98 protein-coding genes, 3 tRNA genes and 1 pseudogene (2 of these 102 only partly in view) are annotated in these 115,343 nt (G+C 57.2%); 49 read left to right on the top strand and 53 right to left on the bottom strand.

The features are described 5' to 3' along the window. The 3 genes in view from O2597_RS11465 to O2597_RS11455 are tightly spaced (at most 5 nt apart) and all read right to left on the bottom strand, a layout consistent with a single transcriptional unit that may run on beyond the window. Positions 1-558: the 5' portion of an ABC transporter permease gene (locus O2597_RS11465; RefSeq protein ID WP_269524929.1), read on the bottom strand. 294 nt of this gene lie to the left of the window's left edge; only the first 558 of its 852 coding nucleotides appear in the window; it begins with the start codon at positions 556-558; its stop codon lies beyond the left edge, outside the window. Beyond that, a complete protein-coding gene (locus O2597_RS11460) occupies positions 555-1,430 on the bottom strand; it encodes an ABC transporter ATP-binding protein (RefSeq protein WP_269524928.1) in 876 nt (291 codons plus the stop codon). The genes O2597_RS11465 and O2597_RS11460 overlap by 4 nt, the downstream gene beginning before the upstream one ends. A gap of 5 nt (positions 1,431-1,435) precedes the next feature. Beyond that, complete coding sequence (locus O2597_RS11455) at positions 1,436-1,717, bottom strand: acylphosphatase (RefSeq protein WP_269524926.1); 282 nt, start codon at positions 1,715-1,717, stop codon at positions 1,436-1,438. Between the two features lie 176 nt (positions 1,718-1,893). Here O2597_RS11455 and O2597_RS11450 point away from each other — a divergent pair, with 176 nt between their 5' ends. The 5 genes from O2597_RS11450 (at position 1,894) to O2597_RS11430 (ending at position 5,553) form a co-directional block, all read left to right on the top strand. Beyond that, positions 1,894-2,577: a hypothetical protein gene (locus tag O2597_RS11450; protein ID WP_269524924.1), complete on the top strand. Its 684-nt coding sequence runs from the start codon at positions 1,894-1,896 to the stop codon at positions 2,575-2,577. Between the two features lie 25 nt (positions 2,578-2,602). Beyond that, the gene (locus O2597_RS11445; RefSeq protein WP_269524922.1) at positions 2,603-3,424 is read left to right on the top strand and encodes a hypothetical protein; all 822 of its coding nucleotides are present in this window, start codon (positions 2,603-2,605) and stop codon (positions 3,422-3,424) included. 129 nt (positions 3,425-3,553) lie between these two features. Continuing rightward, complete coding sequence (locus O2597_RS11440) at positions 3,554-4,876, top strand: alkaline phosphatase D family protein (protein WP_269524920.1); 1,323 nt, start codon at positions 3,554-3,556, stop codon at positions 4,874-4,876. A 64-nt stretch (positions 4,877-4,940) separates the two neighbouring features. Next, positions 4,941-5,219: a type II toxin-antitoxin system RelE/ParE family toxin gene (locus O2597_RS11435; protein WP_269524918.1), complete on the top strand. Its 279-nt coding sequence runs from the start codon at positions 4,941-4,943 to the stop codon at positions 5,217-5,219. Between the two features lie 31 nt (positions 5,220-5,250). After that, positions 5,251-5,553 carry a HigA family addiction module antitoxin gene (locus O2597_RS11430; RefSeq protein WP_269524916.1) on the top strand — a complete coding sequence of 101 codons (303 nt, stop codon included), beginning with the start codon at positions 5,251-5,253 and terminating at the stop codon, positions 5,551-5,553. Between the two features lie 424 nt (positions 5,554-5,977). Here the strand turns inward: O2597_RS11430 and O2597_RS11425 are convergent, their stop codons facing one another. The 13 genes from O2597_RS11425 to O2597_RS11365 all read right to left on the bottom strand — a co-directional run bounded on the left by O2597_RS11425 (position 5,978) and on the right by O2597_RS11365 (position 21,053). Next, positions 5,978-7,024 (bottom strand): outer membrane beta-barrel protein, encoded by a 1,047-nt coding sequence (locus O2597_RS11425; protein WP_269524914.1) that lies wholly within the window; start codon positions 7,022-7,024, stop codon positions 5,978-5,980. A 377-nt stretch (positions 7,025-7,401) separates the two neighbouring features. Beyond that, positions 7,402-11,643: a DNA-directed RNA polymerase subunit beta' gene (rpoC, locus tag O2597_RS11420; protein WP_269524912.1), complete on the bottom strand. Its 4,242-nt coding sequence runs from the start codon at positions 11,641-11,643 to the stop codon at positions 7,402-7,404. A gap of 39 nt (positions 11,644-11,682) precedes the next feature. Beyond that, positions 11,683-15,474, bottom strand: coding sequence for a DNA-directed RNA polymerase subunit beta (rpoB, locus tag O2597_RS11415; protein WP_269524910.1), 3,792 nt, complete (start codon positions 15,472-15,474; stop codon positions 11,683-11,685). A 172-nt stretch (positions 15,475-15,646) separates the two neighbouring features. Next, the gene (rplL, locus tag O2597_RS11410) at positions 15,647-16,030 is read right to left on the bottom strand and encodes a 50S ribosomal protein L7/L12 (RefSeq protein ID WP_269524908.1); all 384 of its coding nucleotides are present in this window, start codon (positions 16,028-16,030) and stop codon (positions 15,647-15,649) included. 141 nt (positions 16,031-16,171) lie between these two features. Beyond that, positions 16,172-16,693, bottom strand: coding sequence for a 50S ribosomal protein L10 (gene rplJ / locus O2597_RS11405; RefSeq protein ID WP_269524906.1), 522 nt, complete (start codon positions 16,691-16,693; stop codon positions 16,172-16,174). A gap of 14 nt (positions 16,694-16,707) precedes the next feature. Further along, positions 16,708-17,412, bottom strand: a complete 705-nt coding sequence (gene rplA, locus O2597_RS11400) for a 50S ribosomal protein L1 (RefSeq protein WP_269524904.1) — start codon at positions 17,410-17,412, stop codon at positions 16,708-16,710. Between the two features lie 28 nt (positions 17,413-17,440). Further along, positions 17,441-17,866, bottom strand: a complete 426-nt coding sequence (gene rplK, locus O2597_RS11395; protein ID WP_269524902.1) for a 50S ribosomal protein L11 — start codon at positions 17,864-17,866, stop codon at positions 17,441-17,443. Positions 17,867-17,872: 6 nt separating this feature from the next. Then, positions 17,873-18,451, bottom strand: coding sequence for a transcription termination/antitermination protein NusG (nusG, locus tag O2597_RS11390; RefSeq protein ID WP_269524900.1), 579 nt, complete (start codon positions 18,449-18,451; stop codon positions 17,873-17,875). Between the two features lie 60 nt (positions 18,452-18,511). Continuing rightward, a complete protein-coding gene (secE, locus tag O2597_RS11385) occupies positions 18,512-18,715 on the bottom strand; it encodes a preprotein translocase subunit SecE (RefSeq protein WP_269524897.1) in 204 nt (67 codons plus the stop codon). 9 nt (positions 18,716-18,724) lie between these two features. Further along, positions 18,725-18,800 (bottom strand) — tRNA-Trp (locus tag O2597_RS11380). Positions 18,801-18,890: 90 nt separating this feature from the next. Beyond that, positions 18,891-20,081: an elongation factor Tu gene (gene tuf, locus O2597_RS11375; protein WP_269524895.1), complete on the bottom strand. Its 1,191-nt coding sequence runs from the start codon at positions 20,079-20,081 to the stop codon at positions 18,891-18,893. A 46-nt stretch (positions 20,082-20,127) separates the two neighbouring features. Further along, positions 20,128-20,202, bottom strand: a tRNA-Thr gene (locus O2597_RS11370). A gap of 155 nt (positions 20,203-20,357) precedes the next feature. Next, the gene (locus tag O2597_RS11365; protein WP_269524893.1) at positions 20,358-21,053 is read right to left on the bottom strand and encodes a ribonuclease HII; all 696 of its coding nucleotides are present in this window, start codon (positions 21,051-21,053) and stop codon (positions 20,358-20,360) included. 103 nt (positions 21,054-21,156) lie between these two features. On the opposite strand from O2597_RS11365, the gene O2597_RS11360 reads away from it, so the two are divergent. Beyond that, the gene (locus O2597_RS11360; RefSeq protein WP_269524891.1) at positions 21,157-23,277 is read left to right on the top strand and encodes a S8 family serine peptidase; all 2,121 of its coding nucleotides are present in this window, start codon (positions 21,157-21,159) and stop codon (positions 23,275-23,277) included. On the opposite strand, the gene O2597_RS11355 is transcribed toward O2597_RS11360, so the two are convergent. Further along, positions 23,247-23,858 (bottom strand): TlpA family protein disulfide reductase, encoded by a 612-nt coding sequence (locus tag O2597_RS11355; RefSeq protein WP_269524889.1) that lies wholly within the window; start codon positions 23,856-23,858, stop codon positions 23,247-23,249. The two genes, O2597_RS11360 and O2597_RS11355, sit on opposite strands and share 31 nt — an antisense overlap. A gap of 136 nt (positions 23,859-23,994) precedes the next feature. On the opposite strand from O2597_RS11355, the gene O2597_RS11350 reads away from it, so the two are divergent. The 8 genes from O2597_RS11350 to O2597_RS11315 are packed head-to-tail and all read left to right on the top strand — an operon-like array spanning position 23,995 to position 36,055. Further along, positions 23,995-24,984 carry an AAA family ATPase gene (locus O2597_RS11350; protein ID WP_269524887.1) on the top strand — a complete coding sequence of 330 codons (990 nt, stop codon included), beginning with the start codon at positions 23,995-23,997 and terminating at the stop codon, positions 24,982-24,984. Positions 24,985-25,005: 21 nt separating this feature from the next. Continuing rightward, entirely contained in the window at positions 25,006-25,983 is a 978-nt protein-coding gene (locus O2597_RS11345) for a DUF58 domain-containing protein (protein WP_269524886.1), read from the top strand. Next, entirely contained in the window at positions 25,983-28,079 is a 2,097-nt protein-coding gene (locus O2597_RS11340) for a vWA domain-containing protein (RefSeq protein ID WP_269524884.1), read from the top strand. The genes O2597_RS11345 and O2597_RS11340 overlap by 1 nt, the downstream gene beginning before the upstream one ends. Next, entirely contained in the window at positions 28,076-30,277 is a 2,202-nt protein-coding gene (locus tag O2597_RS11335) for a hypothetical protein (RefSeq protein WP_269524882.1), read from the top strand. The genes O2597_RS11340 and O2597_RS11335 overlap by 4 nt, the downstream gene beginning before the upstream one ends. Continuing rightward, positions 30,271-33,195, top strand: a complete 2,925-nt coding sequence (locus tag O2597_RS11330; RefSeq protein WP_269524880.1) for a hypothetical protein — start codon at positions 30,271-30,273, stop codon at positions 33,193-33,195. Before O2597_RS11335 ends, O2597_RS11330 begins: the two co-directional genes overlap by 7 nt. Further along, the gene (locus O2597_RS11325; protein WP_269524879.1) at positions 33,192-33,866 is read left to right on the top strand and encodes a DUF4159 domain-containing protein; all 675 of its coding nucleotides are present in this window, start codon (positions 33,192-33,194) and stop codon (positions 33,864-33,866) included. The genes O2597_RS11330 and O2597_RS11325 overlap by 4 nt, the downstream gene beginning before the upstream one ends. Beyond that, positions 33,867-35,303: a multiheme c-type cytochrome gene (locus O2597_RS11320; RefSeq protein ID WP_269524877.1), complete on the top strand. Its 1,437-nt coding sequence runs from the start codon at positions 33,867-33,869 to the stop codon at positions 35,301-35,303. After that, a complete protein-coding gene (locus O2597_RS11315; protein ID WP_269524876.1) occupies positions 35,300-36,055 on the top strand; it encodes a thioredoxin family protein in 756 nt (251 codons plus the stop codon). Before O2597_RS11320 ends, O2597_RS11315 begins: the two co-directional genes overlap by 4 nt. Here the strand turns inward: O2597_RS11315 and rnhC are convergent. After that, the gene (gene rnhC, locus O2597_RS11310; protein WP_269524874.1) at positions 36,052-37,041 is read right to left on the bottom strand and encodes a ribonuclease HIII; all 990 of its coding nucleotides are present in this window, start codon (positions 37,039-37,041) and stop codon (positions 36,052-36,054) included. The two genes, O2597_RS11315 and rnhC, sit on opposite strands and share 4 nt — an antisense overlap. A gap of 120 nt (positions 37,042-37,161) precedes the next feature. Here rnhC and O2597_RS11305 point away from each other — a divergent pair, with 120 nt between their 5' ends. Further along, entirely contained in the window at positions 37,162-38,352 is a 1,191-nt protein-coding gene (locus O2597_RS11305; protein WP_269524872.1) for a cytochrome P450, read from the top strand. Between the two features lie 22 nt (positions 38,353-38,374). Here the strand turns inward: O2597_RS11305 and moeB are convergent, their stop codons facing one another. After that, complete coding sequence (moeB, locus tag O2597_RS11300; RefSeq protein WP_269524870.1) at positions 38,375-39,499, bottom strand: molybdopterin-synthase adenylyltransferase MoeB; 1,125 nt, start codon at positions 39,497-39,499, stop codon at positions 38,375-38,377. A gap of 181 nt (positions 39,500-39,680) precedes the next feature. Here moeB and O2597_RS11295 point away from each other — a divergent pair, with 181 nt between their 5' ends. Both O2597_RS11295 and O2597_RS11290 read left to right on the top strand, forming a co-directional pair. Beyond that, the gene (locus O2597_RS11295) at positions 39,681-40,664 is read left to right on the top strand and encodes an A/G-specific adenine glycosylase (RefSeq protein ID WP_269524868.1); all 984 of its coding nucleotides are present in this window, start codon (positions 39,681-39,683) and stop codon (positions 40,662-40,664) included. Between the two features lie 90 nt (positions 40,665-40,754). Continuing rightward, complete coding sequence (locus O2597_RS11290) at positions 40,755-41,747, top strand: glycerophosphodiester phosphodiesterase (protein ID WP_269524866.1); 993 nt, start codon at positions 40,755-40,757, stop codon at positions 41,745-41,747. Positions 41,748-41,762: 15 nt separating this feature from the next. Here the strand turns inward: O2597_RS11290 and O2597_RS11285 are convergent, their stop codons facing one another. After that, complete coding sequence (locus tag O2597_RS11285; RefSeq protein WP_269524864.1) at positions 41,763-42,734, bottom strand: hypothetical protein; 972 nt, start codon at positions 42,732-42,734, stop codon at positions 41,763-41,765. 48 nt (positions 42,735-42,782) lie between these two features. On the opposite strand from O2597_RS11285, the gene O2597_RS11280 reads away from it, so the two are divergent. The 3 genes from O2597_RS11280 (at position 42,783) to O2597_RS11270 (ending at position 46,073) form a co-directional block, all read left to right on the top strand. Continuing rightward, positions 42,783-43,166: an SET domain-containing protein gene (locus O2597_RS11280; protein ID WP_269524862.1), complete on the top strand. Its 384-nt coding sequence runs from the start codon at positions 42,783-42,785 to the stop codon at positions 43,164-43,166. A 169-nt stretch (positions 43,167-43,335) separates the two neighbouring features. Beyond that, entirely contained in the window at positions 43,336-45,036 is a 1,701-nt protein-coding gene (locus O2597_RS11275) for a GspE/PulE family protein (RefSeq protein WP_269524860.1), read from the top strand. Between the two features lie 68 nt (positions 45,037-45,104). Beyond that, positions 45,105-46,073: a DUF4886 domain-containing protein gene (locus O2597_RS11270; protein ID WP_269524858.1), complete on the top strand. Its 969-nt coding sequence runs from the start codon at positions 45,105-45,107 to the stop codon at positions 46,071-46,073. Between the two features lie 45 nt (positions 46,074-46,118). Here O2597_RS11270 and O2597_RS11265 read toward each other — a convergent pair whose 3' ends face one another. The 3 genes from O2597_RS11265 to O2597_RS11255 are packed head-to-tail and all read right to left on the bottom strand — an operon-like array spanning position 46,119 to position 47,804. Continuing rightward, complete coding sequence (locus tag O2597_RS11265; RefSeq protein ID WP_269524856.1) at positions 46,119-46,583, bottom strand: hypothetical protein; 465 nt, start codon at positions 46,581-46,583, stop codon at positions 46,119-46,121. A gap of 52 nt (positions 46,584-46,635) precedes the next feature. Then, the gene (locus tag O2597_RS11260; RefSeq protein WP_269524854.1) at positions 46,636-47,178 is read right to left on the bottom strand and encodes a YcxB family protein; all 543 of its coding nucleotides are present in this window, start codon (positions 47,176-47,178) and stop codon (positions 46,636-46,638) included. Between the two features lie 56 nt (positions 47,179-47,234). Beyond that, complete coding sequence (locus O2597_RS11255; RefSeq protein ID WP_269524852.1) at positions 47,235-47,804, bottom strand: hypothetical protein; 570 nt, start codon at positions 47,802-47,804, stop codon at positions 47,235-47,237. 277 nt (positions 47,805-48,081) lie between these two features. Here O2597_RS11255 and O2597_RS11250 point away from each other — a divergent pair, with 277 nt between their 5' ends. Then, a complete protein-coding gene (locus tag O2597_RS11250) occupies positions 48,082-49,665 on the top strand; it encodes a sodium:solute symporter (protein ID WP_269524850.1) in 1,584 nt (527 codons plus the stop codon). 9 nt (positions 49,666-49,674) lie between these two features. On the opposite strand, the gene O2597_RS11245 is transcribed toward O2597_RS11250, so the two are convergent. Beyond that, complete coding sequence (locus tag O2597_RS11245; protein WP_269524847.1) at positions 49,675-52,497, bottom strand: DUF748 domain-containing protein; 2,823 nt, start codon at positions 52,495-52,497, stop codon at positions 49,675-49,677. Between the two features lie 112 nt (positions 52,498-52,609). Here O2597_RS11245 and O2597_RS11240 point away from each other — a divergent pair, with 112 nt between their 5' ends. From O2597_RS11240 to O2597_RS11220, 5 genes are all read left to right on the top strand, one after another. Then, on the top strand, positions 52,610-54,583 hold the full coding sequence (locus O2597_RS11240; RefSeq protein ID WP_269524845.1) for a tetratricopeptide repeat protein: 1,974 nt from the start codon (positions 52,610-52,612) through the stop codon (positions 54,581-54,583). 219 nt (positions 54,584-54,802) lie between these two features. Then, positions 54,803-55,075: a 30S ribosomal protein S15 gene (rpsO, locus tag O2597_RS11235; RefSeq protein ID WP_269524843.1), complete on the top strand. Its 273-nt coding sequence runs from the start codon at positions 54,803-54,805 to the stop codon at positions 55,073-55,075. Between the two features lie 305 nt (positions 55,076-55,380). Continuing rightward, the gene (gene pnp, locus O2597_RS11230) at positions 55,381-57,534 is read left to right on the top strand and encodes a polyribonucleotide nucleotidyltransferase (RefSeq protein ID WP_269524841.1); all 2,154 of its coding nucleotides are present in this window, start codon (positions 55,381-55,383) and stop codon (positions 57,532-57,534) included. Between the two features lie 227 nt (positions 57,535-57,761). Beyond that, positions 57,762-58,034, top strand: a complete 273-nt coding sequence (locus O2597_RS11225; RefSeq protein WP_269524945.1) for a type II toxin-antitoxin system Phd/YefM family antitoxin — start codon at positions 57,762-57,764, stop codon at positions 58,032-58,034. Further along, positions 58,031-58,432 (top strand): type II toxin-antitoxin system VapC family toxin, encoded by a 402-nt coding sequence (locus O2597_RS11220; protein WP_269524839.1) that lies wholly within the window; start codon positions 58,031-58,033, stop codon positions 58,430-58,432. Before O2597_RS11225 ends, O2597_RS11220 begins: the two co-directional genes overlap by 4 nt. A gap of 299 nt (positions 58,433-58,731) precedes the next feature. Here the strand turns inward: O2597_RS11220 and O2597_RS11215 are convergent, their stop codons facing one another. Next, positions 58,732-59,751: an aldo/keto reductase gene (locus O2597_RS11215; RefSeq protein ID WP_269524837.1), complete on the bottom strand. Its 1,020-nt coding sequence runs from the start codon at positions 59,749-59,751 to the stop codon at positions 58,732-58,734. Positions 59,752-59,902: 151 nt separating this feature from the next. On the opposite strand from O2597_RS11215, the gene O2597_RS11210 reads away from it, so the two are divergent. Beyond that, positions 59,903-60,409, top strand: a complete 507-nt coding sequence (locus O2597_RS11210) for a hypothetical protein (protein WP_269524835.1) — start codon at positions 59,903-59,905, stop codon at positions 60,407-60,409. Between the two features lie 80 nt (positions 60,410-60,489). Here the strand turns inward: O2597_RS11210 and O2597_RS11205 are convergent, their stop codons facing one another. Then, positions 60,490-61,719, bottom strand: coding sequence for a hypothetical protein (locus O2597_RS11205; protein WP_269524832.1), 1,230 nt, complete (start codon positions 61,717-61,719; stop codon positions 60,490-60,492). Positions 61,720-61,864: 145 nt separating this feature from the next. On the opposite strand from O2597_RS11205, the gene O2597_RS11200 reads away from it, so the two are divergent. From O2597_RS11200 to O2597_RS11180, 5 genes are read left to right on the top strand one after another with little or no spacing between them, the layout of a single operon-like run. Then, positions 61,865-62,551: a DUF6515 family protein gene (locus O2597_RS11200; RefSeq protein WP_269524830.1), complete on the top strand. Its 687-nt coding sequence runs from the start codon at positions 61,865-61,867 to the stop codon at positions 62,549-62,551. Next, positions 62,542-63,429, top strand: a complete 888-nt coding sequence (locus O2597_RS11195) for a MotA/TolQ/ExbB proton channel family protein (RefSeq protein ID WP_269524828.1) — start codon at positions 62,542-62,544, stop codon at positions 63,427-63,429. The genes O2597_RS11200 and O2597_RS11195 overlap by 10 nt, the downstream gene beginning before the upstream one ends. 6 nt (positions 63,430-63,435) lie before the next feature. Then, positions 63,436-64,080 (top strand): hypothetical protein, encoded by a 645-nt coding sequence (locus O2597_RS11190; RefSeq protein WP_269524826.1) that lies wholly within the window; start codon positions 63,436-63,438, stop codon positions 64,078-64,080. Next, positions 64,080-64,889 carry a hypothetical protein gene (locus O2597_RS11185; RefSeq protein WP_269524824.1) on the top strand — a complete coding sequence of 270 codons (810 nt, stop codon included), beginning with the start codon at positions 64,080-64,082 and terminating at the stop codon, positions 64,887-64,889. Before O2597_RS11190 ends, O2597_RS11185 begins: the two co-directional genes overlap by 1 nt. A 44-nt stretch (positions 64,890-64,933) precedes the next feature. Then, positions 64,934-65,242 (top strand): hypothetical protein, encoded by a 309-nt coding sequence (locus tag O2597_RS11180; protein WP_269524822.1) that lies wholly within the window; start codon positions 64,934-64,936, stop codon positions 65,240-65,242. Positions 65,243-65,248: 6 nt separating this feature from the next. Here O2597_RS11180 and O2597_RS11175 read toward each other — a convergent pair whose 3' ends face one another. Next, positions 65,249-67,180: an adenine deaminase gene (locus tag O2597_RS11175; protein WP_269524820.1), complete on the bottom strand. Its 1,932-nt coding sequence runs from the start codon at positions 67,178-67,180 to the stop codon at positions 65,249-65,251. A gap of 123 nt (positions 67,181-67,303) precedes the next feature. On the opposite strand from O2597_RS11175, the gene O2597_RS11170 reads away from it, so the two are divergent. Next, positions 67,304-68,515 carry a NupC/NupG family nucleoside CNT transporter gene (locus O2597_RS11170; protein ID WP_269524818.1) on the top strand — a complete coding sequence of 404 codons (1,212 nt, stop codon included), beginning with the start codon at positions 67,304-67,306 and terminating at the stop codon, positions 68,513-68,515. A gap of 87 nt (positions 68,516-68,602) precedes the next feature. After that, positions 68,603-69,121, top strand: a complete 519-nt coding sequence (locus tag O2597_RS11165) for a PAS domain-containing protein (protein WP_269524817.1) — start codon at positions 68,603-68,605, stop codon at positions 69,119-69,121. Positions 69,122-69,146: 25 nt separating this feature from the next. On the opposite strand, the gene lpxA is transcribed toward O2597_RS11165, so the two are convergent. After that, positions 69,147-69,923 (bottom strand): acyl-ACP--UDP-N-acetylglucosamine O-acyltransferase, encoded by a 777-nt coding sequence (lpxA, locus tag O2597_RS11160; RefSeq protein WP_269524816.1) that lies wholly within the window; start codon positions 69,921-69,923, stop codon positions 69,147-69,149. An 11-nt stretch (positions 69,924-69,934) separates the two neighbouring features. Beyond that, the gene (locus O2597_RS11155; RefSeq protein WP_269524814.1) at positions 69,935-71,272 is read right to left on the bottom strand and encodes a bifunctional UDP-3-O-[3-hydroxymyristoyl] N-acetylglucosamine deacetylase/3-hydroxyacyl-ACP dehydratase; all 1,338 of its coding nucleotides are present in this window, start codon (positions 71,270-71,272) and stop codon (positions 69,935-69,937) included. A gap of 205 nt (positions 71,273-71,477) precedes the next feature. On the opposite strand from O2597_RS11155, the gene O2597_RS11150 reads away from it, so the two are divergent. The 7 genes from O2597_RS11150 (at position 71,478) to hpt (ending at position 78,926) form a co-directional block, all read left to right on the top strand. Then, a complete protein-coding gene (locus O2597_RS11150) occupies positions 71,478-71,819 on the top strand; it encodes an ArsR/SmtB family transcription factor (protein WP_269524813.1) in 342 nt (113 codons plus the stop codon). 9 nt (positions 71,820-71,828) lie between these two features. Next, positions 71,829-72,056 (top strand): YgaP family membrane protein, encoded by a 228-nt coding sequence (locus O2597_RS11145; RefSeq protein WP_269524811.1) that lies wholly within the window; start codon positions 71,829-71,831, stop codon positions 72,054-72,056. Positions 72,057-72,162: 106 nt separating this feature from the next. Continuing rightward, the gene (locus tag O2597_RS11140) at positions 72,163-74,442 is read left to right on the top strand and encodes an efflux RND transporter permease subunit (protein WP_269524809.1); all 2,280 of its coding nucleotides are present in this window, start codon (positions 72,163-72,165) and stop codon (positions 74,440-74,442) included. A 31-nt stretch (positions 74,443-74,473) separates the two neighbouring features. Next, positions 74,474-75,247, top strand: a complete 774-nt coding sequence (locus tag O2597_RS11135; protein ID WP_269524808.1) for an outer membrane lipoprotein-sorting protein — start codon at positions 74,474-74,476, stop codon at positions 75,245-75,247. 35 nt (positions 75,248-75,282) lie between these two features. Then, the gene (locus O2597_RS11130; RefSeq protein ID WP_269524806.1) at positions 75,283-76,710 is read left to right on the top strand and encodes a hypothetical protein; all 1,428 of its coding nucleotides are present in this window, start codon (positions 75,283-75,285) and stop codon (positions 76,708-76,710) included. Positions 76,711-76,909: 199 nt separating this feature from the next. Next, complete coding sequence (ffh, locus tag O2597_RS11125; RefSeq protein ID WP_269524804.1) at positions 76,910-78,268, top strand: signal recognition particle protein; 1,359 nt, start codon at positions 76,910-76,912, stop codon at positions 78,266-78,268. A 76-nt stretch (positions 78,269-78,344) separates the two neighbouring features. Continuing rightward, positions 78,345-78,926 (top strand): hypoxanthine phosphoribosyltransferase, encoded by a 582-nt coding sequence (gene hpt / locus O2597_RS11120; RefSeq protein ID WP_269524802.1) that lies wholly within the window; start codon positions 78,345-78,347, stop codon positions 78,924-78,926. A 9-nt stretch (positions 78,927-78,935) separates the two neighbouring features. On the opposite strand, the gene O2597_RS11115 is transcribed toward hpt, so the two are convergent. The 3 genes from O2597_RS11115 to O2597_RS11105 all read right to left on the bottom strand — a co-directional run bounded on the left by O2597_RS11115 (position 78,936) and on the right by O2597_RS11105 (position 83,028). Continuing rightward, positions 78,936-79,643 carry a TetR/AcrR family transcriptional regulator gene (locus O2597_RS11115; protein WP_269524800.1) on the bottom strand — a complete coding sequence of 236 codons (708 nt, stop codon included), beginning with the start codon at positions 79,641-79,643 and terminating at the stop codon, positions 78,936-78,938. Positions 79,644-79,682: 39 nt separating this feature from the next. Continuing rightward, positions 79,683-81,500 carry an adenine deaminase C-terminal domain-containing protein gene (locus O2597_RS11110; protein ID WP_269524798.1) on the bottom strand — a complete coding sequence of 606 codons (1,818 nt, stop codon included), beginning with the start codon at positions 81,498-81,500 and terminating at the stop codon, positions 79,683-79,685. A gap of 142 nt (positions 81,501-81,642) precedes the next feature. After that, complete coding sequence (locus tag O2597_RS11105) at positions 81,643-83,028, bottom strand: MATE family efflux transporter (protein WP_269524796.1); 1,386 nt, start codon at positions 83,026-83,028, stop codon at positions 81,643-81,645. A gap of 170 nt (positions 83,029-83,198) precedes the next feature. Here O2597_RS11105 and O2597_RS11100 point away from each other — a divergent pair, with 170 nt between their 5' ends. Then, positions 83,199-84,653, top strand: coding sequence for an NAD-dependent succinate-semialdehyde dehydrogenase (locus O2597_RS11100; RefSeq protein ID WP_269524794.1), 1,455 nt, complete (start codon positions 83,199-83,201; stop codon positions 84,651-84,653). A 242-nt stretch (positions 84,654-84,895) separates the two neighbouring features. Continuing rightward, the gene (locus O2597_RS11095) at positions 84,896-85,735 is read left to right on the top strand and encodes a methylated-DNA--[protein]-cysteine S-methyltransferase (RefSeq protein ID WP_269524792.1); all 840 of its coding nucleotides are present in this window, start codon (positions 84,896-84,898) and stop codon (positions 85,733-85,735) included. On the opposite strand, the gene speA is transcribed toward O2597_RS11095, so the two are convergent. After that, positions 85,720-87,630, bottom strand: coding sequence for a biosynthetic arginine decarboxylase (gene speA / locus O2597_RS11090; RefSeq protein ID WP_269524790.1), 1,911 nt, complete (start codon positions 87,628-87,630; stop codon positions 85,720-85,722). The two genes, O2597_RS11095 and speA, sit on opposite strands and share 16 nt — an antisense overlap. A 256-nt stretch (positions 87,631-87,886) precedes the next feature. On the opposite strand from speA, the gene O2597_RS11085 reads away from it, so the two are divergent. Then, positions 87,887-88,972 (top strand): ADP-ribosylglycohydrolase family protein, encoded by a 1,086-nt coding sequence (locus O2597_RS11085; protein ID WP_269524788.1) that lies wholly within the window; start codon positions 87,887-87,889, stop codon positions 88,970-88,972. Here the strand turns inward: O2597_RS11085 and gcvH are convergent. Next, complete coding sequence (gcvH, locus tag O2597_RS11080; protein WP_269524786.1) at positions 88,969-89,349, bottom strand: glycine cleavage system protein GcvH; 381 nt, start codon at positions 89,347-89,349, stop codon at positions 88,969-88,971. The two genes, O2597_RS11085 and gcvH, sit on opposite strands and share 4 nt — an antisense overlap. A gap of 21 nt (positions 89,350-89,370) precedes the next feature. After that, complete coding sequence (locus O2597_RS11075) at positions 89,371-89,880, bottom strand: PEGA domain-containing protein (protein WP_269524784.1); 510 nt, start codon at positions 89,878-89,880, stop codon at positions 89,371-89,373. A gap of 195 nt (positions 89,881-90,075) precedes the next feature. Here O2597_RS11075 and O2597_RS11070 point away from each other — a divergent pair, with 195 nt between their 5' ends. Continuing rightward, positions 90,076-91,140 carry a hemolysin family protein gene (locus O2597_RS11070; protein ID WP_269524781.1) on the top strand — a complete coding sequence of 355 codons (1,065 nt, stop codon included), beginning with the start codon at positions 90,076-90,078 and terminating at the stop codon, positions 91,138-91,140. Here O2597_RS11070 and hemB read toward each other — a convergent pair. After that, entirely contained in the window at positions 91,137-92,153 is a 1,017-nt protein-coding gene (hemB, locus tag O2597_RS11065) for a porphobilinogen synthase (RefSeq protein ID WP_269524780.1), read from the bottom strand. The genes O2597_RS11070 and hemB overlap by 4 nt on opposite strands. A 79-nt stretch (positions 92,154-92,232) precedes the next feature. Here hemB and cysS point away from each other — a divergent pair, with 79 nt between their 5' ends. Continuing rightward, the gene (cysS, locus tag O2597_RS11060; RefSeq protein WP_269524779.1) at positions 92,233-93,669 is read left to right on the top strand and encodes a cysteine--tRNA ligase; all 1,437 of its coding nucleotides are present in this window, start codon (positions 92,233-92,235) and stop codon (positions 93,667-93,669) included. A gap of 113 nt (positions 93,670-93,782) precedes the next feature. Here the strand turns inward: cysS and O2597_RS11055 are convergent, their stop codons facing one another. Next, positions 93,783-94,133, bottom strand: a complete 351-nt coding sequence (locus O2597_RS11055) for a hypothetical protein (RefSeq protein WP_269524777.1) — start codon at positions 94,131-94,133, stop codon at positions 93,783-93,785. A 267-nt stretch (positions 94,134-94,400) separates the two neighbouring features. Between O2597_RS11055 and O2597_RS11050 the strand changes: the two genes are divergently transcribed. The 3 genes from O2597_RS11050 (at position 94,401) to O2597_RS11040 (ending at position 96,756) form a co-directional block, all read left to right on the top strand. Further along, positions 94,401-95,171 (top strand): hypothetical protein, encoded by a 771-nt coding sequence (locus O2597_RS11050; protein ID WP_269524775.1) that lies wholly within the window; start codon positions 94,401-94,403, stop codon positions 95,169-95,171. A gap of 83 nt (positions 95,172-95,254) precedes the next feature. Further along, positions 95,255-96,025, top strand: a complete 771-nt coding sequence (locus O2597_RS11045) for a hypothetical protein (protein WP_269524774.1) — start codon at positions 95,255-95,257, stop codon at positions 96,023-96,025. Further along, complete coding sequence (locus O2597_RS11040) at positions 96,025-96,756, top strand: hypothetical protein (protein ID WP_269524772.1); 732 nt, start codon at positions 96,025-96,027, stop codon at positions 96,754-96,756. Before O2597_RS11045 ends, O2597_RS11040 begins: the two co-directional genes overlap by 1 nt. A gap of 393 nt (positions 96,757-97,149) precedes the next feature. Here the strand turns inward: O2597_RS11040 and O2597_RS11035 are convergent, their stop codons facing one another. From O2597_RS11035 to secY, 16 genes and pseudogenes are all read right to left on the bottom strand, one after another. After that, complete coding sequence (locus tag O2597_RS11035; RefSeq protein WP_269524770.1) at positions 97,150-97,827, bottom strand: PEP-CTERM sorting domain-containing protein; 678 nt, start codon at positions 97,825-97,827, stop codon at positions 97,150-97,152. Between the two features lie 69 nt (positions 97,828-97,896). Then, entirely contained in the window at positions 97,897-99,570 is a 1,674-nt protein-coding gene (locus O2597_RS11030) for a hypothetical protein (RefSeq protein ID WP_269524768.1), read from the bottom strand. Positions 99,571-99,688: 118 nt separating this feature from the next. After that, positions 99,689-102,928 (bottom strand): TonB-dependent receptor, encoded by a 3,240-nt coding sequence (locus tag O2597_RS11025; protein ID WP_269524767.1) that lies wholly within the window; start codon positions 102,926-102,928, stop codon positions 99,689-99,691. Between the two features lie 438 nt (positions 102,929-103,366). Then, positions 103,367-104,185: a tryptophan synthase subunit alpha gene (gene trpA, locus O2597_RS11020; RefSeq protein WP_269524765.1), complete on the bottom strand. Its 819-nt coding sequence runs from the start codon at positions 104,183-104,185 to the stop codon at positions 103,367-103,369. Between the two features lie 123 nt (positions 104,186-104,308). Next, entirely contained in the window at positions 104,309-105,667 is a 1,359-nt protein-coding gene (locus O2597_RS11015; protein WP_269524763.1) for a PTS sugar transporter subunit IIA, read from the bottom strand. 444 nt (positions 105,668-106,111) lie between these two features. Further along, a tRNA-Ser gene (locus O2597_RS11010) sits at positions 106,112-106,201 on the bottom strand. Positions 106,202-106,267: 66 nt separating this feature from the next. Next, positions 106,268-107,308 (bottom strand): exostosin domain-containing protein, encoded by a 1,041-nt coding sequence (locus O2597_RS11005; RefSeq protein ID WP_269524760.1) that lies wholly within the window; start codon positions 107,306-107,308, stop codon positions 106,268-106,270. Between the two features lie 13 nt (positions 107,309-107,321). Then, positions 107,322-109,199: a nucleoside-diphosphate sugar epimerase/dehydratase gene (locus tag O2597_RS11000; RefSeq protein ID WP_269524758.1), complete on the bottom strand. Its 1,878-nt coding sequence runs from the start codon at positions 109,197-109,199 to the stop codon at positions 107,322-107,324. A 30-nt stretch (positions 109,200-109,229) separates the two neighbouring features. Continuing rightward, entirely contained in the window at positions 109,230-110,351 is a 1,122-nt protein-coding gene (locus tag O2597_RS10995) for a DegT/DnrJ/EryC1/StrS family aminotransferase (protein WP_269524756.1), read from the bottom strand. 323 nt (positions 110,352-110,674) lie between these two features. After that, positions 110,675-111,037 (bottom strand): annotated as a pseudogene (rplQ, locus tag O2597_RS10985) (50S ribosomal protein L17); the annotation flags it as partial. Between the two features lie 31 nt (positions 111,038-111,068). Next, entirely contained in the window at positions 111,069-112,070 is a 1,002-nt protein-coding gene (locus O2597_RS10980) for a DNA-directed RNA polymerase subunit alpha (protein ID WP_269524753.1), read from the bottom strand. A gap of 72 nt (positions 112,071-112,142) precedes the next feature. Then, on the bottom strand, positions 112,143-112,751 hold the full coding sequence (rpsD, locus tag O2597_RS10975) for a 30S ribosomal protein S4 (protein ID WP_269524751.1): 609 nt from the start codon (positions 112,749-112,751) through the stop codon (positions 112,143-112,145). Positions 112,752-112,809: 58 nt separating this feature from the next. Beyond that, a complete protein-coding gene (gene rpsK / locus O2597_RS10970) occupies positions 112,810-113,322 on the bottom strand; it encodes a 30S ribosomal protein S11 (RefSeq protein WP_332108362.1) in 513 nt (170 codons plus the stop codon). Positions 113,323-113,340: 18 nt separating this feature from the next. Then, positions 113,341-113,703, bottom strand: coding sequence for a 30S ribosomal protein S13 (gene rpsM, locus O2597_RS10965; protein ID WP_269524750.1), 363 nt, complete (start codon positions 113,701-113,703; stop codon positions 113,341-113,343). A gap of 76 nt (positions 113,704-113,779) precedes the next feature. Further along, on the bottom strand, positions 113,780-114,547 hold the full coding sequence (gene map, locus O2597_RS10960) for a type I methionyl aminopeptidase (protein ID WP_269524749.1): 768 nt from the start codon (positions 114,545-114,547) through the stop codon (positions 113,780-113,782). Between the two features lie 70 nt (positions 114,548-114,617). Beyond that, on the bottom strand, positions 114,618-115,343 hold the end of the coding sequence (secY, locus tag O2597_RS10955; RefSeq protein ID WP_269524748.1) for a preprotein translocase subunit SecY. Its footprint extends 786 nt past the window's final position; only the last 726 of its 1,512 coding nucleotides appear in the window; the start codon falls outside the window, past its right edge — the gene reads right to left on this strand; its stop codon occupies positions 114,618-114,620.

Raw genomic sequence — 115,343 nt, 5'->3', positions numbered from 1 at the left:
ATTGGAAAAGCTGGCGATAAAGAGCGTGATAGCGGCAAGGACACCGAATTTCATCCACTGCAGGAAACCGAAGACAAAGATATCCCGGTAGAGCACGAGACCATCCGGAGGGAGGGTTTCGCCCCGGGCGAGCAAGTCACCGACGATCTGGGCCTCGCGCCAGTAGAGGATACCGGCAAGGACGCCACAGAGGACGAAGGTAAAGACGAGCATGAGGATCTGGGCCCCGAGAAACTTGCCGGCGAGGAACTCGAGCTTGTAGACCGGTTTGGCCAACATGGTGAGTGCGGTCCGGTTCTCGATTTCGCTGAAGAAGAGCTGGGCGGTGGCGGCAATCGCGAGAATGGAGCCGAAGAAGAAGAGCGCCCCGAAGCCGAAATCGACGATGAACTTGAGCTCATTGGTGCCAAAATCGAACTGCTGGAAGAACTGTGCACTGGCGATGAGGCCGACCGCGAGCAGGAGCAGGGAGTTAAAGAACTTCTGCCGCACCGCCTCAAGGAAGGTATTCCCGGCAATTAGGCGAATACGGTGAAACGAACCGAATGCAGTACTCATTGTTGACCTCCCTTCTGCTTGTCGCTGTCGCGCCCCTTGACCTCGTTGAGGAAGAGCGCATCGAGGCTCAAGCGAGGCTGCTCGACCCGGCGCAAGCGTCCGCCTTGCTCGGCGATGGCCTTTTCGACGGCCGCGCGACCGGCCTCGGAAAGCCCCTCGACGACGAGGGAATCGGCATTGGCCTCGGCGGTGAGGTCCTCCATGCGGCCCTCGCGGATAAGCTGGCCCCGGTGCATGATGGCCACACGGTCACAGAGCCCCTCGATCTGAGCCAGGAGATGGGACGAAAGCAGGATGGTTTTGCCGCGCTGCTTGAGTTCGCGGATGATATCGGCGATGGCTGCGGAACCGAGTGGGTCGACCCCGGCGGTAGGCTCGTCGAGGATGACCAGTTGGGGGTCATGGACGAGGGCTTGGGCGAGACCGATACGCTGCAGCATGCCCTTGGAATAGGTGCCCACCCGGCGGTGGGCCGCCTCAGACATACCCACCAGCTCCACCACATCCTTGACCCGGGTGTCAATTTCGGCCCGCGGCACGCCGCAGACCCGGGCGTAAAAGCGCACCAGCTCCTGTCCGGACAGGTAGCGGTAAAAATAAGGCGCCTCCGGCAGGAAACCGACACTGTTGCGGGCCTGCACGAGATGGCTGGGTTTGCCGTAGATTCGGCACTCGCCGGTGGAGGCCGCAAGCAGGCCGAGAATGATCTTAATGGTCGTGCTTTTCCCGCAACCATTAGGCCCCAGGAGCCCGAAAATCTGGTTATGGCCGACTTCGAGGGTCAAATTATCGACCGCACGCAGCTTTTTGCCCCGGATTCCCACCGCGAAATCCTTGGTCAGCCCCTTGATGCTAATTGCCGCTGTATCCATGGCTGCTAGAGAACGATGCGAAATCCTTCGCAGGTCCGGGGACCGGAATCCGTGGTGATCTCGGCCTTGCGGATGTAGGTCTCGAGCTCGTCGGCGACCGCTTCCTGAAAGCCCCGCACCTCGGATTCGGCACCTTCCGCATAGAGGTGGACACGCCCGTCGATCAGGTTGCGCACGGTTCCGCAAACCTCGAAACCACGGGCGACAGCCGTGGTCTGATAGCGGAACCCCACTCCCTGAACGTGGCCCTCAAACCAGCAATTCATACGGAAAACTTTGTCACTCATGCACTTTGAAAATTTTAGCCCGGAAGGAAATTTCGGCACAGTTCGTGCCTCACATGCGATGCAACACACACTTGTCGATTCGCCTTGGCAAAGCAAATCACAATCTGCTCGAAAACGGTGTTGATTTTTTAACCTGAAAATCCAAGTTCTGTGATCGTCGGAACTCTCCGCAGCTTATGAGCGATTCAAATTTTGACCCATCAGAGGGCGACTGGGAAGACTACTCCAGCGAGCCGAATTGGAGCGAGTCACAGTGGCGGAACTACCTAAAAAATTCTGACCGGGACACAGCTCGTTTCCTGTCCATCTACAACAGCCTGAAGGATAAACCGAACCACCTCGACGAGGTCGCGGTGCTGATGGGCTGGGACACGGATGACATCGCGATGACGGAAGATTTCAGCATCGTGGAGACGGAAGAGATGGAGCAACCGGACGGCGAAAGCGCGCCCTACACCCTGCACCGCCACCCCGTATTCGTGGTCTCGCGCGCACTTTACCGCTACTTACACCAGAGCTGGGAACACTTCATGGTCCACAGCCAAAGCCGTATGTCCCCGCAAGTCTGCTGGAAATACGCCAAGAGTTTACACCAGGGCGAAATCAACGTCCTGCTTTCCATTCAAGCCATCGATCTGGGCGACTTCGGCCTGGCGATCTGCCATCTGAAGAACAGCCTCAGTGCCATCAACGAAACTTTAGGCCTACTCAACAAGCTGACACATCCGAACACGGAATTCCTGGAAGCCTTCCGCCATGAGATCCGCATCCGGGTCTTCGATCTACGGGAGCTATGGATCCGGGTGATGGGCGATTGCCGGTCGGAATGCCAGCGTCGTCCCAACGACAGCGAAGAGTAGCACACACCTACAAGCACACGACGACATGGGGTTTATACGCCGTTTATACGACCGGCTGCTCCGTTCCACACCGGAACGCAAAGCCGCCCGCGCCCACCTCAAGGCCGCCAAGCTGGAAGACCAGGAGCAATACCTGGGACTGGTCAACCACTACCTGGACCTCGCGCTGACCTTCTACGGCAGCACACTTCCGGAACCGGTGGAAAATCGTCTGGCCCGCACCGAGCAACTCTTTGCCGGCCTCTGGCAGCACCTGCGCTACGCGGAACGGCTGTCGGACTTCGAGTACATGCTGGGACGGGCCCAGATCGACAACTGCGCGGAACGCGGGCCCCTCGCCTCCTCGGAGCCGCTGGTCACGAAGCTGCGCCTGCTGGAACCGCATGCCCGTTTCGCCTACCTGACCCACGAATTTGAAAACTGGTCGGAGCGCTGGGTCACCCTGATCATGCGTGTACGTCCTCCGGCCCTGCACCGCATGCTTTCGGAAGCCCGTTGCGAACTCTGCGGGGTGAGCTGGGCCTCCCTGAGCCGGGAAGAGCGGGAATGCCTGGAAGCGGTCAGTGTGGCCTTTGAGCAATGCACCAACCTGCGGGCCAACAAGGCCCTGCACGAGCGGATCAAGCCCTACCCGCGGGTGCTGGAGATCAAGGCACAGTGGCTCGAACTGCGCCCCGCGCTGGTCGAAGTGCGCCACCGCTACCTGCCCAGCCAGGAAGAGCGCGAGCAGCTACTGGCCGCGATCCTGCAATCCTGCTGCCAGATCCCGATGCAGCGCCCGCCCCTGGTCGACCGGATGGTCAATACCGTCCATTTCTCGCGCCACGCGAAGATCAAGGTTTCCTAACCGGAACCGGACGCCCGCGCCGCCCGAATCGGCAAAATTAGCGCTGTGAGCGGGCAAGGAATGCCAAGTCGCGCTTGACCCGACGTCAAGGCTGGGTGCAATGACTGTTCTACAAAAAGCTTTTCAAGAATGCCCCGTCGAATCTTTACCACCTTCCTTGTCGGCCTCAGTGCCCTGCAAACCCTGACAGCAGCCCTGGTCAACGGCCCGATGCTGACCAACGTCGACCTGCGTGAAGCCCAGGTCTGGGTCCAAACAGAGGGACCGTCCGAAATCCGGGTGACCTACAGCGACACGGAAGCACCCGGCACCCGCTACTGGAGCGCGAAGCTGAAGACCGATGACGCACTGGGGCACACCGCCTGCCTCACGCTGGACCAGGTGGAACCGGGCAAGCAGTACAGTTACCAGGTGGAAGTCGACGGCGAGCTAGCCGGCCCGAGCGCCCATTTCAAGACCCCGGAGTTCTACCATGAGCGCACCCCGGCGCCCGACCTGCGCGTCGCGGTCGGCGGGGCCCACTACGTCATGCAGGACGGATTTGAACCGCCCTACCGTATTCTGGGGGGCGGCTACGGCATTTTCAGCACAATCCAGGACCAACAACCGGACCTCATGCTTTGGGTGGGCAACACGGCCCATCTGCGCCCGAGCGACTGGAACAGCCGAAGCGGCTACCTGAAACGATTCACCACGGCACGTGCGGTTCCCGAGCTGCAGTCCCTGCTCGCCTCCGTCCCGCAATACGCCACCTGGGGCAGCGCCGACTACGGAGCGGGTGACGCAGGCCGCTACTACAGCTATCGCGGCATCGCCGAGGACAGCTTCCGGGCCTTCTGGCCACAGCCGGCCCAAGCCCCCGGCCTGGACGGCCTGTGCACAAGCTTCCGCCGATCGGATGTCGAATTCTTCCTGCTGGACAGCCAAAGCTTCCGCGACGTGCGTCCCGGTTCCAACGAGCTGCCGAGCATACTGGGCAACGCGCAAATCGAATGGCTGCGCAACGAGTTGCTGCGCAGCACCGCCACCTTCAAGGTCATCATCGCCGGCACACCGGTCCTGAACCCGGCCAAGAATCCCGGCAACCTCAGTTTTGCCGAACGCGAGCAGACCCAACTCCTGCAGATGCTGCGCGACGAACGGATCGGCGGGCTCTTCTTCCTCAGCGGCGGCAAATACTACGGGGAGCTGACCCGCCTGGTTCATGCCAACAGCTACAACCTCTACGACCTCACGCTCGGGCCAATCACAGCCAATCCGAAGAGCAATGAGGACGAGCTGAACTACTTCCGCATGCCGGGCAGCAGCACCTTCGAGCGCCATTTTGCCATGCTTGAATTTACCGGGCCGGAAGAGAGCCGCGCGCTGACCATCCGGGTCTACAGCATGGAAGGCACCGAGCTCTGGAACCGCACGATCGAAGCCAGCCAACTACAACCGGCCAAGCTGTAGGTTCGGAGCCGCTCCAAAAGGCCGAGCACATCGGGGAATCCTTTCGGACATTAAGATAATCCGAATGATTCAATCATTCAAGGACGCCGAGACCGAGCAACTCTTCCAGACGGAGAAGAACCGGCGTTTTGATGCGATTAGCCGAGTCGCGCTGCGAAAACTCATCCAGATGAACCGCGCAAGCGCCCTCGAGGATTTGAAAGTACCACCCGGTAACCGACTCGAAGCCTTAAAGGGGGCGTTGAGCGGCTACCACTCAATCCGCATCAACCAACAGTGGCGTATTGTCTTTCGTTGGACAGAACAAGGCCCCGAAGAGGTCCAGATCTGCGACTACCATTGACAATACCCCTATGACGTTATACGTTATAGGCATGAATCCACCCATCACACCCGGTGAAATCCTCTTGGAGGAGTATCTCCAGCCAATGGGTATCTCGCAAAATGCCATGGCCCGCGCCATCGGCGTCGCACCACGTGCCATCAATGAAATCGTGCACGGGAAGCGCTCGATCACCCCGCAGATGTCGATTCGTTTCGGCGCGTTCTTCGGCCAGTCCGCAACCTTCTGGCATGGCATACAGGTCGAGTGCGACTTTCGCGCCCTGCGCAAAGACGCCCCCAAGATCACCCGATACGTGCAAACGGCGGAATCACTTCTCGCCGGCGAAGACTGAACCGGCGACCTGTTCCCCAAATTCGCGAAAGCCACACAAAGGCCTCATCCGAGATTGAGTTCATAGCGAGCGCTACGCCCCGCCTTGTCGGCAAACACAAGCAGGTCCCCTTCGATCCAGTTCAGATCGAAACAAAAATGAGGCCAGTCCGCCTGCTGTCCCTTACACAACATGAGTCGGACACTGACACTAATCGGCTCATACGAGCGTTGTGCCTCAAAAAGCGGCAACCGAGTGCATGCGATAGGTAACGTAGCGGTAGCTTATGAAAAGAGCATACCCACTCTTCGAACAAGGTTCCGCCAGACAGCGGTGGGGACAGCCGCCCCTACCCGTATTTCCGCTTTTCAAAGATGAAGAGCGCACAAAAAAGCCCTTTCCACCGTTGGGCGGAAAGGGCCTCGAAGAAAAGGGTCAACCGTGACTAGAAGCTGAAGAGCAGCTCGAGTGCAGCGGAGAGTTCCTTGAAGTCGTAGGGATACATATCCACATCGTGGTAGTTCCCGTCGACGTAGCTAAGCTCGGCGACCAGCAGCAGGTTGTCGGTAAACGCCCAGTTGTGCGCCAGGCTGGCCTTGTAGAAGTGGAAGTTTGCGTAGAAGGAATCCACGTCAACGTAGCTCAGGCGACCGGTGACGGCGCCCTGCTCCGAGTATGCGAAGTTCGCCATGACCAGCCCGCTGAAGTGGTCCACTTCGCCGGAATCGATGCCATAGATATCGTCGTCGGATTCGCCGTAGTTCAGTTCAAGGGCGAAGACCCAGGCGCCTGTCTCATAGGCAAGATAGGAATTGACGATCCAGGAGTCCGAGTCGCTGGCGTCCACATCTTCGTAGGCACCGCCGATGAAGTAGGTCAGACCGTTCCCCAGGTTGAAGGAAGCAGCCAGTTCGACACCGCAGTTCGAATCTTCACCGGAACCGCCGAGGCGGTTGTCACCGTTGTAGACACCGTCCTGCAGCGAAGCGGCAAGGAGGACCAGGTCGTTTCCGTAGGTCAGGCGCACGGCATGGTTCGTTCCCGGCAGAAGGCTGGCATCAGCCAGGTTGTCACCATAGGTCGGAATACTGACAGGCAGCGCATAGGCGAAGGAGTACTGGTACAAACCGGTCGGCTCAAAGGCTTCGAAGCCGAGCATGGAATCAATCCGGCCAGCCGAAACAGCGAGGCCATTGCCCAGGTCGTAAACGACGAAGGCCTGATCGACAGTCATTTCACTGCCGGCTTCCTCATACTGGAGATCGACACGCGCGGTGACGGGCTCGAAGTTGAAGAGCCATGAAATTTCAACCTGATCAATCGCGAAGCTGTTATCCGATTCTTCACCGTATGCCTTCAAGTCGGCATCCGCATGACTGTAGGACATATCGACAAAGCCCTCGAAGGAGAGCACGTCGTTGACCACGATTTCAGCGGTGGCAAAGCTTGCAGCGCCCAGCAATGCGGACGCGAATACAATCTTGTTTTTCATACTCTGTAATGAATAGCTGTTTGTTGTTTGTTGTGTGCCCGGTAGTCGTCAATCAACTACAAGGCGGGGTTAGCCTAAGCCTATCCTCCCGTTACCGAGCAAGCGCAAAGACTCCGATCCACGAAGAAAGTCATGCATTTAGAAACAGTTACTAAAGAGGCAGTCTGAATATACCTTTCCTGCGTAAAGGGGAACAGCTACGGCGGGCAAACGGAGTGTTTCGCGATGCCTTCAACGTTCCAATTGGAATCAGAGCAGACTCACCGCGATCCGCTGCATGACGGGAAATAGGTCATGGCCGGGGTCATGGCTCCCCCAGGACACAAAAAAGCCCGTCTCGGGGAGACGGGCTTTTGTCAGAAACTTAGCTTGTCGGCTTAACCGGCTTCTTCCTCGGAAGAATCGTCGTCACCGCCTTCGAGATCCTCACCGGCATCGGCCACGAGCTGCTCTTCAGGCGCGGCGCTCTCACCGAGCGGATCCGGGGTCGGCATGGCGACACCTTCCACACGCTTGGCGGCTTCTTCCGGGCTGAGGCGCTCGAGTTCGGCACCAAGGGTGTCGATACGAAGCTTGCGGTAGGCCGGAAGACCGGTACCAGCGGGGATCAGGTGGCCCATAATGACGTTTTCCTTGAAGCCCTTGAGGTCGTCGACCTTGCCCAGCGTGGACGCATCGGTCAGCACGCGGGTGGTTTCCTGGAAGGAAGCGGCGGAGATGAAGGACTCGGTTTCGATGGAGGCCTTGGTGATACCGAGGAGGACAGGCTCGCCTTCGGCAGGCTTACCACCGGCTTCCTCGATCTCGTCGTTGGCCTTCATGAACTCGAAGCGGTCGACCTGCTCACCCCAGAAGAACTCGGAGTCACCCGGATCGGTGATACGGACCTTCTTGAGCATTTGGGCGATGATGACCTCGATGTGCTTATCGTTAATGGTCACACCCTGCAGACGATAGACCTTCTGAATTTCCTCGATGAGGTAATCACAGACCTTGTCGCGGCCAAGGATATCAAGCAGCTCGTGCGGATCAGCGCCACCTTCAGTGAGGTGCTGGCCCTTGTGGACGAGGTCGCCCACTTGTACGGTGAGGTGCTTGCCGTGCGGGATGAGGTGTGCCTCTTCCTCGCCGGTGTCCGGATCGGTCACGAGAAGCTTCTTCTTACCGCGAACCGTGCCGTCGAGCGAAACGACACCGTCGATCTTGGCCATTTCAGCGGCTTCCTTCGGACGGCGGGCTTCGAAGAGCTCGGCCACACGGGGAAGACCACCGGTAATGTCCTGGGTCTTGGAGGCCTGACGCGGAGTCTTGGCCAACATAGTACCCGGAGCAATTTCGTCGTCCTCGTTGACGGCCACCTGGGCACCGGTCGGAATCGCGTAAGTGGCGATGATCTTGTCGGTTTCGTCGTGGATTTCGACCTGCGGGTTGAGGTCTTCCTTGTGCTCGATCACGACCGTGGCGATACGGCCGGTGGATTCGTCGAGCTCGCGCTTGACGGTCACGCCCGGGATCATGTCGCTGAAGCCGATACGACCGGCCTTCTCGGAGAGAATCGGAATGTTATGCGGGTCCCACATGGCAAGGATCTCGCCCTTGCTGATGCTGCCACCGTCAGCCACCGTCAGCACGGAACCGACCACGATCTTGTAGTTTTCAACTTCGCGATCATCGGCGTCGAGGATCAGCACGGAACCGGTCTTGTTCAGAACGATGTTGGCGCCGTCAGCTGTCTGCACGATGCGCAGGCCCTTGTATTTGACGCGACCACCGTGACGAACCTTGATTTCCGGATTCTTCAGGACACCGGAGGCGATACCACCGATGTGGAAGGTACGCATGGTCAACTGGGTACCGGGCTCACCAATCGACTGGGCGGCGATAATACCAACGGAAGCACCACGCTCGACCATCGCGCTGGTAGCCGGATTGATACCGTATTCCAGGGCGGCGATACCAACCTTGCGGCGGGTGGTCAGAGCGGAGAGCACCTTAACGCGCTCGACACCGACTTCTTCGATCTTCTTGGCCGCTTCCTCAGTAATCAGCTCGCCTCCCTTGACGATCAGTTCGTCCGGATTGAGCGGGTTCTTAATATCATTGGAAGAGCAACGGCCGACGATACGGTCATAGAGGCTGACGATTTCGTCGTCACCTTCGTAAATCGCATGCTTCCAGACACCGTCACGGTTGCCGTCGTCGTAAGTCTCGATGATGCAGTCCATGGCCACGTCACAGAGCTTACGGGTCAGGTAACCGGCGTCCGCGGTCTTGAGCGCGGTATCGGCCAGACCCTTACGGGCACCGTGAGTGGAGATGAAGTACTCGAGAACGGAAAGACCTTCACGGAAGGAGGAAAGAATCGGACGTTCGATAATTTCACCGGAGGGCTTGGCCATCAAGCCACGGGTGCCGCAAAGCTGGCGGACCTGCTGCTTGTTACCACGAGCACCGGAGTCCATCATCAGGTAAACCGGATTCACGTTCGGCTTGCCGCCGTTGGCCTTGAGTTCCTCGAACACGGCCTTGGCGATTTCGTCGGTCGTACCGGTCCAGATGTCGATGATCTTATTGTAACGCTCGCCTTCGGTGATGATCCCCTTCTTGTATTGGCTCTCGACATCGTCGATCTTCTTACGGGCGTTCTTCACGATCTCCGGCTTGCTGCCCGGGATGATCATGTCGTCGATACCGATGGACACACCGGCACGGGTTGCGATCTTGAATCCGGTTTCCTTCAGGCGGTCCAGGGTCTCCACCGTGCGCGGCTTACCCACGGTCTTGTAGGTCTGGAGAATGATATCACCCAGCTTGCCCTTCGGCACAGGGAAGTTGATGAAGCCCAGCTCGTCCGGCCAGATTGTGTTGAAGATCACGCGGCCCACAGTAGTGCGGATCACCTTCTTCTCGGAGTTACCAAAGACGGTGCCTTCCTTTTGGTAGTCCGGATTGATGTAGTTGATCCAGTCGTGGACGTCGATTGCGCCGTCGGCCACAGCGGTATCAACTTCATCCGCGTCGATCAGCATGGGCAGACGCTTGTCCTTGTCCGGCTGAACACGCGGCTCGAGCGTGAGGAAGTAAGAACCGAGAACGATGTCCTGCGACGGCGTCAGAATCGGCTTACCGGAAGACGGCGAGAAGATGTTGTGGATCGCCATCATCAGGGTCTTCGCTTCCATCACCGCTTCAAGGGAAAGCGGGACGTGCACGGCCATTTGGTCGCCGTCGAAGTCGGCGTTGTACGCGGTACAAACGAGCGGGTGAACGCGGATGGCGTCCCCTTCGATCAGGACCGGCTCGAAGGCCTGGATGGAAAGACGGTGAAGGGTCGGCGCACGGTTGAGGAGCACAGGGTGGCCCTTGGTCACTTCTTCAAGAATATCCCAAACTTCAGGGGATTGCTTCTCGATCATCTTACGCGCACCACGAACGGTGTGGACGAAGCCCAGTTCCTTGAGGCGGCGAATGATGAAGGGTTCGAAGAGGACGAGTGCCATCTTCTTAGGCAGACCGCACTGGTTGAGCTTGAGCTCGGGACCGGAAACGATGACAGAACGGCCGGAATAGTCGACACGCTTACCGAGAAGGTTCTGACGGAAGCGGCCCTGCTTGCCCTTAAGCATATCGGAAAGGGACTTGAGCGGACGATTGCCGGCACCGGTAACGGCGCGGCCATGACGGCCATTGTCGAAGAGCGCGTCGACAGCTTCCTGAAGCATGCGCTTTTCATTATGGATAATGACGTCCGGAGTCTTGAGTTGAAGCAGGTTCTTCAGACGGTTGTTCCGGTTGATGACACGACGGTAGAGGTCGTTCAGGTCGGAAGTCGCGAAGCGGCCCCCTTCAAGCGGCACCAGCGGACGAAGGTCCGGCGGGATGACGGGAAGGACTTCCAGCACCATCCACTCCGGACGGCTGCCGGAATTGATGAAGCCCTGGATGGTCTTGAGGCGCTTGGAGATCTTCTTCTTGATCTGCTTCGAACGCGTGGCGTGCATCTGCTCCTGCAGCTCGGACACGGTGCCTTCGAGATCGACACGGGCGAGTGCGTCGCGGACCGCTTCGGCCCCCATGCGGGCAACGAAAGAGTCTTCACCGTACTCGTCCTGGGCCTGCAGGTATTCCTGCTCGGTCAGGAGCTGGCGTTCTTCCAGCGGAGTCTTGCCCGGATCGATGACCAGGTAGTTCTCGTAGTAGATGACGCGCTCGAGGTTACGGGCGGTAATGTCGAGGAGGAGGCCGAGGCGGCTCGGCATGCTCTTGAGGAACCAGATGTGGGAAACCGGCACGGCCAGTTCGATGTGGCCCATACGGTCGCGGCGGACGCGGGAGACGGTCACCTCGACGCCGCAGCGGTCACAGATCACACCCTTGTACTTGATACGCTTGTACTTGCCGCAAGCGCACTCGTAGTCCCGGACGGGACCAAAGATGCGTTGGCAGAACAAACCGCCCGGCTCGGGCTTGAAGGTGCGGTAGTTGATCGTCTCCGGATTCTTCACCTCGCCGCGGGACCATTCGCGAATGGCTTCGGGAGAAGCGACAGTGATGCTGACCCGGTCGAACGACTTGGTGGCTTCATAGCCGAGGACGTCGCGTGCTACTTCAGTGCTCATTTACTTAAACCTTTTTTAGAAATTTCGTTCGTGTGAGGATTAAACGTCGATGGCCGAGGCGGCAGCGACGTCGAACTTGCCTTCGTTGCCCAGACGAACATCGAGGCAGAGGCTCTGAATTTCCTTCATCAAAACGTTGAACGACTGAGGCGTTCCCGCTTGCAGACTGTTATCGCCCTTAACCAGGGACTCGTAAATACGGGTCCGGCCGGCCACGTCGTCAGACTTGACCGTAAGCAACTCCTGTAGGGTGTAGGCGGCACCGTAAGCTTCCAGTGCCCACACCTCCATCTCACCGAAGCGCTGGCCACCGTACTGGGCCTTACCACCAAGCGGCTGCTGGGTGATGAGGCTGTAAGGACCGACCGCACGGGCGTGGATCTTGGAGGCGACAAGGTGGTTCAGCTTCAGCATGTACATGTAGCCGACCACGACTTCCTGGTGAAGCTTCTCACCGGAACGACCGTCGTAGAGGATGCTCTTACCAGTGGTGGGCAGCCCGGCTTCGTCGAGGTAGCCACGAACGCGCTGTTCGGGAATACCGTCGAAGACCGGAGTGGCCACAGTGATACCGAGCTTCTTACAGGCCCAACCGAGGTGGGTTTCCAAAACCTGTCCCACGTTCATCCGCGAAGGCACACCCAGCGGATTCAAGCAGATTTCAACCGGCGTACCATCCGGAAGGTAAGGCATGTCTTCCTCCGGAACGATCTTGGCGACCACACCCTTATTACCGTGGCGGCCGGCCATCTTGTCACCGACTTGCATCTTGCGCTTCTTGGCGATGTACACCTTCACGCTCTTGACCACGCCCTGATCGGCGTCTTCACCGGACTCGATGCTTTCGATCTTGCGCTCGCGGTCATAGTCGAGCTCGTCGAACTTGCTCTGGTAGTTGTTGACGATCTCCATGATCTTGATCTTCACCGGGGACGGATCGATCTCGATGTGCTTGGAGACGGCAGCCAGGCGGCGCAGCAGGGTCTTGGTGATCTTGCGGTTTGCCGGGATGATCACTTCGTCGGTCTCGCCGTTCTTGACGTCGAGCGGAATCTTTTCACCGAGGAGGATGTTGGACAGCGCCTCAGTCAGGTCTTCACGAAGCTTGTCGCTCTGGGAGCGGTACTCTTCGTTGATCTTCTTGATCTGGCGGCGACGGTCGGAAGCGGAGAGTTGCTCCGGTTCGCCATCGACGCGGGCGGAGACCTTGACGTCCATCACGATACCATGGACACCGGACGGAACGACCAGCGAGGTATCCTTCACATCGGCAGCCTTCTCACCGAAGATCGCGCGGAGCAGCTTTTCTTCCGGAGCGAGTTCGGTTTCGGACTTCGGCGTGATCTTACCGACGAGGATATCGCCCGGCTTGACTTCGGCTCCGACGCGGATGACACCGTCGTGGTTGAGGTCCTTGAGGGCCTCTTCACCAACATTCGGAATGTCACGGGTAATTTCTTCCGGTCCGAGCTTGGTGTCGCGTGCAGTGACTTCGAACTCGTCGACGTGGATGGAAGTAAAGATGTCCTCCTTGACGATCTTCTCGGAGATCAGGATCGCGTCTTCGAAGTTGTAACCATTCCAGGGCATGAAGGCCACGAGGATGTTACGGCCGATCGCAAGTTCGCCCTCGTCGGTGGAAGCACCGTCCGCCAGGACATCGCCCGCCTTGACCGGCTGACCGCGATTGACGATCGGCTTCTGGTTGAAGCAGGTACCGGCATTGGAGCGCATGAACTTGCGCAGGTTGTAGACGTAAATGTCTTTCTTCGCATCGGTCTTCAGATCCTTGGTACGGGCCGGAAGGGTGCCGTCCTTTGTCAGGATGATACGGCGGGAATCCACCGAGGCGATAATACCATCGATATCCGCGACCTCGACAGTCTTGGAGTCGATGGCGACGCGACCTTCGATACCGGTACCCACGAAAGGAGCTTCGGACTGAAGGAGCGGCACACCTTGACGTTGCATGTTCGAGCCCATGAGCGCACGGTTGGCGTCGTCGTGCTCGAGGAAGGGGATCAGACCGGCAGCAACCGAAACCAGCTGCTTCGGCGACACGTCCATGTAGTCGACCTGGTCGGGTGTCAATTCAAGCACCTCATCCTGGTTCCGGCAGGTCACGCGACCGACGAGCATGCTGTTCTCGTCCAGCTCGGAATTGGCCTGAGCGATCATGAACGGCTCTTCCTGGTCGGCGTTGAGGTATTCCACCTCATCGAGGACCTTGCCATCGATCACCTTGCGGTAAGGCGTTTCGATGAAGCCGAACTCATTAATGCGCGAGTACAGGGAAAGCGAGTTGATCAGACCGATGTTCGGACCTTCCGGTGTTTCAATCGGGCAGATACGACCGTAGTGGGACGGGTGCACGTCACGCACTTCGAAACCGGCACGTTCACGGTTCAAACCACCGGGCCCCAGAGCGGACAGACGACGCTTGTGGGTCAGCTCGGCCAGCGGGTTGATCTGGTCCATGAACTGTGAAAGCTGGCTCCGGGCAAAGAAGTCACGAATCACCGTGCTCAGGGCCTTCGGGTTGATCAGCTTCTGCGGAGTGATCGAATCGACGCTTTGATCGTAAAGGGTCATGCGCTCCTTGACCAAACGCTCGGTGCGGGCCAGGCCGACGCGGCACTGGTTGGCCAACAATTCGCCGACGGTACGGACACGACGGCTGCCCAAGTGGTCGATATCGTCCAGCGTACCGTCACCACGCTTGAGGCGGGTCAGGTACTTGGTGGCTTCAACCACGTCCTGCGCATTGATGATACGGAAATCGAGGTCCGTATCCATGTGCAGCTTCTGGTTGAGCTTGTAGCGACCAACGCGGCCGAGGTCGTAACGGCGCGGATCCTGGAAGAGACGCTTGAGGAGCGCCTTGGCATTGGCCGTTGTGGGGGGCTCGCCGGGACGCAGGCGCTTGTAGATATCCTTGAGGGCTTCCTCCTCGTTTTGAGTCGGGTCCTTCTTCAAGCAGCGGATGATGGCACCATCGTCGATCGTGGTGTCGATCGCGACGACCTTTTGCAGACCGGCCTTCTCGAAGGAACGGACGATGGTCTTGGTCAGCGGCTCGAAGGCACGGGCCAGGACGACCCCCTTGTCGGCGTCGACGATGTCCTCGGTGAGGACAAGATTGGACACGGAGTCGCGCTTGAGCGCTTCCTCCACGCTGATTTCCTCGAGCTCGTAGAAAAGGTTGAGGATGTCGGCGTCGGAGCTGTAGCCCATGGCACGCAGGAGCGTGGTGAGCAGGAACTTGCGGCGACGGCGACGGCGGTCGAGATAGACGTAAAGCAGGTCGTTCTGGTCGAACTGGACTTCGAGCCAGGTACCGCGGTCCGGAATGATACGGAAGGCATGCAGGACCTTGCCGCTGGTGTGGACGCTTTCTTCAAATGCGATACCGGGAGAACGGTGGAGCTGGCTGACGATGACGCGTTCCGCGCCATTGATAATGAAAGAGCCGCGCTCGGTGATCATGGGCAGCTCGCCCATGTAGATCTCCTCATCCTTGATGTGGTCTTCCTCGCGCAGGCGAAGCTTGACGTAGAGGGAGACGGAATAGGTCACCCCTTCACGGATCGCCTCGATCTCGGTTTCCTTCGGCGGCGTCACGTTATAGCTGACATACTCGAGATGGCAGCGGCTGTCATAGCTTTCGATCGGGAAAACTTCGGAAAAGACGGCTTCCAAACCAAGCGGATCGCGCTGGCTCGGAGACATCTCCATTTGGAGAAACTCCTTGAAGGAGTTGATCTGATTCTCAATCAGATTGGGTGGCTGGATGACTTCCTTGAGTTGACCGAAGTTTTTACGCTTTGACATAACGGGTGTCCTGGAGGGCGATGTGGATGGAGAAGTATGAGAAAATCTGGGTGCCGTAAAACGGCGGAAAGACAAAAACAGCTAGGCGAAGTCCCGGCCGGTCATCGACCGGGACTCACCTAACTGTGTTAAAAATGCAAACTGTGGAGTTTGATCGTAGTATCGAAGTGGATTACTTGAGTTCAGCCTTGGCGCCAGCAGCTTCGAGCTTCTTCTTGATCTCTTCTGCTTCGTCCTTAGCGGCACCTTCCTTGACCGGCTTCGGAGCGCCTTCAACCAGTTCCTTCGCTTCCTTCAGGCCAAGACCTGTGATAGCGCGAACTTCCTTAATGACGGCGATCTTGTTGCCACCTGTTTCAGTCAGGATGACGTCGAACTCGTCTTTTTCTTCAGCAGCTTCTGCAGCGGCAGCGGGGCCGGCGGCAGCAGCAACTGCAACGGGAGCAGCGGCGCTGACGCCCCACTTCTCTTCGAGTTCCTTGACGAGGTCAGCGACTTCAAGCACGGTTTGTGCGCTCAGCCACTCGATGACTTGTTCTTTGGTGATGTCTGCCATGATGTTTTACCTTTCAATGGGTTAGCGCCCCGGATGGGGCATTTAAGAGGAAATCCCCTCCTAACCGGATTAATATGGTTGTTTTGAGTTCACGCCGCCGCCCGGCAAAAGGCGACGGCGTAAAAGTATTGAATGAATGAATTAGCCTTCGCCGTTTTCCTTGCGGACCTTGGCTTGAAGAACGTTGACGACGTTTTGCGGCACGGCGTTGAGGACTCGGACCAGGCTGGTGCCCGGTTGCGTGAGCAAACCGAGGAGTTGAGCGCGAAGGACTTCGAGCCCCGGCAGCTTGGCCAGTACTTCGATTTCTTCCTTGCTCAGGGCACGGTCGTTCATGATGCCAACCTTGAGGTCGACCTTTTCCTTCTTCTTGAAGAATTCACCCAGGACCTTGGCCACACCGGAGGGGTTGTTACCGCCGACGATGATGGCTGTGGGACCGTTGAGGTGCTCGCTCACGTCCGGGAATTCACGGGCTTGGGCGGCAACATTGAAGATGGTGTTCTTCACGACGTGGAATTCAGCGTCGTGCTCGGCCAGGGACGCGCGGAGCTCGGCGGTTTCTTCCACCGTGATACGCTCGTAGTTGGCGAGGTAAACATAATCGGACTTGCCGAGGTGCTGACTGACCTCGTCGACGAGATATTTCTTTTCGGGTCTCATGTTCGTGGTCCTCCTTAGTTCTTGTTGTAACCAGCGGCGTCCAAGGTAATGCCCGGGCTCATCGTGGCACTCAGAGTCATGCTCTTGATGAACTTACCAGTGGTTGCTTGCGGACGGGCCTTAACCAGCGCGTCGATGGCAGCTTCGGCATTCTCGGTGATTTGCTCGGCGGTGAAGGAACGCTTGCCGATCACGATGGCGACGTTGGCGGTCTTATCCATCTTGAATTCGACACGGCCCCCCATCACTTCCTTGATGGCAGCGGGAATGTCGTCGGTCACGGTACCGGACTTCGGGTTCGGCATCAAGCCACGGGGACCGAGCACACGGGCGACCTTACGGACGCTCTTCATGGCGCTGGTGGTGGCGATGGCGACGTCGAAATCAGTCCAACCCCCTTCGACCTTTTCAATCAGGTCGTCGAGGCCGGCTTCATTGGCACCAGCGGCAGTAGCTTCATCCGGATTCTCGGTGAAGACGATAACGCGCACGGTCTTACCGCTTCCGTTCGGAAGCTGCAGCGTGCCACGGACCATCTGATCGCTCTTTCGAGGATCGACAGTGAGGTGGGCGTAGAGCTCGACGGTCTCGTCGAACTTCGCCTTCGGCAGTGTGTTCAGTAGCGCAGACGCTTCGGCGACCGAGTAGGTCTTCGTAAGATCGGCCATTTCGACCGCCTTACGGTAGCGTTTGCTTCCCTTGATTTGCTGGGTTGGCATTGTTGACTCCTTGTTTAGGTGAAAAATCCTAATCGACGATTTCGAGGCCCATGGAGCGGGCGGTACCGGCGATGATGTTGAAGGCTGCGTCCTCGTCCTTTGCGTTGAGGTCCTTCTTCTTGGTTTCAACGATTTCCAAGACTTGCTTGCGGGTGACCTTACCGACCTTGTCGCGGTTCGGCACACCGGAGCCCTTGGCGATGCCAGCGGCCTTCTTAAGAAGGACGGCAGCGGGGGGGGACTTCAAGATGAAGCTGAAGGAACGGTCGGCATAGACGGTGATGACCACCGGAAGAATGAGACCCGCCTGATCCTTGGTCTTGGCGTTGAACTCCTTACAGAAGCCCATGATGTTAACACCTTGGGCACCCAAAGCTGGACCCACCGGGGGGGCCGGATTGGCTGCGCCAGCAGGCAATTGCAAACGGATTAATCCTACGACTTTCTTAGACATGGCTAATTAGCTTTCTTCAGTTCTCTGGACCTGCCAGTATTCAAGTTCAACAGGCGTATAACGCCCGAAAATAGATACGGAAACCTTGAGTTTGCCCTTATCGGGATCGATTTCCTCGATTTTGCCAACGAGGTTCATGAACGGACCGTCGTTGACCTTTACCATTTCGCCGACTTCGTATTCGATCTTCGGCTTTTCCTTACCCTCGGCTTCCTCGACCTGGTTGAGAATACGATCAATCTCGTTCTTCTTCAACGGGTGCGGACGGTCGCCGCCGACAAAGTTAATGACGCCTTGTGCTTCACGCACGAAATACCAAGGCTTCTGCAGGAGCTTTCCGTCGTCATCGTAGAGGCGCATTTTGACGAAGACATAGCCCGGATAGAACTTGCGGGTCTTGGTGCTTTTCTTGCCGTTCTTGACCTCGGTGATGGTTTCGGTCGGCATCAATACTTCGAACACAAAGTCTTCCATCTCCTCGATAGCAATAAACTTATCGAGGTACTTCTTAGCCTTCTGCTCCTGGTTGGAGAGCGTCTGGACGGCATACCAATTGGGACCGGAAACTGAGGTTGAGTTCGACATTAGATGTGTAACGTAAACCGATGAGGTATCAATGGGAGCGACGGGCCGGCATCAAAGGCCTCAGCGCACCCAGGTAGTGAGGAGTTCGACTCCGTTCAGCAAGGAGAAGTCCGTCAGCGCGATAAAGGAACCAAGGATCGCGGTTGCGATGAGCACCACGGCGGTGGAATCACGCAATTCGATCTTGCTCGGCCAGGAGGCCTTCTTGAGTTCGGTCAACGTCTCCTTGTAGAAGAGACGAATACTGCTGAACGGGTTCTTCATGTGAAAAAATGGCAGGAGAGGAGGGACTCGAACCCACAACTTGCGGTTTTGGAGACCGCTGCTCTACCAATTGAACTACTCTCCTGTGAAAAGATTAAGTGAAATTCTGTTTAAGACAGTGAAGCCGAGGACCCGTGGGGCCCTCGGCAAAACTGGATTACAAGCTGGTCGAGGCTTACTTGACGACCTCAGTGATACGACCGGCACCGATGGTGCGGCCACCTTCACGGATGGCGAAGCGTTGGCCCGGCTCCATAGCGATGGACTTGCCCAGCTCGATTTCAACGGTGAGGTTGTCACCCGGCATGACCATTTCGACGCCTTCCGGAGTCTTGATGATGCCAGTCACGTCGGCAGTACCGAAGAAGAACTGCGGACGGTAGCCGTTGAAGAACGGAGTGTGACGACCACCTTCATCCTTGCTCAGGACGTAAAGCTCAGCCTTAGCAGTGGTGTGCGGAGTGATGGAGCCCGGCTTGGCCAGAACTTGACCACGCTCGATAGCGTCCTTGTCAACACCACGAAGAAGAAGACCGACATTGTCACCAGCCATACCTTGGTCGAGTTGCTTACGGAACATTTCGACACCAGTCACAGTGGTCTTTTGAGTGTCGGTCATACCGACGATCTCAACTTCTTCACCAACCTTGATCAAGCCACGCTCGATACGGCCGGTAGCAACAGTACCACGACCGGTGATGGAGAAGACGTCTTCCACAGACATGAGGAAAGGCTTGTCAGTCTCGCGGGTCGGCTCGGCGATGTCGGCGTCGATAGCAGCCATCAGGTTACCGATCGCTTCAACACCTTCCGGCTTACCTTCGAGGGCAGCAGTAGCGGAACCACGAACGATGGTGATATCGTCGCCCGGGTACTCGTACTTGGAAAGGAGGTCACGAACTTCCATTTCGACCAGCTCGAGGAGCTCTTCGTCATCAAGAAGGTCAACCTTGTTGAGCCAAACGACGATGGTCGGAACACCAACCTGACGAGCAAGAAGGATGTGCTCGCGAGTCTGCGGCATGGGGCCGTCAGCAGCGGAAACAACCAGAATAGCGCCGTCCATTTGAGCAGCACCAGTGATCATGTTCTTCACGAAGTCAGCGTGACCCGGGCAGTCCACGTGTGCGTAGTGGCGATTTTCGGTCTCATATTCCACGTGAGCAACAGCGATGGTCACAGTCTTGGTCGCGTCACGGACCGTACCACCCTTTGCGATATCCGCATAGGACTTGAACTGGGCAAGACCCTTGTCGGACTGGACCTTGAGGATCGCAGTCGTCGTGGTGGTTTTACCGTGGTCAATGTGACCGATCGTGCCGACGTTAACGTGCGGCTTTGTTCTTTCGAATGTTTCCTTAGCCATGGTTGGTGTTATTTAGTTATGAGAGATTGATGTGATTTACGGTAGATGGAGCCCTCGAGCGGGATTGAACCGCCGACCTCATCCTTACCAAGGATGCGCTCTACCACTGAGCTACAAGGGCGCATTGGAGAATCTGTAAAGAGCCGGGTTTCAACGTCGCAAGCGGGTTGAATTTTGAGAAAGCCCGCGAAAGTGATATTCGGCCCAGAGTCAGTCAATACTTATTTAAAAAAAATACGGGCCCGAAACGGCACGCCTCACCCCCGTCTCCGAGCACTAGGATAATATTTTGCGGAGAAAGGCCTCACGATGCACTGTGGACGGGCCCTCAGCCAGCAAGGCACGCCGGTGGGAAGTGGTCCCATAGCCCTTATGTTGAACGAAACCATAAGCCGGAAATTTACGGTCCAGCAAGCACATCTCGCGATCCCGGAGCACTTTGGCCGCAATACTGGCCATGGCGATCGAGATCGAGCGCCCGTCCCCCTTAACAATCCCCTGGTGGACATAAGGAAAAGGCTTCAGAGGCCGGCCGTCCACGATGAGCTTGACCCCGGTACAGCCCTCAAAGAGCGGACCCGCCGCAGCGGCCTCCGGCAGCGACCAGGCCCGGGCCCGGGCCGCAAGGGCCTCCACCGCCCGGCGCATAGCCAGACGCGTAGCCCCCAGAATATTATGCGTAGCGATCTCCCCGACCGACCCGGAAGCCACTTCAAAATCAAGCCGCCCTTCCTCACGCAGCTGCAGAAGAAGGTCATACTGCGACTCGCGTGCCGCCGCCGACAACTGTTTGGAATCGTTGATCCGGGCACTGCGCTCCAGAACGGAGGGATCCTCAAAAAAGCCCGGTCCCAGCACGCAGGCCCCCGCCACGACCGGCCCGGCCAAGGCACCGCGCCCGGCTTCATCGATACCGACAAGCCAGTCGCATTCAGCCAGCAAGGCCCGGTCGTGTTGCTGCAGCGCGTTCAAGATGTATGTAGAAAGTCGGCCCGAAGCGCCAGGACAAGCCCCTTTTCGCCGATTCCAAGCCCGTTTTCGCAACTTCGGAGGCATCCGGGACGATACGAATGAAATGTTCGCCAGTAAACGACCATGCCTCCCTGCCTTCTGTCTGGGCATCAGCGTCACCCTCCAAGCAGCCTTCGGAATTGAACTCAATGCCAGCAACCCGCCTTACGCCGAGGGTGAAGTCATCATCCGGTTCAAGGACGGAATCAGCGTCACTGAAGCGAGTAATATACTCATCACCAAGGACTTGGAACTAAGTAGACACCTCAATCAACCCAGAGCGCAAGACAACAGCGCCCTCCCCGTCTGCGCCCTCGTACGCGACTCAAACCGCAGCACGGCAGAGCTCATCGAAGCCCTCGGTTCCCAGGAGAATGTCCTCTATGTAGAGCCCAATTACATACGCAGGCCCTTCCTCAGCCCCGACGACAGCGACTTCGAAAAGCTATGGGCGCTGCAAAACACAGGCCAGACGGTCAACGGCACGACCGGAACCAGCGGGGCCGACATCGGCTTTCCGGAGGCCTGGACGCTCTCCCGCTACGAATCCGAAAGCATCGTCGTCGGCGTGGTCGATACCGGCGTGGATATCACGCACCCCGACCTGGCAGACAACATCTGGACGAATTCCGGTGAGATCGCAGACAACGACATCGACGACGACGGCAATGGCTATATCGACGACGTAAATGGCTACAACTTTGCCGACGAGAGCAATGACGTCTCCGATAATGACGGTCACGGCACGCATGTCGCCGGCACAATCGCCGCGGTCGGGAACAACACGACAGGAGTCATCGGAGTTTGCTACCCCGCACAGATACTCCCGCTACGAATCGAGGATGATGCGGGCAACATGTACACCTCCGATCTGGTCGAAGCGCTCGAATATGCCGTCGCGCTCAAGGAAAGCGGCGTCAACATCGTCGCGATCAACGCATCGCTGGGCGGCAGCACCGCATCCACCGCCGAAAGCGAAGCCATCGACGCCATGGAGGCCGCCGGCATCATCCTGTGCGCGGCTGCGGGCAACGACGGAGAAGACCTGGAAACCACCCCCTGCTACCCGGCCTCCTACACACAGAGCAACATCCTTTCCATCGCAGCCAGCAACCAGAGCAACGGCTTGGCCTCCTTCAGCAACTACGGCGCGGACTCCGTCGACCTCGCAGCACCCGGCGTGAACATCTATTCGACCATGCCCGAGGACCAACTGAGCACCACAAGCACGGTGACGATCGACGGCACGAGCTACTCGGCCGCCGAAATCGAGTACAGCGGTCAGACCGGCACGGAGGGAGTCAGCGGGACCGTGTACGACTGCGGACTCGGCTACGAAGCCGACTTTCCCGACGAGGTCGCTGACAATATTGCGCTGATCGAGCGAGGCACCCTGACCTTCTCCACAAAAGTGACAAATGCCATGAATGCCGGAGCCGTGGCCGCCATCATTTACAACAATACCAACGAGCTCGCCAGCCCGATCAGCTATTGGACACTGAATACCGATGCTGATTGGATCCCGGCGGTGGCGGTGACCCAATCGGACGGGGAAAGCATTCTGGACAGCTTGCCGGAGAGCGGCTGCGTGGCCAATTACAGCGACAGCAGCCAAGCCTACCAATACCTGAGCGGCACCTCGATGGCGACGCCGCACGTCACCGGTGCCGTTGCGCTGGCCGCATGGAATTTCCCGGACGAGAGCATGTCGGCGCGCATCGACCGCATCCTGGACAAGGTCACCACCGTCGCAAGCCACTCCGGCAAGTCCGTCACCGGCGGCATCTTGAACCTACCCGACATGGTCAACAGCGACGGCGACAGCCTTCCGGACTGGTGGGAGCAGGACGCCTTTGACAGCCTGGAAAACGACGACACAGGCGACAGTGACGGCGACGGCTTGAGCAACCTTGCGGAATTCATCGTCGGGACCGATGCCACCACCGCGAGCCAATACAAGGGGATCGAAAGCAGCAGCTACAGCAGCGAGGGATTCAGCCTCAACATCAACAGCCTGGAAGGGCGCAACTACCAGGTGCTCTGGAGCGAATCACTGGAGACCGACAGCTGGGAAATCCTCGCCGAAGACCTCTCAGGCACCGGCGGCACCATCGAAGTACAGGACCCCGATGCCAGTGCCTCCAGCCAGCGCTTCTACAAGCTGGAAGTCGAACTGGAGGACTGAGCGTCCTGCGATGCATCGGCTTGCGGCAAGGCCGGCTCCGGTACCTTCGCCAGCAAGCGCTCGACCACGGCCGCCACTTGGCTGTTGGTACAATCCGCAACAACCAGGACACCGTTTGGGTCAATGATATAGTAGTCGGGAAAGCCGTTCACACCGTAGGCCTCAATGGTCGCACCTTCAGGATCAACCGCGACCGGATAACGGATCCCCTTTGATTGCACGACCTGCTCCATGTTCTCCGCACCGCGGGGATTGCAAATACCGATCAAAACCAGCTCATCCTTAAAGCGCTCCTGCAGCTTGTTGTTCTTGGGTATACTGGCGATGCAGGGGCCACACCAGGTCGCCCAGAAGTCCAAGACCACCACTTTGCCTTTCAAATCCTCAAGGGAGAAGCCCTCGGAATTCAACCAGGCGGACAACTCCAGCGCCGGTGGCTGGGAACTCCCCTGCAGGTCAGCCAATCGCTCCCGCTTCTGAGCATTCCCCTCATAAGCAAAGGAAAAGTCCCCGTCCGAGGTTTGAGCCGGCATGGAGATCGTGAGCGAGAGCAGGGCGAGGATCAGAACAAAGCTTTTCATTCAAACCTTCTTATGTTCAGCGAAAGGAATGTCAACCAAGCTCCCTTGACCGGACCATAGCCCCGGTAAAGCGTGAAAGCAACCCGTTGCCCCCGATAAGCCTTGCCCATTCTCTTGAGTACGTTAGCTCCGAATCATGCCTGATCTCTCGCTTGAAACTGCCACCCAAACCTACAAACGACTCCGCGAAGCCTTTGCCCCCGTCATCGTGGGACAAGATGCCATCATCGAGCTTCTACTCGTCAGCCTCTTTTCAAAAGGCCACTGCCTCCTGATCGGCGTTCCCGGCCTGGCCAAAACCCTCTTGGCTAAGAGCGTGGCCGACGCGCTGGCAGTTGAGTTCAAACGTATCCAGTTCACCCCGGACCTGATGCCTGCGGACATCCTAGGCTCCGAGCTGATCCAAGAGGACGAAAACCGCCATCTGCGCTTCGAGCACCAGAAAGGTCCGATCTTCACCAATTTGCTGTTGGCCGACGAAATCAACCGCACACCACCGAAGACGCAATCCGCCCTGCTCGAAGCCATGCAGGAGCGGCGTGTCACCCTGGCCGGAGTCTCCCACCCGCTGCCGGACCCGTTCCTCGTCATTGCGACCCAGAACCCGATCGAGCAAGAAGGCACTTACCCTCTACCGGAGGCGCAACTCGACCGCTTCATGTTCTCCCTCTACATCGAGTATCCGGAGCTCGAGGATGAGAAAGAGATCGTGCGACGCACGACCTGCGGCCAGTTTCAATCGGTCGCCTCGGTCGCCAGTCGGGAGGAGATCGTGGCGATCCAGGAGTTGGCAGCCGCCATGCCGGTCGGTGAACACGTGCTGGCCTACGCCGTCGAACTGGCGGCCAGCACCCGCGCTTCCTCGCCCAACGCGCCCCAGTTATCCAAAGACTACATCGAATGGGGCGCCGGACCGCGCGCCTCGCAGTACTTGATCATCGGTGCCAAGACCCGCGCACTCCTCCAAGGTCGGGCCGCCCCGGAAACGGAGGATGTCCGCGCGGTGGCCCATGCCGTCCTGCAGCACCGTATCGTACCGAACTACCGAGCCACCGGGGAGGGCCTGAGCGCCCGTAAGCTCATTACCCACCTGGTCGAAGCGGTGAAAGAGCCGACTTACGCTTAAGACCGGCGCCATCCTCTCGTGATGAACCCGAACAAGCTCATCCTGCATACGGTCTCCGGCGGCCGGCGCGTCCGGACACCACCGCTGCCCCCCGGCAAACGCTTTCCGCTCCTCAGCCCGTCCGAGCTCGAACGCTACAAGAACCTGTACACCTTTACCAAGATGCGAGTGGAAGGCCATCTCAGCGGACGACACAAGTCCCCCTTCCAGGGGTCATCCAGCGATTTCGCGGATTACCACGAATACTCCCCGGGCCAGGATGTGAGCCGCATCGACTGGCGTGTCTACGGCCGTTCCCGGCGCCTCTATGTCCGCCGGTTCGAAGAAGAAACGGACATGGCCATCTACCTACTGGTGGACGTCAGCGCCTCCATGAATTACGGAGGCTCCGGACGCATGCCCAAATTCATCCATGCCGCACGACTGGCCGCCGCGATCGCCTACCTGGCAGTCCGCCAGCGGGACAAAGTTGCGCTCGGACTGGTCGGCAAGGAACTCCGTAATTATTGCAAGGCAGGCGGCAGCCGACTGCACCTGCAGAATCTGTTGCAGATGCTGGAAAGCGTTTATCCGGCACAGAGTACCAGCCTTGCAACCGCGCTGCATAATTGCGCCGAAGTCTTCCGCCGCCGCGGGCGCCTCGTCCTGATCTCGGATTTCCATGACGACCTGGATGCCGTGCTCGATGCGCTGGGGCATTTCCGTCACCGTGGATTCGAGATCCAGCTCTACCAGATACTCGACCCGGACGAGCTCAAGTTGCCACGTTCCGCCGCAGTCGAGTTTATCGACATGGAGAACCATGAACGGGTGCGCGCCGACATCGATGAAATCCGAAAGCTCTACATGCAGCGCATACAGGATGTGATCCGCCGCCTGGGCGACGAATCCGTGCGCCGGCACTTTTTCCACCACCTGGTCAACCCGAACTCCCCCCTGCATTCCGGACTGGAAGCCTACCTGAACGCGGGCAAGCGCCCCCCCAGCATTCTCGCCTGATGTCTTTTCTCAACCCAGGCCTGTTCGCACTCGCAATCCCGATGCTGGCGCTGCCGCTGCTGATCCACCTGCTCAGCCGCCGCTCTTCCAGACCCTACCGTTTTCCCTCGATCCGGCTGCTCAAGGTCAGCCTGACCCGCAGCGCGGCAATCTACCGCTGGCGTCACTGGCTCCTGCTCTTAACCCGCACCTGCCTCTTGGCCTGCCTCCTCCTCGCCTTCCTTCAACCGCTGCTGCACCGCCGTGGCGCCGTGCCCAATGAGGCGCAACGCATCGTGCTCATCCTGCTGGACCATTCGGTGAGCATGGAGCATAAGCACGGCGGAACGACCGCACGTGAACAAGCCATGAGCGAAGGGGCCCGAATTTTAGCAACCCTTCGGGAGGGCGACCGGGTGAATGTCATCCGTGTCGGCCACGAGTCAAAGCCGGCGTTCCATCAGCCCGGGCTGGATATCCAGCAAGCCCGCGAATTCATAATGTCCACCCCTCCCGGTGTGGGCCGAGCGGATTTCAGCCTGGCCAACCAAAGCTTCGCAGGTATCCCGGCGGAAGACGGCGTCGAGATTGAAATTTACTACCTTTCCGATTTTCAACGCTCGGACTGGTCGAATGTCGACTTTCGCCCCCTGCCCCCTCAATCACGCAGCTTCTTTGTCGATGTCGGTGCAAGGGTACGGGATAACCGGGCGCTCATCGAACTCCAGCTCACGGGCGAATCAGTGTCCGGGAGCATGGCCCGGATCGAAGCGAAGCTGGCCAACTACTCCGGCACAGCCCGGGACGAAACCGTCACCCTGCTGCTCGACGGCCGTCCGATCGGCCAGCACCCGGTCTACGTGGCTCCCAACTCCGTCAGCCAATTCGAGATTCCGCTGGTACTTCCCGAAACCGGCAAGCATGTGCTGGAACTGCAAATCCCGGGCGATGCGCTTGCGGCCGACGACCATTTCTTCGCGGTTCTCGATATTCAGGAAAAGGAGGAAATCCTGCTCGTGACCTCCGGCGAGGAAGGAGCCTTACAAACGGCCCGCTACCTCGAAGCCGCCCTCAACCCCTATCCCGGCAGCGCCGGATCGGTCCGCCCGCGACAAGTCACGAGCGAGACACTGTCCGAAGCCGATCTGGCCTCCGTCAGCAAACTATTCATCTCCAACTCCGGCCCGATCCACCCCGACCAGGCCAAGCAAATCGCCGAATTCCTCTTTGCCGGCGGCAATCTGGTCTGGTACCTCAACGGTCCGGCCGATCCGCAAAGCCTGAGCGAACTGGGAGCTGCGATCGGTGAAGCAGGTATGGCCCTGCAGCTGGGCGATTGGATGGAAAGCGACCAGTTAAGCGCGGCCAAACGGGTCATCCGCGGGAACTTCGACTCCCCTTTCCTCAAGCTGTTTTCGGGAACACGGCGACAGGACCTGGGGCTGCTCGAAGTCTACGACAACTTTGCCGCCGCACGCACCGGGACCGGCGAGACTCTACTCTACTTCGACGACGGCAGCCCGGCCCTGAGTTTGCAGGAACACGGACTCGGGCAAATCCTCCTGGTGAATTTCTCCCCCGCCCCGGAAGCCAGCAACCTCGTGAAGCAACGCTTTTTCCCGGTCTGGACGCAGTCCATCCTGGCGGCTTTCCATGGCGGCGGCTCCGCCCCGATCCACTACCAGGTGGGCGACCAGATCGTCACCGAAGTCTGGCGTGAAGAGATCAGCCACAGCCAGTTTCAAGATCCCGGCGGACAACCGGTTTCGACTCAGGTAACAGTCACTGGCAGCCGTGCCAGTGTCAGCTTCCCGGCCAACCAGCCCGGACTCTATCAACTGGTAAACCGCCGGCAATTGGCCGAAGCCTTTGCGGTCAACCTGCCCCCGGAAGAGGCGGACCTGCGCCCGGTTGACATGTCGACCCTGCCGGAGCGCAATAATGCATCCGAAGCGGAAGCCTTTGTGGAGCGCGTCGGTACCGACTACCAGACGGCCGCGCTGGGGCGCCCTGTCTTTCACTGGTTCGTAGCCGCCGCACTTGCCTGTGCGCTTTTAGAGATCTGCCTGCAGGCCTTGATCCGCCATCACACCCCCGGAGTCACCACGAAAGAATGAACCCGGTGGTCGAAACAACACAGATCTTTTACGACCCGGTACTGCCGCCGGCGCTGCTGCTCCTGCTCGGTCTGCTGCTCGCGGGGGCGACACTCGCAGTCTATGCACGGGACCGCCGGACCACCGGCAGTACGCGCTGCCTCGTCCTTTGCCTCTTTCGCCTGTTGGGGCTAAGTGCCGTCTTTTACCTGCTCCTCAACCCTCAAAAGGAAGTCGCCAAACGGGTCGAATTACTGGAGCAACGCGTCGTCATCGGCTTGGACACCTCCGCCAGCATGCAACACATGGACGATGGCCAAGAGGCACGCCTGGACCAAGCACGCCGGCAGATCGACCGTGCCAGGCTCATCGTGGACGAGGAGCCCGCCTATCCCGGGCTGGATTTTTACTGCTTCGACGAATCCGCCCGGGCGGTACCGGCCGCCGCGCTGTCATCGCTGAATGCGGACGGGAATGACACCCGCTTCCATAACAGCCTGGGGGGGATGCTGAACGCCGCACACAAAGGCCAGGCCCTCGCCGCCCTGATACTCTTGACCGACGGGCACGACTTCGAACTGGTCAATCCGGCCCGAACCGCACTGGAGGCCAAGGCCCGCCATTGCCCCCTCTATATTCTTCCGGTCGGCAGCGAGCACACCGTCCGGGACGCCTCGATCCAAATCGCCAGCTATAAGCCTTATGTTTTCGCCGGCCAACACGCACGGATCGACGTCGCACTGCGCCTGATCGGCTGCGAGTATGAGGACTTCGTTCTCGAGCTCTACCGGGACGGCAAGCAGATCGCCCAGCGCCAGGTTGCGGTCGGAGACGAACTGCAACGAATCGAAAGCTTTGAAGTTATGGAAAAGGATCCGGGGCAGTACGCCTACGAGTTCCGCCTGTCGCAGGTTCAGGACGAGGTCACGGATGCGAACAACGAGGCAATCACCTTCCTCAATGTTTCCAACAAGAAGATCAACCTGCTCATCCTTGAAGGCTCCCCCTATTGGGATACAAACTTCACCCAGCGCACCCTCTGGTCGAACGAGAAATTCAACATCGACAGCATGGCTTCGGTGGCTCGCGACAAACAGATCGCCTTGCGGAAAGACAACACTCTGGGCCCACTCACGCTCCCCCGAAGCGCACAGGAATTCGACGCATACGACTGCATTCTACTGGGACGACATGTGGAACGCCTGCTGGACCACGATCGACAGGGAGCCCTCGCCGACTACGTCCAGAACTATGGCGGCAACCTGATCTTCACGCGGGGGCAACCCATGCAGGATGCCAAGGTCATCGACGCCCTGTCCCCTGTCGACTGGGGCGAAACCGTACACGGATTTGCCGAACTGGCGGTCGTCCGCGCCGGGCGCAGCCTGCCTCCGTTCGAACTGCTGGACCGGCAGGCCGGCGGGCGGGAACTGCATGCGCTCTTCGCCAACCAGGAAGGCGCGCCCAAGCAGCTCACCACCGTCCTGGCCAGCACGCAGCTCGACAACGGCAGCGAACCTCTCGTAGCCATGGCGCACCGACGCGCAGGAACAGGCCAAGTCATGTCCATCTCCAGCACCGGCTTGTGGCGAAGCGGGTTTCATGACGAGATACCCCAAAGCGCATCGATCTTCGACCAGTTCTGGGACAACCTCATCCTCTGGATGATCTCCGGCCGCAATGCGTATTCAGGAAGCGAATACGCAGTCCTCCTGAACACCGCGAACCTCTCCCTAGGACAAAGCCTTCACATGCGAATGACGACCTCGCAGGCGGACAAGCTTCCCGCCGGCCTGGAAGTCGAGATCTACAAGTCCGGCAAGAAGGACCCGGTCGACCGGATCGTCCTCGCGCCATCCGACAAGGACTACCGACTGAATGCCAGTTATACCCCCGAAGTTCCCGGGCTCTACCGTGCGGCACTCACCTTGCCAAACGGCGAAGCCAAGGAATTACGCTTCGCCGTCTACCAAGACGACCAGGAGCGCAGCGAGGTCTCGGTCGACCGGCCGTATCTCGAACGCCTGGCCCAATTGAGCGGAGGGCGCATCATCCGACCGGACGAGCTCGAGGCCCTGGTCAAGGAACTCCTCGTACGGGAGGAACCCGAACCGCTCAAGCAGCGTGAACCGACATGGGACAGTCCCTGGCTTGCACTCTTGATTACAGGACTATTGGGTATGGATTGGCTGCTAAGGAGACGCTGGGGCTTATGTTGAATAACGAACGGATGGTCCTTCACAATCTGGAACGCGCCGGGGCAAAGCTGCGACGTCTGGAAGCCTATTGCCTGGGCCTGCGCATCACTCCGCTGTATGCGCTACTGGTCTGCCTGTTCCTACTGCTGGATCTTATTTTCCGCTTCGGCCCGTCCACACGCCTGGCCATGCTGCTGGCAGCCATCGGGCTGGGATTCGTACTGGCATGTTGGGGGCTTTGGTACGGCGGTATCCGGAAGGTCAATTCACGTCGCATCGCTCGTCACTTGGAAACAAGCGATCCCACCCTGGGCTCGAGCCTGATCAACTTCCTCGACCTGCAAGCCACCACAAGCGACGAGGATACGCGGGAAACAACGCGCATGCTGGCGCAACGGGCCCTCGAATCGCATGCCGGAACCGCAAGCCGCCACGAACTGGTGCGCACCGTCAAACTGCCGCAGCTATCCAAGCGTTTCGAACGCTTTGCCTACGTCAGTCTGGCTGGCGTGGCCGCCTGTATCCTGGCCTGGCCTGTAGTAAAAGCCCAGCTGCCCCGGTTGCTGGATCCCTACGGCGACCACCCGCCCTTTTCACTGACCGCACTCCGCATCGAGTTTCCAGGAGAAGATGCGGCACCCGTGGTCTATGGGCAGTCACTCAAGGTCCAGGTCGGCGTCAAGGGTCACAACCCAGGTCAAGTCAACCTGATCTACTGGCCGAGCGAACGACCGGAGGAAGTGTACCAAATCAGCATGCTGGACCGTGGCAAAGACGGCTACGTCCAACAGATCCCGGAAGTGACCGAAGCGCTCACACTCGTGGCGGAAACTGCAACCGGCCGGGCGCGAACCAAGGAACGCCAGGTCCAAGTGCACCTCACACCGCAGTTGCTTGAAACCGAAGTCATCGTCACGCCCCCGGCCTACACGAAACTGCCCGCCCTGCGCCGCCCCTACCGGTTCACCGAATTGAAAGCGCTGGCCGGATCGAGCATCGAGATCATCGCGCATTCCAACCGGCCCCTGGCCGGCGGCAGCCTCACCCTCTCCCGCCCACTCGATAGCTCGAGCGAGAAGACCATCCAAATGCGCCCCGGGAAGGAGCACGAAGCCATCGCTCAATTTACCGCCGAGGCGAGCATCGGATTCAACTTCAAGATCACGGATGAGGATGGGCTGGACTCGGACACCAGCCCGAAAGGATCACTCTTCCTCCTCACAGACCGGCCTCCCGCCGTGAATGTCACGCAGCCCGAGCAATCCGCCTTTCTTGCACTCGATGCCTCCCTGAACGTCCAAATTGAAGCCTACGATGATTACGGGCTGCAGGAATTGCGGGTGCATCGCGCAATCAACGGAATCTTCAGTCCGCCCCAAACCATCACGGCGGATAGCGGCAAGCAGCGAAACCTCAAGCACACATGGGAACTCGACTTCAGTCAGGTCGGTGTTCAAGCCGGCGATGTGGTCACCGTCTATGCCGAGGTGATTGACAATGCACCCGAGCCACAGATGAGCCGGAGCGGGCTGGTGCAGATCGCCGCCATCACGGTCGCCGACTACAACAACATGCTACGCCGCGAGGCGGACATGGCACGCATCGCCCGCAAGTATGAAAGCATCCGGGCAGAGTTCGAGAACTTGATGTCCGAACAAGCTGCGATTCGGGAAGCGCTGAGCTCCCTGCAAAAGCAGCTCGAAGGGGCCAAGACAGATGCGGAACGCGACGCCATCATGGAACAGTTCAAGCAACTGCAGGCACGACAGGAAGCGCTGAATAGCAACTTGGACCAGCTGGCAAAATCGCTCAACGAAGCGATACGCGACCAACCCTTGTATGATGTGGAACGCAACTTCCAGGAGCAATTCAAACGGGAATCCGAGAAGCTCTACGATGCCGCGGCCCGCAACCGGTATGCAGGGCAGCAGATCAGCAAACAAATGCAAGAAGCGGCGGGGATGAGTCCGGAGGAGCAAGCGCAAGCCCTTCAGGCTTTTGCCGAGGCCTTGCAACGCCAACAGGAAGCACTCGGCGCCGGGCAGGAGTCCACCGAAGCAGCCAGCCAGACCATGCAGGACATGGCCCGGTTTCACGAGATGGTGAAGAACTTCAATCGCTTTGCCGCACTCGCCGGGGAGCAGGCGCAGCTGGCCGGAAAAGTCGCCGCCTACGACCGAGGGGAACGTCTCTCCCGCGCCGACCAACTTGCATTGAGGGACCTGGCCGCCGAACAGGAACGCATCTCCCAAGAGATCCAGCTGCTGGCGGAGAAGATGCGAGAGGATGCCGAGGCCGGCGCGGAGAACTTTCCAAAAGCGGCACAGAGCTCCCGTGACTTTGCCGATGCGATGGAGCAGGTACGGCTGCCTCAACTCAGCAAGCAGTCCACACAGTCCATGCTCGCCGGCTCCGGCCCCAAAAGCGCCGCGCTTTCGCAGGCCACCGCCGAGGCGATGCAAAGCCTGCTCTCCCAGTGCAACGGCTCGATGGGAGAAATGAGCCAGGAACTCGACCGCGCCCTATCGGCTCAACGACCCAATGGGGGTGCGGGCAACACCTTCGAGCAGATGCTTGAAAACATGCAAATGCGTTATTCGATACCCAGCTCCATGCTCGGACAGTCCGGCAGCGGACAAAGAGGCTCCGGTCTGGCCAGCGGCTATTCGGTATCCAGTCCCCAGGGCCCGGAACTACACGGCAACGAGTCGCTTGCAGCCGACGGCCAAAGCACTGCGAGCCAGAATAGCCAAGGCGGCGGTATCGGAAACGGAAGCAGCGACTCCGTCATTAGCCATACCTACGAGGACCCGGAAGCCCTCACCGGAATGCAGGAGACGGAACGTCGCAGTTCCAGTGCCCAATCGGAAAGCCTTTTCATGGAAAAGGACCAGATCATCGATGCCTACTTTAAAAAGATAACCGAAGAAAACCAATGACCCGATTGACCCGCGCCGTCTTCATCGTCTGCCTCAGCCTAATGCCCCTCCTGTGCCGGGGCAAAGCACCCCGGGCCAAAGCGAGTGACCTCGCTCAACTTCAGGTCGGCAACCTGATCTACGGGAAACAACAGAGTTCCGTTTGCTTTGCCGACCGCTTTCTAAAGACCATACGTGAGACCACGCATCTGGAGGTTGGCAACAGTTTCGTACCGGTCGATCTCTCGTCTCCCGACCTCTTCGACCTCCCCTTCTGTATCTTTTCCGGCGAAGGCAGTTTCAACCTGAGCGAGCAAGAACGTGAGAACCTGCGCACGTATCTCAAATCCGGCGGCTTCATCCTAGCCAGCCCGAGTTGTTCAAATGCGGACTGGGACCGTTCCCTGCGTCGTGAAATCGCACTTTGCCTGCCGGAAGAAGAACTGGCCCAAATCCCCATGAGCCATCCGATCTTTTCCATGATCAACCAGATCGACAAGCTCGTGGACAAGAAGGGCAAACCGGTCTTCCTGCAGGGCATGCATATCAACGGCCGACTGGTGATGGTCTATTCCGTTGAAGGTCTCAACGACGTGAAAAACGCGAAAGGCTGTTGCTGCTGCGGTGGCAATGAGATCCGCAATCCTGCCCTCGTGAACGTCAACATTTTCACCTACGCAACCATTTACTAGATGCGCTCCAAGAGCCCATTCCAGATTGCCCGCATACTCGCTCTACTCTGCCTGCTCCTGCTGGCCTTCGTTTCAGGTTGCGGGCGCGGCGACCAAGCGAAGCTCGCCCGGATCGTACTGACCGCAGACATCCGCGGACGACTGGTTCCCTGCGGGTGTTTCACCGGGCAATTGGGCGGAATGACCCGCTTGCATACGCGAATCGGATCGAACAAGAAACAGAATGAGCTGCGACTGGATGTCGGCGATGCCATCCGTGGCACGGAGGACTACCACCAAATGGAATACGCTCACATCCTCGAAGCATTCCAATTGATGCAGTTCGACGCACTCAATCTCGGCGGCCGCGAAGCCCAGCTATCCGCCGAGGTTCTCAAGGAGCTGCACGATAGGACGGACGCGCCGCTGATCAGCGCCAACCTGATTGACACGGAAAGCGACTCCCCCCTCCTGCCGGTCTATAGAGTAAGCGATCTATCCGGAACCAAAGTCATCATTACCGGAATCATTGACCCGGCATCGATGCATGGCCAATCCTCGGGTTCCGGCCTGCGAGTGGAAGACCCGGACCAGATATTGCGCGAACTGCTCCCGAAGCTACGTAAGGACTGCGACTTGCTAATCCTGCTCGCCTTCGCCAACGAAAACAGGCTACGGCATTATGCTGAGGAATACTACGAAGCCGACTTCATACTCGGCGGCGATGTAAGCCAACCTTCCGGGAACACGCGCCACATCAACCAATCCCAGGTCTTTTACGTGGCCAACGAGTCCCGCACGATCGGGCTTATTGATTTTTCGACCCAACGCATCCCCGAGCGGCAACGTGCGGACATAAAGGTGCTGAACGCACAGCCGGAACTGCTCTATGAGGACATTCCGGAATCCCTACAGATTCGTTCGCTCGCCAACAACTACCGGGATCTGGTACGCACAGCGGAGCTCGACATCGACGACCCCGGCAAGCTCGATGCAGACCGCATCCCCGGTGTGCGGCAAGCCGCGGAATACGTCGGCACGGAGAACTGCATCGCGTGCCACCAAGAGGACTATTCGGTCTGGCGCAAAAGCGGGCACGCAAAGGCATGGGAAACTTTGGTCCACAACAATGCGGATGCCGACCCGAACTGTATTCGCTGCCACACCGTGGGCTTCGGCACCGAGTCCGGCTACCGCCGTGCCTACCGGCACGAAAAACTCGTCAGCGTCGGCTGTGAGAGCTGTCATGGTCCGGGCAGCCGCCATGTCGAGGAACGCAGCAAGAACCTGCCGGTCACTTTCCATTTCCGCCCGCTGGCCGAAGCAGACTGCCGCAGCTGCCACTACGGTGAATTCAGCCGCCCCTTTGAATGGGATCTCTTCTGGCCCGACATCGCCCATGGACGGCAAGCCGATCGACTCTCCCTGACTGCCGTCACCGACGAAAGGAAGCAATGACACGAAAACTTCATTTGACCGCCTGCCTGGCTGTGCTGCTCATCCTCCATGCGCTTTGTCCGCTCGTTGCCGAAACCGGCGAAGCCAAACTGCGCCTGCTTTATTTCACGGCCGATTGGTGCGGTCCCTGCCAGCTAATGCAGCAACAGACCTGGCCGGTCCCCGCGGTTCAGAGCGAGTTGAGACAATACACATTGACCAAGATCGACATCGACGCGGAAAAGGAAACGGCGCGCAAATGGTCGGTCAGCTCCATCCCCACATTCATCATCAGCGACAGCGAAGGCACACAAGCCCTGGTCCGCACTTCCGGATTCAAGGACGGCGACCAGATGGTGCAGTGGCTGCAAGACGCCCGGGTGATGGCGATGGACCAGCTGGCGCGCCAACGCGCCACCCAGGCGAAATACGAGGCCAGCCAACAGATGCTGAGGAAAGCGACAGGCAATTGGGACCAACCGGAAAATGCGGCAGCCGTGCAGGCATTGTTCACGCTTCTAGCGATGCGCGAAAGCCTGACCGAAGCACAGTCGACAAGCTTGGACCGGCAAGTCCAAGCACTGGCCGAACAAGCACCCGGCTTACTGGCTCAAGGCATCCTGCACCGGGACCTGCAAGTCCGCGTGCGTGTGGCCCGTGCCTTAAGTACCGAGGACACCCCGCTGGATGCCTGGGCGAGTGAATCGGAACGCACAAGGCAGTGCGAAGCCTACCGCTCCGCAATACAGAGAGGCGTCCTCAAGCAGGACTAGTACTTATACCAGCTCGGCTTGGCCGGCGGTTCCTTGCCCTGTGCCTCGTAGGCGGTTTTGAAATGCATCTTGGCAAAGTTCGAGAGCGCCTCGGCACCCTTTTCCTCGACGATTTTCTTGGCCTGGGCGAGGACCTTGCCACTCGCGCCTTTCGTCAGTTCTTCACCGGCCTCTTCCGAGAGGCGTTTCATTTCGCGCACATAGACCGCCCGGGCCACGATGGAGGCCGCAGCCACCACAGGATCGGACTCAGCCTTGGTACGGCTGATCAGCTTGAAATCCTTCCGGTCCTTCACATAGGCATCGACCAGTTTCTCCTTGGTGAACTGGTCCAGCAACCCCCAGGGGGCGGGCCGTTCGTCAAGGGCCTGGATCAGCGACTTGCTGTGGTACCAGGCCAGTAGCTTGTTCAGGTTACGGTCGAACTTATTGTAGAGCTCGTTGTATTTCGGCATGCGGGCAAAGGCCGTCTTGAGCACCACGCCCTTGGTCTTACGGATCTCCTTGTCGAGCTTCAGGATGCTACCGTCGGTCAGCTTCTTACTATCGGCCACTCCCAATTCCATCCACTTCCTAACCATATCTCCGTCCGCCACCACGCAAGCCGTGACCAGCGGTCCGAACAAGTCACCCTTCCCGCTTTCATCACAGCCGGCATGCAGCTCAAACCATTCGGGATGGTGCACCTCGTCGTAGCCCAGCTTGGCCTCCCCGGTGATTTCCGCTTCCAGAATATCACGCACGAAGTCTTCCGTCTTTTTCCCGGACACCACCAACTTTCCACTCTGGTAACCGACCACATTGACCTTCTCCCCCTTGAAGGCGAAAAGTGAATAGGCCACGTCGTAATGGAACCAAGGCCCCTTGTTTCCCGCTTCCAGATAGTCCGCCAACTTGTCCATCTGCTCATCGTCGAGCTTGATGGTGTACATGGACTTCTGCTTGGGACCTTCGTCTTCGGACTGTTGTTTTTTCTTCTTGGGCATTGGTGTTAAGAGCGGAAGCGCAGCAGTCCATACGCTTATGCCACTGGCGACAAGTCAGGAAACGAATTCTGCCTGGTCCGCCCGAAACGGTCCCCGACTTGCTGAAATGCCGAAACAATCATGGCAACGATCTCTCAATCACCGACCGATCCCGGTTTTGTGCAAAATCCATATCCCAGATATGCGGCACTACGGCGGGAAGGGCCGCTCCACGACTGGACCGAATACGGCATGCCGGCGGCGTTTTCCTACGAACTGGTTAACGCGCTCCTTCGGGACCGGCGTTTCGGGCGCCAGTGTCCCCCGGAACTGGTGCCGGAGATCCCGGAACATCTCGCGCCGTTCTACGAAGTGGAGGCCCACTCCATGCTCGAACTCGACGGCGACGTGCACAAGCGCCTGCGCGGGCTGGTCTTGAGGGCCTTCACCTCCCGCCGCATCGCCGGCCTGGCCCCCGAGATCGAAGCCGTGGCGCACAAGTTGATCGACGCCATTCCGGCAGATGCCCCGTTCGACCTGATCCACAGCTACGCGGCCCAACTGCCCGTCATCATCATTACACGCCTGCTCGGTATCCCCGAAGCCATGGCGCCTCAATTGCTCGACTGGTCCAACACCATGGTTGCGATGTATCAGGCCCGAAGGGACCGACAGATCGAAGACGCCGCAGCCCAGGCGACAGCAGACTTCGCCGACTATATCCGCAGCTACGCGGACGAACGGCGTCAGAGTCCAGCCGACGACCTGATCTCGGAGCTGCTGGCGGCGGAAGAAGCCGGGGAGAAACTCAGCATGGCTGAGTTGATCACCACCTGCATCCTGCTGCTGAATGCCGGACATGAGGCCACGGTGCATACCCTCGGCAACGGCGTGCTCGCGCTGCTCCGCCACGGCGATCCGGCGCACTGGCTCACCCCGGAACGGGTGGAAGGCACGGTTGAAGAAATCCTGCGCTACGATCCCCCGCTGCACTTCTTTGTCCGCTACGCGCATGAGGAAGCGGAGATCGCCGGACGCACATTCAAGCGCGGCGATCCGGTGGCCTGCCTGCTGGGATCGGCGAACCACGATCCTGAAGGATGGGAGCACCCGGACCGCTTCGACCCGTCACGCCCGGTCAAAACCAACCTTTCGTTTGGCTCCGGCGCGCATTTCTGCATCGGCGCGCCCTTGGCCCGCCTCGAATTGCGGATCGCGCTGCCCATCCTCTTCCAACGCTGCCCAAACCTGGCACTGGCCGAGGCCCCCCGCTATGCCAACCTCTACCATTTCCACGGGCTGGAGAAATTGATGCTGCGCACCGGCAAATAGACCTGCCAGAGCCACAACACGCTCAATAACGCGCCATCGACGGATCGGCCGACTCGGCCCAAGCGAGGATGCCACCGTCGAGGCTGAGGATCTCGCGAAAGCCGTACCGCTCCTGTAAAACAGACAAGGCCTTCATGCTGCGCACACCGCCCTTGCAGTACACACAGGTCGGCTGCGAGGGATCCAGACCCGCCACAGCGGGATCGGCCAGACCGTCGAGGACTTCCGCCAGCGGGAGGTGGACCGAAGGACCAATCTGACAAAGATCGCGTTCCCAGCCTTCGCGCACATCGATCAATTGCAGGCCGCCAGATTGAAGACGCGCCGCCAGCTCGGAGGCCGAGATGAGCGGCTCAGGTACGTCCGGCGTACAAATGTTCGCATACTCGATCGCCTTCAATGTGTGCACTTCGGCCTGCTCCGGCACACGTTGAAAGCGGACCACCGTCTGTTCCATCTTGAGCGCGTCAAAGATCAACAACTTGCCCGACAAGGGCTGACCGATGCCGGTGAGTACCTTGATCGCCTCTGTCGCCTGAATGGTCCCGACCAGGCCGGGCAAGACACCGAGGACACCGATCTCCGAGCAATTCGGAGCATCCTCCGGATTCGGCGGTTCAGGGAAGAGGCAGCGATACGTCGGTCCGCCCTCATGGTTAAAGACACTGACCTGTCCCTGAAAGGTGTAGAGCGCGCCATAGACCAATGGCTTGCCCGCAAGCACACAGGCATCGTTGACGAGGTAGCGCGTGGGAAAATTATCCGAACCGTCCAGGACCAGATCGTAGGCTTGCACCAGTTCCATGGCATTTGCCTCGCTCAAGCGCAGGACCTGCGGCACCGCTTCGATATCAGGGTTCATCGCCTTGATCCGTGCTGCGGCCACCTCGGCCTTGGGTAGGCCCACATCCGCGTCGGCAAATAAAATCTGCCGCTGGAGGTTGGAACGGCTGACACGGTCGTCATCCACAATGCCGAGGGTGCCCACACCTGCGGCTGCCAGGTATTGGAGTGCCGGACAGCCCAGACCGCCGGCACCGACAACCAGCACGCTGGCCGACTTCAGTTTCAACTGGGCCGTCTCCCCGAATCCGGGCAGGCTCAGGTGGCGTTGGTAGCGCAGAATTTCAGAAGGCGAGAGTTCCATATTAGCTAGCTTGTCCAGAGAGATAGCTCAAAACACGCCGGAGGTCGAATCCCAAACTAAGTCCAAGCCGCCTTCCCCAAATGGATGAAGCAAGTCTGATTCGGAGTGGACAAGCGCGAGCGACTGGACAGCTTGCAGGACGATGCGCATCCGCAGCGACAGAGACGCCTTTCAAAACGCCATGGCTGCGTGGTACGCCGAAGCCCGGCGCCCCCTGCCCTGGCGGACCCAACCGAGCCTGTACCGCACGGTCGTATCCGAGTTGATGGCACAACAGACGCAGATCAAGACGATGCTGCCCTACTTCGAACGCTGGATGAAGCGTTTTCCCGATTTCGAAAGCCTGGCCGACGCCCCGTCCGAAGCGGTCTTGAAACACTGGGAAGGACTGGGCTACTACAGCCGCGCCCGCAACCTCCACCAACTGGCGAAGGACTACGTGGCGATGGACCCGAAACCGGTGAGCGCCGAAGAATGGCGCCAACTGCCGGGCATCGGCCCCTACACCTCGGCCGCAATCAGCTCGATCGCCCACAACCATCCGACTGCGGTGGTGGACGGCAATGTGGTCCGGATACTCGCGAGGCTTACGAACGACGAACGCGTCTTCAAAAACAACGGCGAGGCGGTCAAGGCTTTCACCGAACTGGCCGAGGCCGTCCTCAACTCGGAGAATCCGGGCGACCACAACCAGTCCATGATGGAATTGGGAGCCACCGTCTGCCTGAAGCAAAAGCCGATGTGCACGGTCTGCCCGGTGTTCCGGTTCTGCGAATCCGCAGCACGGGGCAACCAGGACAGCCTCCCGAAAATCCAGCGCAAAGCCACCGAACAGGTCGAAATCGAGCGCGTTTGGATCTGTCATGAGGGTCAAGTGCTTCTCCACCGCATTCCCGAGGATGCCAAGCAACTGGCGGGTCAATACGAGCTGCCCAAGGCCTTCGACCTGGGCCTCGCTCCGTCAGGTAAACCGCTTGCCACCAAAACACGTTCGATCACCCACCGCCGCATACGGGAAAAGATATTCCGCTTGCCGGCCGAAGGCGTCACGCTCACAAGCGAGCACCAATGGGTCCCGATTGAGGCAGTCGAAACCATCACTTTGTCCGGCCCGCACCGTCGATGGATCCGGGAACTACTGGCCAACGGCAACAAATCCGCATAAAACTGACGTCCAAAAGCTAAAGGCGGTTTGATTTAACTGCCCTGAGTACGCTTAATTAAAGGAAACAGATACATTTTGCCTGCCACAAACATGCAAACGGACACACGGACAACGAATCAGAGGGCACAGGGCAACAGGTCCCTGCTGTTTGCTTGCGCCTGTCTGCTACTCTTCGCCGCAATTGCGCTGGCCACCCCGATGCCGGTGTACCTGCGCCCGCTCAGCGAGGTCATGGAGCATGAAATAGGACGAAATCCGGAAAGTATCCCGCGCTACCGCTGCACCGTCGGGGCCCACCGCGGCGCATCGCTCGACTATCTGGAAAACACCCTGGACGCACTTCAGGCGGCGGAAACCGACCCCCGCTATGCCTTCATTGAATTCGACGTCCAGTACACAAAAGACGGTGAAATCGTGGTCTTCCATGACCAGTTGCTGTTACGGATCTTCCGCAAGCTTGGCAGTATCAACAACTCGACCTATGAGGAACTCGCCTTTCTGACTGACGGGCAGATCGCACGCTACTCCGAAGTCATGGATGTCCTGCACAAGAAGCTCAACATCGAGATCAAGTCCCAAGGTGACGCGGCGGAAGACCAGCGCCTGGCTGACGCATTGATTGCCGACATCCGTGCGCGCGGTCGCGAGAAAGATGTGATGGTCAGCTCGATCGAACCGGAGGTCATCCATTACATCAATGTGAATTACCCGACAATCCCGACCGGCCAGATCTATTGGATCACCTCGTCAACCTACCTCCATTTCGAAGGCCTGACCCAACGGCTCTACAAGGACTTCAGCGAGTCCGAAGCCGACTACCTCATGCTCCACGTAGCCAATTTCCGCAATCTGGAAAACCTGCTTAAATTCAAACCGCCGAACAAGACCATCATCTTCTGGAATTTCGACGACGGCATCTATCTGGTCCACCAGAACAGGCATGACCAACTCTGGGGCGAAAACTGGTGGTCCCGACTGCTGGTCAACCTGCAGCTAATGGAGTTCCCCTCTCGGGGAGCAAATTCAGATCCCGTGACCGTCCCCCGTAACGGCTACAGGCCGGATCGATTGAGCGTACAGTAGCAATAGAGCCAGGACCTACTCGTTGATACTGTAGCTCTGCAGGGTCGCAATGACATCGATATACTGGGCATATTCACGGTAGTCCGACTTGACTGGCACCGCATTGACATCAACGACCTTACTGACCAGCCCCACCCCCTCAACATAGATATCGACCGTCGTGGAAGTGATATTCACCGCGAGATTCAAGGTCAAAAAACCGACCTTCTTTTGCACCGTAATCCGCGCGGTAAAGACCGAAGTCACTTGAATGGCCTGGGAAAGCTCAGTCGCTCCGGGCAAGAGGTAAGTCGTGGGCTCATGCCGGATCGTATTAGCCACGGCCCCGTAAAAGGTACTCGTGTAATCCGCATCGACTTCAGCGCCCGGCACGAATTGGTTCAAGAGCAAGGGGGCAGCATCGGAATTGTAATAGTCAGTCGGTCCGAACTCAGTCGGTGGGCTGACCCCACCGACCTGGTAGAGCCCTCCCGAGAAATCGTTCAGAACATAGAGCAATTGCTCCCAATCCGGATCATCCGCCCGGGTGGCCCGAACACGGATGACTTCGCGATCATCCCCATCCGGAGGCGCAGTCTGGATGCCCTCAACCTCATAGGTCGCCGTATAGGTACCCGATTCACGACTGTCATTCACCAGGTAAGTCCAGCGATTGCCCACCGTACTGTAGCCCGCACTGGAGGCATCGATCAGGAACTCGGTTCTCGACTCGAGGGTATAAAATTTGAATGGCCCACCTGCTGACTCATTCATTGTAAAGCTGCCCCCGTTGCCGGCCCACCAGTTACCGACCTGTTCCCAGTTCTCACGGGGTTGCGACAAATCATCCGTGGTATAGAGACGATATTGCAGATCGGAAACCGACTGCCAGGAAAGGCTGACCGCTCCCGGAGCCGTCGACTCGATTTGCAGTCCATAGGCCCAGACAGGGAGGAAAAAGAGGCTTAGATTGAGGGTGCGCCGAAGCAATCGGCTCGCAATTTGCATATGTCGACTTGCCTAGATACGACCGAGTAAATAGCAACTCCATTCCAAATGCCGAAACTAAAGACCTGGAACGAAGAACATTTTGAGATCCGCACCTCGACAATCGAGGGCGCGGGACGGGGGCTCTTCTCCAAAGTACGCATCGAGGAAGGCGACACGATCGGCTACTACACAGGCAAGATCATCAGCGAGGATGAGTTTCACGACCCCGAGCGCCCCTTCTCCGCCTACATCCTGTGGGTCTGCCGGACCCACATCATCGACGGCGTCGGCCCCGAATCCAACTACACCCGCTTCATCAACCACAGCGATGCGCCCAACGCCTTCCTCATCGTGTCCTCACGCTGGAAAAGCGCCCGTTTCGAAGCACTGGGAACGATCGAGCCCGGCGAGGAAATTTTCTTCAACTACGGCGACGACTACTGGGAGTGAGCCTTCCCGCCGGGTCGAGCCGCGCATACAGGGCGCGCCGGCATGAGCCGTATAGGGCAAAAATGTCCTCCATGCCGAAATATATCGGAACTTGCCCACCTGCTGAAACCACATAGGGTTTTCCGACGATTACAGGTTTCCACCGTCCTCCGTTTACGACTTCGTGTACATGAATCTCGATCCCCTCTACGCCGACCTTGACGACGAACAGCGCGCGCAGCTGCAAGCACTGCCCCGAGCCGAGCGTCTCAATCAAATCGCAGTGGCCCGTAACAAGCCCACGAACGTCGTCGTCCATGAAGCGGCCTCCCTTTCGAAGCTTCCGGTACTCAATTCCATCGAACTGGTGGAAAACCCAACCGCCGCCCTGCCCCTGCGCCTGATTCATGAATATCAATGTGTACCGGTCCGGAGCACAGTAGCCGAAGAGAGCGAAGAGGAAACAGACGCCGCCGACAAGAGGGTCATTCCACTCGTGACCCTGTGGCCGCCGGATGAACGTATGGACCGGTGGATCTACGCCGTCTGCGGCCGCAAGCCGGAATGGCACTTGGGCGATCCCGAGCAGGTGATCAACACCATCACCCAGCACTTCGGTGTCGGCGCCGGAAGCCTCGATGAGTCCGACCTGGTGACCGATGACGCGGAACTGGAGGCGGAAGAAGATGAAGACGCCGCGGTGATCCGATTCGTCAACGAGGTGGTGCACAAAGCGGTGAGTGACCGCGCCACGGACATACACTTTGAACCTCACCGCGACGCGCTGCAGATCCGCTACCGGATCGACGGCGAGCTCGTACCGGTCCGCGTACCGGACAATTTGATCCGCTTCCAGGGAGCGATTATTTCGCGCCTGAAGATCATGGCGAAGCTGAACATCTCGGAGAAGCGTCGCCCCCAGGACGGCCGGATCTCTTTCGGTGCAGGCGACAGCGAACTGGACATTCGTATTTCAACCTTTCCGACGATGTACGGGGAAAGCGTTTCACTGCGCTTGCTCAACCAGAAGTCCAAACCGCTTTCCATGCGTGAATTGGGACTGGCACCGGACGAAGAGCACAAGGCCACCCGGACGCTGGAATCCCCGCACGGCATCATCCTGGTCACCGGCCCGACCGGTTCCGGCAAATCGACCTCTTTGACGGCCTTCATCCGCCTGATCAACAAGCCGGAGCGCCGGATCATTACGGTGGAGGATCCGGTCGAGTACGAGGTCCCCGGCGTGAACCAGACACAGGTCCACCCGGAGATCGGCCTGACCTTTGCCCAATCACTTCGTGCCGTCCTGCGCCAGGACCCGGATGTGATCATGGTGGGGGAAATCCGTGACCGTGAAACCGCCGACATCGCGATCCGCGCGTCGCTGACCGGTCACTTGGTGCTCAGCACCTTGCACACCAACGATGCGCCCGGCGCCCTGACCCGTCTGATCGACATGGACATTGAGCCTTTCCTCATCGCGTCCTCGGTCGAAATGATCATCGCCCAGCGCCTGGTCCGCCGCCTCTGCCCGAACTGTGCAAAGCCCGCACAAGAGGAGCTGAAACATCTGGAAAGCTGCTTGGCCACCATGCGCATCCCGCTCAGCGAAGCCGCGCATATCGGCCGGCTCAAAGCCGCCGCCGGTTGCGAGCGTTGCCGCAACCTCGGCTTCCGCGGCCGTATCGGCATTTTCGAGACGCTCCGTGTGACAGACGAGATCCACGAACACATCGTGCAGCGCGCCTCATCCCGACTCATCCGGCAAACCGCGGTACAGCAAGGCATGCGGACCCTGATGCAAAGCGGATGGGAGCATATCAAGAATGGCCTAACCACGCTCGAAGAGGTCATGCGCTACGCGGAAATCGAAGACACCAGCGAGGAATAAGGCCTCAACCGTTTGTTTTCGCATTCTACACTGGACATTCAGATGAATGCCCGTGAAGCATTTATATCATGAGACTGTTGCACCCGTCACTCCTCCTCACCGTCTTTCTTTACGTGGCCACTGCCCTGCAGGCCACTGCCGAACCGATCCAGATTCTGGGAGTCGGGAACAGCTTTACGGCGAACTCGCAGAAATACCTGCCTCAAATTGTCGCATCCGATCCGGAAGTGGAAGCGGATTTCGCGATGGCCTACATCGGTGGCTGCCCGCTGGACAAGCATGTCAATCTCGCCAAATCCAACGAAGCGGATCCCGAAAAGGGACTGGCCTACAGCTACAAGATCAACAACAAGACCGTGGGCTCGAAGGTCTCCTTGAAGCATATCCTGCAGGACCGAGAATGGGACTATGTGACCATTCAGCAGGTCAGCACCAAGAGCTACAAGATCGAGACCTACTACCCCTACGCCGGCGAGCTCATCGATTACATCCGCCAATATGCACCCCAGGCCAAGATCGTGATTCACGAGACCTGGTCGCACAGCGTGGACAGCTACCGGGCGAAAAAATGGGGCCTCGATCCCGATGATATGTACGAGAAACTGCACGCCGCCTACAAACAGATCGGTGCGGAGTTCAACCTGCCTATCATTCCCGTGGGCACCGCCTTCCAAACTGCCCGTGCGACCGACATGTGGCACTACGAGCCGACCACGATCGACGTCAGCACCCTCACATATCCGGAAGACAAGAACAACCTCCCCGACCAGAGCAAGAGCATGAACAATATCTTCTTCTGGAAGAAGAACAAGGAAGGCGAGTGGTACGTCGGCAATGACGGCTTCCATGCCGGAAGAAATGGCGAGTATCTCGGCGGATTGGTCTGGTACCGCTTCTTCTTTGACAAAGATCCACGCAATATCAGCTACAAGCCGAACGGGATGGGCGAGGCACAAGCCGAATCCCTAAGGGAGATCGCCTTTGAGACCGTAACGGAAACACTCTCCGCTCCAGCAGCGGTCAGTAGCGCTCAATAAGTAGCCCTGGAAGGCGGACTCGCACCGCCCGAACAGGCCGGCAGGCTAGATGGAGTACTCCTGGTAGTAGGCACGTCCTTCGGCCTCGGAATACCAGAACTCCCGAAAATACCGAGCCTTCTCCGGTGTATGGATCCACATCGGAAGGTCTCGCGTAGAAGACGGCAGCCACCACTCCAAATCATCACGGGGCTTGAGTCCCGAATAATTCGCAGGTGACGGCATCAATTTGAGTTCACGAATGATTTCATCCGCGAATGGCTTCGGACAGCGAAACGCCAGTTGATAGCGGACATCGGCTCCGAACTCATCCGCATAGTAGTAAAGCGCACTCACATCCGGCCCTGGTTCGAAGCCAAAGTGCGCCTTGAACCCATCCCGGTTGGCAACGGTATCAGCGGTATTAATGGCATAGTCAGTACAGCCCGAAAGCATGAGGCTAGCGAAGAGCAGAAGGGCGGTGGGCGTCCCTCCTACCACAAAACCCAAGATATTTATGACTTGCTTCATTCTTCTCTTTATCCATGTGCCACAGCAAGTGCCGGAAACTCAGTACAGAATACTAGCGCCAAGGACGTCCCCGGTGGTCTTGAATCTCCAGTTCTGTACGCATTGAGACTGCGTCCATAAAGGAGCTCAACTCTTCAGAAGCTAACCTTTCTTTAGGCAGCAGCAAGGTCATCCCCTGCTTCAGTCGAATGAGATACAGGGTCTCCAGTTCGATCAGTTGATCGAAACCTGAATATTTCAAAGTCCCTTCACTATCGACGCCCGACGAAAACACCCCCTCCGTCTCAAGGCGCAGGGTCACTTCCTGATTCATCTGTCCGCGGTTGTTTTCTTTGAGATGGTTCCGGAAGTGCCGTCGATAGAGCCATTTAGCATAGGCCGGATAGCCGAGCAGCCAAACGACCGCACCCAGCAAAAAGACCGAGCCGACCACAACATCCGAATCGGAAACAAAATAGAGGGCAATCAGGCCCCAGATAACAGGCACGAGGAATCGTCCTCTCAACCTCCGCTTCCTCTGCTGCTTCGACTCGCCGGACGCATACATTTGAAAAGCCACAAAGTCGTCTTCCGTTAAGCTGTATGTAATTTCCATTTTCAAAAATCCGATGCATTGTCCAAATTAAGCAGCCAACAAAGCGGCTCAAGCCATCAGGGCGAAGGCTCCACCAAAGGCCTCACCCGCAAGGAATAAGCCGGCGCCCAATTCTGCGCCGCATTCTTCAGGCTGTATACCCAAATGACACGGACACCGTCCGTATCCGACTTTTGAGGAAAATCGAACTTGCTGTACGCATTCTTGCCCTTGCGCCCGGTGACACTCGTCTGGACCGCCTGATTCTCGGCCGGCGTCCGCTCACTGAACCATTCGAACTGAATATCTGCCCGATAGAGCGAGTCCTCATGCTGGGGATTCATGGTGACCACACTGGCAAAGTAAGTACTTGCCCGGGTTCCATTGATCCTCGAACTCATAATGACATTTCCCGAAGGCAACTGCACCACCTCGGCGACCCCCTGAAAATCGATGTCGCAAACAAATTTGAAATCGTGCCTAGAGATGCCGACTTGCTTCTCGATGAGATTCAGTCGCCGGGCTTCCAAGGTATCCAAATCATGGCGGACCTGCTCGACGATGAAAGTCTGGGCAGTTGCCGCAGACGGGAGCAGGAGCAAAGACAGCATGCAGAGGCTGTGAGCGAAGTGGCGGCGTAGGTTCATAAGGCGTACAATGAGGTTCCACACCAATGAACCGGCTGGAACAAGACACCGCAATTGGATAATTTTATAAAAGTAATGCCCAACCCGTGCCTCATCGAACACGGCGCAGCCGTCTGGGCCTGAGCATTTTGGCCCGCTCCCGCTCAAACTTCCCGCGTCGGCAATTACAGTGCAGGCACAGGGGAGAGTGGTAGGTCAGCAGCAACCGCATGCCGGTAATTACACACGTTCCAAGCAGACTTCACGGGGCATTTGCATCGTATGATATGGTTATTGCGTGGAGATTGATTACAGCCTCGCCCTTTTCGACTATGCACTCATCGCGATCTACGGCATTGTCGTGGTCTGGATCGGCCTAAAACTGGCCTCCAAGCATCACAATGCCGTAGACTACTTCCTGGCAGGGCGCAGCATGCGCTGGCCCTTCATCGGGGTCTCCCTGTTCGCTTCGAATATCTCGTCGACCACACTGGTAGGCTTGGCCGGCGCCGCCTATGCCACCGGCATCTCCGTCTTCAACTACGAGTGGATGGCATCGGTCGTACTCGTCTTCTTTGCGATTTTTATCCTTCCGTTCGTATTGAACTCGCAGGTCTTCACCCTGCCTGAGTTTCTCGAGAAACGCTACGACGGGCGGGTAAGGATCTATTTCTCCGCCCTCACCCTCTTCCTCAACATCATAGTAGATACCGCGGGCAGTCTCTTCGCCGGTGGCTTGCTCCTCAAGTTGATCTTTCCCGGTCTGGACATCTCGGTAACAATCGCGGTCCTAGCGATCGTCGCCGGACTTTATACCATCGCGGGCGGACTCGCCGCCGTGATCTACACCGACTTCATCCAGACGGTATTGCTTCTCATCGGAGCGGTCGTGATCACCGTCGTCTCCCTGATCAAGGTCGGCGGCTGGGACGGCATGATGGAAGGCCTCAGCCACGATCAGCTCAGCCTGATCCGCCCCCTCAACGATCCGGGCGTCCCCTGGCTGGGACTGATCACGGGAGTCCCCTTGCTCGGCTTCTACTTCTGGTGCGCGAACCAGTTCATGACCCAACGGGTACTCAGCGCGAAAGACATCAACCAGGGCCGTTGGGGCGTCCTGCTGGCGGCCTTGTTGAAATTGCCGGTTCTCTTCATCATGGTCCTGCCTGGAACCATTGCCATCCACCTCTATCCGGACTTGCCGGATGCCAATCTGGTGTATCCCACCCTGATGTTCGACCTGCTCCCCACCGGCCTGCTAGGACTGGTCATGGCCGGATTCATCGCCGCCCTGATGTCGCAAATCGATTCAACCCTAAATGCAGCCTCGACCCTGGTCACCATGGACTTCGTGCACAAATTCAAGCCGGGACTGGACAGCGCCAAGCTCATGCGGGTCGGACGCTGGGTCACCGGGATCTTCATGATCCTGGCCGCCGTCTGGGCACCACAAATCGAAAACTTCCGCTCGCTCTTCGATTACCTGCAAATGGTGCTGTCCTACACCGTGCCTCCCATTGTGGCGATTTATCTGGTCGGCGCTTTCTGGAAACAGGCCAACGCCGCCGGCGCCTGGCTCAGCATACTAGGCGGAACCGTGGCCGGCATCATCCTCTTCCTCTCCAATGTGATCTTCGGGTGGACACATCTTCACTTCCTCTACGTTGGCCCGATTCTATTCGTCGTTTCAGTGCTGATCCTCCTTCTGGCAAGCATGGCAGGGGACGCGCCAAGGCCCGACCAAAGCGCACTGGTATGGACACCGGTTTTCTTCCGGAAGGAAACTGCCAGCCTGCGGACACAGCCCTGGTGGCAGAACTACCGCTGGCTCTCGGTTGGACTGCTGCTACTGACGGCCTGGCTGGTGATGGCATTCGCTTAATGCGAACCGCTATTTCAGCTCGAAGCGAACCCCGGAGAAGTTGGAGTCATCCCGTATCGCTTGAACCGAAACACGGGAAGCATCCAAGTTTTGGGAAGCAATTAGTTGCTCTTCCACCAAGCGGACTCGCTCCAAAGCGAGCGAATCCAGCGCTCCCTCCGGCAGCTCCACGGTCTGGGCAAGAATATCCTCAACCGCCTGCACATCCTCCGGATTATCGATCGAATATTCAACCACCGGTTCCTCTCTCGAGCGCATCAAGTCACGATAGGCGCGCATCAGCTTCTTATGGAAGACCGCTTCGCTCTGAGTCGACTCATCCGCCATGATTTGCGCGCGTAGCCGGTCCAGTTTGAGTGCGTCCAAGTCCGCCTCGCTGTAGGAAGGAATAAGGGAAAGGGCAAGCTCCGGCCTTTTCTCCATGGCCTCTGCCAACGCATTCAGCTGGTCCACAAGCGCGTCATCCAACTTGGAACTACCGGCCGCAAATTCAACCTGTGACAGATCTTCTTCCGAACCGACCAAACCAGAAAGCAAGCTGAAAGGCGCGGTCGCCGTCTTGGTGATCAAGCTGATGCATGCGGACAGGATGATATTGCCAAGGCCCGCCTTCGGGTCACTCAAGTCGCCCGAGAGCGGAAGCTTTACATCGATCTTACCGGAAGGGCCCTTCAGCAAGCTGATCGCGAGATCCATCGGCAGACGGATGGCATCCTCACTCTCCACCGATTCGCCCAGTTCGAACTGGTCGAGCAGGATATGATTCCCCGCCTTCAGCTTGCTGTCCGTGATCTTCCAGTCCCCTTCCAGTGAAAACCAGCCCTTGCTGATGCGGCGCCCCACGAACTTCCCGGAGTACGGCGAAAATCCGGGCAGCGGCAGACCACTCATCTTGAAATTCAAATCCGTCGCACGATAGGGCTCGATGGGATAGAGCACACCGCTCATCTCGACCGGGGTCTGGTTCATCTCCGCGTTGAATTTCAATTCGGATGCGACCGAAGAGGGATAGGCGATATTCTCAATCGTCGCCTCCATCTTCTCCACCATCAGAGTCGTGGCGGGCTCAATACTTTCGTCCACCAGCTTCATGCTGCCATCCGACATTTCAAAAGCCCCCACCTGAATGGCGACATCCATATTGGCGGAAGGGCCCGGTTTGAGAGCCGTCTCACCTGCCTGCGGCTCCGTTGACTCCGGCAGCCCAGTCTGCGCGGCTTGAACCACCTCGGCATGCGGTTGAATCAGTTGGATCTTCTCCACCGTAAGCGACAAGGGGTCCGCAAGAAGCTTGATCCCATCCAAATTCAGCGATTCGAATGCGGCATCCAACTGGCTGCCCTCACCCACAGAAGCGGCAAAGCCTGCTACCCTCGCATCTCCGGTCACTTTCCGGCCAGACTCGGCAGAGATGCTCAGTGCACCGTCAAAGAACAACTGGCCTGAGGTAATCGAACCATCCGCGTAATTGCGGGCGTAGGCATCGCCCAGCGCCAGCGGCATGGTCTCCAACCGTACATCGATCGCCGCAACGGAAAGATCCGGGGCAAAGCTGCCTTTGACCTCAAGCGTTCCGGAGTCCTGAATACGGCCCGCCATCTGCAGTTCAACCGGCACAGTCAAATCCGACCCAACACCAGTAAGGCTCAGGTGCTCCACCAACATGACAGCGGAGGCCTCAACCGTCCCGTATTGATCCAGCAATCGTATTGAAAAATTAGATACATCCACTTCCGAGACCCGGACCACCGGCTGCACTCCCTGATCCGGAGGGGGCTTCAATTCGTCGATAATGGCATGAGCCAGTTCTTTCTCCGGAGGCGTGAGATTCAGCGCCTCGATCACATTCACCTGTCCGTCCCGATTGCGCTTTACCAGCAAATCGGAATCCGCCACCCGGACACGCCCCACATCCAAAGCCAAGGCTGGATAATCGAAAGCCAGATTTTCAACCGACACTTCATCGACTTGTACCAGGCGCTCCTCGTCATCCAAAGGCCGGCAGGCGACATCCTGTAGCAACACCTGCCCACCGGAAATGGAGAAGAGGTGTTCAAAATCCGCCAAGTTCAGCCGATAGTCGAACTCAACGGCCAGCTTGGCATGCTCGAGGATGAAGTGAGTAAAGGAACTGAAATATGGGGCGAAACGGCTGACTTCGATATTCTCCAGGCGGATGTGCCCTTTGCTGGCGAGACGGGCGCTTTCCAGGTTGCCCTCGATGGAAAAGACCCCACCGCCTTCGCTGACCGCATGGAACTGGAAGCGGTTATCCTCCCCCTCACGAACCGTGGTAAACTCTTCGAGGACAAAATTAATGGGTTCCATGGTCTGTTCAAAGGGCACGGGATTCGCGGCATCCACAAAGAAAATATGGCCATCAGAGACCTCAAGTCGGCGCACCTCAACCTCTGGGATCATAGCCGGCTCCAACCCGGACAAGGCCGCCTGTAAATCCTCGCTGGTGAACGGCTCCTCTTCGATGGCTTCGGCCTCGGCCGACTTGGTACGGCGAAAATAAACCCGGGGCTGCTCGAGCTTGAGCTCGTCGAAAACCGGATGCCAACGGAAGAATGTGGCGGCGCTCAGGTTCGCAACCGCCCGGTCCGCTGTCACGCTCCACTCCGGGTCGGTAGAGAGCAGCTGCAGGCCTTCCACCCGGAGTTCAAAGGTGAACGGGTTGGCCCGGACTTTCTGGATCCCCGAGGTATCCCCTAGTTGCTCGTGAATCGCCTTGTTTCCAAAATGCTTGACCAGCGCGGGCAAGAGCAGGAACCCGGCAAGCACATAGCATAGAAACGTACTAATTAAAATGATACCCCATTTACGCATTGTTCTGAAACGAATTTAACGGCTTCTTAAACGAATTACAGTCAGTTCCTTCTGGAACATTGGCAAGCCCCACAGGTTAAAACTACAGGCATGCCGCCCCAAAATCCAGCTCATGCGCACGGTACTCCCAGTTTTATCATTTATTCTCATTCTTGTTTGCCAGGCACCGGCCCAGGTCAACAAGGATCGCACAGAGCTATTTTACGGCATTGCCCAAGGCAACTACCTGATCGGCGACCTGAAGGGCGCAGCCAAAGGCATCGATGAAATCCTCCGGATCGAACCCGAGCATGTCCCGGCCTTGAAGCTCCGCGCACGGATCGAACTCGACCTGGACCGAAGCGACGACGCCCTGGCCACCTCGGAACTCGCCATTTCCATCGCACCGGAGGATCTGGAAGCGAAGACCCTGAAGGCCTTGATCCTCGGCCGCATGGACCGAAAGGCCGAAGCCATCGCCCTGCTGAATGAAGTACTGGCGGCAGCGCCCACAGACAGCCGCGATGCCCGTGCCGCCGGCAAGCTTATCGGCCTGCTCCGCATGGCCGAAGGCAAATGGGATGAAGCCGCCGAAGCCTTGAGTTCGATTTACGGACAGTCCGCCGCAGAGCAGGCCGCGAACCTCGAACTGGCCAGCGAAGCCTATCTTGAGAAGGCCGGCACCGCAATGAAATCGGACGATGTCAACAGTGCGCTGGCCGCGATCGACCAGGCGATCGAGCTCTATCGGGACAACAGCGGCAAAGAGTCCTACGCACAGATCAGCAAGCTGCGCTTGCTCCGCGCCCGCACACTCACCGGACTCGGGCGAATATCCGAAGCGATTGTCGAGCTGCAACAATTGGTCGGCCAACAACCAGAGAACAATGAAGCCCGAATCACCCTGGCCTCCCTCTATGCGATCGATGAGCGCTGGGACTCCCTACAAGGGCTGCTGGAACCGATTCAGAACAGGCCGGGACTGCAGGACATACTCCTATATTTTGATGGGCGCATCGCGCTCGCCCGTGGGCGCGTCGGCACGGCCCGGGCTAAATTCGAAGCCGCGTTGGACACACTCCCGGAAGGCCCCCATCCCATACGCCCCAGCCTGCAGTTCTACCGTGCGGTCTGCCTCGACCGGCTCGGACGCAACCCAGAGGCGGAGACGGCCCTGGATCAGGCCTTGGAGTCAGGCTTCAGGCCGGAAACCGGCGGCGAAGCACTGCAAGCCTCGCAACTCATCCTGCAAATGAAAGGTGCCGCAGCGGCCATTCCCCTGCTCGAAGCCTTTGCCCTCAGCCCGGACGCCGGCCGAAAGCCGGTTGCCACGGCCCGCATTTGGGCCATGCTGGGCCGAGCCCACGAAGCGACCGGCAATCCCCCACTCGCCCTGAGCGCGTACCGTCAATCTCTGGAATGGGACGAATCCCAAGCCGATGTGCTCGCCCTCCGGGGCGCAATCCTCCGACAACTGGGGGATATGGAAGGGGCTGCCAACGACTTTGCCTCAGCCCTTCGCATCGAACCGGAGAACGGCGCCCTGGCCTACGCACAGGGCCTGCTGCAGCTGCAACTGGGAAAAGTACGCCAAGCCCGGCAGTCCCTGGAACTAGCCGCCGACAAAGCCCCGGATAACGCGGGCTTGCAGCTCATGCACGCGCTGCTCGCTTATGTGGTCGGCCAGCAGGAGGAATCCGAACAAGCCCTGAACCGCTATTTCACACTGGTGCCCGACAAGCCGAACTTGAGTGCCATCTACCTCCATTATGTACTGCAGGCCACTGAAGATCCCGAAGCGGCTCTCGAATACCTCAAGGACAACAGCAAGCGGGCGGAGCTTGCCTGGTATCTCGGGTATTGTAGCGGACGCAGCACGCGTAAGGAAGTGATCGACGCCGCGGGCGTGGCGGAATCAGCCCAAGAAGCCCGTGTCCGGATCTGCGAAGCAAGCTTCTGGATGGCCCAGCATGCCCTCGCCCTGAATCAAAAGCCAACGGCGGAGCAATTGCTGCGGCTTGCGGTCTCCCAGCCCCTGAGGGAACAGCCCGAATACATACTGGCCTTGTGGCAACTGAATGAAGTGCTTTCCGGCACAGTCCACTAGCGTTTAGGCCTCTCAAAAGCGGGTAAAGGAAGCGAAGTTTTAGCTTGATCCCGACACGGGGGAAGCCATTGTACCGCCCCTTAGCGCTAGAGTGCACCCTGCGAAGGGTCCACTTCGCGGCTTCCCGCTTCGGTGGGTGCAGCGGTCAGAGCGGCCTGGTGGCGGCTCTGACGGTTCCGGAAACCCGGGATCCGAAAGTCGTGCAATCCAAATCAAATCATGTCTGAAGAAACAATCGTCGATAAAGCAGCTATCATCAAGGAATTCGGTGCCAACGAAAACGACACCGGCTCCGCTGAAGTCCAAATCGCGCTCCTGACCGCGCGCATCAAGCACCTGACCGAGCACCTTCGCGAGCACCGCAAGGATTTCCACTCCCGTCGCGGCCTCATCGCCCTGACCGCTCGCCGTCGTAAGCTTCTCGACTATCTGAAGCGCACCGAGTTCACCCGCTACACCGCGATCCTCGAGCGCCTCAAGCTGCGCCGCTAATTTCAAATCCATCGATGCCGGACCTTGTTACCACGGGGTCCGGCATTTTTGTTTAAGCAGTTTACTTTTACACCAAACCAGACCTCGTAGTCGCGTTGCTTCAGCCGCGCGACAAATCCCGGAAAAGCTCAATTTACTCCGACAAAGCGTCAACCGGCTAAAGCAAGTTGCCGACGAGTTCCACCTCTTCCGAAAAACATCCCCCCCAAAAACACTTTCGTAAGCCTCTTTTCCCGAGGCTGGCGGCATGGAAGGTCCGATCCCAGAACTGCCGTGGAATGCAAAAAGCAAAACATAGATAAAGAATGAAACAAAAATATAACGTCAAAGTTGAAGGACTCGATATCGAGTTCGCAACTGGAACCCTCGCAGGCCTCGCTAGCGGCGCTGTTACCATCCGCTCCGGTGAAACCGAACTCTTCGTTTCGGCCACCGCCGCCTCCGCACTCCGCCCCGGGCAGGATTTCTTCCCGCTCACCGTCGACTACCGCGAAAAATTCTCCGCCGGCGGCAAGTTCCCCGGTGGTTACTTCAAGCGCGAGGGCAAGCCCTCTGAAAAGGAAATCCTCACTTCCCGCCTTTGCGACCGTCCGCTTCGTCCGCTCTTCCCCAAGGGCTTCATGAACGAAGTGCAGGTCATCGGCCTTCTGCTGTCAACTGACACCACCCACGAGCCGGACGTGCTCATGGTGAATGCCGCCTCCGCCGCCACCCTGATCTCCGACATCCCCTGGAACGGTCCTGTCGGCTGCGTGCGCGTCGGTCAAATCGATGGTGAGTTCGTCACCAACCCGACCCACGACGAAATGCTCGATTCCGACCTCGACCTCATCTATGTCGGTAACGAAACCGAAATGATGATGATCGAAGGCTCCGCCGAGTTCATCTCCGACGAGCGTTTCTACGAAGCACTTCAATACGGCCAGGAAGCCATCCAGCCGATTATCGCCGCTCAGCGCGAACTGGCCAAGCTGGCCGGCAAGGAAAAGAAGGAATTCCCGCTCGTCCTCACTCCGGAAGCCATCACCGAATTCTGCGAAGAGTTCGCTGCCGCCAAGGTCAAGGATGCCCTCGCATTCGACAGCTACACCGAGCGCAAGCTTGCAGTGGAAGCCATCACCAAGGAAACCACCGCCGCCCTCGAAGAGAAGCTCGGCGCTGAAAACGTGGACGGCAACGACGTCGCCCGCGCTTTCGACGAAATCCAGGAAAAGCTGTATCGCCAAAACATCCTCGAAACCGGCCGCCGCGTGGACGGTCGCGGTGCGAACGATCTGCGTGCGATCTCCTGCGATACCGGCGTGCTCCCCCGCGTGCACGGCTCCGCCGTCTTCAACCGTGGTGAAACCCAAGCCCTCGTCATCAGCACCCTCGGCACCAGCCGCGACGTGCAGGACATCGACGGCCTGACCGGTGGCGCCAAGAGCAAGTCCTTCATCCTGCACTACAACTTCCCCCCGTTCTCCACGGGTGAAGCAGGACGTTTCGGATTTACCGGCCGTCGCGAAATCGGCCACGGTGCGCTTGCTGAGCGTTCGCTCCTCCCGATCCTTCCGCCGGAAGACGAGTTCCCGTACGCCATCCGCGTGGTCTCCGAAGTCATGAGCTCCAACGGCTCCACTTCCATGGCCTCCATCTGCGGCGGTTGCCTCTCCCTCATGGATGCCGGTGTGCCGATCACCGCACCCTGCGCCGGCATCTCCGTCGGTCTGGTCACCGAGCGTGACGACAGCGGCAAGATCAGCAAGCACGTCATCCTCACCGACATCCTCGGCGCGGAAGACCACTTCGGTGACATGGACTTCAAGATCGCAGGTACGAAGGACGGCATCACCGGCTTCCAACTCGACCTCAAGATCCAAGGCCTGCCCTTCGACATCACACTCGAAGCGATCAAGCAAAACGCCGCGGCCCGCTTGAAGATTCTTGCCATCATGGGTGAGCACCTTCCGGAATCCCGCAGCGACCTCCGCGAGCACGCACCGCGCATCCACACGATCAAGATCGATCCGGAAAAGATCGGCGCCCTCATCGGCCCGGGTGGTAAGAATATCCGCCGCATCACCGAAGTCTCCGGCGCCCAGATCGACATCGACGAGGACAACAGCGGTCGCGTCCTGATCTTCGCAACGGACAAGACCTCCATGGATCGCGCGATCCAGGAAGTCGAAGCCTGCACCGCAGAGATCGAAGTCGGCAAGACCTACCGTGGCATCGTCCGCGGCATCAAGGAATTCGGCGCCTTCGTCGAATGCTTGCCCGGCAAGGAAGGCCTCGTCCACATCTCCGAACTGGCCGACTTCCGCGTCAAGAAGACCGAAGACATCTGCAAGCTCGGCGACGAAATGGTGGTCAAGTGCATCGGCATGGAAAAGGGCAAGGTTCGCCTCTCCCGCAAGGCCGCACTTGAAGACGCCAAGGAAGCCACCGAAGAAGAAGCTCCGGCCAACGCCGAGTAAGTGCGGGATACGGGTTGCGGGATCTGCGATCCGGAATTCTAAAAACTGTTTCACCAAGCGGTCGCCGAAAGGCGACCGCTTTTTTGTGCCTGCCCACGAAGGGACGCCAAGACACGCGAAGCGGGAAACCAAACCTTCACGTGTCTTGGCGACACTTGGCGGGCAAATAAACCAAGCTCGCAAAGATAGTCATATTCGATTCAATTATAGTCATGAAAGAATGAAAGATCGCCGAGGCGAAGGCGCGCTTCTCGGAAGCAGTGGCCTCCTGCGCCGAGGAGCCACAGATCCTCTATAACCGGAAGAAACCGGTCGCCGCCTTGATCGACATCAAGGAATACGAAGCCTTTCTGGAATACAAAAAGTCCACGAAAAAGAAGAGCCTCGCGGAAATGCTGGACGAGCTGGAAGAGATCAACCAGCGCGAACCGGAGATGGATGAACTACCACCGCGAACGAGTCGGCCAGTTCCGTATTTCGATGATTTGGATGACGAATGAAGCAGTATCTTTGCGACGCCAACATCATCAGCGAACTGATGCGACGAAAACCAAACGAATGCGTGAGATCCTGGTCCCGGCAAATCGATGAATTATCCATTAGCGTAATAACCATAGACGAAATCGGCTACGGACTTCACCGGCAGAATCTTACTGATCGAATCAATTGGTTTAAATGTTTTATTGCAGACAACTGCACGGTCCTTCCAGTCGACAATGAAGTAGCGCTCCGGGCAGGACAAGTGCGTGGGCAGTTCGCATCCAAAGGAATCGCACGATCCCAACCCGACATGCTGATTGCTGCTACGGCCTGGGCTCATAAGCTGACCTTGGCCACGCGAAACACGAAAGACTTCGAAGGCACGGACGTGCCGCTTTTTAATCCTTTTGGTGAGTAAGGTAGCGCAGGTGCGTCCCGAATGGCCGAAACGCTTAGCAAGCACGACGCATTGCGCACCGGGGACCCGTCTCCGCTAAAGCTACGCCGAGGCATGCGGGAATGGCACTACTTTAAGCTTCTTATCGTAGTGGCGACTTCAGTCGCCATCGAGCCGAGGTGGCTTAGGATGCTGAATATGGCAGCTAAAGCAGCCACTACGAGCGACGCTTTGTTGCAATAGGAACCCTTCAATTTGTCCTTAAAGTAGTGCCATTCGAGGCATGCGGTGCTGCGCTACCACAGAAATCATCAAATCCCCTAGCCCATCGGGTAGGGGTAATCCGCCGAGATCGCATCGATGGCCTGCAGAATCTCATCACTGAGCTTCAGGTCCGCGGCCGCGAGGCTGGGCTTGAGCTGCTCGATGGAATTCGCGCCGATGATGGTGGAAGCAACGAAGTCATGCTGCTTGCTCCAGGCGACGGCGAGGGTCACGACATCCATGCCGTGCGACTCGGCCAACTGCATCAGCGCCGCGGTCGTGGCCAGGCTCTTCTCGTTGACGAAGCGCTTGGCCATGATCTTCTGGCGCTCGCCATCCCCCTTCAGGTAGTCGGTAAAGCGTGCACCTTCAGGAAGCTGCCCATCATTGTACTTGCCGCTGAGCACGCCGCCCGCGATCGGCGAGTATGGCAACAGGCTGATGCCTTCACGGCGGCAGATATCGGCCAGTGCATCCTCGAAGCGCCGGTTGTTGATCGAGAAATTGTTCTGGATGGTCTGATAGCGGGCCAAACCGAGCTCCTTCGCGGTCTGATTGGCCTTCATGGTGCCCCATTCCGTCTCGTTGGAACTACCGATCACACGGACCTTTCCTTCCTCGACCAGCTCGGTAAGCACCTCCAGAGTTTCCTCATAACCGAAATCATGGTCCGGCCAGTGCGTCTGATACAAATCGACGTAGTCCGTCTGCAGGCGGCACAGGCTGCCTTCGATCGCCGTCCGGATATGATGACGGTCCAGTGCCGTCTTGCCCTTGCGCACCGGCGGCACAAACCAGCCATGCCCGGGGCCGACCACCTTCGTGGCCAAAAGAATGGAATCGCGGTCTTTACCCTTCAGCCACTTGCCGACGATCGTCTCCGTACGGTGTACCCATTCCGCCTTGGGCGGCACCGGATAGATCTCCGCAGTGTCAAAGAAGTCCACTCCGTGGTCGTAGGCATAGTCCATCACCTCGAAAGAGGCCTTCTCTTCCAACTGGGAACCAAAAGTCATGGTCCCCATGCAAATTTCCGAAACCACCAGTCCACTGCGTCCTAAACGTCTTTTTTCCATTGACCTAAGCTAGTCATAAGAGGTGACGGCTGACAAGTAGTGGGAAGGATTTGTCATAGAAAAAGGGAATTTTACATTTCGAAAAGCTCACGACGGTTAGCCTGAAACATTGACGAACTAGGCCCCCAGAGGCTAATTTTTCAGAAAGGAAATGAAATCAGTCTCTATATTGGCAGCGACCACAGTCGTATTTCTCGCATCAACTAATGGCGAAATCGTAATTAACGATTTCCTAAGTTCCGAGGGTTTTATCGATGCCGATACGAAGGCGGATAAGCTCGATTGGGATGCGCTGTTTATTTCGAGGGCGCTACCAATAGAAGCTCCAACATCTACTATATACTTCCAATTAAATCTCAACAGACAGGAAATTTTTGGCTACTATAGAAACGAAAAGAAAGAGATGAGTGTTATCCCCCCCAACAATCTCTACTATGTAACAACATCAAGAAAAGACGGCGAACTGGATTCAATTGAGATAAGAGAAAAAGAGAATGCAGACCTAGTATATCGAATTAAAGTAGACGGTCGAAAACTAACAGTTGTTTTGGCTCCGAAAGGTTATGTGGACCCTATTAGATTTATGGATATAACATGGGCTCCATGGTCCCCCTACAAGAACCGCGAAGTAGATACAACGGAAAGCAAGAAAGACTGATCGAGTCGGCATAGCCAATGTCTTTCGCGCTCCGCGCTACAGCCATTGCCAGCCTCCACGCCAGAAAGAGCCCTGCCAATTTACAGCGGCTCCACGCAATAGCCCAAGTGCGTCATGGTAAAGTGGCAGACCGGCTTATCGTTAATGGTCGTCCACTCGTAGCCGTCGATACGGTAGCGGGAAGGCGGCGGCATATTGATCTCGAAAGTGCCGGGATTGAGTGAGAAACCGGTAATATCCGCACTGCCCGGCCAGATGGTGGCACCCGGCGGCGGGTTCAAGGTGATGAGGATCCCGTTCTGCCAAACCTTGGCCCCCTCGAGGTCGTTGGAGAAACTCCATGGCCCCTTGGTTGTAATGACATTGCCGGTGGCCAGGCAACCGTTCAGGGCATCGCTCAAGGCCTGGTAGAGGGGCGTCGTCGTCGGGCCATTGTTACCGGGATACTCGAACATGGAGGGCGAGAAATCGCCGGTATCATAGCCGCCGGACATCGGCATGGCCCCGCGGTAAAGCTGCGGATAGTCGGCCACGGAAACCGGCGGCAAGGACAGGACGGCATTGGCAAAGACATCCATCTCCGCGGCAGCGAGCGGCTTAACCTTCGCATAGACGGTTTGCAGTTGCGCAGACACATCCTGTTCCGAGTTGGCCGGCTGCATCATGAACTGATTCATAAAATTGGCATCCTGAGCGGTATAACCGGGGTAGTTGCAGCCCCAGATCACGCGCGCAATGGTCGGCAGGTCCAGCGGCTTGCCCTCGACTCCGGTATATTCCAGTTGGTGAAAAAGGTCCTGCCTGATAAAACTCGCAGAGGTCCAGTCGTAGAGCGACATGGCGAGGTCGAAACCAAAGGGGTTACCCGGAAAGTAGCTGTCCGCCAGAGCTTGCAGCTCGGCATCCGACTTGGGCGTGCCGCTGGGCGGGTCCTGGTACGGCACAATCTTCAGCCGGATCATCTCACGGAAGGCCTCAATCGTCTCCCCAGTCAACACTGGCAATGGCTGCAGCGCCCCTTGAACCTCCGCGCCATTCTGGTTAACCGAAAAACCGCCGGACGGCTCCACCTCTATCTGCAATTCACATACAGCCCCACAGACCAACTGCAGACCGTTGATCATCAGCAGATTGTAAATCAAGCCGCCATTGTGCTGCTCGGTATAGCTGAAGTCCAGATAGCCGTAGGGCGCGACTACGATGCGTATCAGGACACCCGGGGTGTCGCGTTCATAATTGAGAGCCGGTTCGCCGTCGCAGGCATAAAGCTGCGTGGCTCCCGGAGCGTCAAAGCTGGTAATTTTCCACATGGTAGAGGGTCGGTCCGAGCCAGCTTTGCGTGGAAACCGGATACGTCAACAGCGTCTCCACCCAGCCTGAAAAAACGCATTCCTTAACCCTAACTTAAGGTCCGGTCTGCTAAAGTATGCGTATAAACTTCAAAACCAATCGACCATGAAAACCTATACCAAAGCCAGCACGCTCATTATCGGAGCCATCCTCTCGGCCGGCATTCCACTGTCCGCACAACACAAGCCCGGTCCGGAGCGGGGGGAACCGAGTCCGGTCTACAAGCAAAAGGAGAAGAAACCGGAATCTGAAAGCAGCAGCTTCTTCTCGTTCGGAATCTCCCTGCCAAACGGCTCGATTGAGATCGCGGTCGGAGACAGCAAATACTACGAGCACCGCGGCACCTTCTATCAAAAGGGCCCCCACGGCTACCATGTCGCGAAGCCTCCGGTCGGCGCAGTCGTGCCAGCCCTGCCTCCGGGTTGCGTGCGCTTCTACTCGGGCGGTGTCGTTTATTTCCGCTACGGGGATGTCTGCTACCGCGAAGCACGCGGCGGCTACATCATCGTGGAAATACCGGTGAGCGTTTCCAAGACCCCGGTGACACCGGCCGAGGAGTACCACTCGGTCTGGCTAAACGAAAGGGAATACCTATTCAAGGACGGACAATTCTTCGTCAACACACCAAACGGGTTATCCTGGGTGGAAGCACCGCTCGGAGCCACGACCAAAATCCTGCCTTCCGACGCCAAGAGCATCTGGTATCAGGAAATTGAATACTTCGAGTCGGACGACATCTTCTTCCGCAAGACTCCGGACGGATACAAGGTAGTGAAGACGCCATGGAAATAACAAACCCGCACCGCCTGGTATTCGAGGAGCAGGAACTCGAGGCCCGCCTCGGGTTCCAACCGGGGAAGTACACAAACCCGAACAAGACACTGGCATTCCTCATCGCCGGAGTGCTCTGGTTCGCATTCTACACCGCCCTTCACTTCCTGCCGCCGGAGATCCGTAGCCACCGGCTGGTCAGCATCTTCACGGAGCGCGGAAGCATCCAGTACATCACAAGCTACGCTTTTCTCTGGGGCCTGATTCTGGTCTGGCTCAAGTCAAGAAAAGCGGAAGTACAGTCCTCCGCACTCCGCATCCTGCTGAACAAGAACTTCGGTTGTTACCGCTTCGCACCGGACAACGCCGAGCAATGGCACACATGGGTCAACCGTCTTGCTGACAAGCCGCAGAAGTACATGCTGCTGAACCGGCTGCGTGTCGCGTTCGCCTCACTGGCCAACATGCGGGATCCCGGCGGTTTGCCGGAAATTCTCAATCATCACGCGGAGTCCGACGAGCTGCAAATTGAAAGCAGCTACAGTCTCATCCAAACGCTGCTCTATGCCATACCGGTGCTCGGCTTTATCGGCACGGTACTGGGGCTGGGCAATGCAATTGGCGGTTTCGGCCACACGCTTTCGGCCGGCACGGAAAACCTGAACGGCCTGATCGAATCGCTGCAAGCCGTGGCGGGCGGTCTCTCCGTGGCCTTTGACACCACACTCCTGGCCTTGATCGCCAGCCTGATCCTACAGATCTACACATCCTTCGAACGCGCCCAGGAAAGCGCATTTCTGGAGGACTGTAATTTCTTCATCCAGAATGAATTCTACCCGAACCTTCGCCCCTGCGCCAATCCGGAGGAAACCGCGCCTTGGCAACCGCTCGGAACCTGATTCGCCATGCGACGGCAGACTCCACGCTTTGATTTCTTTGCCTTTCAGGACATTGTGACAGGAACAACCGGTATCCTAATCGTCATCACGCTTTTACTGTCCCTGAGCATCGGAGCCAACCGGATCAACCGCGCACTGGATTCGCGCAAGGCAAAGGCCGGAGAGGCCGAACACATTCTGGAGGCAAACAAGGCCTCGCGAATCCTGCAGACGGAGCTACAGGCCCGACAGGAGGCACTGGCCGAACTGGAAGCGGAGCAAAGCCAGCTGGCCGGCTACCTCCAAACCGAAGTCGACCACTTGAAATATCTGCTGGACCAAGCGGATCCCAGCACGCAATACCGCCGGATCCTGCCACCTCGCGCAAAGGGGCTGCAACACCCCACTCTGGCAATCGCGCATGCGGACAGCCTCACCATCAAAAATGCCGACGGCATCGTGGTCCTCGACCTGAATCTAAAGCGTCCGCTCAGCCAGCTCCAAGCGAGAATGTCAGACCTGGTCTCCTCCGAAAACGGACTCTTGATTCTGGTCAAACCATCCGCTTTTGCCCATTACGATAAGCTGTCCGCCTTCGGACTCAAAAACGGAAAGCTCCAGTTTCCCTACTGCTTTGACATCATCGAGGAAGACTGGGAGGTCGTCCTCTGATGCGCCGGCGACGCACAGCGCCCACGAGCTCGAACCTGCTGCTCGACACACTGACCAATGCACTGGGCGGCATCATCTTCATCGCCTTGCTGGTGGCACTCCTCGCTTACCAGTCCCCGGTACTGGATGGCCTGAATGAAGCGAAACTCGCATTCAGCGAGAAAGAGGTCAACGCCATGCACAAGGAATTGGAGACACTCCCAGCGATGCGTGTAATCGAGGAAAAGATAGCCGACTACAAATCCGCCCTCGAAAAGTACCGAAACACGGAACTCCCCCCCAGTCCGAGCCAGAGCACAGTCGAGGCCTTGGAAAGCGAAAAGGCCGAACTGACTCGCCAAAACAAAGAAAAGAGGCAGGGCCAAGCAAGCTACCGAATCCCGGAACTACGCTCCAGCAAGCGAACACAAAACGCCTATGTGGTGGTCTTCAAAGAAAACAAGGTCTACAGCGGCGTGCTGGACACATCGAAGGCATTGACCGGATCGGTCTCTCCACCCAGAGGACTGGCCTTTGAGGTCGAAGCAAACCGTCTCTGGATTCGACCGGTTGAGGGCAAGGGCCTCGACCTTTCCCGCAGCCTTGAGGAACTACTGAGAGCCGTTGACCAGACACATGGCTTCATCGAGGCAGAGGACTGCAGGCTCTTTCTTTTCGTCTATCCGGACAGCATCGAAAATTTCCACCGCTACCGCCGCCAAGCCATGAAAATGATGCCCTACAGCATGTGGCTGGGACTGGAAGATAAACGTACGCCGATGCTTCTGCTCGATACCGGTGGTGGCAAGCAAGGCACTTACTCGTACTAAATCAAATGTTCCAGCGATACCGCAGTTCAGATTCCGCCATAAACATGCTCGCGCGCCGCAGCCAAGTCATGCTCACCGGATTCCTCGCCTGTTCGCTCCTACTTGCCACGGCACTATTTCGTTCCAACTCAGCGCCCCTGTCAGCTAAAGCAGCCAGCCCCGAAAGCAAGGCTCCGTTCAGCCTTGCCGGATTATCTGTGAACCAGGCACCCGGACTTCAAGGTGAAATCCCTCGACCACCGCCACCGCCGACCGACTGGGAAACAGATTGGCTTTTCGAGATGCCACCGCCTCCCTTTTTCGGGGAGGAGGGCCTCAGGCCACCTCCGTTCCCGCTGTCGGTCCTGGATTAGGACGCCTTACCAGACAACCGGGTGTGTCGCACCTGTCGTGACATTGACCAGACCCTGTTCGTTTCCTTCATAAGGCGCCACCAGCACCCATTTCCATGGCGTGCAGGTCAGGTAGGCAAAGATCATGCGCTTGGGCAAACCCGGTGCACCCAACCACTCCATCTGGTCGGCTTCCTCGTACAAGACTTCGAGCTCGGCTGCGACTGCTTCGGCACTGCGTTGCGACATCAATCCGCCGACTTCGTACTTCACAGTAGCCACCACTTCGCCCTCACGCACGAGCGCCCAGCCGCCGCCCAGCTCGGCCACCGCATTGACGGCTTTGGCCATCGCCTCGTCACTGGAACCCAAGGACCAGACATTATGCAGGTCGTGCGAAATGGAACAGGCGACCGCCGAATTCGGGGTCTTCGGCCCCACGCCGCGCCAGAACATTTTGCCGACCTGGGCGTTGCCGTGATAGCGATCCACCAGTGCGCACTTGGTAATGCCCGCCTCGCTGTCGCGCTGCACCGCGCCGTCCACGATCGGCAGTTCCGCGGTCTTAAAGTCCTCCTCGAAGTAGAACATCTCAAGTAAGGCTGCGGTCGCGGTATCCCCGCCATCCTCCGGAGCCGGAATCACAAAATCGTCCGCGGTGAGTTCACGACCGATGTTCACAGTATTGTAGGCCCATTCCGGATACGTAACCTCAGGAATCCCCAAGAGGTACTTGCCGTCGTCATACGCCAGCACACCGTTCACATAGACCTCCTCGATCGCGACGGTAGCCGGATCGGAAAGGACGACCACATCAGCGTAACGCCCCGGAGCGAGACTCCCGACCAGGTGCTCGACGTGCCAATGGCGGGCCGGATAGAGCGAAGCCATCGCATAAGCGGTTTCGATGGGTGCGCCGGAATCGATCGCCATGCGCACATTGTAATCCATGGTGCCGAGCTCCAGAGAAGCCGCCACATCGCGGTCGTCCGTCGACACGCTCGTATGCGACCAATCCTTCAAGCCCTGCTCGATCAGATACGGTATCACCTTCGGCAAGGCATCCGGCTTCAACTGCAAAAAGACCCCGCGGCTCAGTTTCTCCCATCCTTCTTCAGCCAAGGTCACACCGTGGTCGCTGGACAATCCCGCTGCGGCAAAGGCATTGATCGCATCCGGCGCCACCAGCCCCGAACCGTGACCTTCCACCACACCCCGGCTTTCCCAGGTCGCCTGCATCATTTCCCACAGGCGGCGATAGCCCGGCATCTCCGGATTCCACACACTGGACCAGTCCATCACCTCGTCGAGTCCGAGAACGCGCAAATCGTCTTCCATGAAATGCTTCATTTCCTCGTAGCCGTAATAACCTCCTCCCATTTCAAATGCGGTCGGGGGCGTGGCCGAACCGACTCCGACAAACACCTTTTGCGGACTCCCCGCCTCCTCGGCCAGCAACCAGAACTCATGGTTGTCCATGCCGATCACATTGGACATCTCATGCGATCCTTCGACCGTCCAGGTATTGCCGTCCGACAAAACCATGGGGGCCTCATACTCGGGCGTCACGTGGCTGCTTTCAATATGCTTGTGCGACTCACCAAAACCCGGCACCGCCCAACGCCCCGTCAGGTCCACCGTCTCCTTCGCCGTCCCCGGATAAGTGCCATGATCCCCGACCCAGGCAATACGCTCTCCGGAGACCACGATATCCTGGTTCTCCTCCCATATTCCCAAGTGCACGTTTAGAAGCGTCACATTACTGAGCAGGAGATCCGCCTGCTTCTTCCCTAAAGCCACCAAGGTCGCCTGTTGTCGGGCGGTCGCTTCTTCATTGAAGTCAAAAGGCCGGTCCTTCTCCAGCGGAGTCGCCACCGCGACTTTGGAAGGTTCGGCCGGGAGCGAGACGCCCGCAGCCATGAGGATGCCAATGGTAGAGAGAGCAGCGGTGATTTTCATGGCCGCAATTGAGCAGAGCGAATGCCAAAAGAAGGCCTGCACACGAGTGTCTGAGCATGGCTTCGCTAGACGCGACGCGAGCGGGGATTGCCCACTGGCCCTGAAAATGCTTTAAGCACAACCATGGTTATCAGTCTTGCCGGTTACTCCTTCCTTATACTTGTCGCGTGGCTTTGCTCCTCCTCGCGCAGCCACATCAACTGGCGTACGGTCTTCGGCGCCGTCGCGATTCAGTTCGGGTTCGGCGCCCTGGTCCTGTATGTTCCCTTCGGTAAGGTCGCACTGGAGTGGTTGGCCACTTTCGTATCTGCTGTGATTGCCTTCGGTGACGACGGCATCTCCTTTGTCTTCGGGAGCCTGAGTGACCCGTCCCAGAGCTTCGGCTTTCTCTTCGCCTTCAAGGTCCTACCGGTCATCATTTTCTTTTCATCACTGATCTCAGTACTCTACTACATCCGGGTCATGCCGCTCATCGTCCAGGTCATCGGCGGCGGCATCCGTTTCGTACTGGGCACCAGCCGCGCGGAATCACTCAGCGCCACCGCCAATATTTTCGTCGGGCAAACCGAGGCGCCGCTCGCGATCAAGCCTTACCTGCTCCGCATGACCCGCTCGGAATTCTTTGCCGTCATGGTCGGCGGCATGGCCTCCATCGCCGGCAGCGTGATGGCCGGGTATGCCTCCATGGGCATCGAATTGAAGTACCTGCTGGCGGCCTGCTTCATGGCCGCGCCCTCCGGCCTGCTCTTTGCCAAGCTGCTCCTGCCGGAAACCGAGACCCCCGATAACAGCAAGCTGGAGGAAGACAAGGAAGGCGCGCCGGTCAACCTCTTCGATGCCGCCGCCCACGGTGCCAGCGACGGACTGAAACTCGCACTCAACGTCGGCGCCATGCTTCTGGCTTTTATCGGCCTCATCGCATTGATCAATGGTGCGCTCTCACTGGTCGGCACTCTTTTCGGATTCGAGGACCTGAGCCTCCAGCTCGTCCTCGGCTATCTCTTCAGCCCGCTCGCCTGGCTCATCGGACTCCCCTGGCAGGATGCGGTCACGGGCGGCTCCTTTATCGGTCAAAAGCTCGTACTCAACGAGTTTGTCGCCTTCTCGGAACTGAAGCCGGTCCTTCCGGATCTGGCCCCGCGCAGCCAGGCCATCATCACCTTCGCACTGTGCGGCTTCGCCAATTTCTCCTCGATTGCCATCCTTCTGGGTGGATTGGGCAACCTCGCACCCAGTCGCCGACCGGAAATCGCGGAACTCGGCATGAAAACAGTCCTCGCCGGCACTCTGGCCAACCTCTCAAGCGCTGCAATTGCCGGTATGCTTATCTCGTAAATAAGCCATCCTTATAGGCAGCAGCAAAGTCGTATTTACGTTAGACCTTTACGTCGATTGCCCTAGATTAACCGTAAGGAGGTATCTATGAGGCTCTATACCGAATTTGCATCGGCCGAACGGTCCAGCTGGGAAGAACTCTACCAGCAAATCACCTCCATCAAGTCCTGCAGTAGCCTCGTCGACCTGTACGACCAGCTGGATGAAAACCTAATGCTGCTGAACCAGCACCGGCAAATCGTGTACCTGAATCCAACCTGCCTGCGAATGTTGGGCTTGGACGATCCGGCCAAAGCCTACGGGTGCCGCCCGGGCGAGGTCATGCACTGTTGCCATGCCACCGAGGACTCCAATGGCTGCGGCACCTCCTGGCATTGCCGTTTTTGCCAGGCCTTGCGCGCGTACATGGCAAGCCAGTCCGGCCGCGTCGCGGTGAAGAACTGCCACATCCAACTTGAATACAGCAACCAGACCATACACTGCCGGATCGGCTGTATCACGATGCGTGTCAATGGGCAGCCATACACCTTGCTCCAAATCGAACCGATCGACACAAGCAGCAGCTCAAAACAGGACGAACGTCTCCAGGACCTGAGACGCCGCTAATCCGAAGGACAACGCCCGGCCTAGCTTAAGCCAAGCCCCGCTGGCTGCCTTGGACGAATTCAAGGAAGGCCCGGACCACGGGATCTTCCGCATCCTCCGTCGCCACGAGTTTCTCGATGGCTTGGCTACGATTGAGCCCTTCCTTGTAGAAAACCTTAAAGATGCGCCGCACCAAAGAGACCTGATCCGGGGTAAATCCCGAACGCTCCATACCAACCTTATTGGTGGTCCGAACCATGGCGGGATTGCCGTCCCCGATCATGTAAGGTGGAATGTCCTGAACAACCTTGGAGGCTGCACCCGCCATCGCGTAGTCGCCGATCCGGCAGAACTGGTGCACGCCGGAACCCCATCCGATATTGACGTGGTCTCCGACCTCCACATGGCCTCCCAAAGCCGCATGGCTACTCATGACCAAGTGATTCCCGACAATACATTCGTGGGCCACATGACTGTATGACAGAATGAGATTGTGGTCACCCAGTACGGTCTCGGTTTCCTCCGTTGTCGCGCAGTGCACAGTGGTAAATTCGCGGAAGACATTGCCCGATCCGATCCGCAGCCCCGGCGAACCGCCACGGTACTTCAAATCATGAGTCTTGCCCCCGACATAGGCATAGGGATGCACCTCGTTGTTTTCGCCCATGGTCGTAGCTCCATCCACGGTGGCATGGTGCATCACATGTGTGCCCTTGCCGATTTTGGCCATGGGGCCGATGTAGGCGTAGGGCCCGACGCGGACGCCGTCGTCCAATTCAGCCCCGTCTTCGATGACAGCGGTGGAATGTATTTCCGTCGACATGTGCGTGCTCCTTAGTCCTGAGTATCCGCCAACATGAACATCAGTTCGGCGCTAGAGACGACCTTGCCGCCAACCTTGCACTCGGCACTGGCATTGGCCAACTTGTTGCCACGAACCTTGTTCAGCTTCACATGCACCTCAAGGGAATCTCCGGGCTCGACGGCCTGACGGAACTTCACCTTGTCCGTGCTCATGAAAAAGGCGATTTTGTTCTCCCCTACGGGAATGCGCCGGAGCAGGAGCACACCGGCCGCCTGGGCCATGGCTTCAATCTGCAGGACCCCCGGCATGACAGGACGTCCCGGATAGTGCCCTTGAAAGTAAGGTTCATTGATGGTCACGTTCTTGAGGGCCACCAACTCGTTTTCGTCGATGATCTCCAACACACGGTCGATCATGACAAAGGGATAGCGATGCGGGAGCAGGTCCAGCACACGGCGAATATCAAGGCTGCTTTCGTGTGCTTCCACCATTCTCGGTCGGTCCTTGGCTGCCGCCTCCTTTTTCGCCCCCTTGGCCTTATCCAGCATCTTCTTGCGCAGCGCCTTGGAAAGCTCGGCATTCAGGGCGTGGCCGGGCCGCACCCCGATGATGTGCGCCTTGATCGGCATCCCCACAAGAACGATGTCACCGATGATATCGAGCATCTTGTGACGGACAAACTCGTCCTTGAAACGCAGCGGTTCCTTGGAAACGATTTTATCTCCTTTGATAACGATGGCACTGTCGAGACTGCCGCCCTTGATCTTGCCCAGCTTGAGCAACTCCTCAATGTCCTCGTAGATGGTGAACGTACGTGCCGGAGCAATCTGCGCGATGTAGGTCTCGGGATCCACATCAAGCATCAGGTGCTGGGTATGGATGCCGCGGTCATCCGCCGAGGTGCAGGTGATACGGAAACCGTCATGCGGCAGGGCAATAATGGAACTGCTGCCACGGGTCACAGAAATCGGCTCGTCGAGGACGAAATATTCACGTTCCGCATCCTGTTCGACCGGTTCCGCCTGTTGGACCAAGTTGACAAAATGCTTGGCTGAACCATCCAGGATAGGGGGCTCACTGGCATCCATCTCGATCAGCACGTTATCGACCCCGCAGCCATTCAGAGCGCTCAGTACGTGCTCGACAGTATGCACCTTGGCATGACCGTCCGCAATGGTGGTACTCCGCACCAGATCGTCAACCAAGTCGATCAGCGTTTTGAGCTCCGGCTTGCCGTAAAGGTCCATGCGCTTAAAGACAATCCCGTGATTCACCGGTGCCGGTTTAAGCGTGAGATGGACTTCTTCGCCCGTGTGCAAGGACTTCCCGCTAATGGAGACTTCCCTCAAGATGGTGCGCTGCTTCATGAAATTGGTAATAAGACACGTTGGGCTGGGTCCGGAATGGAGCACAGCTAGTGGAAATGCCCCAAGCTAGGACTTGTCACGAACATGTAAAGCATCCGTTTTGGCTCCGTGCCGCCATTCCGCAGGTCCCATTCCTGAATAATAAGGAATATTACCTCCGTTCATTTGACTTCCTTATCGCATATCGCAATATTACGATAAAGAAATGATGGCACTGAACCATACAGACCGCTTTTCGGCCGAATATAGCGAACTCGCCGCTTTCGCCGGAGCGATGGCGCATCCCGCGCGAATTGCGATCATCAACCTGCTTCAGGAGAAAGGCGCAGCCTCCTGCGGTGAAATCGTGGCGATGCTTCCACTGGCCCAGGCAACGATTTCGCAACACCTGCAAGTGCTCGTAAAGGTCGGCTTGCTTCAGCGTCAAAACAAGGGTCCTAAGACTTGCTACTCAATAAACTGCGATGCTCTCCGCAGTTTTTGCCACAATTTCCAGTGCACCCTCGGCACTGTCGAACAAGAGAACAATACCGAACAATCAAAATAAAGGCAGGCTATGAACCTCGATAAAGCAGTCATGATCTTCGCAGGATGCGTCGTTCTGACGAGCGTCGCCCTCGCTTTTTTCATCAGCAACTGGTGGCTACTGCTCACCGTCTTTGCTGGTTGCAACATGATCCAGGCAGCCTTCACCGGCTTCTGTCCCATCGTCTATCTACTCCGTGCATTCGGCATCCCCGCCGGCTGCGCTTTCAAGGGCAAGAATCAGGCTGATTCAGAATAGCCCAATCCTCCATCCCCGACATCCCCCGCCTATGAAACCGTTCGTCGAATTCACTCTGCGAAGGCCACGGACAATTATAGCCGTCAGCGCAGTCATAACACTTGCCATGCTCTTACTGGCGGCTCTTCCCAGTATTTCCCCAAAGACCTTCCCCTACCTGAACGGAGTGAAGGTCGACACGGACCCGGAAAATATGCTGGCCTCGGATAACCCTGCGAGGATCCTCCACCGCGCGGAGAAAACCGAATTCACGCTCTACGACCAGATCGTGCTTGGCGTGGTCAACGACGTCAACCCCGACGGGGTCTTTAACACCAAGACACTGGGCAATATCTACGCGTTGACCGAATACGCCAAATCGCTCGAAGGCGTGATCGCCCCCGAGTTGATCGCCCCCTCCACCGTCGACAATATCGAGCAGGCTGGCATCGGTGCGGTGTCCTTCAACTGGCTGATGCCCAAGCCTCCCCAGACCGAAGCCGAGGCCACACAGATCCGCGATGCAATGCTGCGGCTGCCCATGATGCGCGGATCGTTGATCGACGAGAACGGCAAATCACTGATGCTCTATATCCCGATCCAAAGCAAAGACATGAGCAACCGGATCTCGACGGCACTCCTGCAGAAAATCGACAGTCTGGACAAAGCCGACGGCGAAGCCTACCACATCACCGGCCTGCCGGTCGCCAACGACACTTTCGGGGTGCAGATGTTCGTCCAAATGGCGATCTCCGCGCCCATGGCGATGGCACTGATCTTCGCGCTCATGCTGCTCTTCTTCAAGCGTTTCGGCCTGATCCTCTCACCGATGCTGGTGGCCATGATGACCGTGATCATCACGATGGGAGCATTGATCGCGAGCGGACAGACGATCCACATCATGTCGTCCATGATTCCGATTTTCATCATGCCGATCGCCGTCCTGGATGCGGTACATATTCTCTCGGAATTCTACGACCGCTATCACCTGATCGGCAACAAGCGGGACACCATCCGCCAAGTGATGCATGAACTGTGGAAACCGATGTTTTTCACCTCCCTGACCACGACGGCCGGTTTTGGCTCACTCATGCTGGCTCCGATTCCGCCAGTCCAGATTTTCGGGGGGTTTATCGCAACCGGCGTGATGTTGGCCTGGTTACTCACGGTTACCTTCATCCCAGCCTATATCTTGATGCTGCCGGAAAAGTCCTTGAACAACTTCGGGCTCAAGCATCAGGACGGCGACCACAGCAGCGGGCTCCTTCGAGGCATGGCACGCCTGACCGGCTCCTTCCCCAAAATGATCCTGGCACTTGCCCTGTTACTTCTGGGCATTTCCGCCTACGGCATCAGCCGCATCCAGATCAACGACAATCCGGTCAAATGGTTTGAGCCGAAGCACCGGATACGGGTCGCCGACAAGATCCTCAACGAACGCTTTTCCGGAACCTACCCCGCTTACATCCTGATCGATGCAGGCCAGGAAAACGCCTTCAAGGACCCGGAGATGCTCAATTACCTGAATAAGTTCCAGGCGGAGCTCGAAGCCCATCCGAATGTCGGAAAGACCACATCCGTCACCGCGATCGTGCAAACGGTCTACCGCGAGATGATGGAGGGCAACTCCGACTATTACCGGATCCCCGGGAGCAACCGGGCGGTCGCCCAGACCCTGTTGACCTTTGAAAGCAGCCACCGCCCGAGTGACCTCTACCACTTCGTCACACCCGACTTCTCCAAAGCCGTCGTCTGGCTACAGCTCAACAGCGGCGACAACCGCGAGATGAGCAGCGTGGTCAAGTACGCCGACCAATACATGAAAGACCATCCGATCCCCTCGGAAGCCACATCCGACTGGTTCGGCCTCACCTATATCAATGTCATCTGGCAGGAAAAGATGGTCGCCGGCATGCTGGAAGCCCTGCTCTCCTCCTTCGCCATCGTCCTGGTTCTGATGATCGTGCTCTTCCGCTCCGTCTGGTGGGGCACGCTCTCCATGATTCCTTTGACCCTGAGCATCGCCATCATCTACGGCATCATCGGTCTGGTCGGGAAGTCCTATGACATGCCCGTCGCCGTGCTTTCCTCGCTCAGCCTCGGACTGGCCGTCGACTACGCCATCCACTTCCTCGCGCGCAGCCGCGTGACGAGGCTGCGTCACCCGGACTGGAAATCCACCCTTCCGGAAATGTTCGGCGAGCCGGCACGTGCGATCACCCGCAACATCATCGTCATCGGCGTGGGATTCACCCCACTGCTGCTCGCCCCTTTGGTGCCTTACCAGACAGTCGGCATGCTCATCTCCGCAATCCTGCTGATCGCAGGCTTGGTCTCACTCCTCGTACTTCCGGCACTGATAACGGTCTTCGAAAAGCAACTGTTCAAAAACGCACCCACCGAATGACTCAGCACTCATTCCCGCAACCTTACACATCATGAAACGTATCCTCCCCAGTCTATTTCTTATCCTGGCAAGCCACGCCTTTGCCATCACCGCGCAGGAGGTCGCCAACAAGGCAGCCGCAGCGTCCTATTACACGGGACAAGACGGCCGCGCCCACGTGACCATGACGATTACCGACGCCCAGAACCGGGAACGCAGCCGCGAGTTGACCATCCTGCGTCACGATGAAACCGACTTGGGCGACCAGCGCTTCTACGTGTATTTCCAGGAACCGGCCGATGTTGCCGATACGGTCTTTCTCGTCTACAAGCATCCGGATGGCGATGACGACCGCTGGCTTTACCTGCCTGCGCTTGACTTGGTCCGCCGCATCGCGGCCAGTGACGAGCGCACCAGCTTCGTCGGCAGTCACTTCTACTATGAAGATGTCTCCGGACGTTCCCCCACCGAGGACGAACATGAATTGCTGGAAACCACTGACAACTATTACGTTCTGCTCAGCAAACCGAAGCAGCCGGACAAGGTCGAGTTCGCCAGCTACAAGACCTGGATCCACAAAAGTAGCTTCCTGCCGGTCAAAACCGAATACACGAACAAGCAAGGCAAGGTCTACCGCAACTATCAGGCCCTAAAAGTTGAAACGATCCAAGGGCAGCCAACCGTCATGGTGTCCAAAATGACGGATCTCGACCGCGGAGGCAGCACCACCTTGACTTACAGTAAGGTGCAATATGACCTCGGCATCGAGGCCGATATATTTACGGAGCGTTACCTCCGAACTCCGCCTCACCAGTACCTCAATTAGCCCCCCCCTAAAAGCAAGCCTCCGTCCCCACGCTCATGCTGAAATCGTCGTTGATCTTCCTGCTAACCGCAGCCACATGCCTCGCAGAGGAGCCACCCCTGCCTTTGGGGCTCGGATCGGACGAACCAGCCCTGCCGGCCGGGCTCTCTGGCGAGGCGCCTGCCTTGCCGGAAGGATTGGGCGGCGATGAACCCAGTCTGCCCGTCGGTCTCGGGGAGCCCCCAGCCTCCCCAGGCGAAACGGCAATACCCGAGGCAAACTCACCCGGCCCAATCCGTTGGGACCTGAACGGCTTCGCTGAACTGAGGGCAGGCGCCTGGACACAGGAGAATCCGGTAGAGCCTGAAGCTTCACTGGCCGAGCTACGCTGGCAACTCGACCTCAGCGCACACTACAAATCGACCTCCGGGCAGGCCACTGTCGACCTCATCGGCGATGCATTTTCCGACGAGCGATCGATTGACCTGCGTCGAGGCAAAGGCTGGATGGATGTGCGTGAACTATGGATCAGTAGCCCGCTTTCGGACCGGATCGACCTCAAGGCCGGACGCCAAGTCAACACTTGGGGCACAGGCGACTACCTATTCATCAACGACCTCTTTCCCAAAGATTGGCAATCCTTCCTACTCGGCCGAGACGATGAATACCTGAAGGCTCCCGGCAACGCGCTTCGGCTGAATTACTATAGCGAGCCGGCCAACCTCGACATCGTCTACACGCCCCGTTTCGCCCCCGATCGCTACATCAGCGGGGAACGCTTGTCCTATTACAGCGATGCCACCGGTGTGATCGGCGGGGAAGATCAGGAGGTAAGGACAGAGCTGCCCGATTCCGGCGAAATCGCAGCCCGCCTGCATCGACTTATCGGAAGCACGGAAGTCGCACTCTACGCCTACCACGGCTATTGGAAGAGTCCGGCCGGCCAAAACACAAAAGGCAAAGCCATCTTTCCCCGTCTGACCGTCGGTGGTGCCAGTGCACTCAAACCCATCGCCGGAGGAATCGCCAAAGCCGAGTTCGGGTACTACTATAGCGGGGACGATTCGGGCGGCGACGATCCGCTCATCCGGAACTCCGAATACCGCTTCCTCGTGGGTTATGAACACGAACTCGCGAGCGAGTTGACCGGGTCTTTCCAATGGTATGTCGAGCACATGGACCATTATGACGACTATCTGGACACGCTTCCCGAAGGAGCCGCCGCAAGGGATGAAACGCGCCACCTGCTCACTGTCCAACTCACGAAGTTGCTCATGATGCAAGACCTGCGCCTCTCGATCTTTGTCTTCTACTCGCCGACAGACGAGGATACCTACCTCCGACCGAACCTGCTCTATAAGATCAACGACCAATGGCAGAGCACGGTCGGCGCAAACGTGTTCTTCGGCGAGCACAAGCATACCTTCTTCGGCCAGTTCGAAAACAACACCAACGTTTACTTCTCCCTGCGCCGCAGTTTTTAGCCCGTAGATCAACTGGGCAGGGTCCAGACCTGCCTTCCGGCTGAAGCAAGTCGCCGAGCGCTTCGCCTCAAGCGCTAGATGACCGGAACTGTCGCCTTTAGTGCGTGCCATTCAGCGCAGGTCACCCTACATCTCGGAAGAAGTAAGCAACTTTCCCGTTGCAAGCCCTGTCCCGTATCCCGTATCCCGTATCCCAATCATGCTCGAAAACCTGACAGACAAGCTCGGCCAAGCCCTCCGCAACCTCCGTGGTGTCGGTAAACTGACCGAAGAGAACATGGAAGAGGCGCTGAAAGAGGTGCGCAAGGCGCTGCTTTCAGCGGATGTCCACTTCAAGGTCGCCCGCGAATTTGTCAGCAACGTCCAGGAGCAATGCGTCGGTCAGGAAGTGCTCAAATCGGTGACACCCGGCCAGCAGGTGATCAAGATCATCCACGATGAACTGGTCAAACTCCTCGGCGAAGGTGCGACCGAGCTGGAGGACAAGAAGCCGCTGCGCATCATGATGGTGGGCCTGCATGGCTCCGGTAAAACCACAAGTTCGGGCAAACTGGCCCGCTATTTGGCCAAAAAGCGGGACTACCGGCCCGCACTGGTAGCCTGCGACGTCTACCGCCCGGCCGCGATTGACCAGCTCGAAACATTGGCCAAGGCCGAAAACTGCTTTTTCTACGGCGACCGGGAGGAAAAGAATGTGGTGAAAATCGGCAAGCGCGGCCTGGATGCCGCCAAAAATGCCGAGGCGAACCTTATCATTTTCGACACTGCCGGCCGGCTCCAGATCGACCATGACCTGATCGAAGAAATCAAGGACCTGAAAAATGCGGTACAGCCCGACGAAATCCTGCTGGTGGCAGACGCCGCGCTCGGTCAGGAAGCAGTCAACGTGGCCAAGCATTTCCATGAAGCCGTCAATATCACCGGCATCATCCTGACCAAGTTGGACGGCGATGCGCGCGGGGGTGCCGCCCTCTCAATGAAGACGATCACCGATACGCCCATCAAGTTCATGGGGATCGGGGAAAAGCCGGACGAATTCGAGGTCTTCCACCCCGACCGGATGGCTTCGCGGATCCTCGGCATGGGCGACGTGGTCTCCCTGGTCGAGAAAGCCCAGGAGACCATCGACCAGAAGGACGCCGAGCGGATGGCGGAAAAGCTGCGCAAGGCCGACTTCAACCTGGAGGACTTCCTCGCCCAGATGCAACAAGTCAAGAAAATGGGTTCGCTCGGCTCGATCGTGGGCATGCTGCCCGGAGCCAGTGGCCTGCAGATCGGGGACGAGGAAGAAAAGAAAATGGCCCGCACCGAAGCCATCATCCTTTCGATGACGAAGCAGGAGCGCCAGCAACCGCGCCTCCTCCGCGGCAGCCGCTTGAAACGGGTAGCCGATGGCTCGGGCGTCCAGGTCAAGGAGGTCAACGCGCTGCTCAAGCAGTTCGGCCAGATGCAGAAAATGATGAAGATGATGCGGGGCGGCAAAGGCCGGAAGATGATGAAGGCCATGAAGGCTCAAATGGACGAAAACGGCGGCATGCCGGGCATGCCAGGCATGTAGACGACAGGCTGGCGTCGGGGCGCGGATGTAAGGATCGGCTTGAAAAGTGCTCAAACTGCATCGATAAGTTGCTACGATGCTGAACGACGACCTTGATATCGAATCACCACTGGAAGACCTGGACACCATTCTGGTCGACGAGACTGCCCTGAAGTCCCGGCTGCATGAGCTCGGACGGCAAATTTCAGCGGACTACAAGGGCCAGGAAATTGCCGTAATCGCCATTATCAATGGTGCCGTCATTTTCGTAGCCGACCTGATCCGCCAAATCAATCTGCCGCTCCAACTGGACTGCGTCCGTGTCTCCAGCTACCACGACGAAGCGAAACCCGTGCGTACACCGGAGATCATCGACCGCATCCGGCTGGATCTGCAGGACGTCCACGTCTTGCTCATCGACGACATACTCGATACCGGTAACACGCTCTCCAAAATCGTGGAGGTCATCCGGAAGATGGGGCCCGCCAGCCTGAAGACCTGCGTCCTGCTGGACAAGCAGACTCCCCGCAAGGTGGACTTCGAAGCCGACTACGTGGGCTTTGTCGTGCCCGATGAATTCGTCGTCGGCTACGGTTTGGACTTTGCCGAACGCTACCGCCAATTGCCCTGCATCGGGGTTCTCAAGCCGGAATTGCAGAACCCGCCGGAGTGGGGCTGATCGCAGGAGCTACAGCGCCTGCTGCTCCAGCTCGACCCAGACCGTCATGGCCTCTTCCGTGAGATAGCGCTGGATCGCAGCTTCTTTCATTCCAAGACCGGTGAGCGCAAAACGGGTCATCTGCACCGCCACCGAATCAATGCGGCCCCGGTATCGTACGACAGGCGGTGATTGCAGACGTACCAGGCCGGAGGCACTCGCCAGGTGCTGGACGAAATGAAAGAGGTTCTCCGCGGGGATATCCGGCAGGCGAACATCACCACATTCTTGCGCCACGTTGAGGGAATCATCGAAGAAACGCTTGATCGGAGGCACCCAACGCTTGAGGAAGCGACGGGCAAAGACGCCGTCCTCGGTAAAGCTGCGATAGAAAAGCCGAACCGTGGGATCGCCCAGCGAGGGCTCATGTATCACCACCAGCCGGATGAACATGAAGACCAGCTGTACCAAAGCCCCGGTCCCCGGCTCCAACTTGCGAGCCAAGCGTACGACTACCGGCTCGATACGGTGCTCATAGCGCGTCAGAATCTCCTCAAAGAGCGCTTCCTTGGTCGGGAAATAACGGAAGATCAAGGCCTCGGACACATCGCAGGCCTTCGCCAACTCGCGCGTGGAAACCCCGCTCAAGCCCTTCTCCGCAAAAAGTGGAAGCACCGCGGAGAGGATCGCCTCCTTGCGCGCTTCCGCGGATAACCTGCGCTTCTTTGTGTCTGCCATCAACTCAATGAAGGAGGCTGCAACTCAAGCGGCAAGCCTTTAGCTTTCAGAGTCCACAGGCTCAAACAGCGGAATCTGGCGGAGTTCCTTCACGATGATCAGCCCCTTGTCGGTCAGACGGATATCAGGAATCACGGAAAGCGGAATCAGGTTGAAGCCCATATATGGAATCCCCAGTCCCTTCGCCTCCCATGCCCGCTTGAATACTTCCGTTTCAGCCTGCACGTCCGTCGCCCGCTTGTCCGAGAGCAAGCCGGAAAGCGGCAGGGGCACGGAGGCAATCACTTCTCCATCCTCCACCATCACGATTCCACCCCGCATGGTCTCAATTGCACGCAGGGCAATCTCCATGGACGCTTCATCCGCACCGGCAATGACGATATTGTGCGCATCATGCCCGACACTGGAAGCCACGGCTCCGGAGCTCAGCTTAAAGCCAGCCATCAGCCCGTGCCCAACAGTGCCGGTAAGGCCATGGCGTTCAACGACAGCCACATGACAGAGATCGTGAGCGCCGAGCAAAGACGTCCAATCCGGGTAGGCCTCCAGTTCCATCGGCTGATGGAAACAAGCCACCCCCGGCAGCTTGACTTCCATCACATTCGCAACGCAGGGCGCATCCGGGAGTTCGGGAATCAACTCCACCTGTCCGGGGAGACGGACAGTCTCATAGGCAGCCTGCGGATAAGGCCAGCGTTTGTGCGTCAATTGCTCCTCCAATTGCGGCGTGGGCTTACGCCCTTCAATCAGGAGCTCGCCGCCGTACCAGGTATTTTGGGGCACAAATGCATCGTCCAGAAGTACTATATCAGCGCGACGTGAATGCCCCAGGGCACCAATCTCATGATCCATTGCGTAACGTGTCGCCGGGTGCAGCGAAATCATGCTCCAGGCCTGCAGAGGATTCAAGCCGCTGCGCATCGTCTCACGTGCGCACCAGTCCAAACCGAAAAGAAAGAGATCCTCGGCATCGCGGTCATCCGTGCAGAGGCAAAGTCGCTTGGTATTGGCCCCCAACTTCGTCACCAGAGTGATGATGTCCGGCAAGGCATGCCAGGCCGTCCGGGGATTCCCCGCCCTCATGAACAACCAGAGACCGGACTCCAGGAATTCCTCCGCAATAGCCTCATCAATCGCCTCGTGCGTATCGGTAATGCCGCTGGCGGCATAGGCCGCCACGAACTCCTGCCCATAGCAATGCCCGCACACCGGACGGCCCCGTTTGTGGGCTTCCGCCAGAATCGCATGGCTCCGGGGATCCCCCAGCGTGACCGCTACATGGTCCATTTTTTCTCCCAGTGCGACCGCTTCCGGCCACTGGTCAAAGATCTCACCGATCTTGTCCGGGGTCAGGTCACCTCCCGCCGTTTCAAATTGGGCACCGGCCGCGGGGACCGTACTCGGGACCGTCAAAAAAACCGAAAGCGGCGCATGCCGTGCATCCTCCAACATCCACTCGATACCTGCTACATCGCTCACATTCCCGATCTCATGACTGTCGCAGAATAGTGTGGTCGTTCCATTCAAGAGTGCGGCCTCTGCATAGGCGCAGACCGTCATCATGCTGCTTTCGATGTGCACGTGCGGATCGACCCCGCCCGGTGCCAGAATGCCTCCGTTCACATCGTAAACGTTTGCGCCGGACAGGCCCGACGCCTTGTAGCTTCCCGCAGCCTTCACCGCGGCAATCCGGCCCGCCGTCACCCAGATTTCCTTGTCCGGAAGAAAACGCTCGCTGTAGGGCGACAACACGCGCCCCCCGGTGATGACCAGATCCGGCGCACTGCGAGCCGACGCGACGTCCGCCAGTTGGCGGGAGACTGAAGATAGGGGTGGAACGGAGAAACGTGTCGGCATGGATTGGATGGGTTGAATCGTTGATTGAAAGGAAGTACCAGCCCTCCGGCAGCATTCGCAATGCCAAGCCACGCAAATAAGTAAGCACTTACTTAAGTATGCACGCAAAGCATCCAAGCTGCCCCCAAACACGCCCCCATCTTTAGGCAAGCGGCACCGGCTCTCGTGAGAGCTTTGCACGAATCAGGCCATTCAAGACGCGCACCGACCAAAGAACACCGACACCCCCGGAAAGAAGGTCTGTCAAGACTCTGGCAAAGAAGATCCCGTAAAGCCCGAACCATAAATTGCCGGCGAGCGAAAGCGGCAACAGCAGCACCAACACGCGCACAAGGTTCACTCCGAAGGAATGAAGGGGTTGCTTGATCCCATTGAGAAAGAAGCCGCAGTAGCGATGCACCTCCATCATACCGTAGCCTGCCGGCATGATCCACATATAGCGACTCAGGATACGAATCACCGTCTCGTCTTCGCTGAAGATTCTCGCGATGGGACCGGCGAAGATCGCAAACACCACCGCCATGAACAAACCGAATCCGAAAGCAAAGAGGTAACTGTAGCGCTGGGCATCACGAACCCGGTCGAGCCGGCCGGCACCGAAATTTTGCCCGACAAAGGGCACCAGCGAAATACCGAGCGCCATGGGGACCATGAAGGCGAACATTTCCACACGCCCCGCAGCGCCGCAGGCCGCCACGGCCTCCGGCCCATGCTGCGCCACCAGCCACGTGATCACCGCTCCGGAAATCGGCATGAGCACACTACTCAGGCAACTGGGCAAACCGATCTTCAAGACTTCACCCCAAGAGCGCAACATGGAGCGCGGCGACCAATGGCGAAGACTGATGAGATGATGCTTCCGCCCCAGAACATAAAGCACCGCAGTGCAGGAAAAGGCCCGGGTGATCAGGGTCGCGAGTGCGGCTCCCTTGATTCCCATGGCCGGGACAAAGGCAAAGCCGAAGATCATGATCGGATCGAGAATGATGTTCAGGATGGAACTTCCCATCATGATCATGCTCGGCCGGACGGTGTCACCGGTAGCCCGGACGATATTGGCGGCGGTCATCGGCAAGACCATAAAGACCACCCCGGAATACCAGACCGTCATGTATTCACGCACCAGAGGCATGACGTCATCCCCCGCCCCCAGTAGGCTGAAAAGCGGATCTATTGTCAGCCACCCGGCAACCGAGATCACGGCGACGATCGAAACGCTCAGGATCAGCGTATGCGTGGTAAGAACCCTCGCCTCCTCATGCCGGTCCGCCCCGAGGGCGTGCGAAACCACAGCCGTGGCTCCCATCCCCAGGCCAGCTGAAAGCGAGATCAGAAACATAACCACCGGGAAGCTGAAGCCCATCGCCGCAAGCGGAAGGGTTCCGAGCTGCGCGACAAACCAGGTATCCGCCAGATTGAAGGCATTCATCGCAAAGGTCCCGCCGAGCATCGGCACCGCCATGCGCAATAGCGTGGTGAGCACTGGTCGCTGAGTGAGTCGTGCGGCGGATGAAGGTCGTTCGGACATAATGAAACAATTGTTTCAAATGAAGAACGCGCACAACCTCCGTTTTCAAGCCACGGTCGCATTTTCCACACTTTGGCAGCAAGCAAGCCGATCAAGATTGATATTCCCTGATGCGGTTGCCCACGACTAGAGAAAGTGTCATATTCCATCGATCGGCTCTGAAAAATCCCATGACTTTGACACCCCATTCCCTCACCCGTACACAAGCCTACATTAACGGCCAGTGGCTTGACGCACAGAGCGGCCTAAAATTCAACGTCAGCAATCCGGCCAGCGGTGAAAGCATCGCTCAAGTCGCCGACTGCGGCGCGGAAGAGACCCGCCAGGCCATCGAAGCGGCCGAAGCGACCCTCCCCGTCTGGCGGGCAAAGACCGCGCAGGAGCGTTCGGAACTCCTGCGCCGCTGGCATGGGCTGGTGCTCCAACATAAGGATGCCCTGGCAAGCATTCTCACATCGGAACAAGGCAAGCCCCTGAGTGAAGCCGCCGGAGAGATCGCCTACGGGGGCAGCTACATCCAATGGTTTGCCGAGGAGGCCAAGCGCATCTACGGCGACATGATCCCACCGCCCGCGAACGACAAGCGCATCGTCGTCATCAAGCAAGCCGTCGGCGTGGTCGCGTCGATCACTCCCTGGAATTTCCCCAATGCCATGCTCGCCCGTAAAGCGGCGCCCGCCCTGGCAGCTGGCTGCACCTTCGTGGCAAAACCCGCACACGAAACACCGCTCTCGGCCCTCGCCCTCGCCGCCCTCTCTGAGGAGGCAGGCATCCCTCCCGGTGTATTCAACGTTGTCTGCGGCAGCAATTCCGCAGTCATTGGCCAGGAACTCACGAAGAACCCGCTGGTCCGAAAACTCACATTCACCGGTTCCACGGCAGTCGGCAAACTATTGCAGGAACAGTGCACAGCCACAGTCAAGAAGACCTCCATGGAACTCGGAGGGAACGCCCCCTTCATCGTCTTTGATGATGCCGACCTGAATGCGGCCATCGCAGGTGCCATGGCGTCCAAATACAGAAATGCCGGCCAGACCTGCATCTGTGCCAACCGGATTCTGGTTCAATCAGGCATCCATGACCGCTTCGTCGAACGGCTTCATACAGAGGTATCACGGCTCCAGATGGGCGCAGGCACCGATCCGGCGGTCGACATGGGCCCGCTCATTCACAAGCAGGCGGCGAAAGAGGTCGACGCAATCGTCCAGGACGCACTGTCCTTAGGCGCGCAAGCAAACGCCGGAGGCAAAGTTTCCGAACTGGGCCCCTGCTTTTACGAGCCGACGATCCTAAGCGGATGCACCCCGGCCATGCGCTGCTTCCGCGAGGAAATCTTCGGCCCGGTCGCTGCTGTTTTCAAATTCGACACGGAAGCTGAAGCGATCGAGCTGGCCAACAACACGGAATACGGGCTGGCCGCGTATTTCTACACGCTCGATCACAGTCGCATCTGGCGGGTCGGCGAAGCGCTGGAATTCGGCATCGTCGGCATCAACGAAGGGCTGGTTTCCAATGCGATGGCTCCCTTCGGCGGCGTCAAGCAATCCGGCCACGGGCGCGAGGGCTCGAGGTACGGCATCGATGACTACATCGAGATCAAGTACATGTGCATGGGTGGTATTTAAAATATCGATACAACTTACCCTCAAACATAAGATGCATTTGCCCGCGACAAAACAAGGAGCAAGGATCGGGTGGCGTCCGCAACCCGATCCGCATATAATGCCAATTCTAAATAATTCTGGCGGTATCGCCGTCATCCGGCTCACGCCGGAGGCTACATCCGCGCGGATTCGTAGCATCGGCGGTTACGCCGATGACGGATTTAAGAGACGCCATAATTAAATCGAATAGGTATAATGCCCACATGAACGACTACGACCGGATCGCCCGAATTATCGAGTACCTGGACAGCCATCACACGCGACAACCGGACTTAACCGAACTGGCGTCGATGGCCGGCTTGAGTCCGCACCACTTCCACCGTTTATTTACCCGATGGGCCGGCGCAACGCCGAAGGAATTCCTTCAGGCGCTGACCTTTGCCCACTCCCGAAAGCGACTCGCAGACGGGCACCCTCTTCTCGAAACTGCCCTCGATTCGGGACTTTCGGGCCCCGGCCGGCTCCACGACCTTTGCTTGAAACTGGAGGCGGCCAGCCCCGGCGAAATACGTTCCGGCGGCGCCGGCTGGACCTTGAAGGTCGGCTATGCGGACACGCCTTTCGGAACAGCCCGCATCGCGCAAAGCCCGCGCGGACTCTGCGCGCTGGCCTTCGAAACATCGCCCACCGAAACATCCCTCAACACCACCATCAGGGAACTATGGCCGAATGCCGGATTTGTCCGCGACGACGAGATGGCGCAGGCATGGGCCAACCGGATCTTCCATCCTACAGGGACCGTACGCCCCGAACAAAGCCTGCGGGCCCATGTGCGTGCCACTCCCTTTCAGATACGAGTCTGGCAAGCACTACTCGCAGTTCCGGAAGGCGCCCTCAGTACCTACGGCCGGATCGCCCATGCGATCGGCAAGGAAGGTGCGGCACGGGCGGTCGGCAATGCAATTGGCAGCAATCCGATCGCTTACCTCATCCCCTGCCACAGGGTCATACGGGAGACCGGAGCACTCGGGGGCTATCGCTGGGGTCGCACACGAAAAACCGCCATGCTGGCCCGGGAAGCCCTCGCTCAGGTCGATAAATAAGTCCCGCCGGTCAAAAGCTTCGCGTAGTCATCCAGCATGCGGGTCCCCTCACGCGGCTTGATCCGGTCGGCCTTGGTCGCGCGATCCACCTGCTTCTTCATTTGGCGCGTCAGGAGATGTCCGTCATACTGGGTAAAGCCCAGCACCTGATTCACGGTAAATCCCTGAATGCTGTCCTCGATGTAGAAATCATCCTCTTCATCATCCTCGAGAAAAACGTGCACTTCGTTCACCCGGCCAAAGAGGTTATGCAGGTCCCCCATAATGTCCTGATAGGCTCCAACCAGAAACACTCCGAGGTAGTAAGGCTGCTTGTCCTTCAGTCCGTGCAGGCGTATCGAAGAACGTACATCCTCCACATCGGTAAACTCGTCGATCTTACCCTCGCTGTCACAGGTGATATCCACGAGCGTCGCATCGACGTCCGGCCGCTCGTTCATGCGGTGAAGTGGCGCAACGGGAAACAACTGGTCGCAGGCCCAGTGGTCGATCAAGGACTGGAAGACCGAGAAGTTGCATACGTATTGCTCCGCCATCATCTTTGGCAGGTTCTCCAACTCTTCGGGCGTATAGTTGGCGGCTTTTCCAATCTCCGCGAGTTGCTGGCAAATCTGCCAATACAGCGCATCGGCCTCCGCCCGCTCCGACAGGTTCAAATACCCCAGGCTAAAGAGGTTGTTCACCTCTTCCTTCTTCTGAAGCGCATCGTGGTAACGCTCCAGCGGTGTCGAGTTGTGTGCGTTCTCCAAAATCGCTTCGAGGTCCCGCAGGATGACATTGCGCTTCTTCTTTTTGCCGGGCTTGAAATCCACCGAGTTTTTGGAAATTCGGTCGCACACTTCTGTGACCAAAATGGAATGTGGCGCCACGATAGCCCGGCCGCTTTCGGTCACGATATCCGGAACGGCGATTTCCTCATCGGTACACACATTCTTGATATTGTAGACCACGTCCCGGGCATATTCCCGCATGGTGTAATTCATGGAGCTCTCGTAGTTGCTGCGTGAACCGTCATAGTCCACCCCGAGACCGCCGCCGACGTCAATCAAGCGCATGGGAAAGCCCATACGGGTCAACTCACAATAGAAACGCGTGGCTTCCACCGTGGCCTTCTTGATCGTCTGGATATTCGGCACCTGCGAACCGATATGAAAGTGTATCAACTGGAGGCAGTCCGACATCCCGGCACGTTTGAGCCGGCGGGCCGCATCCACAATTTCGGGGCTGGTCAGACCGAACTTGGCCCCTTCACCCGAGGAACTGGCCCATTTGCCTTCTCCGGCGGTCGAGAGCTTGATGCGCAAGCCGATCAAGGGACGCACATCCAGCTTCTTGCTGATCGCAATAATGCGGGGCACCTCGCTCAGCTGCTCCACCACCAGAAAGATTTCCTTGCCCAACTTCCGGCCATAGAGCGCCAAACGGATAAAGTCGTCATCCTTGTAACCGTTGCAGATAACGAGCGCCTTTGGATCCTTATGCATGGCCAGGGCAATCATCAGCTCCGGCTTGCTGCCGCACTCGAGACCATAGTTGTAGGTCTTGCCCGCATCCTGAATCTCTTCGATGACCTCGCGCAGTTGATTCACCTTGATGGGAAAGACCCCGCGGTATTTACCCGCATACCCCTCATCCTGGATCGCATTACGGAAGTGCTCGTTCAGTTCCGTAACACGTGTGCGCAGCATATCCTGAATACGGATCGTCAACGGCAAGCTGAGCCCCTTGCTCTTCGCTTCCTTGATAATATCGTGGATCCGGATGGTACGCTCATTCCGGAGTGGCCGGACACACATATAGCCCTCCGCATCCACTTGAAAGTGGCCGCCCCCCCAGCGCTTCAGGCCGTAGTATTCCTCGGCATCATTCACGGTCCATGTGGGCTCAGCTTTCATATCCATATGCAATATTGACTTGGCGGGTGGAGAGTCGCGAAAGATGACGAATCCGCCTGCACAACGAAAGAAAAAACGCGAGGCTGGCAGCCAAGAGTAAACCCGCGGCAAGATATCAAAAATATCCTGCCGCAGCACCACACGACGTCAAAACATCGTTAAATCATCTTGAATCACTGGAGCATTTACTCTATAAGACCTTTGTCGTCTCTTCCGAGCTCTTTGCTCCAACTCCACCCCAAACTACATTATCCAAGTGAGCCATACTGCCGAACCCCCGGTCCCCGGAACCACTGAATCCGTCTCCAAATATTCACGTTTCCTTGCCTCCTGGTGGGGCACTTTCATCGGTGATGCACTCGCGATGCCTTGCCATTTCTACTACAAGGCCAATCTCATTGAGCGAGACTACGGCGTCATCACACATTACCTCAGTCCCAAAAGCCCGCATCCGGAAAGCACCCTCTGGCGGGAAAATTATGTGTCCTCCTGCCCGGAAGACGACATCTTGCACGACCAAGCAGCCGACTGGAAACGGCCGGGAGTCCATTACCACCAGCATCTGAAAGCCGGCGAGAATACCCTGAATATCCAGATCGCTCGCCTCTTGGCGGAGTCACTCGTCGAGAACAATGGCTACGACCAAACCGATTTCGCCAAGCGCTATATCGATTTCATGCTCCGGCCGGGCGCCCACAAGGACACTTATGTGGAGGAGTGCCACCGCACATTCTTCAAGAACCACGGGATGGGCAAAGCCCTGGAACGCTGCGGCGGCGAGGATTGCTTCATCAGCAGCCTGAGTGCGGTGGTTCCCCTGGTACTCTTCTACCACAAGGACCACGACTACCTCCTCAGGGTCGTACGCCAGCACCTCAGCCTCATCCAGAAAGGCGAAACCGCTGCGCGCGCCGGTGAGCTCTTCGCAGAGACCCTGTGCTGCCTGATCGAAGGCCAACCCTTGGAACAGGCACTTTTCGAAACCATTGGCCGCGACCATTACCAGGTCCTCACCTTCCCTTATCGCCGCTGGATGAGCAACCATTCCGACGAGGAAGTCGTCGGGCGGCTCGTCGGTTCAGGCAGCCATCTGGAAGACGCGCAGCCGGCAACCTACTACCTTGCGCTGAAATACGCGGACTCTTTCGAATCAGGGCTGATCCAGAATTGCCATCTCGGCGGCGACAACTGCAACCGTGGAGCCGCCCTGGGCAGCTTGCTGGGTGCAGCAGGCGGCTGCGAAGTCATTCCCGGACACTGGGTCGAAGGACTCGTCGATCAAAGCAAATACGACGCCTTGGGCGACGCGCTCTGGACCGCAAGCGGGGGGGACCGCGATTAGATGATCGCGGAGTAATCCTCCGCCTTCATCAGGCCATCCAGCTCGGAGCTGTCTTTGATGCGGACCTTAAGGATCCAGCCTTCGCCGAACGGGTCTTGATTGACCAGTTCCGGAGCGCTATCGACCGCTTCGTTCACTTCGAGAACCTCGGCCGCCACCGGCATATAGAGGTCTGAAGCCGCTTTGACGGACTCGACAACCCCGAAGGTGTCTTCAGCCGAAAACTCGGCACCGACTTCGGGAAATTCAACAAAGGTAATATCGCCAAGACTTTCCTGGGCATAGTCGGTAATACCGACGGTTGCAGTGCCGTCCTCGTGGACGAGCAGCCATTCATGGTCTTTGGTATAGAGGAGGTCGCTTGGAACTTGGCTCATTAAAATCAGCAGAGAGCAGGCTTACATGCTGGTCTCTTCAAAGAAGGCAATGATCTGCTCAATGATGTATTTGTGCTCAAGCGGTGTAATCTCGCCAGCTTCCAGCTTGCGGTCCGCTTCAAGGGCTTGTTGAGCCATTTTGGCAAAGGGATCAGCCCCGGTCGAGGCCGGCACCAGATCGCTCTTCATTTCGGTCTTCATCGTACCCGGCTCCAGATCCACATAGTACCCGAGATCCTGCTGCAGGCCGAAGCGGATGAAATTCTCGCTCTTAGCATTCGGAACCGGGGTAAAATACTTCACCGATGGGTTGTAGCCTTGCTTTTCGAGACGAATTTCATGGGTCAGCTTGCGGGGCAGTTTGGTTGTCAAGGGGGTGATCCCTGCGGGTTCGCCATTGATGTAAACACTCGCTTCAGAGGGGAAGGAAAGAATAACGACTTCCTGCGCAACCCCAGTCTGAAAAGAGGAGCAACCGGAGAAAAAGACAACCAGGGCAAGAGCGGAGAATAAAGATAAACAAGCTTTCATATCTGGGTATAAAATAAGTAAGTATGATAAGTAATCCCGCTAGGGACCCTCGGTCAAGACTATAGCCAGAGCGAAGGATGTCTTTTAACAAAGTGCTTGTATCCGCGGCAAAGCTTTCTTGGATAGCCACGTGCCGTTAACGCAGTTCCATTTATCCGTGAGCCCCACTGCTCATGGGCGCGCGGCACCCCACTAATGATACTCACATTCATTCTTGCCATCGCTTTTACTATCGGCGTGTCCGCACTTTGTTCGGTACTGGAAGCGATGATTCTCAGCACCAGCACGGCGGAGACTGAAAGCCTGAAAAAGCGTTACCCGAAGCGGGGCCAGCTTCTGGAGAAATACAAATCCAGCCTGGAAGAAACCAGCTCGGCGATCCTCAGCCTCAACACCATTGCCAACACGCTGGGAGCCACCATGGTCGGTGGCCTGGCGGTCCAAATCTGGCCGGAGGACAGCAATGTCCTGATGAAGATTTCTTCGGTCATGGCGATCGCCATCCTCTTTTTCTCAGAGATCATCCCTAAAAACGTGGGGGTGCTCTACCGCCCGGCCCTGCAACCAATCCTCGTGTTCCCCCTCGCCTGGGTCTGTGCCGTGATGATGCCGCTTTCCCGGGTCATCGGCTTCCTGGTTCGTTTCCTTCTCAAACCCACCGAACCCTCGACCGATTCCGACGAAGAAATCCTGCTCTTGGCTGAAAAAAGCGCCAAAGACGGCACCTTGACCTCGAATGAGCGCGATATGATCAACAATGCCCTCAGCTTGGACGAGTTGCTGGTCAATGAGATCATGACACCCCGTACCGTGGTGCACGCCATCGAGGACACCGAAACCATCGGCTCCCTCTTTGACACGACTCGCAACATCCCATTTGCCCGGATCCCGGTCTATCATGAGAAAATCGACAATATCACCGGCATCGTGCGTCGACGCGACCTCCTTACGGCCAAAGCCGAGGACCGGGACCACTTGATGATCACGGACTTAGCCCAGGAGCCCATTTTCGTACCCGACAATGCGGCGGCCTCGGATGCGCTCCAGACCTTCCTCAAACATCACCAGCAACTGGCCATTGCGGTCGACGAGTTTGGCTCCATGTCCGGTGTGATCACGATGGAAGACGTCATCGAACACATCATCGGCCAGGAAATCTTCGAGGATGACGATCCGGCGGTCGACATGCGGGAATTTGCACGTCACCGGCAATACGCCGAGAAACGGAAGGCCCGCAAACGCTCGAACGGCGGCCTCTAGCGAGAACCCAGGGCGAAATCCTTGGCGAAATACGTCAGGATCATGTCCGCCCCCGCCCGGCGGATGGCCAGCAGCGATTCGTCCCGGCAACGCTCCAGATCCAGCCATCCTCGCTCGGCGGCGGCCATAATCTGCGCATATTCGCCTGAAACCTGATAGGCCGCCAGGGGCAATTCCGTCTCCTCCCGCACCTCGCGGATGATATCGAGATAAGGCCCGGCGGGCTTCACCATGAGGATATCCGCGCCTTCGGCCTCGTCCAGCGCCGCTTCCATAAGGGCTTCGCGCCGGTTGCCCGGATTCAACTGGTAAGTCCGCTTGTCCAAATGATGCGTACCCGCGCTGCCGGCACTCCCCACCGCGTCACGGAAGGGGCCATAGAAGGCCGATGCGAATTTTGCAGAATAGGCCATGATTCCGGTCTTATCGAAACCATTTCCGTCCAGCGCCTCACGAATCGCGCCGACCCGCCCATCCATCATATCGGAAGGGGCGACCAGATCGACTCCGGCTTCAGCCGCGAGAACGGCCATCTCGGCCAAAACCTCGACCGTCGCATCATTGGCCAAGTCGCCGCAACTCACATCGTAGAGACCGTCGTGGCCATGCGTGGTATAGGGGTCCAGAGCCAAATCGGTAATCACCGCCATTTCGGGCAATTCCGCCTTCAAGGCACGGATGGCCCGAAGCACCAAGGTATCCGGATTCAGAGCCTCACGCCCATCGTCCGATTTCAGAGAGGCATCGAGCTTGGGAAAAAGCGCAATCGCTGGAATTCCCAGCCCAAGCAAGGCACGGGCCTCCTCGATCAGTTGGGGAATTGTCATCCTCGAGATGCCCGGCATCGACTCGATGGGCTCCGGGGCCCCGTCCCCGTCGATCACAAAGACCGGCTGGATCAAATTGTGCGGATGCAGATCCGTCTCCTGGGCCAGGGCGCGCAGGGAGGCAGTACGGCGCATACGGCGCGGACGGCGGGTCAGATCGAGGCGAAAATTGGTAGCTGCTGACATATCTTCGATAATTTCTATTGGCACACAGTGCCTAAGGCGCACAACTTTCAACCTAGAACCCAAAACTCGCAACTCACAAATGTCCGTCCAGCTCTACGATACGCACAGCCGATCCGTCCAAGCGCTTCCCTCCGAAAGCGACCACCCGCTTCGTTTCTACTGTTGCGGCCCGACGGTCTACGGCCCCGCACATATCGGAAATTTCCGCACCTTCCTGATCCAGGACACCCTGCGCCGCGTCCTGGAGGTGGACGGTTATACGGTCAAGCACGTGCGGAATATCACCGATGTCGACGACAAGACGATCCGCCGCTCCCAGGAGGAAGGCCTGCCTTTAAACAAGTTCACCGCCAAGTGGACAGACAAGTTTCATGCGGACTGCACCGCCCTGAACATGCTTCCCCCCAGCGTGGAACCCAGCGCCGTGGATCACATTCCTCAGCAAATCGCACTGGTGGAACAACTCGTCGCCAAGGGGCACGCCTATGCCACCGAAGACGGTTCCGTGTATTTCCGGGTCAGCTCCTTTGACAACTACGGCAGCCTCTCCAAGCTGAAGCAGCGCGAACTACAGACCCAGAACGAGAATTCCGCCGGCGAACTGAACGATGCGGACGAGTACGACCGCGAATCCGTCACCGACTTTGCCCTATGGAAGAGCCGCAAACCGGAGGATGGCGACAACTACTGGCAGAGTCCATGGGGCGAGGGACGTCCTGGCTGGCACCTGGAGTGCTCGGCCATGGTAGATAGCGCCTTTGAAGGGGAAACCATCGACTTGCACGGCGGCGGCATCGACCTCTGCTTCCCCCACCACGAGAACGAGATTGCCCAATCGGAGTGCGCCCATGGCCACGCCTTCTGCAACCACTGGTTCCACAGCGCGCACCTCATGGTGGAAGGCGCCAAAATGTCCAAGAGTCTGGGGAACCTCTACACTCTGGACGACCTAAGGGAAAAGGGTTTCAGCCCCATGGTGGTCCGCTACACCCTGATCGCCGGAAGCTACCGCCAGCAGTTGAATTTCACCTTCGACGGGCTGCACGCCTCACAGAGCGCGCTGCTCAAGCTCGAACGCTTTGCCGAATCCCTGCTGGCTGTCACCGGCGAGGACAAAGCGGCCATGCCGAACTATACCAGCAAGGACGCCCCGGCAGACTTCGGCCGCCTGGCCAAGGCCTGGGACGCGCTGCGCAATAATTTAAACACAGCAGCCTGCCTGGGTGCCATTTTCGGAGTGATCGGGTCGAACCCCGCCGCCTCACTCGATGCGGACGGCGCACGGGAATTGCTCAAAGCCTTCGGTAGCCTGCTTTACGCACTGGGGATCAATCTCTTCACCGCAGAGGAGACCAAGGTTGACGCCCCGGAGAACATTCTGGCCATGGCTCAACAACGCTGGGACGCCAAGCAGGCAAAGGACTGGGCCAAGGCTGACGAGCTTCGCGACGCCCTGCTGGCCGAAGGCTGGGTGGTCAAGGACCGCAAGGACGGCTTCGACCTCGAAGCACAATAAAGCCCGCTTGTCCCAAAGTTCTGCCTCAAACCGCCCCCGCGGTGTCCGCGGAACAAAACAAAAAGCCGCCCGGGTAAAACCAGGGCGGCCACAGAAGCTGTTTCGACAAGACCTCAGGAACCTGCGCTGCGCACACGCACCATGAACACGGGGATGTCTTTTTCAAGATTCTCAATCCATCCCACTGGGTCCTTGCGCCGGGTCTTCTCTCCCTCACGGTTAATCCGCCATGAATCCGAGAAGACCTCGACCTTCTCCCCGTCATACTTGAAAACAAGCGTCGCGTCGTAGCCGCGGTGCATCAGCCGGATGGTCACCTCACCCGGCTTCACATCCTGGACGGTCCATTTACGACCGCTGGCGGCGCGTAGGATGCTATCCTCCACCTGCTTGGGGCTCAACCCCGGTACGACCGCAATCACCGAATACGGAACATTCGGATCCTTTTCAGGCGCATCAGGCACATGACGCTTCACCGCGCCGAACGCGCTGCAGCACGAGAAAACAAAAAGAAAAAAATAACTTAAGCGGCGCATGGCGGCACATCCGAATCCCAAACATGGACCGGAGCAAGCTTTTACAATCCTTTGCCTCGTTACTGGCCATTGAGCCCTCGAAGCTCAAAGTTCCTGAATCCTAATTGTAACCCGAGCGACACCTGCCCCCCAATCTTAACCAACGTCACAGGCATGTCGTTTGTCGCTCTCACCTCCATGCGCTATAAATGTAGAGTGAAACATTACCGCATTGTCCTCTCCTTCGCACTGCTCTGCCTCGCACATCTGCCCGCATTTGCGGTGGACGACCCGGAGCTCGACAAGATCCTGCAAAAACACGTGGAAGCCATGGGCGGATGGAAGAACTGGAACCAGGTGGAAAGCATCCGTTTGGCCGGAACGATCAAACGCGACGGCCAGAGCGTGGACTTCGTCATCGTCAAGAAACGTCCCGACCAGATACGCGCCACCATCACCCTGCCTATTCCCGGCAACGAGGAAGAGAAAGTCCAGGTCATCCGCGCCCATGACGGCAAAGAAGCCTGGACGGCCACACGCCTGGCCGGTGCACAGGAGATTGAAAAGGAGCTGTTGGATCCGGCGGCTTCCAGAGACCTGCTGGCCGATGCCGGCGTCCTGCCCAAACTGATCGACCTCTGGCAGAGCGGCGCCGAACTTGAATTGATGGAGCCTAAAACAACCAAGGGCGAAGCATGTTTTGTCATTCAGGCCAAAATGGACGGCGGAAAGCAGGAATTCCTCTTCGAGCTTTCCGCAAACACTTTTGAATTGAGACGCTATGTCACCATCATCGACGGCTCCAAAAGCTCGACCTCCGAACTCTCAGAATACCAAAGCATTGACGGAATTCGGCTACCGACACACTGCCTAATCCACTCGAAAAAAACCGGAGAATCCAGCATGCGCACCGAATCTGTAGAGCTTGGTGTCGGCATCTATGAAGACTATTTCCACGGTCGTTCCGAATACACCTTCAACAAGTGAAGCCTGCGTCCGAGGCGTTGCAGAAATGTCACACAAATGATGTCGCGTTGACCGCAACGAGTGAGCAGATGTGACGGATGATCATGAAGACCAGCCATAATCGGGATAGCGTGCGGGCATTGCGCCTAGGCCGCCGCGGCTTCATGGCCATCGCTTTCGCGCTAACCATTCAGTCCTGTACCTGCTTGCTGAGCCATGGGGATTTGCTAGCGGCAAGAATGGATGAGCCGTCCTTTCTCGAATTCAGGAGTTATTTAAAAATCGGGAACGAGGCACGCTTCAGCATCCATGATACCGAAACCGGAACAGCCTACTGGCTCTCCGAGGGGCAGGGCAGAGGACGTTTGCACGTCGATACATTCGACCCACAAGCAATGGAACTCACCGTGCACTTCGAAAAAGATGCCTACACCTTGAAGCTGGTCACACCAGACAGGAGCTCTTTTTCGATTACAACTTCCGTCGGCGAGGCCGACAAAGACCTGAGCCCATTCAACCAAAAACTGTTACGCACCTACATGGACTTGCTGAAACCCACCTACAGCAGCGAATCCAAACGAATGCTGATCGACCAACGGATCGCGACGAAACTACGCGCATTCATACTGGGTAATCCGAGCCCCACAGAACTTACCGAATTCCTCTATCCCACCCACCAGAACGACATCGATTTCAAGAAGTTCCTTGAACTCGAATTGCCGACCGGGATCGAAAGTAGGAACAAATCGAATACCCCCGGCTGGGAGATAAAGGATTCTATAAGCTTGAAAGACATCGAGCAATTGATCGCCTCCAACCCAAGTACCGAGGAGCTCGAAAAAATAAAGAAAGCCCAATACCAGAATACATACTGATGAAAAGATCATCGCTGGCCCTTCTGCTGACCACTCTTCAACTAACCTCAGTCTCTTTAGACGCGCTGGAATACAGCGATGCATACACGCTCGACCATGCCTGGCCGGACTTTGTGACACCAACTGAAAACGCCTATAATGAGAGCGGACTTAAAATCTTGGAAAAAGGAATCCCCGCGGTATTCATTCGCGCCTATCCGGATGGAATGTTGGCCGTCGTAGACCGCGAAGGCGCTCAACTCGTCCCATACGACCAAACCGACTTCCTGGGTCGCCTCGAAAAATCGAGTCACATGGAAACGGACTCAAAGATCTTCCTGAATCAGATCAGCCGCCGTGTATTCGATCTAGACTTCGATGCATCCAAAGCGGTCTCAGAGACCGAACTCGCCAAATTCGATTCCTTCCTGGTCCTCACGACCCCCTGCGAAGATACAGACCTCATCGACTTGAAGGAGCAACTAGCCGGCGCGTCTTCACTACTCAAACGACTGCAGGTGACACCAATTGTCATCTTTGAGAGCCTCATGCCGAACAACGAATTTTATGAGAAGGTGACACGCACAGATTTCACCTATCCGGTTGTGGTTCCTATTTTCCAGAAAGGCTTCATCCAGGCGGTGTACTCCCAAAGAGAAATCGACTACCCCGTGCTATGGGTCCAAAGCAGCGGCAAGCTTGAAGGACAGTTCAAGGACCTCAAGGCCGCATTGGGCGAGCTAAGCCGCTAGCCCACCCCGACAACGAAACCGAAGCCCGCCTTATAACCGGAACGACAGGCACGCCCACAAACGGCTGAAGCCCTTGCGCTGGATTCATTCGATTCGCGGCAGCACATCACACGCGAGTCCATTCCCGGGCCACGTAGCAAAATTAGAAGAAAAGGCCGCCGCAGCCTAACGGCTCCCGCTTGCACACATAAAAAGCCGGCTACAGATGCAAAGTTCGACTCGTCCTTTCACCTCCCTACAGTAGAGACATCTGGCACAATTGCCAGACGGAGAATTTGCGTACAGATTACGGCACACAAGCTCCAGCCAGATCCCGGCCAAAGAATATAGAAACAAAAAAAGGTGCGGCTGCTCAGCAACCGCACCTGCGCAATCAAATGATTGTATCCAGAATTACTTACGACGGCGGTGTGCGGCAAACAAAAGAGCGACCACACCAAAGATCGCAGCGTAAGTGGAAGGTTCCGGAACGACACCCACCCCAGTGATCTGGAAGTTATCGAGGAAGACGTTATCCGTACCGGTGAAGTTATCGAAGCTCAAACCAACAACAGCCGAAGAACTGCCGGCAAGAGCGGATAGATCCACCGTATACAGCGCATCTGTCCCTGCGGTAAGGTTCAGCGTAGTCACTGCGCCATCAACATCCACCAGGAGATCCACGGGACCATTGTCGCTACCAGCGGCAAAAGTCAGTTCCGAAGAACCATAAAGGGAGAGATCGACAGTCAGGAAGAGTTCGGCACTCGAACTTACGTTCGCATCAACAAACCAGCCGAATCCGTCATTCATCGAAGCGATTTGCAGCGGGCGCAGCAATTGATTCGAATCGAGGTCAGCACTGTTAGAAAGCCCACTGCTGGTTTGGTTCAACCAAGAGAAGGTGGCTGTTCCAGCCTGAAGACCGAAATTGGCGGTTGCGGAGGAGTCATTGATAAAATCGCCGTCCACGTCCAGCCCACCGAAGGAACTCGTATAGTTAAAATCCCATGCGGCAATCAAATCCTGCGCGGACATGGCTCCGGCAAAACCGAGCATCAGGGATGCAGTCAGAAGAATTAATTTTTTCATTATAGTATTTTGATGAATGGATGGAAGCCCCGGGGATTTCCCCGGAAACTCCCATCAGTTTGAATTGTATTAGAGGCTCAGACCGTCACCACGATCGACCAGAATTCCACGAATGTTCAGGGCCGTCCAACCGGTTGTCCACAGTGTGCTTGCCGCCGTGGTATCGAAGGCACCCTTGTAGGCGACATCGTCAAAGAAGGTAGCAGTTTCCTGCACACCGAATGCGCCACCGAGACCGTTGTTGGCAGTGGCCTGTGCAAGCGGAGCAACCGGATTGACACCAGTCGAAGCATCCACGGAAACTTCACGACGGTTCATCGACGGGAAGCTCGGATTGGCCAGAAAATTCATGGTGGTAGTGGCAAAAGTTGAACTGAAGGTCGCATCGAGGATTGTCTCGACACCGGCAGTAACAGCCTTGCCGTAATCAGCAGCGGTGGTGCTTCCATCTGCGGCATAGAATGTATTACCGGAGAAGATCACCTCACCTGCGGTAAAGCGTGCCTCACCGTCGCTTTCAAGTTCGATACCATCCGATCCACCGAAATCAGCGAAGATAGAGTTATGGTACTCGCCGCCCCAGTTGTCACGGATACGGAAAGGCTCTGTGGCCTTGTTCGGATTACCGATATAAGTCGCGTTATAAACGACTGCATATGTCTTAGGAATCGAAAAGTCAGTCCCCAGAGTCGCATCGTTGCCATCACCGGTTTCACCGTCATGCTCGCCGCCCTTGTCACCATTCACGGTATCGGCATTCATGAGAGCGAACCAGAACTGCCCCAGACCGGTGAAGCCTGAATCGATGTCAAATGCATCGTCGTTATTGAAAATCGAAGTCAGGTACTTCGTATTAACAGTACCGCCGAACCACTCATAACCATCATCCGCATTGCAGTAAACGTCGATGTGATCGATCTTGGTGCCGAAACCAACGCCACCCATGGTAAGACCGTTAATTTCGTTGGCAGAACCAATCACAGCACCACCGTGACGGATGGAAACATAAGAGAAAACACCCGAGTTGTCGTTCGGATTGAAACCGCCGAAAGCGGAATCATCCCCTTCGGGAAGACCTTCGATAAACTGGCGATTCAAACCACCGGCAGAAGTGACGTCCGCATTCATCGGGGCTTCCCCCAGAATGATCACACCGCCCCAAAGCTGGCGGTATTCATTCGGAACAGTATCACCGTCCGCATCAACGAAGGTGGCAATTGCATCCGTTTCCCCGGTGCCGACATAAATGGCGGGAGGCAGAGGATTGTTCTTCGGATCAGCGTCAAGGAACGGACCGTTCTGCAAAACGCCATCAGAGACAACCGTCTGAGTTGCCGTCACACGGTCGGCATCATCGTCCAAATCCAACGGTGTACCGTTGTCATCAACGAAAAAGTCATAACCGTCGACTTGGCCGTCGCTGTCACTATCAAGCGCAGCCGTCGTGAAGATGATCGGATCCGAGGCAGTGCCTTGCGCGTTCACGCGACCAGCAGTTGTGATGACGAGAGCACCCGGATCGTAATTACCGATACCCGTGGAAGGCTCGCCACGGATAATGGTACCAGCCTCGATGGTGAGAGTCGCACCACCTTTGACGTAAATAATATCGGTGAGAATATACTCATTGGACGAAGACCATGTCGCGTCCGCAGTTATATCGCTCGTCACCTGAACGATTGCGGCCTGCGCACTGGTTGCGGCAAGACCGGCAAGAAGAGTGGATGATAGTATCTTATTCATTGTTTAGGATTTCTGCTTAAATGAAGCGGTAAGCCCTCCATTATTGGAGGAGGACAGCATCCTAACAGCCGACTGTAACTATCCCGCGCAGTTCATGTTACAAATCCGTAAAGCCGACTCAGAAATTGTAGCTGACCGATAGCGAATAAGTGCGCCCGACACTATCCACCGTTTTACGCGGCTTATCATCAGAATAGGAACTTGGATTATCCAAATTAGAGATGTTGCCATTGCTCATATCGGGGGCGCGGTTTCTGAAATAGGTCTCGTAGCCCTCATCCAAAAGATTTTTTACTGCAAAGCTCACAGTAACCCCATTCTCAAATTCATGGCTAACAACAAGGTCGAGTCGCTCCACTGCACCACGATAAGCATCGAACGACTCTTCAGAGCCGATACTTTCGAGGATCTCGCTTTTATAATTATAAGCCAGTGTGACACTGCTTCCCCACTCAGGGTGACGAAAGCTCAAATCTAGATTCAGAATCTGTTCCGGCTGCTCCGTTAATGGGCGCGTGTCATCGATTCCATCCGGATCAATATTCTGGTTCAGCCCAAGGAGAGCCGCTTCCGCCTCAGAAACACCAGCCTCTGCCGAAGTGAAGGCATAATTGCCGCCGATAGAGAAATACTCTCCCCAGGGAAGACCCGTGAATTCAAAGTTCTTACGAAACTCGAATTCAATCCCTTCTGCCACAGCACCTTCCGGGTTGTTGAACGGGATTTCATCCACATTCCGATCGGTCGGTCGTACGAATTCGATCGGCAACTCGATTTCCTTTCGAAATAGACTCACTCCAAACATATCATCGCCGGAGAAAAGTACATCAACCAACGGTAAATCGAACTCAAACTGCGCCGGATAGATTTCGAAGCGGAAGTCAAAATTATCCGTACGCGAGGACTGCAAGAATGGATTCCCAGCCAATGCATCGCCGTTCTCGATATCAATGAAGATATCGCTGGTAATTTCCCGAAAGGAAGGACGATTAATAGTCTCATAGTACGCAAACTTGAATTGGATCCCGGGAATGGGATCCAGCGTGAGTCCAGCACTCGGGAGATAAACCCGATCTTCAAGCGTTTCAGAAATACTGTCTCCACTGGTATTCCGGTATCCATCAGGCACACCGAGCACATCTGCTTCAGTTGCCCGAACAACATTGGCAGGCGTCGCCGGAGCGATACGCGCCTGATCATAAGCCCGGAACACACTGGCAAGTGAGTTTGCACTGGGTAGAAGGGTATCGCTATCCACCGCGATAGTAGAATCCTCGAATCGGTAGCCCAGGTTGAATTTCACCCATTCAACGGGCTCCAGTTTCGCCATCAGATAAATCGCGTCGATATCTCGGGTCGCTTCGGAGCGTCCCCGGATCGAATTGCCACCATTTTCGAGGTTATTCTGACTAACACCAAATCCTCCTTCAGTCTCGCCCGATGCATTTGTATCCGCTCGATTCTCCAAATAGGACTGGATATCAGAAACACGTTCCGCCCGACGTAACAAACCTCCACCTTCCAAGGTCAAGATCTCAAAGGGATGCACAGCCAGATCCATACGGGCAGAGTCTTCATCTTCCTGAACCGAACGCCATGAGTTCGATGAGAGTGAAATATTATCGTCACTATTTATATTACGGACCGCACCACCTGGAAACGTTTCTGTATTACCGGTCGCCTCGGCAGGATTTTCAAATCCATCCGGAAAATCCGAATAGCGCAACAATGCGGTGGTATCACGATAATCGGGCTCATCCTGAGTAGTGCGTGCTCGTTGGAGAGCCCAATTCAATTCCGGTTCCAGCTTCGTATCGGGGAACAAGTGCTCCCCGCCGACTTGCCCCAAAGTCAGGGATCTCTCCACATAATACAGACGTTCACGAATCAAGAAAAGATCTTCTTCAGGTGTAATATTCTCCCCCGAATTCACACCGCTATAGTTGCGTGTCACCGTTGTATCCGAGGTACGGCTTATAAAGAAATTGCCGAACAGGGTGTTATTCTCCCCAAGCTCAAGAGCCCCTCCAAGAAGCGCCCCGAGTTTCACGCTCTCTTCATATTCGTCATATTCGTAAGTCGTTTCATCCCCATAGGGCACCGACACATTAGTCGGCACTTCGATGGTCCCTCCGCCAAGGAAAGGAGGCAATTGCACCTCTTGGATTACCAGACGATCCGCACCGGAAAAGTCATAGCCTTGCACATCTTCAGCCCCGAGAATGGCAGTTGTTTTCCTCTTATGATAACCGGAAAATACAAATCCAAAACGCCGATCATTTCCGAGATCGAATTTATTACCAATTGAAATTGAAACTGAAGAGTCAGGGTACGCCTTTTTATTATTAGATACCAGTTGCTCGGACTTCTCAAAATTCGAGTCTGCAAGCGCATCTCCAGGATTCCCCCGAGGAGCCGAATTCAAGCGTGAGGCTCCATCCGTATAGAGATAGCTATCATTGCCCCGGTCAAAACTCCTGAATTGATCCACGGAATTACTATGCCACCCTGTCCCAAAACTGACTTTCAGAAAGAATTCATCGGGCATCTGCTTCGTAATCAGGTCGAAGTTGGCAGCAGTCGACTCACCCGACAGTTCTGCAGTGGTTGACTTACTGACTAGAATCGAATCAAGCAAAGCAGAGGGGAAGATATCGAATTGTGGCGATTTTCGGAAAGGATCCGGACTCGGCAATGGCATACCATTAAGAGTCGTCACCGTGTAACGGTCATTCAATCCTCGAACAGAAGGGAATTTTCCATCATTTACAGAAACACCAGCGATACGTTTGACCGCATCAGCAACATCACTCGCAGCAAACTTCGAAAAATCCTCACTACTAAAGACATCCAATGCACGATCACTATCAAATTTCAGGTCGAGCTTCATCATCAAGTCATTCGCTTCCTCCGCGGTGACCGTGAAGTCCTGCAGTTCGTAAACCTCATCGGACATCTCGGCAGGACGCGGAGGCAAGGCAAAGGGGAAGACATTCACTTGGTCCGCATTGACCTCATAGCCCGTGATATTGGCCTCGATATACCCAGTCTTCAGGAAAGTGAGTGTGTATTTCCCTGCGGGCGCAGGGCCGAGCGTATAGCGTCCCTGTGCGTCCGTAATTGTCCCGACATCGGTTCCCTCCAGTAGCAGCGCGACACCGGGCACCGGTGCCCCGGACTCCTTGTCCAGAACCTGCCCGGAGACCAAACCATGGCCGGCAGGCAAGTCATCCGAAAAGGCAGAGGCACTAGCTTCCGCCTCGTCCACCGACTCCAGGAGAAAGTGGCCGGACTGGTCGGAATCGGCATCTTGAGCATCGACCGGCTCTTCCGCAACGGCTGTATTGGAAAACGACATCGGCGCATTCGCTTCGGAACTTTCAGTCCCGCTGCTTTCAACCGCAGGCGAACCGTTTTCCAGGGATTCATTCAGGCGCTTTTCTTCTTCGGATTTAAGACGCTGAACCTCGTCCTGAAACTCCTTTGGAATTTCAATCTTGATGGCGAATGCTGACTGCAAGCCCAGCACAAGAGCAGCCAGGGCGCAAATCGCGGTGCGGATACGTTCTGAAACAAATTTCACGGTGAGTCGATGGTTTGAATTGCCTCTCGCCGCATGCGACTGAACCCGAACCGGCCGCAATCACAGCGTCGAAGCGCGCACTTGTGCCCCTCCTAGAGGGAGGCACAATTCAATTTCCCACCGCGCACCTGAATATCACACGGGCGTAACATAGCGCCCCCGAAGCGTCACCCCGATGTAACACTGACACAGCTTTACGCCCAATTGTAACGATTATTTACGCGACTGTTTCAAGGCATTGTCCGCCGTCAGCATCGCCATTTTTTCACGCAGCGCTGCCTGAATTTGATCCGGTTTGCCAAGATTTCCTGCGATGCAATTGACAATTGCGCTCCCCACAACCACACCATCCGCCGCTTGGGCGACCGTGCTGACGTGCTGCGCATTGGAGATACCGAAACCGACCACGACGGGACGATCCGTATGCTGCTTGATCGCTTCCACCCGGCCGGCAATGTCCGCCGACATGGAAGCCTGTTCGCCCGTGACGCCTTCACGGGATACATAATAGACAAAACCGCTGGTTGCCCCGCAAATGATGTCCAGACGCTCGTCCGGAGTCGTGGGAGCCACAATAAAGACGGTGGCGAGCCCATGCTTTTCACACGCCGCCAAGTGCTCCGCAGCTTCCTCCGGAGGCAAATCCAGAGTCAGCAAGCCATCGACGCCGGCCGCCTTGGCTTTCTCAGCGTAGAGATCGCTGCCTTGGGCGAAAACCAGATTGTAGTAGGTGTAGAAAACAATCGGCACCTCGCTGAAGCGACGGATCGCACGAACCAGTTCCAAGACCCGCTCACTGGTCATCCCACTCTCAAGCGCCCGCTGGGCGGCAAGCTGATTGGTCAAGCCGTCAGCCAGGGGATCCGAAAAGGGAACGCCCAGTTCAAGAACATCCACCCCTGATTCAATCAGGCTCCGGCAGGCCTCCAAAGAGGTCTCAAAATCCGGGTCCCCGGCGCATAGATAGGCGACAAAGGCGGCTCTGTTTTCCGCTTTCGCGCGGGCAAAGGCTTGGGCGATACGTGAGCTCATGCGTTCAATTCAGTGGCAAAGTTGAAAGTTGATGGTTGTTCGTTGGAACCGAAGGCTAAAATACAAGTGCCACAAGTCGCAGCAATCAACCAGCAACTGTCAACATTCAACAAACAACGCCGCCTAGGCGTGCCGTACCAGCGCCTTTTCAATCAGCGGCAGCATCTCGCCGCGCCGGAAGAGCGTCACTTGCCCGGTACTGCCGGAAACAACGATACAGAGGCAGTCAACCGCCTGGGTAATGGAAGCCGCCGCGGCATGCCGGCTCCCCAAACCGCTGGGCAGGCTATGCGTGTAGTCCGGGGCATGAATCAGGGACCCGGCGGAAACCAGCACCCCGTCCCCACGAATGATAAAGGCCCCGTCGATCGAGGACAACTCCTTGACCGTCTCATCCATGAAGGGATTGAGGATATTACGGTCCTCATCCTTATAGCCGTGGAATGGGTTCAGAATAAGCGGCTTGGTGTATTGGGAAATCTTCTCGGCATTGCCCAAGGCAAAGAGACAGCCGACAGGGTGCCCTTCCCGGCCCTCCACCGCCAACTCCGTCGCAATCGCCAGCACACGCTCGATAACCTCTGGCTTCACACTCGAAGGGAGCATGTCCGACTTTTCCAGAAGGACCGTCTGGAATTCACGCTCGATATCCACCACCGTGATGCTGTCGAACTGGTTACTCTGAGGCAGCCCGCCCACACAGCACAAGCGGTCCGCACTACTGAAGACACCCCGGGTCAGACCAATCAGGACCGCACTCCTCAATTGTGAAAAACGCTGGCTACTGAAAGAACGTACCGGCAAAACAGCATCGATCTCCTTCCGATCCGAAGCCACCTCCGCAGTGCCATGCGCGATCAGGACGGTTTTGAAGTCCTTGAAAACCGAACCGATTTCGACCCCACCCCCAAAGGTATCCCCAAAGACAAGGATACAGGAACAGTTCGCCCCCTTCGCGATCTTGGCCGTCTCGCGCAGGATCAAGTTGTTGAAACGGTTGTGGCGGTGGCGTGGCGCCGCTTCTTCCCCCGCAAACACAGCCTTCAATTCGCGCCTGAATTCCGGGAGCGATTTCGCCGTCCCCAGCCGTTCCATATGGCTGCGGTCCTGAAAGACGCGCGCCAACGAGGCCAAACCGTACAGGTAACTGCGCGCATTCTCGGCGGCGAGCAAGAGGAACAAGTATCGAATATCCTGATACTCTTTTTGTCCGTCGTAGATCAGTCCATTGGGGCAACGCCCGACCGCAATCAGATAGCTCCGCTTCATCGGCACACGGGCATGTGGCAGGCACACACCGTTGCCCAAGTAAGTCGTCATCTGCTTCTCCCGGTTGAGCAAGTCCTCTAACAAGGCCTTCTTCGTCAGCTTCTTCTCTTTCGTAAGATCGCAGACATCAAGCAGTTCAGCAATCGCATCCTTGAAATCCGTACTCTGGATATCAATGACCCTGGATTGGGCGATGTATCGATCGATGCGCATGCACTATGGAAAAAGCGTAAATGTCTAGTGTCAAAAGCTTTATGTGGATTCTCAGCGAATAGAGTCTTCGCCTGCCCATTGGAAATTCAAAATGAAGCCAGTATGCACTTTGCTAGCATCTTCCGTCTACCCCGGAGCGATAGCGAACAATTAGGCATCGGATCAACAATATACCGAATACGCCAAGAAAAAACCAGGGGCTTTGCCTCATACCACATCGTATCCGCGAACTTGAGTCGTGCGGCTGCCCCAACAAAGCGGGATGCAAGTAGCAGGCAACTCATCGCGTCGAACCACACAACAGCAGGGACTCTCCATTCAGGAGGCAAAAAGCCCTTCGACAGGCTCAGGGCATTCGACGCTACTTTACCCGGCGGCCCAATGCTTCTTCCCCCGGCACATCGGCCTGCCATGAGCAAGCGCAGCAAAGCGGAGCGCGTCGAATGGCGGAGAAGGAGGGATTCGAACCCCCGGTCGCGTTTCCACGACAACTGATTTCGAGTCAGTCACAATCGGCCACTCTGCCACTTCTCCGGAAAAGTGGAGCAGAAAAGTAAGAATCCGGGGAGATGGCAAGCCCTGACTGAACAGGCCTGCGGATTAGGCGTCTGGCTTACAGTAGGGATGCTTGGCAATCTCCGCCTTCCATGCTTCCAGTCGCCTGCGCTGTTTGAAAACATAGCGAAGGATACCCCGGAGATGAAAGGGCGCCAGATACTGCCACATATCCATCATACCTTCCTTCGCTCCGTAAGGGTGCTGAACCAGACGGTCCGCAACCTCACACAGGCGCTGCAACGCCACCTCGGGAGCGAAGTGCGCCTCCCAGACTTGACGAGCTCGCAAGCCCAGTGCCTCGGCATCCGACACCCTGGAACGCAGTATATCCGGCAATTTCGCAATATCCGCCTCGGCAATACGGATCGAACAGGCATCCCAATCAATCCCGTCGATCGGAACCCAGTTATCCGCAATAATAACGGGAGGCCGGGCAAGCTGCATCGCCTCAAACAGCCGGAAGGAAGCCGGACCGATGCCCCGGGGACAAAGTATAAAATGACTCGCCAGCATCCCCTCAACAAATGCGCGCTGATAGGGTTCCAGTTCCGTCGGAGTCATCTTCCAGGCTTTGGACTGCCCCCGGTCAATAAGAAGCGCGTCCGGCTCCTCCAGAGTCATAATAGTACCTCGAATCGGATTCGTACGGGTCGAACCGTCAAACGAGAAGAGATACTTCCGCTCCGTGCCGAAATCGGTCACTTGGTTGAGATAGGTGTTCTCGCAAAAGCGCGCGATATAATGAAAGGTCGCTTTGGTTTTGGGGTTGAATTGCCACTTTTCGACACAAGGAGCAATGGTCCGCATACAGTTCACGGCAAGGTCCGCATCGTGATACAAGACACATTTCTCAGGGTACTTCCGATTGAGCTCATGATGAGCCGGTGAAAAAAAGTAAGGGTCGAGCGCCGGATGGTTCTCAACAAAAAGAATAATATCGGCCGCTTCAGGATCTTCCGTCAGTTGATACCCCTGAAGTGGCCCGGTGGTATCCTTCAACCAAATCGGACCAAAGTTGATGCGACCTATCGGGTACGCACTGGTCAGTAGTACTTTTTTGTCACTATTCTGCAAATCGGACATCGTGTTTAGAGACTCAATCCAAGTGCGGGCTATATTCTGGAACAAACTCCTGAATGGCACGTTTAATTTGATTCGAATCGGAATTTTCCTGCAAGACCCCCAACAGTCTTGAACGTATCGCTGAAACCGGAACTGCAGGCAAGGTCGGCGCCACAAAACGTAGAATCCGCACATGCGAGGTGGGCTTCAACTCCTCACTCAGGTGTTGAACCTCTTCGTACAACTTCTCGCCCGGCTTCAGCCCGATAAACTCAATATCGATATCCTCGCCCTCCCGAAGCCCGCTTAAGGCGATCATCTGACGAGCCACGTCGACAATCTTCACGGAATCCCCCATATCCAAAACGAAGATCTCACCGCCGTCTCCCTGGGTCGCACACTGCAAGACCAAGCCGACCGCTTCTTCGACCGTCATAAAAAAGCGGGTGACCTCAGGGTCCGTCACCGTAAGCGGTCCACCGGCATCAATCTGTTTTCGGAATATATTGATCACACTACCGGAAGACCCAAGCACATTGCCAAACCGGACAGCCATAAACCGGGTCTGATTCCCTGGTGCAGCCTGGTGCTCCAGTACGGCCAGCTCAGCCAAGCGCTTACTCACCCCCATCACACTGGTCGGGTTGATCGCCTTATCCGTCGAAACCAGAATAAAACGCTCCACATGGTACTTACTGGCCAAGGTCGCAAAATCATCGGTCGCCATGAAATTGTTCCTCAAGGCTTCCCCCGGTTGCGGTTCCATTAAATTAACATGCTTGTGCGCAGCCGCATGAAAAACCAATGCCGGGCAAAATTCGGACATCACCGCCTCCAAAGCCGCCACGTTGCAGATATCCAGCACCTTCGTCCTGACCTTCAGGTCCGGCTTATTTGAAGGGTCGATGATATCCTGACGGAGATGGAAGACCGCGATCTCCGCCTGATCGAGACAAAGGAGCTCGGCTGGATCGTACTCGATAATCTGCGTGACCAGTTCCCGTCCGATACTACCACCCGCTCCCGTCACCAAGACGCGCTTTCCCTTGATCATCGAACGTATCCCCTCTGAATTCAGATCCACCGGGTCTCGACCAAGCAGATCCTCCAGCTGCACCGGCCGAAGCTGGGACATCTGGGCACGTCCGCTCACGAGGTCGCTCAGAGCCGGCACGATATCCACGGTCAACCCGGCATCCCTTGCCTTTTCGGCCACCTCTCGGACCCGCCGAATGGAAGCGGATGGAAACGCGATGACCACTTTGGTCGCCATATAACGCTTGGCGACCTTGCCAAGGGCATTGACTTGGTCCGCGACCAGCAATCCATGCACATACCGGCCCACCTTGTGTTCATCATCGTCCAGAAAGGCCACCGGCCGCATGCCCAACCTGGATTTATTCATCAGTTCCGCACATAAACCGGCACCGACCTCCCCCGCCCCCACGATGAGGACATTTTCGGCGTCCGCCTTCCCCGCCAACCAGTCTTCAAGCCCACGACTGGAACGCAGACGCAACAAGACCCGGAACGAGGCGATCAAAAGGAAGGCCATCAGGAAGTCAGAGAGAATAACGGAACGAGGCGGTACATTCTGGCCGCCATAGACATACCACATGGACACCATGACCAAGCTGGCAACAAACAAGCCGGCAAAGAGGCGTAGCGCATCGGGCAGGCGAAAGTAGCTCAGGATGCTATCCAGCTGTCCGGCAGCTCCCAGCATCATTAACTGAAGGAGAACCACCCACCAGATCGTATTGATCCGGTCCAGCTCGTGTACGTCCGGGACATTGAAATCAAAACGCAACTCATAAGCGACCATATAGCTGAATCCGCACAAGAGTGCATAGAACAACACGAGGAATAGCGTCCTGAAGTTCAGATATCGCGCAATGAATGGAGTGGGCATAAAGCAGTGACGGGATACACAATGACTGAATCAAAAACAGGCCCGTATTCGATCACAAATACGCTTCCGGCCTGACTCATCCAAATTTGATCCACTGGGAAGACAGAGCCCACGGGCGAACAGCGACTCCGAAACGTCACCACCGAACCGACGACACCCCTCAAACACAGGCTGAAGGTGCAAAGGTTTCCACAACGGCCGAGCCTCGATATCCTCAGCGGCGAGCGCATGGAGCACGGAATCCGGCGTGACAGAGGTCTCTGCCGGATCCAGTGTGAGGCAGCTCAACCAGTAATTCGGGCTTCCGGCATTGGAAACCGGCATCATCCGCAATCCCGGCAGATCGCCCAGCTCGTCGCGATATGACTCGAAATGGCCACGCCGTACAGCGATGCGCCGCTCCAGATCGGCCAGCTGGCTGCGCCCCAAAGCCGCAAGCACATTGCTCATCCGATAATTGTAGCCGATGTCCTTGTGTTCATAGTGCGCTGCGGGCTCTCTGGCCTGGGTCGCCAAATGCAAGGCGCGGGCAATTTCCACCCCATCATTGCCCAACAACATACCACCTCCGGAACTCGTGATGATCTTGTTGCCATTGAACGAAAAGAACGAGTACAACCCGAAAGAGCCGGCCGCTTTGCCCCGGTAGCTGGCTCCGAGCGCCTCCGCGGCGTCCTCAACCAAGGGAATGCCGTGCATTTTGCAGACATTGAGGATCGCATCCATCTCAGCACATTGGCCGTAGAGATGCACCACAATGACGGCCTTCGGCTTACGCCCTTCTCCCGACAAGACTTCAATCGCCTCCTTCAATCTGGCTGGATCCATATTCCAAGTCCGAGGTTCACTGTCGATAAAGACCGGCTCAGCCCCGCAATAACGAACCGGATTCGAGCTGGCGGCGAAGGTCAGACTGGGACAAAGCACGAGGTCCCCCTGCCTGACACCAAGAAGCGTCAGTGCCAGATGCAGTGCTGCGGTCCCTGAATTCAGTGCCACTGCATGGCTCATTCCGACACGCTCACACACTGCAGCCTCAAATAAGGCCAGCTCCGGCCCCACCGGTGCCACCCAATTCGACGCCAATGCCGCTGCAACTGCAGCGTGGTCTTCCGGACGCAAATCAGGTGGGGACAGAAATATACGGGACATCTGATACCAGTCTTCAGCAAAGCTGCCTCAATTTCCATCTAATTTTGCCACCGACAGGTAAAGCGCCGTCATTGAGATGGACCCAAAAAAAAAGCGCACCCGAAACGGATGCGCTTTTCAAATTTTTGAGAAGTCCCAGCTTAGTCTTCCTTCTTGGGCTCTTCAGCGGCGGCTTCTTCAGCCGGTGCTTCTTCAGCCGGTGCTTCAGCCTCTTCGGCGACTTCCTTTTTGGCAGCCTTCTTGGCAGCCTTCTTCTTGGCTGCTTTTTTCGCAGCCTTCTTCTTCGGCTTGGCGTAGCCTTCGTCGTTGCCGTCGATCAATTCGATCAGGGCCATTTCAGCGGCATCACCGACGCGCTGACCAAGCTTCAGGATACGTGTGTAACCGCCTTGACGATCCACAAATTCACTGACGCGCTCATCAAAGAGGAGGGCAACAGCCTTCTTATCACGCACACGTGCGATCGCAAGACGGCGGTAATGCAACTTACGAGCTGCGTCATTCGCCTTCTCGGCCTTCTTGGCGAGCGTGATGATTTTTTCAATGAAGGGGCGCAGCGCCTTGGCCTTGGCCAAAGTAGTCTCGATCTTGCCATGAGTGATCAGAGCAACGGCAAGGTTGCCCATCATAGCGGAACGATGCGGTCCGGAAACCCCGAGAATGTGTCTTCTTTTGCTGTGACGCATGTTTTAAAATACTTATGTGGCCTCAGGCCGATTAAAACTCACCGGTCTTTTCGAGAAGACGCTCATCAATCTTCATACCAAGCGACAGGCCGAGTTGCTCGAGCTTGTCCTTGATCTCGTTGAGGGACTTCTTACCGAAATTGCGGTATTTGAGCATTTCCTGCTCAGACTTCATAGCCAGCTCGCCAACCGTAGTGATATTGGCGTTGTTCAAGCAGTTCGCGGCACGAACCGAAAGCTCGATTTCGTTGACGCTCATGTTGAGCAGCTTGCGCAGGCGGTTTTGCTCCTCGCTGATCTCCTTGCTTTCACTTTCGAACTCGATGTCGTCCTGGGACACTTCATCGAACACGTCGAGGTGATGCTTGAGGATGGCAGCGCTTTGCTTGAGTGCATCGTCCGGAGTAATACGACCATCGGTCGTCACTTCGAGGATGAGCTTGTCGTAGTCCATCTCCTGGCCGACACGTGTATTTTCAACACTGTACTTGACCAGCTTGACCGGACTGAAGAGGGAATCGATGGCGATGACACCAATCGGTTGATCCGGCTTCTTGTTTTCTTCACCGGCGCAGTAACCGCGGCCCACACGAACTTCGAGCTCAGCGAGGAAGCGCTGGGGCTTGTCGAGCGTGCAGATAATTTGATCCGGATTGATCACCTTGATATTGGTGGCTTCCTGAATATCGGCAGCGGTCACCGGTCCTTCGCGCTCGACGTCGATCACCAGATTAAAGGTGTCGCGAGTCTCGGCGACAAGGAGGACCTTCTTAAGGTTCAACACGATGTCGGTAACATCTTCAACCACCCCCTCAAGGCTTTGGAACTCATGCTGTACCCCATCAATCTTGATGGAGGAAATTGCGGCCCCTTCAATTGAGCTGAGGAGCACGCGGCGGAGCGAGTTGCCGATCGTGTGGCCATAACCCGTCTCAAAGGGCTCGGCTTGGAAGACGGCAAACGTGTCAGTTGCGGTTTCTTCAACCTTAACCAGACGGTTGGGTAGTTCGAATTTTCCTAGGCGCTTGGGCATGATGGGCTTTGTTGTGAAAAATATGGAATGTGCGTGAACAGGAGACTGACGGCTCGAAACCCCGTTGCGGGATTAACGGCTGTAGTATTCAACGATCAGCTGAACATTGATACTGCTCTCGGTATCTTCAGCGGAAGGAATACGATTCACAGTCGCCTTGAGGCTGTCCGCATTCAGAGTGAGCCACTCGGGCACGGTGCGGGCTTGGCTTTCTTCCATGCTGCGGGTAGCCAGCTGACGGGAAGAAGTACGTTCACGAACTTCGATTTCGTCGCCTTCCTTCACCATGAAGCTGGCGATGTCGGTCTTTTTGCCATTCACAGCGATATGGCCGTGGCCCACGAACTGACGTGCGGCAGAGCGGGACTTGGCAAGGCCCAGGCGGTAAATCACGTTGTCCAGGCGGCATTCCAGCATTTGCAGGAAGATTTCGCCGGTCACACCACGCTTGTTCTTGGCCCGTTCGAAAGTCAAACGGAACTGCTTCTCCGTCATGCCGTACATGAAGCGGAGCTTTTGCTTTTCATTCAAGCCGATCGCGTAATCGCTCAGCTTGCGGCGAAGACGCGGACCGTGTTGGCCGGGAGGGTGAGGCTTACGCTCATAGGCCTTGGTCGGTGCGAAAATAGCCTGACCAAAGCGGCGGTTGATACGAGTTGTCGGTCCAGTGTAACGGGCCATAATATGATGTGGGTTGTCTGCGAACGATTAGTTGATGTGTCCAGGTGGCAGAAACACCTTAGACACGACGACGCTTGGGTGCGCGGCACCCGTTGTGAGGTACCGGAGTCACGTCAACGATTTCAGTGACAACCAGACCTAAAGATTGGAGCGCACGGACTGCGGAATCACGTCCCATGCCCGGTCCCTTGAGCTTGACGACGACTTCCTTCATCCCGTGGGAGATAGCAACGCGGCCAGCATCCTGGGTCACGACCTGAGCCGCGTAAGCGGTGGACTTGCGGGAACCACGGAAGTTGCACTTACCGGCGCTAGACCAGGAAATGACATTACCGCGGGCGTCCGTGAAGGTAACCTTGGTGTTGTTGAAGGTGGCCAGCACATTCACGACACCGGAAGTGATGTTTTTGCTGCCCTTGGCGCGACGGATCTTAACGCCTTCAAGATCACTCTTAAGAAGGTCCTCTGCGGTTTCTTCCTTCTTCTTGGGTGCTTCTTCAGCGGCTTCAGCGGTGGCTGCGGTAGCCTTGGCTTCTTCTTCCACTTCGGGATTTACTTGGTCTTCGCTCATTGTGGGAATCCTCTATGATTATTTACGGACCGGCTTCACCGCGCCCTTGCGCGTGCGAGCATTGGTCTTGGTGCGTTGGCCACGGACCGGGAGGCCGCGCTGGTGGCGGATGCCGCGGTTGCTGCGGATCGCGGAAAGACGCTTCAGGTTGGCGACGCGCTCACGGCGAAGGTCACCTTCAACGATGTACTGCTTGTCCGCGACGATGGAAGCCAGTTGGTTCACTTCTTCTTCGCTCAGTTCGCCGGCACGACGATCCGGATCGAAGCCGGAAGCCTCGACGATGGTCTTGGCGCGTGTCGGGCCAATGCCATAAATGTAGCGAAGCGAGTATTCTAGCTTCTTATTGGCGGGGATATCAACTCCAAGGATACGTGGCATGATAATGAAAGGTTGAGATTACCCGCTGAATTGCGGGAAAATTGCGAAAAGTAGCAGTTTAAATTGTTTTGAAAAGTTATTTTTTCGGAATTGTTAAAATTTCTGGCTCCCCGTTGGTTACCAGAACTGTATGTTCAAAATGCGCGGAAGGCTTTCGGTCACGTGTGACCGCCGTCCACCCATCGTCTAGCATCTCGATTGCAGCACTGCCGAGATTGATCATCGGTTCGATCGCCAAAGCCATCCCCGGCTTGAGCAGTGCGCCACTCCCACGCTTCCCATAATTCGGGATCTGGGGAGCCTCGTGCATGGTCGCTCCAACACCATGGCCGACGAATTCGCGTACGATTCCGTAACCGTGGCGCTTGATAAAGCGTTCGACCGCATTGGAAATATCACCGACCCGGTTTCCCGCACGGGCAAAGCTGATCGCGTAGTCGAGCGACTCGCGGGTGGCGTCCAGCAATTCCGCATGCGCGGGCTCGACATCCCCCACACCGACTGTTTTGGCATTGTCACCAATGAATCCGCGATAGCGGACCACCACATCCAGGGAAACGAGGTCTCCGTCCTGGATGACGCGGCGCATGCTGCCGATACCGTGCACAATTTCCTCGTTTACGGAAATACAGGTATAAGCGGGAAAGACATTGGTACCGGAGCGGTAATTGTAACAGGCACTTTCCGCACCCAGCGACTCCATGCTCTTACGGCCAAGCTGGTCGAGATCGTAGGTCGTCATTCCCGACGCCGTAGCCTGTACCAATTCCTGCAAAACAGTTGCAGCAATCTGGCAAGCTTCGCGGATTGAATGAATTTCTTCGTCTGTGCGAATTGCTTTCATCAGTCAACGGCTCGGAAATAGCATCAAAGAACAAGGAAAAGAGTGCGCGTCGCGCACCCCGCAAAATCGGCTAGCCCAGCTTCAGGAACCAGGAAACCACGCCGAGGGTGAAAAGCGCGACCGCAAGAACAAGAAGCGGGCGCCATGCGGTCCAGAAATCCTGAAGGCCGGCGGCATCCACGAGCTGCTTGTTGCGGGCTGCGGAACGGCCACGAATCTTCCCCTTTTTCAGGAATCCGTCATAGTGACGCTGAAGCAGGTAGGTTTCGATCTGTCGCATGGTATCGAGCAAAACACCCACCGTGATCAACATCCCCGTACCGCCGAAGAAGACCGCGACCGAAGAAGGAATGTTGTAGGTGAAAAGGAGGATATCCGGAAAGAGCGCGATCATCGTCAGCGAAAGAGCCCCGAAAAGGGTCAGACGCGTCATGATGTGGTCGAGGAATTTGGCAGTCGGCTCGCCCGGGCGGACGCCGGGAATGTAACCGCCGTTCTTCTTCAGGTCATCCGCTATCTGGATCGGCTTGAACATGAGCGAAACCCAGAAGTAGCTGAAGATGAAGATCATCAGCCCGAAAATGATATAGTAGGCCGGTTGGCCACGCCCGAGGGAGCTGGCAAAATCGTTGAAAAAGCGCATGTTAGTTGCCGTACCCAGGTAATTCAGGATCTGGGTCGGGAACATCAGGATGGCACTGGCGAAAATCACCGGCATCACCCCCGCATAGTTCACCTTCAGCGGGAGGAAGGAGCTTTGCCCGCCATAGACCTTACGCCCCACCACACGCTTGGC

Source organism: Coraliomargarita parva, from assembly GCF_027257905.1.
In the GTDB taxonomy this organism is placed as follows: domain Bacteria; phylum Verrucomicrobiota; class Verrucomicrobiia; order Opitutales; family Coraliomargaritaceae; genus Coraliomargarita_A; species Coraliomargarita_A parva.
The sequence above is the reverse complement of the archived record's forward strand: the minus strand, read 5'-3'. Positions and strand labels throughout refer to the sequence as shown.

Bases quoted from the DNA above. Each gene is read 5' to 3' on its own strand.
- ffh (WP_269524804.1), top strand. From the start codon at position 76,910: ATGCTCGAAAACCTGACAGACAAGCTCGGCCAAGCCCTCCGCAACCTC.
- O2597_RS11180 (WP_269524822.1), top strand. From the start codon at position 64,934: ATGCTCGCGCGCCGCAGCCAAGTCATGCTCACCGGATTCCTCGCCTGT.
- O2597_RS11170 (WP_269524818.1), top strand. From the start codon at position 67,304: ATGGTTATCAGTCTTGCCGGTTACTCCTTCCTTATACTTGTCGCGTGG.
- rpoC (WP_269524912.1), bottom strand. From the start codon at position 11,643: ATGAGCACTGAAGTAGCACGCGACGTCCTCGGCTATGAAGCCACCAAG.
- O2597_RS11030 (WP_269524768.1), bottom strand. From the start codon at position 99,570: ATGAATAAGATACTATCATCCACTCTTCTTGCCGGTCTTGCCGCAACC.
- O2597_RS11165 (WP_269524817.1), top strand. From the start codon at position 68,603: ATGAGGCTCTATACCGAATTTGCATCGGCCGAACGGTCCAGCTGGGAA.
- rpsK (WP_332108362.1), bottom strand. From the start codon at position 113,322: ATGAGCGAAGACCAAGTAAATCCCGAAGTGGAAGAAGAAGCCAAGGCT.
- O2597_RS10995 (WP_269524756.1), bottom strand. From the start codon at position 110,351: ATGTCCCGTATATTTCTGTCCCCACCTGATTTGCGTCCGGAAGACCAC.
- O2597_RS11150 (WP_269524813.1), top strand. From the start codon at position 71,478: ATGATGGCACTGAACCATACAGACCGCTTTTCGGCCGAATATAGCGAA.
- O2597_RS11445 (WP_269524922.1), top strand. From the start codon at position 2,603: ATGGGGTTTATACGCCGTTTATACGACCGGCTGCTCCGTTCCACACCG.
- hpt (WP_269524802.1), top strand. From the start codon at position 78,345: ATGCTGAACGACGACCTTGATATCGAATCACCACTGGAAGACCTGGAC.
- O2597_RS11035 (WP_269524770.1), bottom strand. From the start codon at position 97,827: ATGAAAAAATTAATTCTTCTGACTGCATCCCTGATGCTCGGTTTTGCC.
- O2597_RS11205 (WP_269524832.1), bottom strand. From the start codon at position 61,719: ATGTGGAAAATTACCAGCTTTGACGCTCCGGGAGCCACGCAGCTTTAT.
- O2597_RS11255 (WP_269524852.1), bottom strand. From the start codon at position 47,804: ATGAACCTACGCCGCCACTTCGCTCACAGCCTCTGCATGCTGTCTTTG.
- O2597_RS11040 (WP_269524772.1), top strand. From the start codon at position 96,025: ATGAAAAGATCATCGCTGGCCCTTCTGCTGACCACTCTTCAACTAACC.
- O2597_RS11155 (WP_269524814.1), bottom strand. From the start codon at position 71,272: ATGAAGCAGCGCACCATCTTGAGGGAAGTCTCCATTAGCGGGAAGTCC.
- O2597_RS11295 (WP_269524868.1), top strand. From the start codon at position 39,681: ATGGCTGCGTGGTACGCCGAAGCCCGGCGCCCCCTGCCCTGGCGGACC.
- O2597_RS11285 (WP_269524864.1), bottom strand. From the start codon at position 42,734: ATGCAAATTGCGAGCCGATTGCTTCGGCGCACCCTCAATCTAAGCCTC.
- O2597_RS11215 (WP_269524837.1), bottom strand. From the start codon at position 59,751: ATGGAAAAAAGACGTTTAGGACGCAGTGGACTGGTGGTTTCGGAAATT.
- O2597_RS11245 (WP_269524847.1), bottom strand. From the start codon at position 52,497: ATGCGTAAATGGGGTATCATTTTAATTAGTACGTTTCTATGCTATGTG.
- O2597_RS11350 (WP_269524887.1), top strand. From the start codon at position 23,995: ATGCCTGATCTCTCGCTTGAAACTGCCACCCAAACCTACAAACGACTC.
- O2597_RS11315 (WP_269524876.1), top strand. From the start codon at position 35,300: ATGACACGAAAACTTCATTTGACCGCCTGCCTGGCTGTGCTGCTCATC.
- O2597_RS11320 (WP_269524877.1), top strand. From the start codon at position 33,867: ATGCGCTCCAAGAGCCCATTCCAGATTGCCCGCATACTCGCTCTACTC.
- hemB (WP_269524780.1), bottom strand. From the start codon at position 92,153: ATGTCAGCAGCTACCAATTTTCGCCTCGATCTGACCCGCCGTCCGCGC.
- rplL (WP_269524908.1), bottom strand. From the start codon at position 16,030: ATGGCAGACATCACCAAAGAACAAGTCATCGAGTGGCTGAGCGCACAA.
- O2597_RS11045 (WP_269524774.1), top strand. From the start codon at position 95,255: ATGAAGACCAGCCATAATCGGGATAGCGTGCGGGCATTGCGCCTAGGC.
- O2597_RS11130 (WP_269524806.1), top strand. From the start codon at position 75,283: ATGCTGAAATCGTCGTTGATCTTCCTGCTAACCGCAGCCACATGCCTC.
- tuf (WP_269524895.1), bottom strand. From the start codon at position 20,081: ATGGCTAAGGAAACATTCGAAAGAACAAAGCCGCACGTTAACGTCGGC.
- O2597_RS11360 (WP_269524891.1), top strand. From the start codon at position 21,157: ATGTTCGCCAGTAAACGACCATGCCTCCCTGCCTTCTGTCTGGGCATC.
- O2597_RS11325 (WP_269524879.1), top strand. From the start codon at position 33,192: ATGACCCGATTGACCCGCGCCGTCTTCATCGTCTGCCTCAGCCTAATG.
- O2597_RS11345 (WP_269524886.1), top strand. From the start codon at position 25,006: ATGAACCCGAACAAGCTCATCCTGCATACGGTCTCCGGCGGCCGGCGC.
- O2597_RS11000 (WP_269524758.1), bottom strand. From the start codon at position 109,199: ATGCCCACTCCATTCATTGCGCGATATCTGAACTTCAGGACGCTATTC.
- O2597_RS11265 (WP_269524856.1), bottom strand. From the start codon at position 46,583: ATGAAGCAAGTCATAAATATCTTGGGTTTTGTGGTAGGAGGGACGCCC.
- O2597_RS11100 (WP_269524794.1), top strand. From the start codon at position 83,199: ATGACTTTGACACCCCATTCCCTCACCCGTACACAAGCCTACATTAAC.
- O2597_RS11190 (WP_269524826.1), top strand. From the start codon at position 63,436: ATGCGACGGCAGACTCCACGCTTTGATTTCTTTGCCTTTCAGGACATT.
- secE (WP_269524897.1), bottom strand. From the start codon at position 18,715: ATGAAGAACCCGTTCAGCAGTATTCGTCTCTTCTACAAGGAGACGTTG.
- O2597_RS11450 (WP_269524924.1), top strand. From the start codon at position 1,894: ATGAGCGATTCAAATTTTGACCCATCAGAGGGCGACTGGGAAGACTAC.
- O2597_RS11355 (WP_269524889.1), bottom strand. From the start codon at position 23,858: ATGAAAAGCTTTGTTCTGATCCTCGCCCTGCTCTCGCTCACGATCTCC.
- gcvH (WP_269524786.1), bottom strand. From the start codon at position 89,349: ATGAGCCAAGTTCCAAGCGACCTCCTCTATACCAAAGACCATGAATGG.
- rplK (WP_269524902.1), bottom strand. From the start codon at position 17,866: ATGTCTAAGAAAGTCGTAGGATTAATCCGTTTGCAATTGCCTGCTGGC.
- O2597_RS11140 (WP_269524809.1), top strand. From the start codon at position 72,163: ATGCTCTTACTGGCGGCTCTTCCCAGTATTTCCCCAAAGACCTTCCCC.
- rpsD (WP_269524751.1), bottom strand. From the start codon at position 112,751: ATGGCCCGTTACACTGGACCGACAACTCGTATCAACCGCCGCTTTGGT.
- lpxA (WP_269524816.1), bottom strand. From the start codon at position 69,923: ATGTCGACGGAAATACATTCCACCGCTGTCATCGAAGACGGGGCTGAA.
- O2597_RS11195 (WP_269524828.1), top strand. From the start codon at position 62,542: ATGGAAATAACAAACCCGCACCGCCTGGTATTCGAGGAGCAGGAACTC.
- rplJ (WP_269524906.1), bottom strand. From the start codon at position 16,693: ATGAGACCCGAAAAGAAATATCTCGTCGACGAGGTCAGTCAGCACCTC.
- O2597_RS11260 (WP_269524854.1), bottom strand. From the start codon at position 47,178: ATGGAAATTACATACAGCTTAACGGAAGACGACTTTGTGGCTTTTCAA.
- map (WP_269524749.1), bottom strand. From the start codon at position 114,547: ATGAAAGCAATTCGCACAGACGAAGAAATTCATTCAATCCGCGAAGCT.
- moeB (WP_269524870.1), bottom strand. From the start codon at position 39,499: ATGGAACTCTCGCCTTCTGAAATTCTGCGCTACCAACGCCACCTGAGC.
- O2597_RS11200 (WP_269524830.1), top strand. From the start codon at position 61,865: ATGAAAACCTATACCAAAGCCAGCACGCTCATTATCGGAGCCATCCTC.
- O2597_RS11340 (WP_269524884.1), top strand. From the start codon at position 25,983: ATGTCTTTTCTCAACCCAGGCCTGTTCGCACTCGCAATCCCGATGCTG.
- O2597_RS11025 (WP_269524767.1), bottom strand. From the start codon at position 102,928: ATGTCGTTTTCCAATACAGCCGTTGCGGAAGAGCCGGTCGATGCTCAA.
- O2597_RS11005 (WP_269524760.1), bottom strand. From the start codon at position 107,308: ATGTCCGATTTGCAGAATAGTGACAAAAAAGTACTACTGACCAGTGCG.
- O2597_RS11220 (WP_269524839.1), top strand. From the start codon at position 58,031: ATGAAGCAGTATCTTTGCGACGCCAACATCATCAGCGAACTGATGCGA.
- rpoB (WP_269524910.1), bottom strand. From the start codon at position 15,474: ATGTCAAAGCGTAAAAACTTCGGTCAACTCAAGGAAGTCATCCAGCCA.
- O2597_RS11435 (WP_269524918.1), top strand. From the start codon at position 4,941: ATGATTCAATCATTCAAGGACGCCGAGACCGAGCAACTCTTCCAGACG.
- O2597_RS11105 (WP_269524796.1), bottom strand. From the start codon at position 83,028: ATGTCCGAACGACCTTCATCCGCCGCACGACTCACTCAGCGACCAGTG.
- O2597_RS11115 (WP_269524800.1), bottom strand. From the start codon at position 79,643: ATGGCAGACACAAAGAAGCGCAGGTTATCCGCGGAAGCGCGCAAGGAG.
- O2597_RS11095 (WP_269524792.1), top strand. From the start codon at position 84,896: ATGAACGACTACGACCGGATCGCCCGAATTATCGAGTACCTGGACAGC.
- O2597_RS11280 (WP_269524862.1), top strand. From the start codon at position 42,783: ATGCCGAAACTAAAGACCTGGAACGAAGAACATTTTGAGATCCGCACC.
- O2597_RS11430 (WP_269524916.1), top strand. From the start codon at position 5,251: ATGAATCCACCCATCACACCCGGTGAAATCCTCTTGGAGGAGTATCTC.
- O2597_RS11440 (WP_269524920.1), top strand. From the start codon at position 3,554: ATGCCCCGTCGAATCTTTACCACCTTCCTTGTCGGCCTCAGTGCCCTG.
- O2597_RS11240 (WP_269524845.1), top strand. From the start codon at position 52,610: ATGCGCACGGTACTCCCAGTTTTATCATTTATTCTCATTCTTGTTTGC.
- O2597_RS11330 (WP_269524880.1), top strand. From the start codon at position 30,271: ATGTTGAATAACGAACGGATGGTCCTTCACAATCTGGAACGCGCCGGG.
- O2597_RS11075 (WP_269524784.1), bottom strand. From the start codon at position 89,880: ATGAAAGCTTGTTTATCTTTATTCTCCGCTCTTGCCCTGGTTGTCTTT.
- rpsM (WP_269524750.1), bottom strand. From the start codon at position 113,703: ATGCCACGTATCCTTGGAGTTGATATCCCCGCCAATAAGAAGCTAGAA.
- speA (WP_269524790.1), bottom strand. From the start codon at position 87,630: ATGAAAGCTGAGCCCACATGGACCGTGAATGATGCCGAGGAATACTAC.
- rpsO (WP_269524843.1), top strand. From the start codon at position 54,803: ATGTCTGAAGAAACAATCGTCGATAAAGCAGCTATCATCAAGGAATTC.
- trpA (WP_269524765.1), bottom strand. From the start codon at position 104,185: ATGAGCTCACGTATCGCCCAAGCCTTTGCCCGCGCGAAAGCGGAAAAC.
- O2597_RS11455 (WP_269524926.1), bottom strand. From the start codon at position 1,717: ATGAGTGACAAAGTTTTCCGTATGAATTGCTGGTTTGAGGGCCACGTT.
- O2597_RS11305 (WP_269524872.1), top strand. From the start codon at position 37,162: ATGGCAACGATCTCTCAATCACCGACCGATCCCGGTTTTGTGCAAAAT.
- O2597_RS11185 (WP_269524824.1), top strand. From the start codon at position 64,080: ATGCGCCGGCGACGCACAGCGCCCACGAGCTCGAACCTGCTGCTCGAC.
- O2597_RS11175 (WP_269524820.1), bottom strand. From the start codon at position 67,180: ATGAAAATCACCGCTGCTCTCTCTACCATTGGCATCCTCATGGCTGCG.
- pnp (WP_269524841.1), top strand. From the start codon at position 55,381: ATGAAACAAAAATATAACGTCAAAGTTGAAGGACTCGATATCGAGTTC.
- O2597_RS11275 (WP_269524860.1), top strand. From the start codon at position 43,336: ATGAATCTCGATCCCCTCTACGCCGACCTTGACGACGAACAGCGCGCG.
- rplA (WP_269524904.1), bottom strand. From the start codon at position 17,412: ATGCCAACCCAGCAAATCAAGGGAAGCAAACGCTACCGTAAGGCGGTC.
- nusG (WP_269524900.1), bottom strand. From the start codon at position 18,451: ATGTCGAACTCAACCTCAGTTTCCGGTCCCAATTGGTATGCCGTCCAG.
- O2597_RS11015 (WP_269524763.1), bottom strand. From the start codon at position 105,667: ATGCGCATCGATCGATACATCGCCCAATCCAGGGTCATTGATATCCAG.
- O2597_RS11270 (WP_269524858.1), top strand. From the start codon at position 45,105: ATGAGACTGTTGCACCCGTCACTCCTCCTCACCGTCTTTCTTTACGTG.
- O2597_RS11290 (WP_269524866.1), top strand. From the start codon at position 40,755: ATGCAAACGGACACACGGACAACGAATCAGAGGGCACAGGGCAACAGG.
- O2597_RS11070 (WP_269524781.1), top strand. From the start codon at position 90,076: ATGATACTCACATTCATTCTTGCCATCGCTTTTACTATCGGCGTGTCC.
- O2597_RS11210 (WP_269524835.1), top strand. From the start codon at position 59,903: ATGAAATCAGTCTCTATATTGGCAGCGACCACAGTCGTATTTCTCGCA.
- O2597_RS11460 (WP_269524928.1), bottom strand. From the start codon at position 1,430: ATGGATACAGCGGCAATTAGCATCAAGGGGCTGACCAAGGATTTCGCG.
- O2597_RS11135 (WP_269524808.1), top strand. From the start codon at position 74,474: ATGAAACGTATCCTCCCCAGTCTATTTCTTATCCTGGCAAGCCACGCC.
- rnhC (WP_269524874.1), bottom strand. From the start codon at position 37,041: ATGCCCAAGAAGAAAAAACAACAGTCCGAAGACGAAGGTCCCAAGCAG.
- O2597_RS11145 (WP_269524811.1), top strand. From the start codon at position 71,829: ATGAACCTCGATAAAGCAGTCATGATCTTCGCAGGATGCGTCGTTCTG.
- O2597_RS10980 (WP_269524753.1), bottom strand. From the start codon at position 112,070: ATGCCCAAGCGCCTAGGAAAATTCGAACTACCCAACCGTCTGGTTAAG.
- O2597_RS11110 (WP_269524798.1), bottom strand. From the start codon at position 81,500: ATGCCGACACGTTTCTCCGTTCCACCCCTATCTTCAGTCTCCCGCCAA.
- O2597_RS11335 (WP_269524882.1), top strand. From the start codon at position 28,076: ATGAACCCGGTGGTCGAAACAACACAGATCTTTTACGACCCGGTACTG.
- O2597_RS11425 (WP_269524914.1), bottom strand. From the start codon at position 7,024: ATGAAAAACAAGATTGTATTCGCGTCCGCATTGCTGGGCGCTGCAAGC.
- cysS (WP_269524779.1), top strand. From the start codon at position 92,233: ATGTCCGTCCAGCTCTACGATACGCACAGCCGATCCGTCCAAGCGCTT.